At 37.9% G+C, this 115,343-nt stretch carries 118 protein-coding genes (2 of these 118 cut by a window edge); 88 read left to right on the forward strand and 30 right to left on the reverse strand.

The genetic code is table 11. From position 1 onward, the window contains the following. Together AC1VU3_RS08395 and brnQ are read left to right on the forward strand one after the other, a co-directional pair. A protein-coding gene (locus tag AC1VU3_RS08395; RefSeq protein WP_482983266.1) for a Na+/H+ antiporter subunit G crosses the window boundary here: on the forward strand, nucleotides 1-337 show its 3' portion. It extends 35 nt beyond the left edge of the window; 337 of the gene's 372 nt are visible here — the last part of the coding sequence; the start codon falls outside the window, past its left edge; it ends in the stop codon at nucleotides 335-337. 227 nt (nucleotides 338-564) lie between these two features. Then, nucleotides 565-1,902, forward strand: a complete 1,338-nt coding sequence (gene brnQ / locus AC1VU3_RS08400) for a branched-chain amino acid transport system II carrier protein (RefSeq protein WP_482983267.1) — start codon at nucleotides 565-567, stop codon at nucleotides 1,900-1,902. A gap of 101 nt (nucleotides 1,903-2,003) precedes the next feature. On the opposite strand, the gene AC1VU3_RS08405 is transcribed toward brnQ, so the two are convergent. Both AC1VU3_RS08405 and AC1VU3_RS08410 read right to left on the reverse strand, forming a co-directional pair. Beyond that, nucleotides 2,004-2,648: a GntR family transcriptional regulator gene (locus AC1VU3_RS08405; RefSeq protein ID WP_480389336.1), complete on the reverse strand. Its 645-nt coding sequence runs from the start codon at nucleotides 2,646-2,648 to the stop codon at nucleotides 2,004-2,006. 89 nt (nucleotides 2,649-2,737) lie between these two features. Next, nucleotides 2,738-3,364 carry a YfbR-like 5'-deoxynucleotidase gene (locus tag AC1VU3_RS08410; protein WP_480389337.1) on the reverse strand — a complete coding sequence of 209 codons (627 nt, stop codon included), beginning with the start codon at nucleotides 3,362-3,364 and terminating at the stop codon, nucleotides 2,738-2,740. Between the two features lie 143 nt (nucleotides 3,365-3,507). Between AC1VU3_RS08410 and AC1VU3_RS08415 the strand changes: the two genes are divergently transcribed. The 3 genes from AC1VU3_RS08415 (at nucleotide 3,508) to AC1VU3_RS08425 (ending at nucleotide 5,482) form a co-directional block, all read left to right on the forward strand. Beyond that, nucleotides 3,508-3,990, forward strand: coding sequence for a TraR/DksA C4-type zinc finger protein (locus tag AC1VU3_RS08415; protein ID WP_482983268.1), 483 nt, complete (start codon nucleotides 3,508-3,510; stop codon nucleotides 3,988-3,990). Between the two features lie 82 nt (nucleotides 3,991-4,072). After that, nucleotides 4,073-4,462: a thiol-disulfide oxidoreductase DCC family protein gene (locus AC1VU3_RS08420; protein WP_480389339.1), complete on the forward strand. Its 390-nt coding sequence runs from the start codon at nucleotides 4,073-4,075 to the stop codon at nucleotides 4,460-4,462. Nucleotides 4,463-4,489: 27 nt separating this feature from the next. Continuing rightward, entirely contained in the window at nucleotides 4,490-5,482 is a 993-nt protein-coding gene (locus AC1VU3_RS08425; RefSeq protein ID WP_480389340.1) for an NAD(P)/FAD-dependent oxidoreductase, read from the forward strand. Nucleotides 5,483-5,712: 230 nt separating this feature from the next. Here the strand turns inward: AC1VU3_RS08425 and AC1VU3_RS08430 are convergent, their stop codons facing one another. Then, on the reverse strand, nucleotides 5,713-6,084 hold the full coding sequence (locus AC1VU3_RS08430; RefSeq protein WP_480389341.1) for a nucleotide excision repair endonuclease: 372 nt from the start codon (nucleotides 6,082-6,084) through the stop codon (nucleotides 5,713-5,715). Nucleotides 6,085-6,215: 131 nt separating this feature from the next. Between AC1VU3_RS08430 and AC1VU3_RS08435 the strand changes: the two genes are divergently transcribed. The 3 genes from AC1VU3_RS08435 (at nucleotide 6,216) to AC1VU3_RS08445 (ending at nucleotide 7,730) form a co-directional block, all read left to right on the forward strand. Continuing rightward, nucleotides 6,216-6,713 carry a DinB family protein gene (locus AC1VU3_RS08435; protein WP_482983269.1) on the forward strand — a complete coding sequence of 166 codons (498 nt, stop codon included), beginning with the start codon at nucleotides 6,216-6,218 and terminating at the stop codon, nucleotides 6,711-6,713. Between the two features lie 162 nt (nucleotides 6,714-6,875). Beyond that, nucleotides 6,876-7,340 (forward strand): hypothetical protein, encoded by a 465-nt coding sequence (locus tag AC1VU3_RS08440; RefSeq protein ID WP_482983270.1) that lies wholly within the window; start codon nucleotides 6,876-6,878, stop codon nucleotides 7,338-7,340. 12 nt (nucleotides 7,341-7,352) lie between these two features. Then, nucleotides 7,353-7,730, forward strand: a complete 378-nt coding sequence (locus AC1VU3_RS08445; RefSeq protein WP_482983271.1) for a DUF3221 domain-containing protein — start codon at nucleotides 7,353-7,355, stop codon at nucleotides 7,728-7,730. 74 nt (nucleotides 7,731-7,804) lie between these two features. Here AC1VU3_RS08445 and AC1VU3_RS08450 read toward each other — a convergent pair whose 3' ends face one another. Both AC1VU3_RS08450 and AC1VU3_RS08455 read right to left on the reverse strand, forming a co-directional pair. Next, entirely contained in the window at nucleotides 7,805-8,842 is a 1,038-nt protein-coding gene (locus AC1VU3_RS08450) for a serine hydrolase domain-containing protein (RefSeq protein WP_482983272.1), read from the reverse strand. Nucleotides 8,843-9,071: 229 nt separating this feature from the next. Next, nucleotides 9,072-9,536, reverse strand: coding sequence for a GNAT family N-acetyltransferase (locus AC1VU3_RS08455; protein ID WP_482983273.1), 465 nt, complete (start codon nucleotides 9,534-9,536; stop codon nucleotides 9,072-9,074). A gap of 193 nt (nucleotides 9,537-9,729) precedes the next feature. Here AC1VU3_RS08455 and AC1VU3_RS08460 point away from each other — a divergent pair, with 193 nt between their 5' ends. Next, complete coding sequence (locus tag AC1VU3_RS08460; protein ID WP_480389347.1) at nucleotides 9,730-10,743, forward strand: beta-carotene 15,15'-monooxygenase; 1,014 nt, start codon at nucleotides 9,730-9,732, stop codon at nucleotides 10,741-10,743. Between the two features lie 64 nt (nucleotides 10,744-10,807). Beyond that, complete coding sequence (locus tag AC1VU3_RS08465; protein ID WP_480389348.1) at nucleotides 10,808-11,413, forward strand: alpha/beta hydrolase; 606 nt, start codon at nucleotides 10,808-10,810, stop codon at nucleotides 11,411-11,413. Nucleotides 11,414-11,478: 65 nt separating this feature from the next. Here AC1VU3_RS08465 and AC1VU3_RS08470 read toward each other — a convergent pair whose 3' ends face one another. The 3 genes from AC1VU3_RS08470 to AC1VU3_RS08480 all read right to left on the reverse strand — a co-directional run bounded on the left by AC1VU3_RS08470 (nucleotide 11,479) and on the right by AC1VU3_RS08480 (nucleotide 16,044). After that, nucleotides 11,479-13,611, reverse strand: coding sequence for an MMPL family transporter (locus AC1VU3_RS08470; protein WP_480389349.1), 2,133 nt, complete (start codon nucleotides 13,609-13,611; stop codon nucleotides 11,479-11,481). Nucleotides 13,612-14,413: 802 nt separating this feature from the next. Next, the gene (locus AC1VU3_RS08475; RefSeq protein ID WP_480389350.1) at nucleotides 14,414-15,412 is read right to left on the reverse strand and encodes an inorganic phosphate transporter; all 999 of its coding nucleotides are present in this window, start codon (nucleotides 15,410-15,412) and stop codon (nucleotides 14,414-14,416) included. An 11-nt stretch (nucleotides 15,413-15,423) separates the two neighbouring features. Next, the gene (locus AC1VU3_RS08480; protein ID WP_480389351.1) at nucleotides 15,424-16,044 is read right to left on the reverse strand and encodes a DUF47 domain-containing protein; all 621 of its coding nucleotides are present in this window, start codon (nucleotides 16,042-16,044) and stop codon (nucleotides 15,424-15,426) included. A 263-nt stretch (nucleotides 16,045-16,307) separates the two neighbouring features. On the opposite strand from AC1VU3_RS08480, the gene AC1VU3_RS08485 reads away from it, so the two are divergent. From AC1VU3_RS08485 to AC1VU3_RS08510, 6 genes are all read left to right on the forward strand, one after another. Then, complete coding sequence (locus AC1VU3_RS08485; protein WP_482983274.1) at nucleotides 16,308-16,811, forward strand: NfeD family membrane protein; 504 nt, start codon at nucleotides 16,308-16,310, stop codon at nucleotides 16,809-16,811. Nucleotides 16,812-16,828: 17 nt separating this feature from the next. After that, nucleotides 16,829-18,364: a flotillin family protein gene (locus AC1VU3_RS08490; protein WP_480389353.1), complete on the forward strand. Its 1,536-nt coding sequence runs from the start codon at nucleotides 16,829-16,831 to the stop codon at nucleotides 18,362-18,364. Nucleotides 18,365-18,511: 147 nt separating this feature from the next. Then, complete coding sequence (locus AC1VU3_RS08495; protein WP_480389354.1) at nucleotides 18,512-18,625, forward strand: HD domain-containing phosphohydrolase; 114 nt, start codon at nucleotides 18,512-18,514, stop codon at nucleotides 18,623-18,625. Between the two features lie 15 nt (nucleotides 18,626-18,640). After that, nucleotides 18,641-18,772: a hypothetical protein gene (locus AC1VU3_RS08500; protein WP_482983275.1), complete on the forward strand. Its 132-nt coding sequence runs from the start codon at nucleotides 18,641-18,643 to the stop codon at nucleotides 18,770-18,772. Nucleotides 18,773-18,799: 27 nt separating this feature from the next. Further along, nucleotides 18,800-20,176, forward strand: coding sequence for a class II fumarate hydratase (fumC, locus tag AC1VU3_RS08505; RefSeq protein WP_482983276.1), 1,377 nt, complete (start codon nucleotides 18,800-18,802; stop codon nucleotides 20,174-20,176). A gap of 9 nt (nucleotides 20,177-20,185) precedes the next feature. Next, on the forward strand, nucleotides 20,186-20,698 hold the full coding sequence (locus AC1VU3_RS08510) for a PCYCGC motif-containing (lipo)protein (RefSeq protein ID WP_482983277.1): 513 nt from the start codon (nucleotides 20,186-20,188) through the stop codon (nucleotides 20,696-20,698). Nucleotides 20,699-20,777: 79 nt separating this feature from the next. On the opposite strand, the gene rsiV is transcribed toward AC1VU3_RS08510, so the two are convergent. The 3 genes from rsiV to AC1VU3_RS08525 form a co-directional block, all read right to left on the reverse strand. After that, complete coding sequence (gene rsiV, locus AC1VU3_RS08515) at nucleotides 20,778-21,641, reverse strand: anti-sigma-V factor RsiV (protein ID WP_482983278.1); 864 nt, start codon at nucleotides 21,639-21,641, stop codon at nucleotides 20,778-20,780. Next, the gene (locus tag AC1VU3_RS08520) at nucleotides 21,638-22,132 is read right to left on the reverse strand and encodes a sigma-70 family RNA polymerase sigma factor (protein WP_480389358.1); all 495 of its coding nucleotides are present in this window, start codon (nucleotides 22,130-22,132) and stop codon (nucleotides 21,638-21,640) included. The genes rsiV and AC1VU3_RS08520 overlap by 4 nt, the downstream gene beginning before the upstream one ends. A gap of 255 nt (nucleotides 22,133-22,387) precedes the next feature. Then, the gene (locus AC1VU3_RS08525; RefSeq protein ID WP_480389359.1) at nucleotides 22,388-23,548 is read right to left on the reverse strand and encodes a class I SAM-dependent methyltransferase; all 1,161 of its coding nucleotides are present in this window, start codon (nucleotides 23,546-23,548) and stop codon (nucleotides 22,388-22,390) included. A 174-nt stretch (nucleotides 23,549-23,722) separates the two neighbouring features. Between AC1VU3_RS08525 and AC1VU3_RS08530 the strand changes: the two genes are divergently transcribed. The 3 genes from AC1VU3_RS08530 (at nucleotide 23,723) to hflX (ending at nucleotide 27,501) form a co-directional block, all read left to right on the forward strand. Continuing rightward, complete coding sequence (locus AC1VU3_RS08530; RefSeq protein ID WP_482983279.1) at nucleotides 23,723-25,354, forward strand: AMP-binding protein; 1,632 nt, start codon at nucleotides 23,723-23,725, stop codon at nucleotides 25,352-25,354. A gap of 117 nt (nucleotides 25,355-25,471) precedes the next feature. After that, nucleotides 25,472-26,215 (forward strand): VOC family protein, encoded by a 744-nt coding sequence (locus AC1VU3_RS08535; protein WP_480389361.1) that lies wholly within the window; start codon nucleotides 25,472-25,474, stop codon nucleotides 26,213-26,215. Between the two features lie 14 nt (nucleotides 26,216-26,229). Beyond that, nucleotides 26,230-27,501, forward strand: a complete 1,272-nt coding sequence (gene hflX / locus AC1VU3_RS08540) for a GTPase HflX (RefSeq protein WP_482983280.1) — start codon at nucleotides 26,230-26,232, stop codon at nucleotides 27,499-27,501. A gap of 69 nt (nucleotides 27,502-27,570) precedes the next feature. Here hflX and AC1VU3_RS08545 read toward each other — a convergent pair whose 3' ends face one another. Further along, the gene (locus tag AC1VU3_RS08545) at nucleotides 27,571-29,292 is read right to left on the reverse strand and encodes an ABC transporter ATP-binding protein (RefSeq protein WP_482983281.1); all 1,722 of its coding nucleotides are present in this window, start codon (nucleotides 29,290-29,292) and stop codon (nucleotides 27,571-27,573) included. A gap of 134 nt (nucleotides 29,293-29,426) precedes the next feature. On the opposite strand from AC1VU3_RS08545, the gene AC1VU3_RS08550 reads away from it, so the two are divergent. The 9 genes from AC1VU3_RS08550 to zupT all read left to right on the forward strand — a co-directional run bounded on the left by AC1VU3_RS08550 (nucleotide 29,427) and on the right by zupT (nucleotide 39,051). Further along, nucleotides 29,427-30,914, forward strand: coding sequence for a peptide MFS transporter (locus tag AC1VU3_RS08550; protein ID WP_480389364.1), 1,488 nt, complete (start codon nucleotides 29,427-29,429; stop codon nucleotides 30,912-30,914). Nucleotides 30,915-30,979: 65 nt separating this feature from the next. Further along, entirely contained in the window at nucleotides 30,980-31,810 is an 831-nt protein-coding gene (locus AC1VU3_RS08555; protein ID WP_482983282.1) for a DUF6612 family protein, read from the forward strand. A gap of 413 nt (nucleotides 31,811-32,223) precedes the next feature. After that, complete coding sequence (locus tag AC1VU3_RS08560) at nucleotides 32,224-33,180, forward strand: ABC transporter permease (RefSeq protein WP_480389366.1); 957 nt, start codon at nucleotides 32,224-32,226, stop codon at nucleotides 33,178-33,180. Then, nucleotides 33,167-34,123, forward strand: coding sequence for an iron chelate uptake ABC transporter family permease subunit (locus AC1VU3_RS08565; RefSeq protein ID WP_480389367.1), 957 nt, complete (start codon nucleotides 33,167-33,169; stop codon nucleotides 34,121-34,123). Before AC1VU3_RS08560 ends, AC1VU3_RS08565 begins: the two co-directional genes overlap by 14 nt. Beyond that, the gene (locus AC1VU3_RS08570; RefSeq protein WP_480389368.1) at nucleotides 34,120-34,884 is read left to right on the forward strand and encodes an iron ABC transporter ATP-binding protein; all 765 of its coding nucleotides are present in this window, start codon (nucleotides 34,120-34,122) and stop codon (nucleotides 34,882-34,884) included. The genes AC1VU3_RS08565 and AC1VU3_RS08570 overlap by 4 nt, the downstream gene beginning before the upstream one ends. Before the next feature lie 180 nt (nucleotides 34,885-35,064). Then, nucleotides 35,065-36,111, forward strand: coding sequence for a siderophore ABC transporter substrate-binding protein (locus AC1VU3_RS08575; protein WP_480389369.1), 1,047 nt, complete (start codon nucleotides 35,065-35,067; stop codon nucleotides 36,109-36,111). 476 nt (nucleotides 36,112-36,587) lie between these two features. Then, nucleotides 36,588-37,196 carry a phosphatase PAP2 family protein gene (locus AC1VU3_RS08580; protein ID WP_480389370.1) on the forward strand — a complete coding sequence of 203 codons (609 nt, stop codon included), beginning with the start codon at nucleotides 36,588-36,590 and terminating at the stop codon, nucleotides 37,194-37,196. 314 nt (nucleotides 37,197-37,510) lie between these two features. Then, nucleotides 37,511-38,161: a uracil-DNA glycosylase gene (locus AC1VU3_RS08585; protein WP_482983283.1), complete on the forward strand. Its 651-nt coding sequence runs from the start codon at nucleotides 37,511-37,513 to the stop codon at nucleotides 38,159-38,161. 83 nt (nucleotides 38,162-38,244) lie between these two features. Continuing rightward, on the forward strand, nucleotides 38,245-39,051 hold the full coding sequence (zupT, locus tag AC1VU3_RS08590; RefSeq protein ID WP_482983284.1) for a zinc transporter ZupT: 807 nt from the start codon (nucleotides 38,245-38,247) through the stop codon (nucleotides 39,049-39,051). A 17-nt stretch (nucleotides 39,052-39,068) separates the two neighbouring features. Here the strand turns inward: zupT and thrB are convergent, their stop codons facing one another. Both thrB and thrC read right to left on the reverse strand, forming a co-directional pair. After that, complete coding sequence (thrB, locus tag AC1VU3_RS08595; RefSeq protein WP_482983285.1) at nucleotides 39,069-39,986, reverse strand: homoserine kinase; 918 nt, start codon at nucleotides 39,984-39,986, stop codon at nucleotides 39,069-39,071. Next, the gene (gene thrC, locus AC1VU3_RS08600) at nucleotides 39,983-41,044 is read right to left on the reverse strand and encodes a threonine synthase (RefSeq protein ID WP_482983286.1); all 1,062 of its coding nucleotides are present in this window, start codon (nucleotides 41,042-41,044) and stop codon (nucleotides 39,983-39,985) included. Before thrC ends, thrB begins: the two co-directional genes overlap by 4 nt. 171 nt (nucleotides 41,045-41,215) lie before the next feature. On the opposite strand from thrC, the gene AC1VU3_RS08605 reads away from it, so the two are divergent. From AC1VU3_RS08605 to AC1VU3_RS08620, 4 genes are all read left to right on the forward strand, one after another. Further along, entirely contained in the window at nucleotides 41,216-42,427 is a 1,212-nt protein-coding gene (locus AC1VU3_RS08605; RefSeq protein ID WP_482983287.1) for an MFS transporter, read from the forward strand. Between the two features lie 145 nt (nucleotides 42,428-42,572). Beyond that, nucleotides 42,573-43,121, forward strand: coding sequence for a DNA topology modulation protein (locus tag AC1VU3_RS08610; protein ID WP_482983288.1), 549 nt, complete (start codon nucleotides 42,573-42,575; stop codon nucleotides 43,119-43,121). Nucleotides 43,122-43,146: 25 nt separating this feature from the next. Then, nucleotides 43,147-44,418 (forward strand): acetyl-CoA hydrolase/transferase family protein, encoded by a 1,272-nt coding sequence (locus AC1VU3_RS08615; RefSeq protein ID WP_482983289.1) that lies wholly within the window; start codon nucleotides 43,147-43,149, stop codon nucleotides 44,416-44,418. Nucleotide 44,419: 1 nt separating this feature from the next. Beyond that, nucleotides 44,420-45,004, forward strand: a complete 585-nt coding sequence (locus AC1VU3_RS08620; RefSeq protein ID WP_482983324.1) for a DNA-3-methyladenine glycosylase — start codon at nucleotides 44,420-44,422, stop codon at nucleotides 45,002-45,004. Nucleotides 45,005-45,080: 76 nt separating this feature from the next. Here the strand turns inward: AC1VU3_RS08620 and AC1VU3_RS08625 are convergent, their stop codons facing one another. Beyond that, nucleotides 45,081-45,878 (reverse strand): GNAT family N-acetyltransferase, encoded by a 798-nt coding sequence (locus AC1VU3_RS08625; protein WP_482983290.1) that lies wholly within the window; start codon nucleotides 45,876-45,878, stop codon nucleotides 45,081-45,083. A 220-nt stretch (nucleotides 45,879-46,098) separates the two neighbouring features. Here AC1VU3_RS08625 and AC1VU3_RS08630 point away from each other — a divergent pair, with 220 nt between their 5' ends. Beyond that, the gene (locus AC1VU3_RS08630; RefSeq protein WP_480389380.1) at nucleotides 46,099-47,031 is read left to right on the forward strand and encodes a manganese-dependent inorganic pyrophosphatase; all 933 of its coding nucleotides are present in this window, start codon (nucleotides 46,099-46,101) and stop codon (nucleotides 47,029-47,031) included. 183 nt (nucleotides 47,032-47,214) lie between these two features. Beyond that, nucleotides 47,215-48,612, forward strand: coding sequence for an alanine/glycine:cation symporter family protein (locus AC1VU3_RS08635; protein WP_482983291.1), 1,398 nt, complete (start codon nucleotides 47,215-47,217; stop codon nucleotides 48,610-48,612). 92 nt (nucleotides 48,613-48,704) lie between these two features. Here the strand turns inward: AC1VU3_RS08635 and AC1VU3_RS08640 are convergent, their stop codons facing one another. Further along, complete coding sequence (locus AC1VU3_RS08640) at nucleotides 48,705-49,049, reverse strand: DUF2500 domain-containing protein (RefSeq protein WP_482983325.1); 345 nt, start codon at nucleotides 49,047-49,049, stop codon at nucleotides 48,705-48,707. A gap of 100 nt (nucleotides 49,050-49,149) precedes the next feature. Here AC1VU3_RS08640 and AC1VU3_RS08645 point away from each other — a divergent pair, with 100 nt between their 5' ends. The 4 genes from AC1VU3_RS08645 to AC1VU3_RS08660 all read left to right on the forward strand — a co-directional run bounded on the left by AC1VU3_RS08645 (nucleotide 49,150) and on the right by AC1VU3_RS08660 (nucleotide 54,992). Then, complete coding sequence (locus AC1VU3_RS08645) at nucleotides 49,150-50,679, forward strand: FAD-dependent oxidoreductase (RefSeq protein ID WP_482983292.1); 1,530 nt, start codon at nucleotides 49,150-49,152, stop codon at nucleotides 50,677-50,679. A 205-nt stretch (nucleotides 50,680-50,884) separates the two neighbouring features. Then, nucleotides 50,885-52,618, forward strand: coding sequence for an ABC transporter ATP-binding protein (locus AC1VU3_RS08650; protein ID WP_482983293.1), 1,734 nt, complete (start codon nucleotides 50,885-50,887; stop codon nucleotides 52,616-52,618). Next, nucleotides 52,611-54,428, forward strand: a complete 1,818-nt coding sequence (locus tag AC1VU3_RS08655) for an ABC transporter ATP-binding protein (protein ID WP_482983294.1) — start codon at nucleotides 52,611-52,613, stop codon at nucleotides 54,426-54,428. Before AC1VU3_RS08650 ends, AC1VU3_RS08655 begins: the two co-directional genes overlap by 8 nt. Before the next feature lie 246 nt (nucleotides 54,429-54,674). After that, the gene (locus AC1VU3_RS08660) at nucleotides 54,675-54,992 is read left to right on the forward strand and encodes a DUF4288 domain-containing protein (protein ID WP_480389450.1); all 318 of its coding nucleotides are present in this window, start codon (nucleotides 54,675-54,677) and stop codon (nucleotides 54,990-54,992) included. Between the two features lie 134 nt (nucleotides 54,993-55,126). Here AC1VU3_RS08660 and AC1VU3_RS08665 read toward each other — a convergent pair whose 3' ends face one another. From AC1VU3_RS08665 to AC1VU3_RS08685, 5 genes are all read right to left on the reverse strand, one after another. After that, nucleotides 55,127-55,258 (reverse strand): hypothetical protein, encoded by a 132-nt coding sequence (locus AC1VU3_RS08665; protein WP_482983295.1) that lies wholly within the window; start codon nucleotides 55,256-55,258, stop codon nucleotides 55,127-55,129. Continuing rightward, nucleotides 55,255-56,544, reverse strand: a complete 1,290-nt coding sequence (locus AC1VU3_RS08670) for a helix-turn-helix domain-containing protein (RefSeq protein WP_482983296.1) — start codon at nucleotides 56,542-56,544, stop codon at nucleotides 55,255-55,257. Before AC1VU3_RS08670 ends, AC1VU3_RS08665 begins: the two co-directional genes overlap by 4 nt. A 422-nt stretch (nucleotides 56,545-56,966) precedes the next feature. Further along, nucleotides 56,967-58,688: an ABC transporter ATP-binding protein gene (locus tag AC1VU3_RS08675; protein ID WP_482983297.1), complete on the reverse strand. Its 1,722-nt coding sequence runs from the start codon at nucleotides 58,686-58,688 to the stop codon at nucleotides 56,967-56,969. A 62-nt stretch (nucleotides 58,689-58,750) separates the two neighbouring features. Then, on the reverse strand, nucleotides 58,751-59,056 hold the full coding sequence (locus tag AC1VU3_RS08680) for a hypothetical protein (protein WP_482983298.1): 306 nt from the start codon (nucleotides 59,054-59,056) through the stop codon (nucleotides 58,751-58,753). A gap of 110 nt (nucleotides 59,057-59,166) precedes the next feature. Beyond that, the gene (locus AC1VU3_RS08685; protein ID WP_482983299.1) at nucleotides 59,167-59,691 is read right to left on the reverse strand and encodes a YceI family protein; all 525 of its coding nucleotides are present in this window, start codon (nucleotides 59,689-59,691) and stop codon (nucleotides 59,167-59,169) included. Nucleotides 59,692-59,904: 213 nt separating this feature from the next. Between AC1VU3_RS08685 and AC1VU3_RS08690 the strand changes: the two genes are divergently transcribed. The 6 genes from AC1VU3_RS08690 to AC1VU3_RS08715 all read left to right on the forward strand — a co-directional run bounded on the left by AC1VU3_RS08690 (nucleotide 59,905) and on the right by AC1VU3_RS08715 (nucleotide 67,559). Beyond that, the gene (locus AC1VU3_RS08690) at nucleotides 59,905-60,210 is read left to right on the forward strand and encodes a winged helix-turn-helix transcriptional regulator (RefSeq protein WP_482983300.1); all 306 of its coding nucleotides are present in this window, start codon (nucleotides 59,905-59,907) and stop codon (nucleotides 60,208-60,210) included. A 76-nt stretch (nucleotides 60,211-60,286) separates the two neighbouring features. Further along, the gene (gene murB / locus AC1VU3_RS08695; protein WP_482983301.1) at nucleotides 60,287-61,204 is read left to right on the forward strand and encodes a UDP-N-acetylmuramate dehydrogenase; all 918 of its coding nucleotides are present in this window, start codon (nucleotides 60,287-60,289) and stop codon (nucleotides 61,202-61,204) included. A gap of 127 nt (nucleotides 61,205-61,331) precedes the next feature. Beyond that, nucleotides 61,332-63,692 carry a penicillin acylase family protein gene (locus AC1VU3_RS08700; protein ID WP_482983302.1) on the forward strand — a complete coding sequence of 787 codons (2,361 nt, stop codon included), beginning with the start codon at nucleotides 61,332-61,334 and terminating at the stop codon, nucleotides 63,690-63,692. A 295-nt stretch (nucleotides 63,693-63,987) separates the two neighbouring features. Next, nucleotides 63,988-64,359, forward strand: coding sequence for an ArsR/SmtB family transcription factor (locus AC1VU3_RS08705; RefSeq protein ID WP_482983326.1), 372 nt, complete (start codon nucleotides 63,988-63,990; stop codon nucleotides 64,357-64,359). After that, the gene (locus AC1VU3_RS08710; RefSeq protein WP_482983303.1) at nucleotides 64,331-66,427 is read left to right on the forward strand and encodes a heavy metal translocating P-type ATPase; all 2,097 of its coding nucleotides are present in this window, start codon (nucleotides 64,331-64,333) and stop codon (nucleotides 66,425-66,427) included. Before AC1VU3_RS08705 ends, AC1VU3_RS08710 begins: the two co-directional genes overlap by 29 nt. 19 nt (nucleotides 66,428-66,446) lie before the next feature. Continuing rightward, nucleotides 66,447-67,559: a GNAT family N-acetyltransferase gene (locus AC1VU3_RS08715; protein ID WP_480389394.1), complete on the forward strand. Its 1,113-nt coding sequence runs from the start codon at nucleotides 66,447-66,449 to the stop codon at nucleotides 67,557-67,559. Between the two features lie 154 nt (nucleotides 67,560-67,713). Here AC1VU3_RS08715 and AC1VU3_RS08720 read toward each other — a convergent pair whose 3' ends face one another. After that, the gene (locus tag AC1VU3_RS08720; protein WP_480389395.1) at nucleotides 67,714-67,869 is read right to left on the reverse strand and encodes a lmo0937 family membrane protein; all 156 of its coding nucleotides are present in this window, start codon (nucleotides 67,867-67,869) and stop codon (nucleotides 67,714-67,716) included. A 107-nt stretch (nucleotides 67,870-67,976) separates the two neighbouring features. Here AC1VU3_RS08720 and AC1VU3_RS08725 point away from each other — a divergent pair, with 107 nt between their 5' ends. From AC1VU3_RS08725 to AC1VU3_RS08755, 7 genes are all read left to right on the forward strand, one after another. Next, nucleotides 67,977-68,246 (forward strand): late competence development ComFB family protein, encoded by a 270-nt coding sequence (locus AC1VU3_RS08725; protein WP_480389396.1) that lies wholly within the window; start codon nucleotides 67,977-67,979, stop codon nucleotides 68,244-68,246. Between the two features lie 317 nt (nucleotides 68,247-68,563). Next, nucleotides 68,564-68,977 carry a transcriptional regulator MntR gene (gene mntR, locus AC1VU3_RS08730; protein ID WP_480389397.1) on the forward strand — a complete coding sequence of 138 codons (414 nt, stop codon included), beginning with the start codon at nucleotides 68,564-68,566 and terminating at the stop codon, nucleotides 68,975-68,977. 240 nt (nucleotides 68,978-69,217) lie between these two features. After that, a complete protein-coding gene (locus AC1VU3_RS08735) occupies nucleotides 69,218-70,078 on the forward strand; it encodes a CvfB family protein (protein WP_480389398.1) in 861 nt (286 codons plus the stop codon). A 98-nt stretch (nucleotides 70,079-70,176) separates the two neighbouring features. Then, nucleotides 70,177-71,088 carry a DUF1002 domain-containing protein gene (locus tag AC1VU3_RS08740; protein ID WP_480389399.1) on the forward strand — a complete coding sequence of 304 codons (912 nt, stop codon included), beginning with the start codon at nucleotides 70,177-70,179 and terminating at the stop codon, nucleotides 71,086-71,088. Nucleotides 71,089-71,667: 579 nt separating this feature from the next. Further along, nucleotides 71,668-72,636 (forward strand): ring-cleaving dioxygenase, encoded by a 969-nt coding sequence (locus AC1VU3_RS08745; protein WP_480389400.1) that lies wholly within the window; start codon nucleotides 71,668-71,670, stop codon nucleotides 72,634-72,636. Nucleotides 72,637-72,669: 33 nt separating this feature from the next. Then, entirely contained in the window at nucleotides 72,670-72,951 is a 282-nt protein-coding gene (locus AC1VU3_RS08750) for a GNAT family N-acetyltransferase (RefSeq protein ID WP_480389401.1), read from the forward strand. A gap of 305 nt (nucleotides 72,952-73,256) precedes the next feature. Further along, the gene (locus AC1VU3_RS08755; RefSeq protein ID WP_480389402.1) at nucleotides 73,257-73,724 is read left to right on the forward strand and encodes a DUF4064 domain-containing protein; all 468 of its coding nucleotides are present in this window, start codon (nucleotides 73,257-73,259) and stop codon (nucleotides 73,722-73,724) included. Between the two features lie 17 nt (nucleotides 73,725-73,741). Here AC1VU3_RS08755 and AC1VU3_RS08760 read toward each other — a convergent pair whose 3' ends face one another. Further along, the gene (locus AC1VU3_RS08760) at nucleotides 73,742-74,233 is read right to left on the reverse strand and encodes a GNAT family N-acetyltransferase (RefSeq protein WP_480389403.1); all 492 of its coding nucleotides are present in this window, start codon (nucleotides 74,231-74,233) and stop codon (nucleotides 73,742-73,744) included. A gap of 112 nt (nucleotides 74,234-74,345) precedes the next feature. Here AC1VU3_RS08760 and AC1VU3_RS08765 point away from each other — a divergent pair, with 112 nt between their 5' ends. From AC1VU3_RS08765 to AC1VU3_RS08790, 6 genes are all read left to right on the forward strand, one after another. Continuing rightward, the gene (locus AC1VU3_RS08765) at nucleotides 74,346-74,804 is read left to right on the forward strand and encodes a GNAT family N-acetyltransferase (protein WP_480389404.1); all 459 of its coding nucleotides are present in this window, start codon (nucleotides 74,346-74,348) and stop codon (nucleotides 74,802-74,804) included. Nucleotides 74,805-74,860: 56 nt separating this feature from the next. Next, entirely contained in the window at nucleotides 74,861-75,199 is a 339-nt protein-coding gene (locus tag AC1VU3_RS08770) for a hypothetical protein (protein WP_480389405.1), read from the forward strand. A gap of 381 nt (nucleotides 75,200-75,580) precedes the next feature. After that, on the forward strand, nucleotides 75,581-76,477 hold the full coding sequence (locus AC1VU3_RS08775) for a diacylglycerol/lipid kinase family protein (RefSeq protein ID WP_480389406.1): 897 nt from the start codon (nucleotides 75,581-75,583) through the stop codon (nucleotides 76,475-76,477). 104 nt (nucleotides 76,478-76,581) lie between these two features. After that, nucleotides 76,582-77,379: an AraC family transcriptional regulator gene (locus AC1VU3_RS08780; protein WP_480389407.1), complete on the forward strand. Its 798-nt coding sequence runs from the start codon at nucleotides 76,582-76,584 to the stop codon at nucleotides 77,377-77,379. A gap of 67 nt (nucleotides 77,380-77,446) precedes the next feature. Then, complete coding sequence (gene yidC / locus AC1VU3_RS08785) at nucleotides 77,447-78,217, forward strand: membrane protein insertase YidC (protein ID WP_480389408.1); 771 nt, start codon at nucleotides 77,447-77,449, stop codon at nucleotides 78,215-78,217. A 173-nt stretch (nucleotides 78,218-78,390) separates the two neighbouring features. Then, complete coding sequence (locus AC1VU3_RS08790) at nucleotides 78,391-78,639, forward strand: hypothetical protein (RefSeq protein ID WP_480389409.1); 249 nt, start codon at nucleotides 78,391-78,393, stop codon at nucleotides 78,637-78,639. 63 nt (nucleotides 78,640-78,702) lie between these two features. On the opposite strand, the gene AC1VU3_RS08795 is transcribed toward AC1VU3_RS08790, so the two are convergent. Further along, nucleotides 78,703-79,854 (reverse strand): MFS transporter, encoded by a 1,152-nt coding sequence (locus AC1VU3_RS08795; protein WP_480389410.1) that lies wholly within the window; start codon nucleotides 79,852-79,854, stop codon nucleotides 78,703-78,705. A 125-nt stretch (nucleotides 79,855-79,979) separates the two neighbouring features. Between AC1VU3_RS08795 and AC1VU3_RS08800 the strand changes: the two genes are divergently transcribed. After that, nucleotides 79,980-80,843 (forward strand): M15 family metallopeptidase, encoded by an 864-nt coding sequence (locus AC1VU3_RS08800; protein ID WP_480389411.1) that lies wholly within the window; start codon nucleotides 79,980-79,982, stop codon nucleotides 80,841-80,843. A 125-nt stretch (nucleotides 80,844-80,968) separates the two neighbouring features. Here AC1VU3_RS08800 and cls read toward each other — a convergent pair whose 3' ends face one another. After that, complete coding sequence (gene cls, locus AC1VU3_RS08805; RefSeq protein WP_480389412.1) at nucleotides 80,969-82,423, reverse strand: cardiolipin synthase; 1,455 nt, start codon at nucleotides 82,421-82,423, stop codon at nucleotides 80,969-80,971. Between the two features lie 169 nt (nucleotides 82,424-82,592). On the opposite strand from cls, the gene AC1VU3_RS08810 reads away from it, so the two are divergent. Genes AC1VU3_RS08810 through AC1VU3_RS08825 form a run of 4 tightly spaced genes read left to right on the forward strand, consistent with a single transcriptional unit; the run spans nucleotide 82,593 to nucleotide 87,471 of the window. Next, the gene (locus tag AC1VU3_RS08810; protein ID WP_480389413.1) at nucleotides 82,593-83,519 is read left to right on the forward strand and encodes an ABC transporter ATP-binding protein; all 927 of its coding nucleotides are present in this window, start codon (nucleotides 82,593-82,595) and stop codon (nucleotides 83,517-83,519) included. 11 nt (nucleotides 83,520-83,530) lie between these two features. Further along, complete coding sequence (locus AC1VU3_RS08815) at nucleotides 83,531-84,787, forward strand: ABC transporter permease (protein ID WP_482983304.1); 1,257 nt, start codon at nucleotides 83,531-83,533, stop codon at nucleotides 84,785-84,787. After that, nucleotides 84,784-85,887 carry an ABC transporter permease gene (locus tag AC1VU3_RS08820; RefSeq protein WP_480389415.1) on the forward strand — a complete coding sequence of 368 codons (1,104 nt, stop codon included), beginning with the start codon at nucleotides 84,784-84,786 and terminating at the stop codon, nucleotides 85,885-85,887. Before AC1VU3_RS08815 ends, AC1VU3_RS08820 begins: the two co-directional genes overlap by 4 nt. Nucleotides 85,888-85,902: 15 nt before the next feature. After that, nucleotides 85,903-87,471, forward strand: coding sequence for an aminotransferase class V-fold PLP-dependent enzyme (locus AC1VU3_RS08825; protein WP_480389416.1), 1,569 nt, complete (start codon nucleotides 85,903-85,905; stop codon nucleotides 87,469-87,471). Between the two features lie 97 nt (nucleotides 87,472-87,568). On the opposite strand, the gene AC1VU3_RS08830 is transcribed toward AC1VU3_RS08825, so the two are convergent. Continuing rightward, nucleotides 87,569-88,798 (reverse strand): helix-turn-helix domain-containing protein, encoded by a 1,230-nt coding sequence (locus AC1VU3_RS08830; RefSeq protein WP_482983305.1) that lies wholly within the window; start codon nucleotides 88,796-88,798, stop codon nucleotides 87,569-87,571. Nucleotides 88,799-88,913: 115 nt separating this feature from the next. On the opposite strand from AC1VU3_RS08830, the gene AC1VU3_RS08835 reads away from it, so the two are divergent. Then, on the forward strand, nucleotides 88,914-90,206 hold the full coding sequence (locus tag AC1VU3_RS08835) for an MFS transporter (protein ID WP_482983306.1): 1,293 nt from the start codon (nucleotides 88,914-88,916) through the stop codon (nucleotides 90,204-90,206). 627 nt (nucleotides 90,207-90,833) lie between these two features. Here the strand turns inward: AC1VU3_RS08835 and AC1VU3_RS08840 are convergent. Together AC1VU3_RS08840 and AC1VU3_RS08845 are read right to left on the reverse strand one after the other, a co-directional pair. Then, nucleotides 90,834-92,003 carry an MFS transporter gene (locus AC1VU3_RS08840; RefSeq protein WP_482983307.1) on the reverse strand — a complete coding sequence of 390 codons (1,170 nt, stop codon included), beginning with the start codon at nucleotides 92,001-92,003 and terminating at the stop codon, nucleotides 90,834-90,836. A 90-nt stretch (nucleotides 92,004-92,093) separates the two neighbouring features. Further along, nucleotides 92,094-92,507 (reverse strand): CBS domain-containing protein, encoded by a 414-nt coding sequence (locus tag AC1VU3_RS08845; protein ID WP_480389420.1) that lies wholly within the window; start codon nucleotides 92,505-92,507, stop codon nucleotides 92,094-92,096. A gap of 162 nt (nucleotides 92,508-92,669) precedes the next feature. Between AC1VU3_RS08845 and AC1VU3_RS08850 the strand changes: the two genes are divergently transcribed. Beyond that, nucleotides 92,670-92,807 (forward strand): Lmo0850 family protein, encoded by a 138-nt coding sequence (locus AC1VU3_RS08850; RefSeq protein ID WP_480389421.1) that lies wholly within the window; start codon nucleotides 92,670-92,672, stop codon nucleotides 92,805-92,807. Nucleotides 92,808-92,876: 69 nt separating this feature from the next. Here the strand turns inward: AC1VU3_RS08850 and AC1VU3_RS08855 are convergent, their stop codons facing one another. Further along, nucleotides 92,877-94,064, reverse strand: coding sequence for an FtsW/RodA/SpoVE family cell cycle protein (locus AC1VU3_RS08855; RefSeq protein ID WP_480389422.1), 1,188 nt, complete (start codon nucleotides 94,062-94,064; stop codon nucleotides 92,877-92,879). A 172-nt stretch (nucleotides 94,065-94,236) separates the two neighbouring features. Here AC1VU3_RS08855 and AC1VU3_RS08860 point away from each other — a divergent pair, with 172 nt between their 5' ends. The 9 genes from AC1VU3_RS08860 to AC1VU3_RS08900 all read left to right on the forward strand — a co-directional run bounded on the left by AC1VU3_RS08860 (nucleotide 94,237) and on the right by AC1VU3_RS08900 (nucleotide 102,998). Continuing rightward, on the forward strand, nucleotides 94,237-94,974 hold the full coding sequence (locus tag AC1VU3_RS08860; RefSeq protein WP_480389423.1) for a hypothetical protein: 738 nt from the start codon (nucleotides 94,237-94,239) through the stop codon (nucleotides 94,972-94,974). A gap of 63 nt (nucleotides 94,975-95,037) precedes the next feature. Beyond that, the gene (locus tag AC1VU3_RS08865; protein WP_480389424.1) at nucleotides 95,038-95,370 is read left to right on the forward strand and encodes a DMT family transporter; all 333 of its coding nucleotides are present in this window, start codon (nucleotides 95,038-95,040) and stop codon (nucleotides 95,368-95,370) included. After that, entirely contained in the window at nucleotides 95,370-95,684 is a 315-nt protein-coding gene (locus AC1VU3_RS08870; protein ID WP_480389425.1) for a DMT family transporter, read from the forward strand. The genes AC1VU3_RS08865 and AC1VU3_RS08870 overlap by 1 nt, the downstream gene beginning before the upstream one ends. 65 nt (nucleotides 95,685-95,749) lie before the next feature. Continuing rightward, entirely contained in the window at nucleotides 95,750-96,853 is a 1,104-nt protein-coding gene (locus AC1VU3_RS08875) for a D-alanine--D-alanine ligase (protein ID WP_480389452.1), read from the forward strand. A 5-nt stretch (nucleotides 96,854-96,858) separates the two neighbouring features. Further along, nucleotides 96,859-98,229 (forward strand): UDP-N-acetylmuramoyl-tripeptide--D-alanyl-D-alanine ligase, encoded by a 1,371-nt coding sequence (locus AC1VU3_RS08880; protein WP_482983308.1) that lies wholly within the window; start codon nucleotides 96,859-96,861, stop codon nucleotides 98,227-98,229. Nucleotides 98,230-98,251: 22 nt separating this feature from the next. Then, on the forward strand, nucleotides 98,252-98,983 hold the full coding sequence (locus AC1VU3_RS08885) for an alpha/beta hydrolase (protein ID WP_480389427.1): 732 nt from the start codon (nucleotides 98,252-98,254) through the stop codon (nucleotides 98,981-98,983). 311 nt (nucleotides 98,984-99,294) lie between these two features. Further along, nucleotides 99,295-100,809 (forward strand): degradosome RNA helicase CshA, encoded by a 1,515-nt coding sequence (gene cshA / locus AC1VU3_RS08890; protein WP_482983309.1) that lies wholly within the window; start codon nucleotides 99,295-99,297, stop codon nucleotides 100,807-100,809. A 244-nt stretch (nucleotides 100,810-101,053) separates the two neighbouring features. Then, nucleotides 101,054-101,533, forward strand: coding sequence for a PH domain-containing protein (locus AC1VU3_RS08895; protein ID WP_482983310.1), 480 nt, complete (start codon nucleotides 101,054-101,056; stop codon nucleotides 101,531-101,533). Next, the gene (locus tag AC1VU3_RS08900; RefSeq protein ID WP_482983311.1) at nucleotides 101,526-102,998 is read left to right on the forward strand and encodes a PH domain-containing protein; all 1,473 of its coding nucleotides are present in this window, start codon (nucleotides 101,526-101,528) and stop codon (nucleotides 102,996-102,998) included. The genes AC1VU3_RS08895 and AC1VU3_RS08900 overlap by 8 nt, the downstream gene beginning before the upstream one ends. A gap of 442 nt (nucleotides 102,999-103,440) precedes the next feature. On the opposite strand, the gene AC1VU3_RS08905 is transcribed toward AC1VU3_RS08900, so the two are convergent. Then, nucleotides 103,441-104,070, reverse strand: coding sequence for a rhomboid family intramembrane serine protease (locus tag AC1VU3_RS08905; protein WP_482983312.1), 630 nt, complete (start codon nucleotides 104,068-104,070; stop codon nucleotides 103,441-103,443). A gap of 66 nt (nucleotides 104,071-104,136) precedes the next feature. Between AC1VU3_RS08905 and acpS the strand changes: the two genes are divergently transcribed. From acpS to AC1VU3_RS08980, 15 genes are all read left to right on the forward strand, one after another. Then, nucleotides 104,137-104,484: a holo-ACP synthase gene (gene acpS / locus AC1VU3_RS08910; RefSeq protein WP_482983313.1), complete on the forward strand. Its 348-nt coding sequence runs from the start codon at nucleotides 104,137-104,139 to the stop codon at nucleotides 104,482-104,484. A 58-nt stretch (nucleotides 104,485-104,542) separates the two neighbouring features. Continuing rightward, the gene (locus AC1VU3_RS08915) at nucleotides 104,543-105,562 is read left to right on the forward strand and encodes a LolA family protein (RefSeq protein ID WP_482983314.1); all 1,020 of its coding nucleotides are present in this window, start codon (nucleotides 104,543-104,545) and stop codon (nucleotides 105,560-105,562) included. A gap of 73 nt (nucleotides 105,563-105,635) precedes the next feature. Next, entirely contained in the window at nucleotides 105,636-106,754 is a 1,119-nt protein-coding gene (gene alr / locus AC1VU3_RS08920) for an alanine racemase (protein WP_482983315.1), read from the forward strand. A gap of 115 nt (nucleotides 106,755-106,869) precedes the next feature. Further along, nucleotides 106,870-107,136 carry a hypothetical protein gene (locus AC1VU3_RS08925; RefSeq protein ID WP_480389435.1) on the forward strand — a complete coding sequence of 89 codons (267 nt, stop codon included), beginning with the start codon at nucleotides 106,870-106,872 and terminating at the stop codon, nucleotides 107,134-107,136. 4 nt (nucleotides 107,137-107,140) lie between these two features. Next, nucleotides 107,141-107,491, forward strand: a complete 351-nt coding sequence (locus AC1VU3_RS08930) for a type II toxin-antitoxin system PemK/MazF family toxin (protein WP_480389436.1) — start codon at nucleotides 107,141-107,143, stop codon at nucleotides 107,489-107,491. Nucleotides 107,492-107,889: 398 nt separating this feature from the next. Further along, nucleotides 107,890-108,720 (forward strand): STAS domain-containing protein, encoded by an 831-nt coding sequence (locus AC1VU3_RS08935; protein ID WP_480389437.1) that lies wholly within the window; start codon nucleotides 107,890-107,892, stop codon nucleotides 108,718-108,720. Continuing rightward, nucleotides 108,717-109,079 carry an STAS domain-containing protein gene (locus AC1VU3_RS08940; RefSeq protein WP_480389438.1) on the forward strand — a complete coding sequence of 121 codons (363 nt, stop codon included), beginning with the start codon at nucleotides 108,717-108,719 and terminating at the stop codon, nucleotides 109,077-109,079. Before AC1VU3_RS08935 ends, AC1VU3_RS08940 begins: the two co-directional genes overlap by 4 nt. Before the next feature lie 6 nt (nucleotides 109,080-109,085). After that, on the forward strand, nucleotides 109,086-109,487 hold the full coding sequence (locus AC1VU3_RS08945) for an anti-sigma regulatory factor (RefSeq protein WP_480389439.1): 402 nt from the start codon (nucleotides 109,086-109,088) through the stop codon (nucleotides 109,485-109,487). 16 nt (nucleotides 109,488-109,503) lie between these two features. Beyond that, nucleotides 109,504-110,502, forward strand: coding sequence for a SpoIIE family protein phosphatase (locus tag AC1VU3_RS08950; protein ID WP_480389440.1), 999 nt, complete (start codon nucleotides 109,504-109,506; stop codon nucleotides 110,500-110,502). 71 nt (nucleotides 110,503-110,573) lie between these two features. Beyond that, the gene (locus AC1VU3_RS08955; RefSeq protein WP_482983316.1) at nucleotides 110,574-110,918 is read left to right on the forward strand and encodes an STAS domain-containing protein; all 345 of its coding nucleotides are present in this window, start codon (nucleotides 110,574-110,576) and stop codon (nucleotides 110,916-110,918) included. Further along, the gene (gene rsbW / locus AC1VU3_RS08960) at nucleotides 110,905-111,375 is read left to right on the forward strand and encodes an anti-sigma B factor RsbW (RefSeq protein WP_482983317.1); all 471 of its coding nucleotides are present in this window, start codon (nucleotides 110,905-110,907) and stop codon (nucleotides 111,373-111,375) included. Before AC1VU3_RS08955 ends, rsbW begins: the two co-directional genes overlap by 14 nt. Next, nucleotides 111,353-112,138 (forward strand): RNA polymerase sigma factor SigB, encoded by a 786-nt coding sequence (gene sigB, locus AC1VU3_RS08965; protein ID WP_482983318.1) that lies wholly within the window; start codon nucleotides 111,353-111,355, stop codon nucleotides 112,136-112,138. Before rsbW ends, sigB begins: the two co-directional genes overlap by 23 nt. Continuing rightward, on the forward strand, nucleotides 112,135-112,731 hold the full coding sequence (locus AC1VU3_RS08970) for a PP2C family serine/threonine-protein phosphatase (protein ID WP_482983319.1): 597 nt from the start codon (nucleotides 112,135-112,137) through the stop codon (nucleotides 112,729-112,731). The genes sigB and AC1VU3_RS08970 overlap by 4 nt, the downstream gene beginning before the upstream one ends. Nucleotides 112,732-112,912: 181 nt before the next feature. Further along, the gene (locus tag AC1VU3_RS08975; protein ID WP_482983320.1) at nucleotides 112,913-115,078 is read left to right on the forward strand and encodes a Tex family protein; all 2,166 of its coding nucleotides are present in this window, start codon (nucleotides 112,913-112,915) and stop codon (nucleotides 115,076-115,078) included. A 96-nt stretch (nucleotides 115,079-115,174) separates the two neighbouring features. After that, on the forward strand, nucleotides 115,175-115,343 hold the beginning of the coding sequence (locus AC1VU3_RS08980; RefSeq protein ID WP_482983321.1) for a SprT family protein. The gene runs 287 nt beyond the window's last position; the window shows 169 of its 456 coding nt (coding positions 1-169); the start codon lies at nucleotides 115,175-115,177; its stop codon lies beyond the right edge, outside the window.

A 115,343-nucleotide genomic window follows, 5' to 3' on the forward strand; every position in this document is an offset into this window, starting at 1 on the left:
GTTAATTGTACTGTTAGGTGGGATTATGAGCGTAATAAGCGCCATAGGTATTATAAGGCTTCCCGATGTTTATACACGCTCTCATGCAGGAGCTAAGAGCGCTACGGTTGCAGTATTACTCTCTCTGATAGGCGCCTTCATTTATTTTTGGGTACATGAGGCTTATATTAGTATTCGACTAATATTGGGTATACTTTTTGTTTTTCTAACAGCGCCTGTGGCAGGTCATTTACTGACAAGAGCTGCATACAGGTCAAATGTTCCGCTTGCCGATAACACCTCCAATGATTCTTTGCGAGAGCTTCTTCAAAAAGATAATGAGAAAAATGATAGCTAAGATACCAAAGAGATGGTACTGAGCTATCATTTTTTTTTGGAAAGATAAAGGAATTGATAAATAAAATATAATATTCAATAAATTTAACTAATATATTGCATTCTGCATAGATACATAGTATTATCAAACTTATCACTTATAGGATTAACTGAAAATTCGACAAAAGCTAATTCTAAAACAACTAGAGAAAATGAAAAGGTCATCTTTTCTTTATACAGGAGGAAGTTATGAATCAGAAGCTGCCGTTTTCAAATTATTTAGTCATTGGTGTTATGTTGTTTGCTCTATTCTTTGGAGCAGGTAACTTAATATTCCCAGCCAGCTTAGGTCAGAATGCTGGAAGTAATTTATGGATTGCTATGCTAGGTTTCTTACTTACAGGTATTGGTCTACCGTTTCTTGGAACGCTAGCGATGGGTTTTTCAGGAAGCAGAAATTTACAAGATCTTTCTAGTAGAGTGCACCCAGTTTTCGCTATCATTTTCACGTCACTTTTATACTTAACGATTGGTCCTTTCTTTGCACTCCCACGAACTGGAGCTGTTTCTTATGATATTGGGATACTTCCTTATCTTAATGAAGACTATGCACAAATAGGATTACTTATTTTCACTATTTTGTTTTTTGGTATTACTCTTTGGTTTTCTTTATCTCCATCAAAGATTGTAGACAATGTGGGGAAATACTTATCACCTGGTATCTTAATTGGACTATTAATCCTTTTAGTATTTGTTTTTGTAAAACCGATGGGCGAATTTGCAGAACCACAAGGCAATTATGTGAATAATGCTTTTATGACTGGTTTTACAGAAGGTTATAATACGATGGACGCGCTTGCCTCATTAGTATTTGGGATTATTGTTATTGATGCTATTCGGAAAATGGGAATTACTTCGCTGACGGGTATATTAGGAGCTACAGCTAAATCTGGCGGAATAGCAATTCTATTCTTAGGGGTCATTTACACAGGTATTGGATATCTAGGAGCAACGAGCGTAGATTTGTTTGGTTACTTTGATAATGGCGGTCCAGTACTAAGTAACACGTCTGTACACTACTTTGGTACTTTCGGTAGTGTATTATTATCAATCGTCATTATTTTGGCCTGCTTAACGACAAGTATTGGATTAACTACAGCTTGTGCTGAATATTTTAATACATTGATGCCAAGAATTAGCTATAAAAAGTTTGTTATTATCTTTAGTGTGTTTACATGCATCATAGCGAATTTTGGGTTATCAGATATTATTACCTATTCCGTTCCAGTATTGATGCTACTGTATCCGTTGGCTATTGTACTGATACTATTGACATTCTTATCACCATTGTTCAATCATAGCCGAATGGTGTACGGAACAGTAATGTTCTTCACCTTTTTAATTGGATTAATAGACGGGATTAAAGCACTTTATAATTCTTTAGAAGTTGCTCTTCCAGGATGGCTCGAATCTATTCTTGCATTTTTATCTAATACTCTACCCTTCTATGAAGTTGGTCTAGGTTGGCTGGTTCCATTTATCATTTTAACGATCGTAACAGGACTTATTGCGAGAATAAAGGAATAGAGTAGAGGGATTCGAAATCTCTTAAATTAGAAAAAAATAAAGTCGACAGTGAGAGGTGTTAATCACTGTCGACTTCTATTATTTAGAGTAGTTTAGTAATATCAAAATGCTTCTATTGTATACGTCCAATTAGCTCGCATTACTTCCGCTAATTTTTTCGTATCACCTTTTTTAAACAGATTAATAAGTTCGGTATGCTGTTCAATTGATTGCTCTCGTAACTTAATTTTTTCGTAATAATATAAACGCCGTACATGGGCCTGAAGCATTTCTACCATAGAGGTTATGTATGGATTGTTTGCTCTATCCACAATCTCTTGATGGAATTCCTCATCTATTTTAAGTGCTGTATTAAACTCATTCGATTCAAGAGCCCTCGCAAACTCTTTGTTTTTTTCTTCTAAAAATCGAATAGCTTCCTCATCCATGTTAGGGGTAGCTAGTTCTGCTGCTAAAGCCTGTAGGGCGGCCAGAGGTGGTAATAAATTATAAATATCCTGTGGTTCGACAGGGGTAACCTGAGTTGCACGACCTGGCTGCATGGTAACAAACCCTTGGGATTCTAAAAGCTGTAGGGATTCTCGTATAGGAGTACGACTTACACCTAATGCTTGAGCAAGCTCAATGTCATTTAGTTTTTCATGTGGTTGAAGTGTGCCGTCTATGATCCACTGCTGTATCTGATTGAATGCATGCAGCTTTGCTGTCTTGCGAATAGGCTTTGTATGATCAACTGGTATAGGCAAAAAGAATCCCTCCTCAATATTCTTAATAATATAATTATAGTATACACTAAATTATACAATATATCGCTAAAAATATTGAATATTTTTCCTTATTCGACTAAAGCTCGTAGAGTAATGCTTTTAACATCAATCACCGATTCTTCTGCCATCAAATCCTGTAGAATTACTTCCTTAAAATAAGCTACACTATTTGTTAATGGGATGTGTAGTAATTTGCTTAATGCTAATTCATACATTTTAACGAATTCTGGGTCTGTGTTCCCACGTTGCAATTCTGCGAATGCTTCATAGATTTGGTCAAGCTTATCCGCAAGCTCTAATAAACGCCCCTCAATTGTCTCGTCCTTCCCCTCTTTCATACGATCAAAGAAAACTGCCTGAAATTCTGGTGGAATTTCCGATAATATAAATTTCTCCATCATTTTTTCTTCTACATGCGCAAGCATTTGTTTAAGCTCTGGAGAGGCATGCTTTACAGGAGTTTTAATATCACCGATAAAAATTTCTGCAAAGTCGTGGTTAATTGTTTTTTCGAACAAGGATTTCCAATTGATAGTTGCTCCATGCTGTTCTTCTATTGTCGCGAAAAACATAGCATATTGTGCTACCTTCCAAGAGTGAGCCGCCACATTATGCTCTTCATATTTAAAACGTCCAGGTGCTCGAATTATTCTTTCTAAATCATTCAAGCTTCTAAAAAATTGATGAATACCCATGAAAATCACTCCTTTTTCTTATGTTATCTTATTATCCAACATTCATGTATGAAAAACACAGATGAAAATAATATACCCTTCCTTCTTTGTTTTATTTTAAAGAATAATGGGTATTCCTATTAATAATTCAAGGAGGAATTATGATGACTAAATACGATGCTATAAAAAAGACATTGAAGAATCGTTTAGATGAAATAGAGAAAAGTAAAGAGGCTGAAGCTATCTTTGAAACAACTGAACTATCCAATTATGATAATCATCCAGCAGATAATGCGAGTGACTTAACTGACCAGCATACTCGCCTAGCACTTATTAGACATTTCGATAATGAAAAGGAAGAGGTACAGCATGCTCTTGAGGCGATAGAAAATGGTACATATGGTACCTGCAGAGTATGCAATAAAACCATCCCTATTGAACGTCTAGAGGCAAAACCAACTGCTCTTACCTGTGTTGAGCATGCTGAGCAGGAGGTTAACGATGCTAGACCAGTGGAGGAGGAAATTTTAAACTCTTCGACGGATCATCCTATTGACAGAGAAAATGATGAAAGAAGAGATTTTGATAACAGTTTTGAGGATGTAGAAGCTTTTGGTTCCTCAGATACTCCTCAAGACAAAGGATAAAAGAGAAAGATGCCATTTGTCGGGACGCGATGAGTGAGCATCTTTTTTATTTCTGCTAAACTACAGGTAAGGAGAGGTAAAAATGACAGCGATTGTTATGTTTGACGGAGAATGTAATTTCTGTGATACAAGTGTACAATTTATCATTGCAAGAGATCCCAAGGCTTACTTCCGGTTCGCAGCACTACAGAGTGAGGCTGGAGTTGAATTAAAAAAGAAGTTCCACATACCTGACCAAATTGATAGCTTTATCTTAATAAAGGATGATCAGGTTTATAAGTATTCAGATGGGGCATTAGAGGTATGCAAGCATTTAAAGGGTTTATGGAAAATACTATATATACTTAAAGTAGTTCCAAGACCTATCAGAAATAGTGTATATAGATATATAGCAAAAAATAGATATAAGTGGTTTGGGAAGAAGGAAGAATGTATGATTCCTAGTCCTGAGGTTAGGGAACGATTTCTTTAATGAAAAAGCAAGGGGCTGTTGAATAACATGGAAAAAGAAATAGTGGACGTAACGATAATTGGCGGAGGTCCTGTTGGACTGTTTGCTTCGTTCTATGCTGGTTTAAGAGGCTTGAGTGTAAAAATAATTGATAGCCTTCCTCAGCTAGGAGGTCAACTGATGGAGTTATATCCTGATAAATATATATACGATATTGCCGGTATACCTAAGATCATGGCGAAGGATTTAGTTGCCAATTTGGTGGAGCAGGCAGCATACAGTAAACCTGCTATCCATTTGGAAGAAACAGCAACGTCCATTGATAAACAAGAGGGTTACATTGCTTTAACAACAGATAAAGGAATACATTATACGAAAACCATTTTATTGACATCGGGTGTTGGATCCTTTCAACCTCGTAAGTTAAACGTTCCTGGAGCACAACAATATGAAAATAAGAATTTACATTACAAGGTTAAAAGTTTGCTAGATTTTAAGGATAAGAATGTCCTCGTTCTTGGAGGTGGAGATTCGGCCTTAGACTGGGCGCTCATGTTAGAAAAAATAGCTTCTAAGGTAACGATATGTCATAGAAAAGAGCAATTCACTGCTCATGAGATGACCATCCACCAGCTTCATCATTCAAATGTCCAAATCAAAACCCCTTATGTTGTAAAGGAGCTCGTGGGTGATGGAGAACATATAACAGAAGTGGTTCTAGTGGGGAAAGACAAACAAGAAGAATGTTTACCTGTAGATGAGGTAATCGTGAATTATGGAAATATTGCTTCACTGGGCTCTCTAAAAGAATGGGGATTAGAGATGGACCGTAACTCTATTATAGTGAATGAAAAAATGGAGACCAATATAGAGGGTGTTTATGCAGCAGGGGATGTTTGTACACATGCTGGGAAGGTTAAATTAATAGCAGTGGGCTTCGGAGAGGTTCCAAATGCAATTAGTCATATAAAAGCATTCATAGATCCTAAGGCAAGAGTTCAACCGAAGCATAGTACTAGTATATTTGATGAAAAGAAATAAAAAGCAGGGCAAACCAAATGAGGAGCATGTGTGATTCTAGAATCATACGTGCTTTCTTATTGTGAACCTCTGGTTCTTCGCATCGTCGGACGCTTTCCGGTGAGCCGTAGCCGAACGCTAACGCGCAGTGAAGAACCACACATTTTTAAAGTAAGAAAGCACTTTCGATTCCATCAAAAATATGAAATCGAAAGTGCTGTTCTATTGTTTTGTCTCAGGCTCCTTATCGCTTAATAAAAAACCTTGTCGATATTATATTTTGCTCTCAAAGTATTGATTGCATATGTTTCATAAATTTCTCGGTCCATAGGATCTTCTACAATACATACGCTTATTTTGGCTACTTCGTCTCTGTGCTTAAGCATTGGAGAAACATTGTCTTCAAAATGTTTTTTAATACGCTGTCTGATTTTACGGGCTTTTCCTACAAACAACAGTTCATCATTTTTATTGTAAAACATAAAGATTCCGCCCTTATCGCGAGGGATCTGGTGGAAATCAATAAAACCGTAGATGGATGGTATTACAACTTCGCCTTCTTTAGGCTCTTGTTTTCGTTGAGTAATCGTCACATCGGGCTTTGGTAGTTCAATTTTAATCATGTTATTCACGTCCTTTATCTTCTACTCTTTAGTCTAACACATCTACTGTCTAATATCTATTAAGTAGGAGCAGGAGAAACAAACTTATAGCAAGAATAGGAAGGGAAGAGAGAATAAAAGGAGGAGAAGGTATGTACAGAAGAATAGAGGATTTTTTATCGGATTGGCAAAATGAAAGCGAAGGGACGATTCGTGTACTGAGTAATTTAACGGATGAATCACTTATGCAAAAGTCATACGAGCATGGCATGACACTCGGTAATTTAGCTTGGCACTTAGTCACGACGATTGGTGAAATGATTGAAAAGGCAGATCTTGCTTTTTCTCCCACTCCTCATGATCAGTCAGAACCTAAAAGCACAAAGGAAATATTAGAGGCGTATGAGTTTTCAAGTAAAGCCCTTGTAAATGCTGTGAAAGAGCAGTGGAATGATGATACACTTAATGAGAAGAAAGATATGTATGGAGAAAGCTGGAGTGTAGCCGCCATATTAAAAGTGCTTATCACACATCAAATTCACCACAGAGGACAGATGACAATACTAATGCGTCAAGCTGGACTGAAGGTGCCTGGCCTTTACGGCCCGTCTAGAGAGGAATGGATGGCATTTTCAGAGCTTGATGAATGAGAATAGGCAAGGAGGATTAAATTGGGCTTGTTACCTGATTGGTTTTTTGGACTGGCCATTGGAATAGTGATATGTTTCGTTATTCTAGCAGAATGGTGGACAAGAAGGGATTAATAGTGTGTTATACTAAAATACTAAAGATAGGAAAGAAAGAGGAATCATATGCTGACATTTGAAGAAAAAGAAGTAATTATACAGGAATTTTCAGAGCTGACTCGTAAAGAAGTTTCCATGAAGCGAGTGAACTACCACTACGAAGACAGCCTGTACGAAAAAACTACAGTTGTTTATCACCTACATCCTAATGGCAATGGCTTTGTATATGTTGGAAATCTTCCGCAATATAAGGCAGATGAAAAGGGTTATGTGAATATTCGTGAAGCTTCTGCATCTGAATTAAAGCAAATTATTAAGGACTCCATAAACTATTTGGCTACAGAAGAGGAAGTAGAAGAAGAGTTAGAAGAAGAATGGAAAAACAAGGAGAATTCAAAGCTGACTCTTTTGCAAGAGGACACGCTATGGAATATCTATCATGGCTACAATCTGGAGGAAAGCTTTGGTTCCTATGAGGAAGCAAAGACTTATCTGTTGGAAGAGGGCTTTTACCGCTCTAAAAAGAAGTAGGGGGTGGTGTAAATGAAAGGGAAGTCGACCGTTTTTATTTTAATAGCAGTCATACTACTGGCACTTGGGGCTACCTTCTATTTTATCATGAAATTTTTTGATGAAAACCCAACACAGCCTGAACCAACTACTTATACTACAGGTGTGATTGTTGAAATAAAGGATAAGTCTTCTATGCTCGTAATAAGTGATATATCCGTTGAGGAAGCAAAGGCATCCACGGTAGAAGAACTGTTACAACAAGGGAACGAGGCAACCTGGTTTACCTTTTCTTTAGGGCAGGCCAGTGAACTGGAGCTATATGATCAGGTGAAGGTCGGATACACTACTATCAAGGAGTCATACCCTGCCCAAGGAGCTGCGCAAACTGTAGAGAAAATAGAAGAGTAGACAATAGGGCTTCTCAAAACCCGGCGAGTACATGAACAAATTTTATTCATGTACTCTCTTTTTTGATGGAAAATTTAAAGGAAACCTTCTCGGTATTCTTGATATATTTCTCCAATAATCCCCTTCATTTGATGAATTCCTAAATCAGTATTCGTCATCATAATTAGGCCTGATTCTTGATTAGGAAAGGCAACCGTCATGCATTGAAATCCAACACCCCAACCAAGTGAAGATATTTCAACTCCATCCTCGAAGCTCTCTAAAAATACACCTAATCCAGCCCATCCTATTGTGTCGCTCGGTGTAGTTATTTCCCTCGCAACCTTAGCTGAGAGACCAATTGTACTTCGCCCTTTTAGGGAGTTGATTAATTCAATCATCAAGATGGCCAAATCAGAGGGAGTTGTCCATAAGCCAGCAGCTGCAGGATAAGGATAAATAGGATATTTTCCTGTTACTACTTTGCCGTTTTTGTGATGCCCGCTTGCAATATTTTTATCTATCTGTTCAATCTTAAACTTACTATTGGTCATTTGTAATGGTTTAAAAATTTGTTCCTCCACAACATCTGTAAATGTTTTTTCCATGACATCCTCTATTAGCTGCTGTATTACACAATAACCTGCATCTGAATACTCGAACCTGCTTTCGGGCTCATATTGTACGGTGACGGGAGTGTTGCAGTAAGGACTCTTACCTTCTAGAAGTTCTCTCATAGTAGGAGCAGAATCCATTGAGCCGAGCTCTGAAAAGCTGCCTTGAGGATCTATCATTCCAGATTGGTGGTTAAGTAAATTTCTTAATGTCACTTCTCTTGTATATTTATTGCTCGGTATTTTCCAAGACACCAGCCTGTTGTTTACATTGTCATCTAGGTGGAAATACTGCTGTTCTGCTAATTTAAGTACTAACAGTCCGGTAAGAAATTTACTGATGGAACATGCATGGAAGAGTGTTTGAGTGTTTACTATATCTTTTGTTTCTCTATCCAAATAACCAAAAGTGGCTGTTCTGTCAATTAAACTGTTTTTTATTACAACCATGCTTAAGCCTACAACATGTAACTCCTTCATACGTTCTTGGATATTACTATTCCTTGTTTTTATAGCCACCAACCCCCACCATTATTAATCTATTTTTAACGCACGAAAGAATAAGGAACTAAGATTGCCCCCTCGTGACAACGTTTACTTGAACAACATCCTAGTTAGCACGTGGAAAGCGTCTGACGTAGCGAAGAACCCTGAGAAACACAAAAAAGTAAACATTTATAATGTATTTGAAAGGATCATAAGAGCTTCGCATTTGTTTTGTCCTAGCCTCGTTCAATGAGCGATTCTATTAGCATTTGTATTCCATTTTCACAAATTCATATGTACTCCCATTTGTATGTTGCATAAACGTATTAGCATCTTTAAAGCCTATTTTTCTATATAGTTTGATTGCCCTTTGATTAAAGCTCGCTACTGATAATGTCATTTTTTTAGGTTTATATTTATTTTTAATAAACTCCATGCCATTTTGAAGAAATTCCATTCCTATTCCTTTACCAGTTAAGTCTGGTCTTAATCCTAAGGAGATATCAACAGTAAGGTTATTTACTTTATTTGCACTAAAAAAACCGATTAATTCATGATTTTCCATAACGGAATACATAGAGGGCCCTCGTGTCTTCGGGTTAATAAACTCCTCTAAATCATCTTGATCGGCTTCCATATCATAAAAAGAATATTCTCCATCATAGTGCCAGTGAAATGCTATTTCCTCTGCTTGTTCTTGCGTCATCCTATTAAACTTATAAGTCACCATAATCCCCTTATTATATTTTTATTATTACTTTATTATCAGCATGCTACTAATAAGAGAGGCAAGAATTTACTTTTAAAGCTACCAATTTAATTGTTCATAAATTTGTTACACTTTTCTAAAAAATAACATTATTCTGGGGGCCTGTAAAGATATAATAAATGTAAGGAATGGAACGGAAAGGGTGATGAAGATGATTTTACGTAAAACGCGCTTCGCCAAAATAGCTTTATTTTTGCTGCTTCTGGTATTAGTAAGTAACTTTCTTTTATATCGTCCAGAAATATCGAGCATATTCTCCATTCAATTAACGAGCGGCGTAGCACTTGGTTCTTTAATTGACTTAGCAATAATTGCTCCTCTTCTTTTCTTCGGTGCTTTTAAAATTTCCATCAAGCAAACCATTGGATTTATGGTAGCTGGGTTAATCCTTGCAAGGCTTATAGTACCTTATGAACTGTTTGTCCCTTATATAGGCGTGCTATATGCAGGGATTGCAATAGAGATACTATTAATTACAGCAGAAATAGGAATTCTATTTTTAATTCTATGGAAAATCCCTAAAATTAAAGCTGAAATAATGGCGATGAAATCTGGAATACTGTTTGGACTTATCCCAGCTGTGGAAAAGCTCATAACCAAAAATATACTCGTAAATATTATTATGACTGAGATAATAATGTTCTATTATGCTCTTTTTACTTGGAAGAAGAAAGCTCCAAGGGAAGCTGATAGTGTTAGTATGCATAAGAACACTAGTACAATAGCATTTAATATTATGTTGATTCATGCAATTATTATTGAAACTATAGGCCTTCATTGGTGGCTTCATGAAAAGTCTCTTATTCTATCTATCGTGCTATTGATTTTAAATATTTACTCTGTTTTCTTCTTCTTGGCGGAAATCCAAATTACTAGACTTCATCCCATTGAAAAAAGAGATGGGACATTATATATAACACAAGGTTTTACAGCAAGAGCAGCAGTTCCCATTTCGTTAATAAAGGAAGTAGAATGGGGAGGCTCGCTTCCTCAAAAAGATACAATCAAATTTATATACAAGGATTTTGAGGAGTTAGAGCCTCAGGCAATTATTTATCTTAATGAGCCTATTGAAGTTACTCAGTTTATGGGAAGAAAGAAAAATATCACTGAGTTTGCAATAAGAGTAGACGACCCAGCAAAGCTAAAAGAACTGATTAATTGACCAACTTCTCACTTATCGTTATAATTATCTCAAATTCGAGATAATGTAGAAATGAGGTTTTCTCTTGAAGCATGTATATTACAAAGGGGATAACCCTGCCAATAACACCCTTCTATTATTACATGGCACAGGGGGGACCGAGCACGATTTAGTGGGGTTAGGTAGAGAAATAGATTCTAAGGCAAATATTTTAAGTGTTAGAGGAAATGTATTAGAGAATGGGATGCCCCGCTTTTTTAAGCGTCTTGCAGAGGGGATTTTTGATTTTGAGGATTTGGCATATAGAACAGAGGAATTAAAAAAGTTTTTGGATGATTCAGCCAAACAGTATGGATTTAACCGGAATAATGTGATTGCAATTGGCTATTCAAACGGCGCTAATATAGCTGCCAATTTACTGTTCGAGTATGAGCACGCTTTAGCCGGTGCCATTTTACACCACCCAATGGTACCTAGGAGGGGCGTAGAGCTGCCGAATATGAATGGTCTACCGATATTTATAGCAGCAGGAAAAAATGATTTTATGTGTCCGGTAGAAGAATCCGAAGAATTAAAAGGTTTGTTTGAGAGTAAAGGGGCGCAAGTAGAATTGTTCTGGCACTCTTATGGACATCAGCTAACACAGGAAGAAGTAGAAGCTGCGAAAAAATGGTACCAATCAAATTTCTAATCTAAATAAATATGAAAACGCCCATTTTGTTGACTACTCTTACAAAATGGGCGTTTTGAAATTAATTAATGAAGACTCTTTGCTTTATAGGGACCTTTTCTAAAAGGGAGCCACCAATTCCATTTTCCGAAAAGCTTCATAAGACTTGGGACAAGAAGCAGTCGAATGATAGTAGCGTCAATAGCTATTGCTATGGCGATTCCAACACCTATTTGTTTAACAGGCATTACGTCTGTGAAGGCAAAGGCTCCAGTTATAACAATCATGATTAATGCCGCAGATGTAATAATCTTACTAGTAGAGGTTAACCCATCAATAGTTGCTAGAGTATTATCATAATGTTTTACATACTCTTCTTGGATACGAGAAATTAAAAATACCTCGTAATCCATGCTTAGCCCGAAGACCAAGCTGAAGACGATCACTGGGATAATTAAGGCAATGGTTGTTTCTTCTAAACCAAAATGTCCATATTGAAATATATAGACAAGTATCCCAAAGGTAGAGGCTAAGCCAATGACATTCATAAGAATTGCCTTCAACGGAATGAGAATGGATTTAAAAGCAATCATTAAGATGAGTAAGGTCGAACCGATAATTATTCCTAAAAGTAGTCCTACCTTGCTAAAAATCTCATCAAAAATTTCTTGATTAAACTTAGGGTGGCCGCCTAGCTTATAGTCGACGCCGAGATCTTTATCAGCCCATTCTCTTGCCCAATCTTGTGCTTTCTGTGAGGTACCATCTAAACCAAGTGTAATCGGGATGAAGAGCTTGTCATTTTGTATAAAGCTTTCTACTAATGGATCTAATTGATTTTGAACCTCTAGAATTTCCATGCTTTGCTGCCACTGTTCTACCGTTGGAATTTCACTAGCTGTAAATATTGTATCCACTTGCTTTACATCTGGGTCTGCAAGAAGAGCATCCTGTAACTTTTTGATTGCTTGTAGCCCATCTTCTTGCTCCCAGCCATTTGGACGCTCAGCAACCATATACATCGTAGATTCCTCTCCAAAGTTAAATTCCTCTTCCATCAGCTCATAAGCTTCACGGGAATCATAGGAAGGAGGAAGTGAATCCACTTGTGGAATCGTAAGCTCTATATTTATAACAGGAATAATTCCGATTCCAAGTATCACTAATGCTACAAGGACAATCGTGATAGGCCGCTTCATTACGAAAGAGGCAAAGCGATGCCATTTAGTAGAGCCACCTGGCTTTACTTTCAGGATCGTCCATTTGTTGATTCGTTCCTTCAATATCATTAGTAAGGAAGGAAGGAGTGTAATAGATGCTAATACGGCTAAGAAGACAACTAGCATTCCTCCAAGCGCGATATTCTGGAAGATTTGAACGTCCAATACGAACATTGCGCCTAACCCGATAAATACGCATAACGCGGAGAAGATGATAGAGCGACCGGCAGTTTGGATGGCCGTTTTGATAGCATCCTCTATAGGTTGTTTGGTTAACTCTTCTTTATATCGATTAATCAGCAGGAGCGCAAAATCTATACTAAGAGCTAAGCCAAGCATTGGGACAACGTTTAAGATAAAGATTGATAAGTTTACGGACTCTCCGATTATTGTCATGAGTCCAAACGTAGATACAACCGTTACAATACCTACTGCGATAGGGACGAATGCGGACATGACACTTCCGAAAGCGAGTAATAAAACAATCAAGGCGATAGGTAAACCAATAGCCTCTGCGCTTGCAAGGTCTCTTTGGCTAGCTGCATTAATATCCTTGCTTATAGCCGCGCCTCCCGTGAGGGTTACTCCTTTTTCATCCCCTATTGCTTTTCGAATAGGATCTACTACTACCGTTCTATCAGGTATGTCTGTGCTAAAATGTAGCATCGCATATGCAACGTCTTCCTTATAAAGTGTGCGATCCTCCAAAGGGGATTGTATGGACTCTGCAAGGTCTAATTTTTCGATTTTTTTTAATGTATCTTTTATTTCGTTATCTGTTTTCTCTTCAAAAACGACAAATAAAGTTTCAGCGGGCATATCGAAGGTTTTTGATAGTTCATCCATGACCTCCTGATGGTCGCCGTTTGTAAAAAAACCATCACCCTCTAAAACTTCAGGGATTCTAATAGCAAAGAAGGCTAATACCGCAAAAACAACCAACCAAGCTATTAGAGTGAGCTTATAATATTTCGTTACAAAATTGGCAATTAACTTCATGGTGCCCCTCCTTAAGATGAAAAACCTATTTATTATTGTAATAGAAAACGAGTAGAATCAACAACCGGGAGGACCAGTTTCGAAAAAAGAAAAGGAAAACGTAAATCGAAGCCGTAACCAAAGAAATGGTTTCTGCCTTATTGAAATATTTCCATGTGGGACTTTAAATTGAATATGCATGATGATTAAGTTTTAAGGGAGCAAGGGTTGAAGAGAAGGAGATTGATATGACGAGGATGTTGGGAATGGAAAAAAGGGAAGTCGAAATCATTGGCATTCTTCATTCATTCTTTTTATATGATACTTAATATGGGCAACACTGACTGTTGTAGAAGGGAGGGAATAAGTAAAAAAGAGGGTAGGACATAACCCTTTCTTTTTAATGGGTTCTATCCCTTCTTGAAATTATGGATTAAATTCATTTGTAGTAAGAAACTCTATCGGTTTGTAGCAGCGTCGGCGACTCCTATGGGAGCAAGGTGGTAGGTAAGCCGGCACAGCCACACGCAAAGCGTTGGGTGCTGGCTTACCACGCCCCCATGGAAAGCGTCCGACGATGCGGAGAACCATAGGTTCAAAAAATAGGAAAGAAAGGGTTAGACAAACATCATTCTTATCTTGATAGATTCTATTCTTTTATTAATTAAAATTTGCTAATAGTAGAAACCACTATTGGTCAGAAGCAGCGGAGAATTGAACCCCAAAATTTAAGAAAGCACTTATGACTCTAATAATATTATAGAATCATAAGTGCTCCTCATTCGATTTGTTCCGTCCCAATTTATTAACTTAAGAAATCTAATTAAAAGAATAAGTTTAATAGTTGGAATATTAACCCTGCTAAAATAGCGGAAATAGGTAATGTAATTACCCAAGTCAAGACAATCTTTTTCGCAACTCCCCACTTTACTCCTTTCACGCGTTGTGCAGCTCCTACTCCCATAATGGCAGAGGAGATAACATGCGTGGTAGAAACGGGAAGGTGGATTGTAGTGGCTCCAAAAATAATCATGGCAGATGATAAGTCAGCTGCAGCCCCATTGATAGGACGTATTTTCATTATTTTTCCGCCAACAGTTTTAATGATCTTATAACCGCCAATAGAAGTACCAAGCCCCATAGCCAAAGCTGCAGAGAAGCGTACCCAGAGCTGGATGTCATCATTTGTTTGCCAGCCAGCTGCGATTAAAGCCATTGTTATAATCCCCATTGCTTTTTGCGCATCATTCGTTCCGTGAGTGAAGGCCTGTAAAGCTGCAGTTCCGATTTGGAAGGTACGGAATCTTCTGTTCGTTCCATACAGACTACCATTTTTAAAGATTACTTTAAATAAAGACATCATTAAAAATCCTACAGCTAATGCGATAAATGGAGAAAGAATTAAAGCTTGTAAAATTTTTATAAAGCCAGTGTAATTTAAAATGGCAAAGCCTGCAGCAGATACTGCTGCTCCAGCAATGGAACCAATTAGGGCATGTGAAGAACTGGATGGTATACCATAATACCAAGTTACTAAGTTCCAAATAATCGCTGATAGAAGAGCGGCAAGAATAATAAGGGTACCCTGCTCTAATGCAAATGGATCTACTATATCCTTTGTTATTGTTTTGGCTACTCCCGTAAACGTTAGAGCTCCAATAAAGTTCATGATAGCAGCCATAAATACAGCTACTCGAGGCTTTAGAGCTCTTGTCGATACTGATGTAGCAATTGCATTGGCGGTATCATGGAACCCATTAATAAAATCGAATGCCAAAGCAAAAAATACGACGGCTAATGTTAATATAATTATAGTATCCATACTTATATCCCCTAAGCGTTACGCATAATAATTGTTTCAAGCGTATTGGCTACGTTTTGACAATAATCAGCTATATCTTCTAATTGTTCGTATATGTCTTTGAATTGGATGATACGAATAGGATCTTTCTCCTTCAAGAATAATTGCTTTATAGAAGAACGTAACACCTCATCACATTTACGCTCGTAGTCCTTAATTAGAATCGAATGGTCTCTCATCTTCAACAATTTTTTTTGGGATAGAAGCTCCATAGCCTTTACGATTTCATCTGTGCTTTTTACGATATAACCTAGAAATGTACGCATCGACTCGTCAATTTCTACTAGAGAGAACATTTCTAAATGAGCTGTAAAGTTATCAATTCCGTCTAAAATATCATCCATACGGACTGCGAGTTCTAAAATATCCTCTCGTTCAATAGGTGTCATGAAGGATTTATTTAGCATAACAATCAACTCGTGAATTAGAGTATCCCCAGCAGTTTCATAATTTTTCATATGTAAGCTGATTTCTTTTAAATCAGAAACCGTATTTATTCGAAAATCATCAGCATAGTGAGCACCTTCGCGCACGTTTTCTGCAATTTTCAAAAGCGACAAGAAAAATGGATCTGGTTTTTTTGAACTAATCATAAAAAGCCTCCTAGACTTCGAAAATTTCTCAATATAATTTACCTCACATAGCATACCAAAAAAAATAGTGAAAAGCCTATTATTTTTACTGGCAACTTATTAAATTTACAAAATTGTAACATTAATCTTTGTTAGTCGGACAAAATACTGTAACAAATGCCAGATGCCATACTATACCCTCAATTTTGAATCTTAAAATATTTTTGAAACTTTTCTTTGTGAATAGCGTAAAATTAATTGAAAGGAAAATAAATGGTAAAGGAGTGAGAAGAATCGAACAAATTTTTTTATATGGTTTATTGGTAATTGGTCTCATAACAGTTTTATATGTGATATTTGCAGATTTTACTGACGCATTTGAGGGTGTATTTAGCCCGACTACTGTCCTCTCGTTTCTTTTATTTATCTGTGCTTCTGGATTTATTCTGATCAATCTAACCGATTGGTCGGATCAGCTTATTATAGTAGTTTCCTTATTGGTATCCACGGTTTTTACTTTTCTCCTCTATTATTTTGTGCTTATTCCTTTATCATCGGCTGAGGTTTCATTAGCTTACTCAGATGCTGATTTACAAGGTCTAGTTGGTAGAGTAATAGTTCCCATCCCATCAGATGGTTATGGTGAAATTATCATTGAAACAGTGAATGGTATTTTATCCAAGCGTGCAGCTGGCTATGAAAATGAAGAAATCCAGTATGACAAACAGGTTTTAATTATCGAGGTAAAAGAGGGCACATTCTTAGTAAAAGAGTATATGCCTTTATAAAAAAAGGGGGAAAAGAAATGGAATATTTAGTTCCGATAGGTATTGTGGTGTTTGTATTAGCAGTGTTATTGATTGTTTATGTAACGAAGTACAAGACAGTTGGACCAGATGAAGCGTTAATCGTTACAGGAAGCTACTTGGGCTCTAAAAATGTGCATACGGATGATTCTGGCAATCGTATAAAGATTATTCGAGGTGGAGGAACTTTTGTGCTACCTGTTTTCCAACAGTCAGAGCCACTAAGCTTACTTTCTAGTAAATTAGAAGTAACAACTCCTGAAGTGTATACAGAGCAAGGGGTACCGGTTATGGCAGACGGAACTGCAATCATTAAGATTGGTGGTTCTATACCGGAAATTGCCACTGCAGCTGAGCAGTTCTTAGGAAAGTCTAAGGAAGACAGAGAAATTGAGGCAAAAGAAGTATTAGAAGGCCATTTGCGTTCTATTCTTGGATCAATGACGGTTGAAGAGATATATAAAAACAGAGATAAATTTTCTCAAGAGGTACAGCGTGTTGCATCCCAAGACCTTGCAAAAATGGGGCTTATCATCGTGTCCTTTACAATTAAGGATGTTCGAGATAAAAACGGTTATTTAGATTCTCTAGGAAAGCCGCGAATTGCACAAGTAAAAAGAGATGCGGACATAGCAACTGCCGATGCGGAAAAGGAAACACGTATTAAGCGTGCAGAAGCTGATAAAGAAGCACAAAAGGCAGAAATTGAAAGATCAACCGAAATCGCAGAGGCAGAAAAACATAATCAACTAAAAGTAGCTGAATATCGTCGTGAGCAGGACGTAGCAAAAGCCCGTGCTGACCAAGCGTACGAATTAGAAACAGCCAAAGCAAAGCAAGAGGTTACAGAGCAGGAAATGCAAATTCGTATCATTGAAAGACAAAAGCAAATTGAACTAGAAGAAAAGGAAATACTGCGACGCGAGAAGCAATATGATTCTGAGGTAAAGAAAAAAGCGGACGCTGATCGTTATGCGATTGAACAAAGTGCAGCTGCTGCTAAAAATAGAGAAATTGCAGAAGCGGACGCAGAAAAATATCGTATTGAAGCGAAAGCGAAAGCAGATGCTGAAAAAGTGCGTCTTGACGGTATCGCAAAAGCAGATGCTCAACGTGCACAAGGGGAAACAGAGGCAGAGGTAATCCGATTGAAAGGACTTGCTGAAGCGGAAGCAAAACGTAAAATTGCAGAAGCATTTGAGCTATATGGTCAAGCTGCGGTAATGGACATGGTGATTAATATGCTTCCTGAATATGCTAAGCAGATCGCTAGCCCATTATCTAATATTGATAAAATTACAGTTGTCGATACAGGGAGTGGGGAAGGTGGAGGAGCTAACAAAGTAACCTCCTATGCAACGAACCTAATGTCTACCTTACAGGAAACACTTAAGGCTTCCTCGGGCATAGATGTGAAGGATCTACTAGAGAGCTATGCTGGAAAAAATACCATTCGTCCAAGTTTGGAGCAGCTGACGCATGAAGTGAAAAAGTCAAATGAAGAAAAAGAAGAGAAAGAAGTTCAATTAACTTAATGAAACCTCTAAAAGATGGACCAATGCACCTTAGGTTCCATCTTTTTCTTTGTAAAAGATCCCTGTTGGAGGTTTAGAAAGGACAAAACAGCTACTGTCGAATTGAATTTTATTTGAGGGATAACGAGAAATCACGAACAGTTACAGATGGAAGCCGCTTTAATTGTCGAAGAGCATCATGAAAGGTATGATGGAAAGGGATACCCTTATGGACCAGTAGAGGAAGAAATCCCCTTAGAATCGTCTAATGTTCTGCTGTAGATGCCTTATGGCGCCATGATAACTAACAGAGTTTATCGAAGTGGCATGTCCGTTCAAGAGGCTATACAGGAAATAAGAGATGGATTGGGAGCGGAATTCCATCCTGAGGTTCTAGATGAGTTTTTACAAATGCTTCACGAAAAATAATAATTGGTAACAAAGGAGAGAGGAAACATGTCTTATCGTATTGAGCGAGATTCAATGGGAGAAATTAAGGTACCACAAGATCGACTGTGGGGAGCACAAACACAGAGATCAAAGCAGAACTTTAAAATAGGCATAGAGAAAATGCCAATCGGCGTCGTGCACGGACTCGCACTTCTAAAAAAATCTGCAGCAATCGTAAGTCATTCTCTAGGGAACTTATCCGAAGCGAAGCGTAATGCCATCGCACAAGCGGCTGATGAGATATTAGCTGGTAAGCTCGATGACCATTTTCCATTAGTTGTTTGGCAAACAGGAAGCGGTACCCAGACGAATATGAATGTGAATGAAGTTATTGCAAATAGAGGCAATCAGCTATTAGAGGAACAGGGTAGTGAAGAGCGTTTGCACCCAAATGATGATGTAAATAAATCACAAAGCTCTAACGATACTTTCCCTACCGCGCTCCATATTGCAGGAGTACTGGCTGTTCAAAAAGAATTATTGCCTGCAATTGATATATTAAAAGAAACACTAGGAAAGAAATCCGAGCAATTTATGGATATTGTGAAAATTGGTCGAACCCACTTACAGGATGCGACACCACTTTCACTTGGCCAAGAATTTAGTGGCTGGCATAGAATGCTAGAAAAATCCTCTAAAATGATTGCGCAAAGCTTAGAGGATATGAAGGAGCTTGCAGTTGGAGGTACAGCTGTTGGTACCGGGTTGAATGCACCTAAGGGATTTGGAGAGCAAGTGGCAGCAGAAATTTCAAAGGCACTTGGTATTGAATTTACATCTGCAAAAAATAAATTCCATGCGCTTACGAGCTACGATGATGTGGTATACGTTCATGGTGCAATTAAGGGTCTAGCAGCAGACTTAATGAAAATTGCAAATGACGTTCGTTTCTTAGCAAGTGGTCCACGTTCTGGAATCGGGGAATTGATTATCCCAGAGAACGAGCCAGGAAGCTCTATTATGCCCGGGAAAGTAAATCCAACTCAAAGTGAGGCTATGACTATGGTAGTTGCGCAGGTTATGGGAAATGACACTACTATAAGCTTTGCAGCTAGCCAAGGGAATTATCAATTAAATGTATTTAAGCCTGTAATCATTCATAACTTCCTTCAATCTGTACGCCTGTTAAGTGATGCAATTATTAGCTTCAATGATAACTGTGCAGTAGGAATTGAGCCGAATCTTGCTCAAATAGAGCATCATGTGAATAATTCTTTAATGCTTGTAACAGCATTAAATCCATATATCGGCTATGAAAATGCAGCAAAAATAGCGAAGTACGCGCATAAAAATGGCGCGACCCTTAAGGAAGCAGCTATTGCTTTAGAGTTATTAACTGCTGAAAAATTTGATGAAATTGTACGCCCAGAAAAAATGATATAAGAGGTAAAAATGAAAAAAATACTATTACTGCTATTCAGTGCTTGCCTGGTTTTGGGGGCATGTGGCCAACAAAAAGAAAAGGTTGAAGAGCAAGGACATGAACATAAACATGAAAACGGAGAAGTGCATGTAGACCATCAGACAAACGGTGACATTCAGGAAATCACTGCTTCAACAGACGTGTTACCAACCTTTCTAGATGCTCAGTCTGATGAGATGAAACTTGTCTATCAAGCTGCAGCCAAGGCGCGTGATATATTAAAATGGATGCCTTGCTATTGTGGCTGCGGTGAAAGTGTAGGGCATTTAAACAACTTTAATTGTTTTGTCGCTGAGATAAGAGAAAGTGGAGAAGTCGTTTGGGATGATCATGGGACTCGCTGTGCAGCGTGCTTGGAAACTGCTATCACTTCCATAAAGATGGTGCAAGAAGGGAAATCCTTAACTGAAATTAGGCAGGCTATTGATGAAGCGTATAAAGAGGGCTATGCAGAACCAACAAATACACCAATGCCTTCTTAAAAAGAATATTAGATAAAATAAATAAACGAAAGCACTCACTTCATTTAAGGTTGTGAGTGCTTTCGTATTTCTTCTACCATTATTTTATATAGTAATCACTTACAAGTTGGTTTTCTATTATCTCCGTAGGTATTTCAAAGGATACAATACCAGCAGACCCCGGAGCCACCTCGTATTTATCGAAGGATATGGTAAGCTTATGGTTTTCTGTAATAGAAAAATTTTGATCTGGACGAATTTGCTCAAAACCAACTTCTTCCTCACCTGCTATCCAGTAAACTATCTGATTATCCATCTCCATTTGCTTCTGCATTTCTCCTATTAGATAAGCAGAGATCGTTTCTATATAAGAATCATCTTTAAATAAACTTGGTAAAGTTATTAATATTTCATGCTTTTTATCAATGTTATCTGTTCTCATGATAAGCTGAGAAGAACCGTATGCTATAGACTGATAGCGCGTGATAGATAGAATATCTTCCGTATTGGTTAGTACTTTAAAATCTGTAGCGATATTTACATTTCCTTGTGAATCGATACCAGTTTCCTGTATAAATTTATCGTACAATGTTTGATTTTCCGCTATATATTTTTTGTTTAGTGTTTCCTCCAAGTCTTTATTTTCTAAGCCTGAAACGTTTGGAGTGGTTATTTGTATGCTAGAGTTTTGAGTCTCCAGCTTAAGGTCTTGCACGGTGATGACCTCAATTAGTGATTGTAAAGCAGGTACAGCAGCTAAAGATTGAGCAAGAGCTGGACTAATATTCACACTACCTATAAATAAGACGGAGGCTGCCGCTATCCCCATTCCCCAATGCTTGATCCTGTTCTTTCTTATTGGTTTTTGTTTAGCAGTCTGAATGGATTTACGCACCATATCATTAAGCTCCTGAGGAATAGGTGTTTCCTGATATGTTTGTTTTGCTTTATCTAAGCCTTTCATTGTCCTGCCTCCTCTAAAAGTGCTCTAAGTTTTTTGAGTGTAGCGTAGAGCCTAGATTTTACCGTGTTCTTATTTTCTCCTAATAGCTTCGCAATATCGTCAATCTTCATATCTTCAAAGTATCTTAGAATAATTACTGTTTTATCTGGTCCAGACAAGTGGTCAATTGCTTCATAGAGATCGATATCTCGTATCTCATCTTCTTGGACAGGGAGGTGATAATCTAGCACGTTATCCTCTACATAGACTATTTTCTTATCTCTTTGGATTAAATCGAGTGATGTATTGATTAAAATTCGATAAAACCAGGTCTTTAAATATTGAGCCTTGTCAAGTGCGTCAATGGAGCGAAGAGCCTTTATAATACTGTCTTGCAATATATCCATTGCTTGCTCCTTATTTTTCACGTAGCTATAAGCAAATCGATAATGTGCCTGTTGATTTTCGAGAAGGTAGTTCTCAATCAGTAGATACTTCTTTTTTTTATTCATAAAGTTACCCCTTTAACTATTCGCTATTTGCGTATAAAAATTAGACGGATGAGCCCGAGAAAAAGTTTGGAGGAGAAATATACTTCTTTTTCTCTAACTAATGGGACGAGAAGTTTTGGGGAGAGAAGGGGGGCGTAGATAAGAGGGTTTTAATGGGAGCTTTGACGTTAAATTTTGTCTTAGAAGGATAACTAAAAGTGAAGGGACAGAAAGCTGCTAGCTTAACGTCCCTCCGTCATACTTGAGTGGGTGGTCTTACAAATAATCTTGTAATTCATTTTCTAAAAAGGGCTCAGCGTTTAATAGCTGTTTAAATTGCTGGTAGCTTTCTATCTGTTGCTTAGATGGTTTTTTCCCTGTTTTATAGGCCCTAATCAGGATGTTTTTCGGTGTGTTTTCCATATCGATAAATTCAAGCAGCTGAGCTTCATATCCCACCATGCTTAGAATTTCTGCCCGAATGGAATCGGTTGCTAAAGCGGCAAACCTCTCTTTTATCAAACCGTGCTTAAGCATGAGTTCTAGGGAAGGGGCATTAAGCTGTCTATTCAGCTCATGCTGACAGCAAGGAACACTAAGAATGACACTTGCCCCCCATTTTACAGCTCTTCCTAAGGCCATGTCTGTAGCCACGTCACATGCATGAAGCGTAACCACCATATCAACTGCGGTTTCCTCATTGTAGTCGTTGATATCTCCAACTAAAAATTCCAAATGCTCATAGCCAAGCTCATCCGCTATTCTTGAACATTCTTCTATTACTTCCTTTTTCAAATCCAGACCTGTTACTCGTATGTCCAGACCCTTTTCAACCTTTAAATAATGGTATAAAGCAAATGTTAAATAAGATTTACCTGAACCAAAGTCTAAAATTCTTATTTGCTTGTCCTTCGGAAGATACTCAAGGGAGTCGTCAATAAATTCGATGAAACGATTAATTTGTTTAAATTTATCATACTTTTGTTTTTTTACCTTTCCATCGGTACTCTGGACACCAAGGCGAATAAGAAATGGATAAGGAGTATGCTCATCCAATAAGTAATTCTTTTTGCGATTATGAGCTAAATCGACTTTTTTAGTAGTTGCTGTCGCTTCAGACTTCCACATCACCTTATTTTTCTTGGATAGCTGGATATGAACCTTTTCATCAATGAAATCTGCATGTATTTGTCTGAACTGCTCTAATAGTTCTGCGAGCTTTAGAGGGAACTGCTCTAGCGAAATATTCTCATGCTTTAGCACTCGTTCATATTGGTATTCCATTTGCACATAATAGTTGTTTTTTAGTTGAATAGGTTTCCATCTTACTCTTTTTAGCTCATTGGATTTTGTCCTTGGCTGGCTGACGGTTGCGGAAACTAACTGCTGATCCAGTATTTTTTGTTCAAGCATTTCTTTCATTTGTTGAAAATCCAATTAGATCGCCTTCTTTTTCATGTTTTACTATGTGGCTAGTGTATCACAGGAGGAATGAGGATTGGTAGGAAGGATGTCTGGTGTAAATTCCCTAGAAAAAATCCTTCTCATTCTTAATGTATTCAGAATTTTATGATAAAATTATCGGAGAAACAACCAAAAGGGGAGATTGGTATGTTAAACGAAAGAACAATGGCGGAAATAGTAAAGGCAGCTGCGGAAAAGTTTCCAAAACACGAGGCATATGTTTATCCTGATAGTGGAATCAGGGTGACCTATCAAGAGTTTGACCGTGAAACAGATGAGCTTGCAAAAGCTTTTCTTGGGTTAGGAATTAAAAAAGGGGAGCATGTAGCAATTTGGTCGGATAATAAAAGAGAATGGCTACTAAGTCAATTTGCTACCGGTAAAATGGGTGCTATTTTAGTGACAGTCAATACAAACTATCAAGAAAAAGAATTGGAGTACCTCCTGCAACAATCTGATTCAACAACGCTTATATTAACTGAATCATTTAAGGGAACCTCTTACTTGGATATTATTCGGGCAATTTGTCCAGAAATACATGATGCGGAGAAAGGAAATATTCAGTCTGCCAAATTGCCGCATTTTAAAAGAGTGATAGTCATGAGTGAAAACGATTACCCCGGTATATTCAAATGGTCGGAGCTGCTAGATTATGCGGCGGGTGTTTCAGACGAAGCCTTAGAATCAGCGATGAAAGCACTTCGCAACGAGGATGTTATTAATATCCAATATACGTCAGGAACAACCGGTTTTCCTAAGGGTGTAATGCTAACGCATAAAAATATAATAAATAACGGGCAGTTAGTTGGTGACTATATTCATTTAACGGAGAAAGACCGCTTATGTATCCCTGTCCCATTCTTCCACTGCTTCGGATGTGTGATGGGTACAATTGCTTCCGTTACTCACGGAACGACAATGGTGATAGTAGAACAATTTGACCCTGAGAAGGTACTTCAATACGTTCAGGATGAAAAATGTACGGCTTTGCATGGAGTTCCTACCATGTTTATCGCAGAGCTGAACCATCCTGCCTTTAAGCAATATGATCTTTCTTCCCTTCGAACAGGAATCATGGCTGGCTCCATTTGTCCAATGGAGGTAATGAAAAAGGTAATGAACGAGATGGGTGCTTCTGAAATAACCATTGCATACGGGCAGACAGAATCTTCTCCTGTAATTACGCAAACGAAAACGGATGACGATATTGAAAAAAGAGTTTCATCGGTAGGGAAAGCACATCCCGGTGTAGAGGTGAAAATTATTGATCCAGCAACCGGTGAAGATGCACCGGTAGGAGTTCCGGGAGAACTGTGTACTAGAGGTTATTTAGTAATGAAAGGTTATTATAAAAATGATGAAGGGACAAAGGCGGCTATAGACTCAAGTGGGTGGTTACATACAGGGGATATTGCTGTAATGGATGAAGAAGGTTATATCGATATCACTGGGCGCATAAAAGATATGGTAATCCGAGGTGGGGAGAATATTTATCCGAAAGAAGTAGAAGAATTTTTATACGAGCATCCAGCTATACAGGATGTGCAGGTGGTCGGTGTACCGGATGAGAAATATGGGGAAGAACTAATGGCTTGGGTTATTCTGAAAGCAGGAGAAAAGGTTACGGCAGACGAATTAAAGAATTATTGCAAGGGCAAAATATCCTTTCATAAAATCCCGAGATATATAGAATTTATCGATGCTTACCCGATGACAGCATCCGGTAAAATTCAAAAATTCTTACTCAGAGAAATGTCTAAACAAAAAGTAGAAGCATAAAAGGATATATTTCCCGGGAAATCGACAAAAACGAAAAGGCTTTAGAAGAGGCGTCGGCTTTACTCCGATGCTTTTTTATATGCATAATAAGAGATAAACAATAATAGGGGTGAGAGCATGTTATTAGATCATATTGTTCATTTTAGTACAAGAACTCCAAAGAAAGTAGTAGAGGACTGGAAACAAAAAGGTTTCCACGCCGTGGTAGGAGGACAGCACATACAGTGGGGAACACATAATGCTCTATTATATACAAAGAATAGCTATATAGAATGGCTGGCTATAGAAAATAGAGATGTTGCCACAAACTCAAACCATCCCTTAGTAAATTTACTGCTTCACGATTTAGAGGCTGGTCCTGGGTACGGAACTATTTGCATTCGTACGAATAATATGAAAGATGTCGAGAGTAGATTAAAAGGACAAGGTGTAAAAACATCTGGTATTTTACAGGCTGAAAGAAAAACTGCGAATGGTCAAACAAAGAAATGGGAAATGCTGTTTGTTCAGGAAGAAGTAAATGACTCACTTCCCACTCCTTTCTTCATTCAATGGGAGGAAGAAGATGAAAGGAGACTTCAATCACTTCAAGAGGATGGAATGATACAAAGGGAAAACCTTCAACAAAGTATTGTTGAATGTGAGTTTCATGTTCATAATCCAAGGAACATAATGGACAAATGGAAGAGCTATTTTGGTTTAGAAGAGATCGAGGAAGGAATATTATTATTAGGAAAAACAAAGCTGACATTTAAGCAGTCAGGCAACCTACAAAGAGAAAGACTTGTAAGTGTTTATATAGAAGGGCACAATAAAAAAGAAGTGATAAAATATGAGCAAGCTACGTATCGGTTCGTTTAAAAGGAGGATTACACTTGGAACAATTAGTAGAGAAAGCAATATTGGTGGCGGTAAAGCTACAACAAAATGAGCACTTTGAATATGAGCTAGAGGAGTTACATAATCTTGCTGAGGCATTAGACGTGGAAGTTGTAGGAGAAATAACGCAAGCTCTTGATAGGGTCAATTCTTCTCACTACGTAGGTACGGGAAAAGTAGCGGAGATTAAAAGCTTATATGAAGGCTCAGATGCAAACTTAGTAATATTTAATGATGAGTTATCTCCTTCTCAAATAAGAAATTTAGAAAAGGATTTAGAATGTAAGGTAATTGATCGTACCATGCTTATTCTAGATATATTTGGTCGTCGGGCAAAAACAAATGAAGCCCAGATGCAAGTAGAATTGGCTCAGCTTCAATACATGCTGCCGAGGCTTGTGGGACTGCGTGCTTCACTCAGTAGACAAGGCGGAGGTACCGGCGGTGGTTTTAGAAACCGTGGAGCTGGGGAAACAAAGCTCGAGTTAGATAGACGAAAAATAGAGGATCAGATAGCAAAGTTGAAGCGTGAGCTGGAACATGCGAAGGATCAACGAGAAACTCAAAGAAAACTAAGAAGAAAAAATCAGATTCCAGTTGTTTCTCTAGTGGGCTATACGAATGCAGGGAAATCTACCATTATGAATCAATTGCTCCAACATGTAGGACAAGAAGGTAATAAGCAAGTGTTGGAAAAGGATATGTTATTTGCTACGCTAGAGACTTCTGTTCGACAAATTAAACTACCAGACCACAAGGAATTTCTATTAACTGATACCGTTGGGTTTGTTAGCAAGCTTCCTACTCATCTTGTAAAAGCTTTTCGGTCCACGCTAGAAGAAGCAAGGGATGCAAGCTTATTATTGCATGTCGTAGATGTGTCAAATGAGGAGCATCGTTATATGATGGAGGTGACGAATAAGACGCTTCTAGATATTGGGGTAGAGGATGTACCTACCATTTTTGTATACAACAAATCAGATAAGGCTAATTTACATTATCCATACGTATCTGGAAAAAATATCTGGCTTTCTGCTAAGGATGGGCAAGGTATTGAGGAACTAATAGGGCAGATTAAAAGCTATATTTTTACAGATTATATTTCTTGTACCATGCTAATTCCATTTGACCGTGGGGATGTTATAAACTATTTGAACGAGCATGCTTCTATAACATCTACCACTTATGAAGAGGAAGGAACTCTACTTCAAGTAGAGTTAAAGCAAGCTGACTATCAACGCTATGAAAAGTACGTATACAAACAATAAAACCAAATGTAAAGAGCTGCCTAAGAAGTTGAGGAAGTCAACGTCTTAGACAGCTCTATTTTATATTACTTAATCTAGCTGCTGATATTGAATATGATGCAAGCGAGCAAATATACCGTTTTGCTCCACTAACTCTGTATAAGTTCCATCTTCTACTATACCGTCCTCTGTTACTACCACAACTCTGTCGGCATCTCGTATAGTTGCAAGACGGTGGGCGATAATGAGGGTAGTACGATTCTCTGCAAGCTCCATTAGAGATTGCTGAATTATTTTCTCCGTTTCGGTATCTAGTGCAGATGTTGCTTCATCTAGAATCAGAATTGGAGGATTCTTTAGGAACATCCGTGCAATAGCCAATCGTTGCTTTTGTCCTCCAGATAACTTTAAACCTCTTTCTCCAATTTGCGTGTCATATCCGTCAGGCAGCGAAGCGATTAGACTTTCTAAATGCGCTTTTCTGGCAGCTTCTCTTATTTCTTCCTCCGTTGCATCCATTTTCCCGTATGCAATATTCTCCCTTATAGTTCCAGTGAATAGGAACACATCTTGCTGTACAATACCTATGTGAGAACGTAGAGATTTTAACTTAATATCCTGAATATTTAGCCCATCAATAGAGATAACTCCTTCATCTATTTCGTAAAAACGAGGAATTAAAGAGCAAATAGTTGTTTTCCCTGCTCCTGAGGGGCCGACGAAAGCAATAGTTTCTCCAGCTTTAATGGATAAGCTTACTTTGTTTAAGACAGGCTTATGGGAGTCATAACGAAAGCTGACATCTTGAATATGTATATTCCCAGCTAAATGCTGTACTTCCAATGCGCCTGGCTTGTCCAAAATTTCTGGTTCTTGTTCTACAAGCTCTAGGAAACGCTTGAATCCAGCCATCCCTTTTGGATAAAGCTCTAGTAATGCGGTAATCTTATCCACCGGTTTAATTAGAACATTCACATATAAAACAAAGCTGACTAATTCCCCGTACGACATGCGTTCTTGGAAGGTGAACCATGCGCCAACTACTAGAACAATTAATGTAACTAAACGAGTCATCATGAAAATACTTGAGTGAGTGCCTGCCATTACCTTGTAGGCTTTCAGCTTAGCTAAGCGAAACTTTCCATTATCTTTTTGAAAGCGATCCATTTCAAATTGTTCGTTCGTAAATGATTGCACAACACGTACGCCGGAGACACTATCTTCCACTCTTGCGTTTACATCTGCAATATTTGCATACATTTGTTTCCATGCTTTATTCATCATAATATTTCCAAAGGAAGCAACAATGGACAGAAATGGAACCATGATAATAGCGATTATTGCAAGTTCTGGGTTTATGTTGAACATTATCATAAAAGCACCAATCAGTGTCATCACTGCTATAAATAGGTCTTCTGGACCATGATGAGCAAGCTCTCCGATATCGAACAAATCATTGGTGATACGGCTCATTATATGCCCAGTTTTCGTATTATCGAAAAAGCGAAAGGATTGTCTTTGGACATGATTAAATAGTTTTTCTCTCATATCTGTTTCAATATTAATCCCTAGCTTATGCCCTAGATAACTGACGATAAATTGGAGAAATGTACTAATGATATATACAAATAAAAGTAGTATACTGACACGTACAATTGTATCCCAATTACCCTCTGGTAATAGTTCATCGATGAACCATTGAACTGCTACTGGAAAAGCCAGTTCTAAAATTGCTACAAACACTGCACTGGAAAAGTCTATGATAAATAGACGCTTATGAGGCTTGTAGAAGGCAAAAAATTTCCTAATCATAGTAAGCACCCTTTTCTGTAGTCATAAAGCATATTATACCGAAAAATTTCACAACTCGAAATATTAAAATGTTTCTATTTCTACAAAAAAGGGGAAATATTATTATATTTTTTGTACAGAAAGAAGGTCTAAACTTGTTATCAAAAGAAGAAATAGTTAAAACGGTACCCCAAAAAGGTTTCTTTGGACATCCAAAAGGGTTATTATCTTTATTTTTTACTGAATTTTGGGAGCGATTCTCCTACTACGGTATGCGAGCGATCCTTATTTACTATATGTACTACGAAGTTACGCAAGGCGGACTGGGACTAGAGCGCTCCACAGCTAACTCCATTATGGCAGTCTATGGTTCTCTAGTTTATATGTCAGGAATTATAGGAGGCTGGATAGCAGACCGACTTTTCGGTACAACGAAAACGGTATTTTATGGTGGAATACTGATTATGATTGGGCATATAGTGTTAGCATTCCCAGGTGGTATAACTACCTTATTTATCTCTATGGGCCTAATTGTAATTGGTACAGGTTTATTGAAACCGAATATTTCCAGTATAGTTGGCGATTTATATTCCAAAGAGGACGTACGTCGAGATGCTGGCTTTAGTATTTTCTATATGGGTATTAATATGGGTGCGTTTATTGCACCGTTAATTGTCGGAACAATTGGATTAGATTATGATTTCCATCTAGGTTTTGGTCTTGCAGCTGTTGGGATGGCTATTGGATTAATTGTTTTCTTAGTAACTAAAAAGAAGTATTTAGGCTTAGCAGGCTCATATGTACCAAATCCACTTACAAAGCAAGAAAGAAAGACTTTGCTGTTACGTTTTGTGATCGGTGTAGTAGTTGTAGGGGCTTTAGGATTCTTCTTAGTTCGAGAAGGAATCATGACAATCGATGTGTTTACTATGACTATTTCTATCCTTGGGATTCTCATTCCTACTATTTACTTTATTGTTATGTATCGAAGTGAGAAATCTACGGAAGATGAAAAATCAAGGCTACTTGCTTATATTCCATTGTTTATTGCTGCCATGATGTTCTGGGCAATTCAAGAGCAAGGATCCAATATTTTAGCTCAATATGCGGATGAACGAGTAAACTTAACTATTGGTTCTATTGAGTTATCACCAGCTTGGTTCCAATCGTTAAATCCACTATTTATCATTACGCTTGCACCTGTATTTGCTTGGGTATGGGTAAAACTAGGGGATAGACAGCCTACTACTTCTCGCAAATTTGCATTCGGTCTATTTTTTGCAGGACTATCCTTCATCGTTATGATGATTCCTGCGTATCTAAATGGAACAGAGTCTTTAGTTAGCCCGTGGTGGTTAGTTCTTAGCTTCTTCCTAGTAGTTTTAGGGGAATTATTACTTTCTCCTGTAGGATTATCCGCTACTACAAAACTAGCACCTGCTGCTTTTGCTGCGCAAACAATGAGTCTTTGGTTTATGACAAATGCATCAGCACAGGCGATTAATGCACAAGTGGTTAAATTTTATAGTCCTGAAAATGAAATTATGTATTTTGGAATTATAGGTGGAATAGCACTGCTAATTGGTTTAGCCCTTTATTTCGCTAGCCCTATTATTCAAAAATATATGCGTGGTATAAATTAACGAAAGTTGAAACCTTTTCCAGTGGGTATCGTAAATACGGTATTACAGGAAAGGGTGGTAAACATATGAAGAAGTGGAAAGTGCTTTTAGCAGCTACAGTGCTCACTCTGGGTTTAGCTGCTTGTAATGAAACAGCAGAACCGAAGGAGTCATCAACAACTGTGAAAAGTGAGATGACATTACAAGAAGTTTATGCAAAATCTATTGAAGTATCAGAACAGCTTACGAGTATGAGCGCTCAAGTGACTTTAAATCAAAAGATGAGCATACCTGGTGAGGGCGATATGACTCTTCTTTCTGATTTAAATATGGATTTTGTAATAGAGCCTATGCAGTTATATCAAAAAGGGACAACCTCTATGAGCATGGGAGAAGGTAACGCAGAATCGATGGATATAGAAGCATATATGACAAACGATGCCTTTTACATGTTTGAGGGTAATTCCAAGCAATGGATGAAAATGCCTTTAGATATGGCAGAGATGATGGGGACAGCAGAACAGACGACTCCTGCTGACCAACTAGAAATGCTAGAGGAATATATCGATGAATTTACTTTTGAGCAGGATGACGAAAGTTATATTCTAACGATGAATGCATCCGGAGAGAAGTTTACTAATTTAATTCGTGAGCAAGTACAGGAAGCAATGCAAGGCATGGCAGAAGATGAAGAGTTAAATATGGATTATAACATTAACTTTCTAAACTATCTGATCCACATTGATAAAGAGTCTTATCAAACTACTAAGGTAGACATGGTTATGGATATGGATTTAACCATGGATGGGGAAAGTGCAAATATGGTTCAAGATATAAAAGCTACTTACTCTAATTTTAATGAAGTAGACAATATTGCAATACCTCAAGAGGTTATCGATAGCGCAATTGAGATATAATAAACTTGAAAAAGCTGCCCAATTTTCCGAAAGGGAAAGGGGGCAGCTTTTTCAAAAGGAAAGAAAATCTGTATATGCCTATGAGACTGAGAAAAGTTGAATGTGGAGCACGAATGATTCTAGAGGGTTAATAAGAATCATTCGTGCTTTCTTTTTAAAAAATGAAGCTGAGATAAAATCATACCTCTCTTGAAGATGTATATTCCTTTTGTGATTTATCAAGTTTTTGTCTCAAATAAGAAATGTCATACTTTTAAAAGTGACAATTAAACTCCTTTTAGGATCATATTTAAAGAATAGTTTTAATTCGGGATGTTGATTTTACTATATTCGTTGTTTATAATGAAAGACGACTCAATAATGATAATCGTTATCAATAATTTATTGAGAAATATAGATTATGGGGATTTCACATGAGATTATGGATATTAGTATTAGCAACGGTTATCCTGTCCTTTGTCTCGCTATTTATAGGAGCCATTGATATTAGGCCGAGCGATCTACTTGACTGGGAGTCCGATAAGACCCAGATTTTCTTGATTAGTCGTTTGCCGCGCTTACTGGCAATTATCTTAGCTGGTGCTGGTATGGGAATTGCAGGCTTGATTATGCAAAGTTTGAGCCGGAATAAGTTTGTATCACCAACAACGGCTGGAACATTGGATGCAGCAAAGCTTGGTGTTATCGTTTCCATGGTGTTCTTCACGAACATTTCATATATGGGACAAATCATGTTTAGTTTTGCATTTGCACTAATTGGGACCTTTATTTTCATGCATTTACTTGAGCGTATTAAATTTAAAGATGTTATTTTCGTCCCGCTTATTGGTATTATGTACGGTAATATTATTGGTGCCATATCTACTTTTATAGGTTACGAGGCGGATGTTTTACAAAATGTTGATACTTTCTTCTTAGGAAGCTTTACATTAATTGTTTCTGGACGCTATGAATTGCTGTATGTAGCTATTCCAGCAATTATAATCGCCTACATTTATGCAAATAAATTTACCGTAGCAGGTATGGGAGAGGACTTTGCTAAAAATCTTGGTCTGAGCTACCGTACCGTGCTAAATATTGGTTTAATAATTGTAGCTGTTATTTCTACTACAGTTGTTTTAACGGTTGGAATTATCCCATTTTTAGGGTTAATTGTTCCGAACTTAGTTTCCCTATATTTAGGTGACAATTTACGAAAAACTATACCACATACGATCTTTATGGGAGCAGCATTCTTACTGGCGTGTGATATTATCAGTAGAGTTATCGTTCATCCATATGAGATACCGGTTAATACAACAGTCGCAGTAATTGGCAGTGCAATCTTCTTAATAATGTTATTTAGGGGGAAAGCATATGCGAAAAAATAGTACAAAGCTAATTATATTGGCTGTTATTGCATTAATATGTATGGCATTGTTTGCCTTCTATAATATACAAGGTGGCTTCAGCTATGCCTTTCCAAAGCGTTTAGAACGCCTTGCAGCAATGGTTATTACCGGTACCGCGATTGCTTTTGCAACGGTTATATTCCAAACAGTTACACACAATCGCTTGTTAACACCTTCCGTAATGGGTGTAGATTCTATGTATGAGGTAGTACAGACGATTATCTATTTTACAGTAGGCTCAGCTTCTGTTTTTGTTGTAAGTAGGTACTTAAACTTTAGTTTATCTATTATTGCGATGGTAATCTTCGCATTAATTTTATATCGTTTTTTATTTCGAGCTGATAAGTATCCAATTTTTCTTCTGCTATTAGCAGGTATGATTATCGGGACGTTGCTGGGAAGCTTAGTGACATTCATGCAAGTTCTTATAGATCCTGTAGAGTATGAAAGTCTTCAAGCCCGATTGTTTGCTAGCTTTATGAATGTGAAAACAGAGCTGTTGTATATTGCTGCAGCTATTCTAGGATTAGCGTTTGTTTATGGATATCGATTACTGCGAGATTTAGATGTAGTGTCGCTTGGAAGGGATAATGCGATTAACCTAGGTGTTAACTACGATAAGATGGTTCTAAAAGTATTAATATTATCTTCTATATTAATTGCTACCTCCACAGCATTAGTAGGACCTGTTACTTTTTTAGGCTTGATTGTAGCGAATTTAGCATATCAGTATCTATCAACCTATAAGCATTCTGTTCTCATTGTCGGAGCAAGCTTAATAAGCATCATTGCACTCGTCGGTGGGCAATTTCTTGTACAACATGTATTCCATTTAAATACAACTATTAGTGTTATTATTAACTTTGTCGGTGGGATTTACTTTATATACTTATTACTAAGGGAAAGTAGGAAAGCAGGATGATTGAAATTAAAGGGCTTTCTAAAAGCTTTGGGAAAAAACCTGTAGTTGAAAATGTAACCTTAAAAATCCAGCCAAAGACTATTACTTCTTTTATTGGTCCGAATGGGGCGGGTAAGTCTACTTTATTATCGATGGTAAGTCGCCTTTTAGATGCTGATACCGGAGAAGTACTTTTAGACCAAAAAGACGTAAAAAAAATGAAATCTGATTCATTTGCAAAACGTGTAGCCATTTTAAAGCAATCTAATCATTTAAATATCCGTTTGACTGTGCGTGAGCTTGTATCTTTTGGTCGTTACCCGTATTCAAAGGGCAGATTAAATGCTGAAGATGAGAAGCTTGTTGACCAGGCATTAGAATATATGAACTTGATTGATATGCAGGATAAGTTTTTAGATGAACTTTCCGGAGGGCAAAAGCAGCGAGCGTTTATTTCCATGGTTATTGCGCAGGACACGGAATATATTCTATTGGATGAACCATTAAATAATCTCGACATGAAGCACTCTGTACAGATTATGAAAATATTACGTAAGCTGGTTGATGAGCTTGGGAAAACTGTTGTGATTGTTTTGCATGATATTAACTTTGCTTCCGTCTACTCAGATCGAATCGTAGCATTAAAGGATGGACGTCTTGTGAAAGATGGACCAACTCATGAGATTATTAACTCTGAGGCCTTGCGCGAGGTTTATGATATGAATATTCCTGTACAAGTACAAGATGGTTGTCGTATATGTGTGTATTTTAACTCAATCTAATAGTGTAAATTATACGTGCGTGAACGAGAGTCATGCACGTATTTATATGAGATTCAACTGAGAATGAGAATTGTTTTCAAAAAAGTGTTGACAAATTTCGCTCAATTCATTTAAACTGAAAACAGTTGAATGGAAATGATAATCATTTTCAATTAAAGGGATATTGGAGGAATTAAAAGGATGAAAAAGTGGAAATTTTTAACTGCGGTAGCAGCTTTAACTTTAATGTTAGGCGCTTGTAATTCGGACGAAGAGTCGACATCAGGTGATGCTAATAAAGAGCAAGTAGAAACTGGTAATAAAGAGAACAGTGAAGCAACAGAATCTTCTGCTTACCCAATGACTGTGCAATCATTATCTGCTAATCGTGAAACAGAAGAAGGAGATACTGTTACATTTGAAGATGTTACATTAGAGAAAATGCCTGAGCGTATTATCACGCTTGACTATGGTTTCTTAGACACACTTGATGCTATGGGTGTAGAAGGAATTGTAGGGATTGCTGCAAATGGTGGTAAAGGGAACATTCCTGCACACCTAAAAGAAAAATACGTAAATGACGATGTTGCTGATGTAGGTACATTAAAGCAAATTGACTACGAAGCAGTAGCAGCTGCTGAGCCAGATGTAATTTTCATTTCTGGTCGTCAATCTCCATTCTATGAAGAATTAAAAGAAATTACACCAAACGTAATCTTTATCGGATCTGATAACTCAAACTATATCGAAGCCGTATATGAAACTGTAGACTTAGCTGCTAAAATCTTTGATAAAGAAGCAGAAGCAGAAGAGTTAAAAGTATCATTACAAGAAAAAGTAGATGCAGTGAAAGAAAAAGCGGCTGGTTATGAAAATGCGTTGGTAGCTATGTACAACGACAAAAAAATCTCTGGTTTCGATAACGGAGAAGATTCTCGTTTCGCATATGTATATAATGATTTCGGGTTTGTTCCAGCAACAACTGATATCGAAGCATCATCTCACGGTTCTGACTTCTCTTATGAGTCCATTCTATCTGTAGACCCAGAGGTTCTTCTAATTGTTGACCGTACAGCATCTGATGTGGAAACTATTAAAGCAGATATCGAAAACGACATTATTAAAAAGACTCGTGCTTACAAAGAAGGAAAGATTGTCTACCTAGACGGAGTTAACTGGTACTTCTCAAGCAATGGTGTAACAACTGAAGCAGAAAAACTTGATGAAATCTTAAATGAACTGAAATAATTTATACTAAACTAGGCTGAAACAAGTCTAATGAGAAGCACTAATGATTTTATCTTTTGATAAGATCGTTAGTGCTTTCTTTTTTGGGGTCATAGATTCTTTGCTGTGTTGGAGGCTTTCCTCGGGCCAACAGGATGTTGGTCAGGAAAACGTTGTCACACGATGTGACGTTCTTAGTTTTCCCTCCCCACAGGTAAGCCATAGCCGAACGCTAGCGCGTGCCGTTGCTATGTCTCACCTGTCTCCCTCCTCCTGCTGGAGTCGCCGACGCTGCTCCGAACCAATAGTGACCCTACTAAGGCTAAGTTTTGATTAATAAATTCTATAAAACTTAATGCCTTAATAAATATTATGATAAGCCAAAGGAGACGGAAATTGTTGTCCCTTTGGCTTTTTTTATGTGAAAAAGGGAATACTATACCTAAACGGTGTATTGCTTTTGGTTCTTATACTCGTAATAAGAGAGGAGGAATATGGTGAAGAGATTGTTTTATCCGTTAGGACTTGTCACTCTTCTTAGCTTTTTTGTACTTTTAGTTTATTATCCTAGTGATCAAATGAAGATGTTTGATCAGCAAGTTGCTGAATTATTAGGGGGTAATAGCTTTATCGAGAGCTTCCATGTTCTTGCAGATACTGAATTTGTGATTTTTGTAGTAATACTTGTTATTCTTTTTTTATGGTTTAAATTTCACCATTATCGTGCGATGCTTTTTGTTTTATTGACAGTGGCTGCTGGTAACACATTAAATCAGCTATTGAAAAAATGGATTCAGAGGGACCGCCCTGAAATGATAGATCAGCTGAGTACTTATAGTTTCCCGTCAGGACATGCTATGGTAGGTTTATTATATTTGTTTACTTTTGCTTATCTAATGACAGAGAACCTAAAAAAGAAAAATGTGAAGATTTACATTTGGATTACCGCAATTGTTCTATCTGTATTAGTAGGGTTTTCTAGAATAGCAGGAGAACGTCATTATGCATCAGATGTATTAGCTGGGTGGTCTGCTGGTTATACATGGTTTGTAGCAGTGGCATTGTGGTATGAGTATAGAAAGAAAAAGCAGATTTTTCGTGAATAATTTCCCTGCTATGCGAAAATGAAGCCAAAATGTTATAAAAACGAAGCTGCTGAGTAGCGAAAAGTGAGTATGTTGTAAAAATGAGCTCCAATGTTGTAAAAATTATCTATAATGTTGTAAAAATAACGCCTAATGTTGTAAAAACGAAGACGCTGAGTAGTGAAAAGCGAGTATGTTGTAAAAATAAGCTCCAATGTTGTAAAAATTATCGATGGGGTTTTTTCAGAAGGAAAAAGTAGGAAATTTTCCCCGTTCCTCATTTGCTTGTCGGGACAGAACAGGCGCTTATGCTTTTCTTGGTGAAGGAGGAAATTATGTTTGAATTACCTAGTGATTTAGTTGAACTCGGCATAAAAAGAATAGAGGAATTTCCTGTTGAAGGGTTTGTTGTAGGGAGAGGACCGATTGATCCGGTTCTCATGTTAATCGGCGAGGCACCGGGCGAAAATGAAGCTATACAGGGTATACCTTTTATCGGGAGGGCTGGAGAGGAGCTAAAGAAATCGTTGGCTTCTATTTCTTTGACGAGGGACGACGTCTATATGACGAGTGCCGTGCGCAGCAGACCTTATGTTTGGAAGGAAAAGAGATTAAGAAGTGGAGAGATTGTCCTTAAAAAGTATAATAGGCGTCCATCTAATGGGGAAATACTGGCGCATGCTCCCATTCTGGATTATGAATTAAGGAATATTTCCCCGATGGTAATCGTTACTCTAGGAAATGTTGGGCTACAACGATTGATCGGGCAACGTGCAAAAATCTCTGATTTACATGGAACTCCTCTCTATACGCCGGTGCTTCATTTAAAATCACTCGATTCTCAGGAATATATTTGGTCTGACGAAAAATATACTATAATCCCTACCCTACATCCTGCTTCTGTTTTTTACCGCCCTTCTAATCGTGCAATAGTGGAGGAGGATTGGAATAAAATTGGACAATTCATTCAAAGCATAAAGTTTTAATACTTTCTTTAGCTAAATAAAGTTGTATGTGGGAAACAACTTGCGTATAATTATTTTAACTTAGAGAGAAAGAAGATGGGTCAATGGAAGGAAATGTATTATTTGCTTTGTTACTTACTTTGTTTGCAGGCCTAGCAACAGGTATTGGGAGTCTACTGTCTTTATTGACTTCCCGTACGAACACTAAATTTTTGTCAGTGGCCTTAGGGTTTTCAGCTGGAGTCATGATTTACGTTTCATTAGTAGAGATTTTTGTAAAAGCGAAGGACTCTCTTGTGGAGGAATTAGGAAGTAGCCAGGGTTATTGGATGACGTTGGTAGGCTTTTTTGGTGGTATGCTTTTGATTGCTATTATCGACAAACTAATACCTTCACCGGAGAATCCACATGAGGTAAGAAGTGTCGAGGATATGTCAGAAAGGCCGAATGTGGAGCAAAATAAACTAATGAAAATGGGGCTATTTACGGCATTAGCTATTGGCATTCATAATTTCCCAGAAGGGATCGCTACATTTGCTTCCGCCTTACAAGACCCAGAGTTGGGGGTTGCAATAGCTATTGCGGTTGCTATTCATAACATTCCAGAGGGGATAGCAGTTGCAGTACCTATTTTTTATGCAACAGGAAGCAGGATGAAAGCATTTAAATTATCTTTTTTATCTGGTCTTGCAGAGCCGATAGGGGCTTTGGTTGCTTTTTTAATTTTAATGCCATTTTTAAATGGAATCATGTTCGGGATAATATTTGCTGCAGTAGCTGGTATCATGGTATTTATCTCCCTAGATGAGCTATTGCCAGCTGCTAAGAAGTATGACGAGACTCATTCTTCGATGTATGGCGTCGTAGCAGGAATGCTAGTGATGGCATTAAGTCTTGTACTAATGTCATAAGGAAAAGCAGTACAGTTTTAAACCGAAACTGTACTGCTTTTTTTTGTCGTTTCTACCACAATACCTGTCTTATTCAGGGAAGCGGGTATAATCTGAAAGCTTGGAAATTTATTTTCTAAATGAGAAATAAAGCTTGTCTCTTCTCCCCGTTTTACTAACGAAATAAGAGTTGGTCCAGCACCACTTATACATGTTCCAAATGCACCAGCCTCTTTTGCGGCTTTTCTAATCTCTAGCCCCATCGGAATTAAGCCTAATCTGTAGGGTTCGTGAAATAGATCCTGCTCCATATAGATACCGGCCTGCTCAAACGATTGAGATAAAAAGGCCGCAGTAAGTAGATTGGCATTAGCGCTTGCTTGCGTAGCGTCACTACGGTTATAGCTATCTGGCAATACCATCCTTGCTTCCTCTGTTTTTAATTCTTCTTGTGGAATAAAAAGGATAAAAGAAGCGTCGATATGATGTGCATGAAATATATGAATCTCTCCATTATTTGCAATGGAGGATATAGTAAATCCTCCATAGATAGATGCAGCCGCATTATCGGGATGTCCCTCAAAGCTCGTTGCAATTTTAAGCTTATCGTGATTGGTTAATTGAAGACTTAGCGCTTGGTTCGCTAATTCAATGCCAGCGACAATTGCAGAAGCACTACTTCCCATTCCTCTCGCTAGTGGAATCTCGCTAGATAGCTTAAGTGAATAGGGAGACAGAGAGAGGCCATGCTTTTGGGCGACATGATTGGCTACTTTAACAATTAGATGATTCATTGGATGTTTCATAACAGGCAGATTCTCTGTTACATTCTCAATTGACCATACCTCTGCTTTTTCTACTTCTAGGCTTAAGTATTTGTCCAATGCCACACCAATAGAGTCAAACCCTGGCCCCAGGTTGGCAGAGCTGGCAGGTACTAAAATACGCCATGTCATTTTACCAACATCCCTTCGATGAAGGATTGTAGAGCTAATGCGTTACTCTCTATTTTGTGTGGAGGGTTCACCTTCACATCAATTGCAGTCTGGGGATCCTTTAACCCGTTTCCAGTTAGCACTGCAACAACCCTGCCTCCTGGTGAAATCTTTCCTTCGCGGACTGCTCTTAGCACACCGGCTATAGAAGCGCATGAGCCAGGCTCGGCGAAGATTCCTTCCTTACTAGCAATAAGTTTATAGGCATGGATGATTTCCTCGTCACTTACGGCTTCAATTACCCCTTTCGATTCATCCCTAGCAGTAACTGCTCCCTGCCAGCTAGCTGGGTTTCCAATACGAATAGCCGTTGCAATTGTTTCAGGGTGCTCAATCACTTTTCCTTGTACGATGGCAGCTGCGCCTTCTGCTTCGTACCCAAATATTTTAGGCAGACCTGTTTGCTTCTTCTGATTATATTCCTTAAAGCCTTTCCAATATGCCGTAATATTACCTGCATTTCCTACAGGAATGGCTAAATAATCAGGGGCCGCTCCCAATACGTCACAAATCTCAAATGCAGCTGTCTTTTGCCCTTCGATTCGATATGGATTAACCGAGTTAACTAGCGTAATGGGGGAAACCTTACTGATTTCACGAACCATTTCAAGTGCTACATCAAAGTTGCCCTCTATTTGAATGACCTCTGCTCCGTACATATATGCTTGTGCTAATTTGCCTGCTGCAACCTTTCCTTCCGGTATAACAATCACTGCGCGCATTCCAGCTCTTGCAGCATAGGCAGCAGCAGCTGCAGAGGTATTTCCCGTGGAAGCGCATATGATGGCTTTACTGCCTTCTTCCTTAGCTTTGGCAACTGCAAAAACCATCCCCCTATCCTTAAAAGAGCCGGTAGGATTCGCTCCTTCTATTTTTACGTATAGTTCAATCCCTAGCTCTCTAGATAGAGTATCTAATTTTAATAGAGGTGTATTGCCCTCCAATAATGTCAAATTTGGTGTAAGTTCAGTTACGGGTAGAAATTCTTTATATTCTTTTATAAGTCCTTGCCAAGCCATTCTATCTGCCGCCCTTCTGTTCCCCTTAGAAAAACAAGTGTATTTATATAATGGACATTTTACAGTAGGAAGTAAAAAAATACAAGATTAAAATTATATTGTAAATTCACAGAAGAATGATTATACTAAACAAGTAAACAAAACATTACAAGTGTAAAGACAGGTGTAAAAATGACGACAGTAAAAGAGCAAAAAACAATTTCTAAGAAAAAGCTTTTAGGTATTGCAGGCTTTGCCTGGATGTTTGATGCAATGGATGTAGGGATTCTCTCCTTTATCATCGCAGCGCTTGCGGTTGAATGGGACCTCACCTCGGGACAAATGGGGTGGATTGGCAGTGTTAACTCAATAGGTATGGCAGTAGGGGCGCTACTTTTTGGCGTATTCGCCGATAAAGTAGGACGAAAAAAAGTATTTATGTTTACACTTGTCCTTTTCTCTGTGGCAAGTGGATTATCTGCATTAACTACTACTCTAGTTGCATTCCTAGTCCTTCGATTTTTTGTAGGGATGGGGTTAGGGGGAGAATTGCCTGTAGCGTCAACCCTTGTATCTGAAAGTGTACCTGCAAAGGATCGAGGACGTACGGTGGTACTTTTGGAAAGCTTTTGGGCTGCTGGTTGGCTTTTATCCGCACTTATCGCATACTTCATCATTCCTGAATATGGCTGGAGATTGGCCTTGATCATTACAGCGCTTCCAGCATTCTATGCAATTTATTTACGTCTAAAGCTACCAGATTCTCCTCAATTCGAAGCGACGAAAAAGGAAACTAGATCTGTTTTTCAAAACATCAAGGATGTTTGGGCAAAGGATTATGCCAAACGAACTTTGATGCTATGGATAGTATGGTTTATGGTAGTCTTCTCGTATTACGGGATGTTCCTATGGCTTCCTAGTGTAATTGTCATGAAAGGATTTACTTTAATAAAAAGCTTTGAATACGTCCTTATCATGACTTTAGCGCAATTACCAGGTTATTTCTCAGCTGCATGGCTAATTGAGAAGATGGGAAGAAAATTTGTCCTTATCACCTATTTACTTGGAACAGCAGCAAGTGCATTGGTTTTTGGTTCAGCGGAGTCGACTACCTTACTAATTGTTTCGGGTATGCTATTATCCTTTTTTAATTTAGGTGCTTGGGGGGCGCTCTATGCTTATTCTCCAGAGCAATATCCAGCAGTCATTCGTGGAACTGGTTCGGGTATGGCAGCCTCTGTCGGTCGTATAGGAGGAATACTAGGTCCATTGCTAGTAGGTTCGCTTGTTACAGCTAATTATGAGATAGGCTATATATTTGGGATATTTTGTGTTTCTATTGTAATAGGGGTTCTAGCGGTTGTGTTCCTTGGTACGGAGACAAAGCAAACGGAATTGGAATAATAAGTCTTGATGGGTGGGGAGATGCTTCCTCACCCTTTTTATGTTTAAGGATAACTTACTCGATTGATGGGTTAATAGCTATCTTTCCCATCCCTTTTGTCAAAATGAAAAACATAGTAAAATAGGGTAGGATAAGGGGGATATTATGGAGAAAGAGTACAAAAGGGTGATAATAATTGGCAGTCCAGGATCAGGTAAGTCTACCTTAGCTAAAGAGCTGGCTAGTAGTATAAAGTTACCTCTCATACATTTAGATTCTCTTTACTGGAATCCGGGTTGGATTCCGACACCTTCTAAACAATTTCGAGAGGTATTAGAGAAAAAGCTGAATGAGGAAAAATGGATTATTGATGGTAATTTTTCGTCAACTCTATCAATAAGAGCTAAGCGTGCTGACTTAATCATTTTTTTAGATTTTCCTAAACTTCTTTGTACATACCGAATTGTAAAAAGGGTATGGTTATATAAAGGGAAAACTCGTCCAGATATGGGAGAGGACTGTCCTGAAAGAATAGATAAGGAATTCGTTAAATTTGTATGGAATTTTCCTAGAGATGTCCGTCCGGTTATTAAAAATATTTTAAAGGAAGAAGCATCTCATGCTGACATATACGTGCTTCATCAGCCAAAGGAAGTAAAGAGATTCTTAGAGGCAGCTCCATTGTTTCATAAAAGCGGACTGTCATCTCTTTAAAAAAATGAAATTAGGGGCTAGATATATGAATACAAAAAGGTTATCGAGTGACCAAGTTGTTAAATTAATTCCCAAGGATGCAGATATTATTCTTCCACTTACGAACGGTGAGCCGAATAAGTTACTTGATATATTAGAAGAAAATGCGGAACAGCTGACAAATGTAAAAATTCATCAGATGCTCCCGTTAAAAAAGAGAAAGTACATGGAAGGAGCATATCCCGGTAAGTTAAAGCATGTATCCTATTTCTTAAGTGGAGCTAATCGAAAAGCTTTTCAAGAAAACATGGTAGACCTCGTGCCAAACAACTTCCATGAAGTGCCGGAGATTCTACGCAATTCAACTAACATGTCCTGTATCATGGCGGTTGCAGCTCCAATGGATAAGTACGGTTATTTTTCTTTAGGGACTCAAGCGGATATTGTAAGTGAATTTATTGGGTCTGTCCCTTTTATACTAGAAGTTAATAAACATATGCCACGTACTTTTGGACAAAACCAAATTCATATCAGTCAAATAGTCGGCTTTGTTGAAAATGATCTTCCCTTATTGGAAGATATTGCTGTGCCGATTGGTGAGAAGGATATTAAGATTGCTGAGTATGTAACAGACATGATAAAAAATGGAGATACACTCCAAATTGGCATCGGATCTATTCCTAATGCGGTAGTGAGTTTATTAAAGAATCATAAGCATCTAGGAATTCATACAGAAATGTTTGTAGATGGGATAGTAGATTTGGTAGAAGCAGGAGCAGTGGATGGAACAGAAAAGTTCACCAACAAAGGAAAAATAGTTGCAACCTTCGCACATGGATCAGAAAAGCTCTATCGCTTTCTCCATAACAATCCTTCTGTAGAATTTTTACCTGTAAGTATTGTGAATGATCCTAGAGAAATTGCGAAGGAGAAACGCATGGTTTCTATCAATGCTACGACCGAGGTTGATCTATATGGACAGTGTGCCTCAGAAACAGTTGCGGGAAAATATTATTCTTCATCAGGAGGACAAGCAGACTTCGCAAGAGGTGTTCGCTTTGCAAAAGAGGGGAAGGGTTTCATTTGTATGAGTTCTACAGCTAAAAATGATGAAATCTCTCGTATAAAGCTACAACTGACAAAAGGTTCTGTAGTCACTACCTCCAAAAATGATGTGGATATGATCGTTACTGAATATGGAGTGGCAAAAATGTTTGGAAAATCGATTTCTCAACGAGCACAGCAGCTAATTTCTATTGCGCATCCTAAATTTCGAGAAGAACTCACCTTTGAAGCAAAGAAAATGGGGTTCTTCTAATATGAATCCTATTGATGCAAGCTTTTTTCACCAACCAACGTTGGACTTAGCCAGACAATTACTTGGAAAGCGTATTGTACACGAGCATGAAAGTGGTATTTATATAGGGAAAATTGTGGAGACAGAGGCCTATATGGGAGCAGAGGACCGAGCAGCTCATAGCTTTGGAAATCGAAGAACGAAACGTACGGAAGTAATGTTTGGGGAACCAGGTCTTATCTATACTTATCAAATGCATACCCATACACTTATTAATGTGGTAGGGGCTCCTGCTGGCATCCCCCAAGCGATTCTGATAAGAGCAGTAGAGCCAATTGCAGGCTTGGAACAAATGAAAGAAAATAGAAAGCATTTACCGATGATACAGTGGACAAATGGACCTGGTAAACTTACAAAAGCTATGGCGATAGGGATGGAGCATTACGGGTCTCATTGGAGTGAAAAACCTTTATATATAGCAGATGGAGAAGAGGTAGAGACTGTTTCAACAGGTCCGAGGATAGGGATTCATAACAGCGGGGAGGCTGTGCATTATCCTTATCGCTTTTGGGAAACAGACAACCCATTTGTTTCTAAGGTTAGATAGTAGAATGAGGGCTGACATTATAAAGACATCATTTTTCCCGAAGAAAAATGATGTCATCGTTCAGCTTTTTCCTGTCTTATGTAAGAACTTTTCCCATATATAACTCATCAACATACTGACCATGTATATTTAATGAGTTTTTACGAACTCCTTCTTGCTGGAAGCCCATTTTTTTATAAAGTCTCTGAGCTTTTGTGTTAGATGCTAGCACAGTGAGTTCTAGCTTCGTAACACCGACTTGCTTTGCCCATTCTTCTCCATGAGTCATCAGGGAAGTGGCGATACCTTTTTGATAGAACTTCTCTAGGACGCCAATAACTAATGATGCCCGATGTTTGGCTCTAGGGCCTGGACCTCCGATGTATAGAGCAAAGCCAGCAATCTCACCGTTTAATAGTCCTAAAAAGAGAATCGAGTTGGGGGAATTCTTCCAGTCTGTGATTCGCTTTCTCATCCCCTGCACGGTGAAATGAGTGTCATTTCGACCATACAACATAAAATCAGACTCTGAGAAGATACTTTCTTGAAGGGTGATAAAGGCTCGAGCGTCACCTATGTCTGCCTCTCGAACTAATAAAATATCTTGCTTTATTTTATCCTCATCCAGGTTATCTTCAGAAGTTGCAAGTTGAAATACTACTGCTTTCCCTAGTAGGACGTCCTTTACCTGATAGCCACTGTCGGTCCAGGCAAAGTAATGTAGGGCGGGAGCTTTCGTTTTTTTCCACCAGCTGCTACTTAGGTACGCAGCGTTAGGAAGCATATGTCCAATAATATTCTCTATTTGCTCATAGGTTAAGATAATCTCATTTTGATTGCAAGCTTTAAAGTAATTGGCTAAGGGGATATATTTACTTTCAAATGGTTTAGTCATTTGTAATAGATCACTCACTTTTTTAGGTAAAATGCGAATTATAGGATAATTATAACATTTTTTGAGGGCGTGAATACAACTAAAAGTCTACTAATCCGTAAAATAAATCCCAATAAATAGTGGATAATCGAAAAGTAACAGGAACATTTTGTGATTTGTATTCTTCACAAAAGAATATATGATAGAATAAAGGTCTGAAAAAGTTTATAGGAGGACTATCATGGAAAAAGTTTTAGTTTTTGGTCATAAGAATCCTGATACTGACACAATTACTTCCGCTATTGTATATGCTTATTTAAAAAATGCTATTGGCATGGAGGCCGAGGCTGTTCGTTTGGGTGAGGTTAACAATGAAACAAAGTATGCGTTAGAGAAATTTGGATTTGATGAACCACGCTTAATAGAAAATGTTTCAAAAGAAGCAAAAAAAGTGATCCTGGTAGACCACAATGAAAAGCAGCAAAGTGCTGATGGAATTGAGGAAGTTCAGGTTATTGAAGTAATCGATCACCACAGAATCGCTAACTTTGAAACGGCTGAGCCATTATATTATCGTGCGGAGCCTGTCGGATGCACTGCGACAATTTTAAACAAGATTTATAAAGAAAAGGGAATTGAGATTCCAGCAAATATTGCAGGATTAATGCTTTCCGCTATTATTTCAGACTCCTTGCTGTTTAAATCTCCAACATGTACGGAAGAGGATATAGCAGCCGCTCGTGAGCTTGAAAAAATTGCTGGCATAAAGGCAGAGGAATATGGACTAGCTATGTTAAAGGCAGGAGCAGATTTAAGCGATAAAAGCTTAGAGGATCTTCTTTCCTTAGATGCAAAAGAATTTGGTATGGGTGATTATAAAGTAGTAGTGGCACAAGTAAATGCTGTTGACGTGAATGACGTGCTGAATCGTCAGGAAGAGCTAGAAGATTTAATTCATCAGGAAATTCAAGAAAAAGAATTAGATTTGTTTTTCTTTGTTGTAACTGATATTTTAAATAATGATTCTACAGCTTTGGCGCTTGGTAAGGTTGCTTTAAAAGCAGAGACTGCATTTGATGTGAAGTTTGAAAATAACAGGGCTTTGTTAAAGGGCATTGTCTCTCGAAAGAAACAGGTAGTACCAGCTTTAACAGATGCATTAACTACTCTATAGAAATAAGGCTCCCTAAAATTTGCTAGGGAGTTTTTTATTTTCAGACTAAATAAAATATTTTTGCTTTTGTTTCGTTGTTGAAAGACTTTTTTAAAGAGAAACGGGCAAAACTAAAGTTAGGACTCCTATGTTAATTGTTACCCGATTAGGGTATACATGTATAGGATGATAGGAGGAAGGAAAATGGAATGGATTGAAAACTTTGTAAATGTCATAAATGATGCTTTATGGACCTATTTGCTTATTGCTTTACTGGTAGGAGCGGGCTTGTACTTTACGTTCTCTACAAAATTTGTCCAGTTTCGTTTATTTGGTGAAATGTTTCGGTTAATCACGGAGAAAAAAGAAGAAGAGGGGGGAGTATCACCCTTTCAGGCATTCACAATAAGTACTGCATCACGTGTGGGTACTGGAAATATCACAGGTGTAGCCCTTGCCATTGGTGTAGGTGGTCCAGGAGCCGTATTTTGGATGTGGCTTATCGCTCTAATAGGGATGGCTACTGCTTTTATTGAAAGTACACTAGCACAAGTTTATAAAGTAAGAGATGGAGAAGATTTCCGAGGTGGTCCGGCTTACTATATGGAGAAGGCTCTTGGAAACAGAAAATTGGGTATCGTATTTAGTATTTTACTTGTTTTATGCTTTGGATTTATATTCAATGCAGTTCAATCAAATACTATTGCAACCTCAGTAGGCGATGTTTTTGATATTCCAACCTATGTAATAGGTATTGCTCTTGTCATTTTGACTGCCATTATTATTTTTGGTGGAGTACATAGAATTGTCAAAGTAACACAAGTAGTGGTACCAGTTATGGCAGTTTTTTATATTGCGATTGCGATATTTGTAATAATAACAAATATCTCGGAGATTCCTGCAGTGTTTAAGCTGATTGTTACCGAGGCGTTTGGATTACAGGAGGCTGCTGGTGGAGCAATTGGTGTGGCAATCATGCAAGGAGTAAGACGAGGTTTATTCTCCAATGAGGCTGGGATGGGTAGTGTGCCAAATGCTGCGGCTGTGGCAAGTGTCTCACATCCAGCAAAGCAAGGCTTGGTACAAAGCTTAGGAGTGTTCTTTGATACGATAATTATTTGTTCAGCTACAGCGTTTATTATTATACTAGCGGGTCTATATAATACGGGAGAAGCTGATGGGATAATCTTAACTCAAAACTCTCTTGCGGTTCATGTAGGAGATTGGGCAGTTTATTTTGTAGCGATTGCTATTCTTTTCTTTGCATTTAGCTCAGTAATTGGAAATTACTATTACGGGGAAACAAACATAGAATTTATGAATGCAAGCAAAAGCTGGTTGAATGCTTATCGTGTAATTGTGCTTGTCATGGTTATGTTTGGAGCTCTTGCTAAAGTAAGCTTAGTTTGGACTCTTGCAGATTTATTCATGGGTCTAATGGCTATCTTGAATATAATCGTAATAGTACTACTAGGCAAAATAGCCTTTAAGGTATTGGATGATTTCACTGAACAAAGAATAAGAGGGAAAGACCCTGTTTTCTATGCGAAAAATATTCCAGGCTTGAAAAACACAGAGTGCTGGGAAGAGGAAGATAGATAAGAAAAGAGAAGACTGGTCTAGAAGCAAGTTTTGCTTTCTGGCCAGTCTTTTCTTTTGTTTTATAGAGAAGGAATGTGCTTGTGTACTCTTCATTATTTTCTCTCAAACGAAAGATATCTAGTTCCCTGGAAAGTTAAAATACCTAGGTCATTATCAGCCAGCATCCCATACTCTTGTCCACGTACTCTAAACCCCGAACGATCCCCGCTTTCAAACTCAAATGTAACATAGTAGGTAGTAGAAGCAGAAGAATCCCCTGACCTACCACTAGTCTCAGTGCGTTTAGTGACCACTTGTGAGGGTACAGATAATCTAGGAGAGTTATTGTTTTTCCCCCATTCCTGCATTCCTTTTACAGCGATAAAAATAATAAAACCGAGTATGATAACAAAAAATATTGGAAAAATAATGCTCATAAGATTAAATGCATAGAACATATCCAATTTAATTACCCCCTCTCTTAACAAAATATACGCATCATTTTGAATAAAGTTTCGCTTTCAGATAGACACTACTATTATCTAAGGAGGAAATTATATGACTGAAAAAAATATACTACCAAGTGAATCGAAATCCTATTGGAGAGAAATAAACGAAATACCTTCCTTCCCTTCTGTACCTGGTGATATAGAAGCAGATGTAGTAATTGTAGGGGCAGGGTTAACAGGTGTGACTGCTGCCTATCTTTTAAGAAATAGTGGATTAAAGGTAGTAGTAATAGAAGGTAGGACTATGTTTACAGGAACGACAGCCTTTACAACAGCAAAGGTTACTGCCCAGCATGGCTCTATTTATCAAAAGCTGATTTCTACCTTTGGCGAGGAAAAAGCAAGGCTATATTATGAAGCGAATATGGATGCTAAAAATTTTATTGAGTTGTTAGTTTCCCAGCACAATATTCATTGCGGCTATGAGAAAGCGGATGCCTATATATTTGCTGAAACAGAGGACGGCATGGACACATTAAAGAAGGAGATGGAGGCTTATCAAGCTTTAGGTATTAAGCCTTCGAGCCTGACAAAGCAAACAGAGCTTCCTTTTCCGGTAAAGTCAGCGTTAAAGATGGAGAATCAAGGACAGTTTCATCCTTTGGAGTACTTGAAGGTGCTAATTCAAAAATCAGTGGAAAAGGGTGTGCAATTTTTCGAGCAATCAAGAGCAAAAACAGTCTCTTCCGGTTCTATAGTGGAGATGATGGACGGGAAAAAAATAAAAGCCAAAAAGATTCTCGTTTGCAGTCATTTCCCTTTTAATGACGGTGATGGCTTATATTTTGCAAGAATGCATCCTGAACGCTCTTATATCGTGGCAGCAAAAGCTCGTGAAAATGATCCAAAGGGAATGTATATAAACGCCGAAAAACCGACTAGATCACTACGGAATGCACTAGGTCCTGATGGTACTCGTTATCTTTTGATAGGCGGGGAAGGGCATATTACTGGAAGGTACGACGGAGACACTATAGAAAATTATGAAAAGCTTGCAATGTATGGCCGAGAGCAATTTAATATAGAAGCATTTGACTATCGCTGGTCTGCTCAAGATTTAGTGACGTTAGATCAATTACCATATGTCGGTCCAATGACATCTGGAAACGAGGATGTGCTAGTTGCTACAGGATATGCTAAATGGGGAATGACAAACAGCACTGTGGCAGCGCGTATTATGGCTGATAACGTTTTAGGCAAAGAAAATCCTTATGCTGAATTATACTCTCCTACTCGTTCTAAGCTTAAAAAAGAGGATATTTCCTCTTTTACAGTTACAAATGCAAGCGTAGCGAAGGAATTTATCAAAGGGAAAACAGAAAAAGTAGATTTAACGCTTGATGATTTAAAGGCAGGTACGGGTGATATTGTAAAAGTAGAGGGTAAGAAGGTAGGCGCGTACAAAGATGAGTCGGGCAAGGTTTATCTGGTGAAACCAGTCTGTACACATATGGGCTGTGATGTAGCATTTAACCATGCAGAAACATCATGGGATTGCCCATGTCATGGTTCAAGATTTTCTTATACAGGAGACGTGTTAGAGGGACCGGCCTTTGAACCGTTAGAAAAATTAAACTAATCGTAAAGGGAGCCTCATAAATAGGAGGCTCTCTTTTTAGGTATGACTCATTTATCTAGCTTAAAGTCAAAGGAGTTATTTTATAAATGCTTGTCAGTACAGACCGGTCGCTATTGCTTTTCTTTGCTTCTCCTAGCTTCAGATATTGACTAAGTGTATACGGATGTATACACTGGTAAAATGAGAAAGTTAGGAGTGGGAAGTTTTGAAATCGTTTGGTAAATTAATTTCTTATTTAAAGCCTTATACGTTATTTGCCATATTAGGTCCTCTGCTTATGTGTGTCGAAGTGGCAATGGATCTTTTGCAGCCTACCATTATGTCTCATATCATTGACGATGGAATTGCAAATAACGATTCGGCATATGTGATAAAGCTCGGTATTCTTATGCTGATTACAGCCTTTATTGGCTTACTTGGAGGAGCAGGGAGTACTATTTTTAGTGCGAGAGCAGCCATACATTTTTCAGCTGATTTAAGAAAGGATATATTTCAAAAGACACAACATCTTTCGAATAGAAATTTAGACTCTATTGGAATTGGGAAGCTCATTACAATCGTGACGAATGATATTACCTCTGTTCAACAGGCTTTAATGATGACTCTAAGAGTCTTCGTGCGGGGACCTTTGTTATTTATCGGTGCAGTGGTCATTGTTTGGATTACCGCTCCTGAGCTGTTTCCTGTTTTACTTATCGCTATCCCAATACTGATTGTGCTTATCTACTATTTTTCAGCGAAATCTGGAAAGTTATTTGGGAAGGTACAAAAGGCGATGGACCGAGTAAACACCAAGCTCCAAGAAACATTCTCGGGTATAAGAGTAATTAAAGCCTTTAATCGTAGCAAATATGAAATAGATACATTTGAAGAAATAAACGATTCCTTAATGAAGCGTAATCTAGTGGCTGAGCAGGTGATCCTAACTCTTTCTCCTATTGTTATGTTTGTAGTAAATATTGGAGTAGTGGCGGGGATGTGGCTTGGGGCAATAAAAGTAGATGATGGGCTTTTGCAAGTAGGAGTTATTCTAGCTTTCATAAACTATCTTAATATTATCATGAATGGACTCATGACAAGCATCCATGTCCTTATGCAAATAACCAAGTCATTTGCCTCTGCAGCAAGAATTAGCCAGGTGCTAGAGACGACGAGTGATATTCAGGGAGGAAGCAATGATTATACAGCTATAAAAGGCTCTATCGAGTTACAAGATGTTTCATTTAGTTATAGTCAAAATGGAGAATACGTGTTGAAGGATATATCCTTCCAAATTGAAGCAGGCCAGAAGGTTGGAATTATTGGCCCGACTGGTAGTGGAAAGTCGACCTTGGTAAAGCTCCTTCCTCGATTATATGATCCCGACCAGGGGAATGTCTTGATAGATGGTATAAACATTAAAGACTATAATCTTCCAACTCTTAGAGAGGCTATTGGCTTTGTTCCTCAAAAGGCAACCTTATTTTCTGGCTCTATAAAAGAAAATTTACAATATGGAAAAGAAAATGCTACTGACTCCGATATAGAACAAGCAATCTCATCTGCAGCTGCAAAAGAGTTTGTTGACCGCTTAGAAAATGGGTATGATTACACGCTCATGCAGGGGGCTACAAACTTATCGGGTGGTCAAAAACAACGCTTGTCAATGGCAAGAGCGTTCATCCGGAAGCCAAGAATATTGGTATTAGATGATTCTACTTCTGCTATTGATGCCCTTTCAGAAGCAACTGTACAGCAGGTCTTAAACAACCAAGAAGAAGTAACCGTAATCATCATCTCTTCAAAGATTTCTTCCATTAAGGACGCAGACAAAATTCTACTAATTGATGACGGTAGACTGGTAGCTCAAGGAACACATGAGGAGCTTTTAGAGAAAAGTGCAGTTTACCGAGGAATATATGAAACACAAATTGGAAAGGGGGGTGAAGGTGATGAATAAGCCCTCTACAAACACAGGCAGTGATGCAATTAGTAGAGCAAGGGGACCAAGAGGATTCGGAGGTCCTGTGGTAAAAGCAAAGGATAGGAAGGGTACTGTCCTTAGAATCTGGAGGTATATGGAGAAGCAAAAGGTTGCAATGATCCTTACTATCTTTTTTGTTATTAATTCCACCTTGTTAAACTTATTAGGACCCTTTTTAATTGGTTATATTACGGATGAGTTTATTATCCCGAAAGATTTGGATGGCACTTTGCGATTTTTAATAGTATTAGCGGGAGTTTACACAGCAGCTGCTCTATTTACCTGGCTGCAAAATTATCTCATGGTGAAGGTGTCCTTGAACACGATTAAAAATCTTCGAAAAGATATATTTAATAAGTTTCAATCACTTTCTCTTCGATTTTTTGATAAGCGCTCTACTGGGGATTTAATGAGTCGGGTAACAAATGATATAGAAAGCCTAAATAGTGCACTTAGTCAAAGCATCATACAAATCTTTTCGTCTGTTCTAATGGTAGTGGGAGTTGCTATCGCAATGTTTGCCTTGAATTGGATGCTTGCAATCGTGGCACTGCTCATCATTCCATTAGTGATTTTTACAACAAAGAAAATTATAAAATATAGTAGTAGCAATTTTATAAAGAGACAGCGTGATTTGGGAGAGTTAAATGGCTTTATTGAAGAATCGATATCTGGCAATGAGATAGTTACACTTTTTGGGAAAGAAACTGATACCTTTCAACGCTTCTCTTTGGTAAATGAGCGTTTAAGACACTCAGCAATGGCTGCTGACACTGTATCTGGCTTTTTGGGACCAATTAATAACTTTATTAACAATTTAGGATTGGCATTCATTATAGGGATTGGTGCACTGTTGGCAGTTAATGATCTTGCGACAGTCGGCATTATTGCAGCCTTTGTTACTTATTCCCGTCAATTTTATCGACCAATCAATCAGCTTTCCAATTTGTTAAATACATTCCAATCAGCTATTGCTGGAGCAGAGCGAGTATTTGAAATTATGGATGAAGAGCCAGACATGCAGGATAAAAAAGGAGCTATCCCTGTTGACTCTATAAAGGGAGACGTGGAGTTCTCAAATGTTAGCTTCTCTTATGAAGAGGGAGTACCAATCCTTACGAATATTAGTTTTCATGCCAATGCAGGCGAGAAGATTGCCCTCGTTGGTCCTACTGGTTCAGGTAAAACGACTATTATTAATCTGTTGATGAGATTTTATGACATTCATGCAGGCTCCATTAAAATAGACGGAAAAGATATAAAAGATTTTCAGATTAGCAAGCTTCGCGAGAGAATCGGCATTGTACTGCAGGATACTTTTTTGTTTTCTGGAACGATATTAGAGAATATCCGATATGGAAGATTGGATGCAACAGATGAGGAAGTAATTGCTGCTGCTAAGACAGCTTCTGCTCATGATTTTATTAAGCATCTCCCTGAGAAATATAACACTCTCATCACCTCTGGAGGGGCAAGTCTTTCGCAGGGGCAGAGGCAGCTAATAGCAATCGCTCGAGGAATTCTAGCAGACTCAGACATTTTAATATTGGATGAAGCAACCTCCAGTATAGATACAAGAACGGAGGTTGAGATTCAAAAGGGCTTGAACCGACTGACGGAAGGACGTACAAGTTTCGTGATTGCACATCGTCTAAAGACCGTAGAAAATGCCGATCGCATACTAGTGATCCATCAAGGGAAGCTTATTGAATCGGGAACACACACGGAGTTGTTAAATAAAAGAGGATTTTACTCAGACCTCTATGAAAGTCAATTTAAAAGATAAGAGGGGGTGTCCCATAAGTTTGCTGCTTATGGGACATCCTTTTTATTTTTATCAATAAAATACGTTTATTGAAAATAGTTCTAATTATTTATGAATAGAGGATTATGATGAGATGAAAGTAACTTTGTTTTTTCTTGATTAAGTGTCTTTTTCTATATAGACTTTCGCAACTTAAAAGGATAGCTTTTCTACCTAATATCATCAATAATTAAAGTAGGAAATAGAAAGAAAGAGGTGAACGTATTGGTGAAGACATTTTCAGTAAAGCTTTTGTTTCAACATATTTCATCACCCGACTCTATGCCTAGTAAAACCTTTGAAGAAACCATTAATATTATTCGTGCTCCAAGGCTGGAAGATGTAGAACGTATGGTAAAGGAACATTTTAAAGATATTGCCTATACGAATGCGTTAGGAGAAAAAACCGTCATTCGTTTGGTTATGATTTTGGATGTCTTTGAATTAGTAGATGATATAGAAGAATCTTTAGAATTTGTAGAAGTGTATAGCCATCACATTATATTGGATGAAGAGGTTTGTCTGGATCAACGTAAGATAGGTTGAGATAATTAACGTTCCAAAGTTAGGATGTGGCGTACTCCACATCTTAACTTTGGAACGTTTTATTATTATGTAGGATTTTAATAAAGATGAAATATAAAGAGGAAGAAAACACAGTTTTCTTCCTCTTTATCAAATTAGATTGCTTTATCAGGTACAACAATTGAAGTAATTTCAGGTTTAGTATCTAATGCAAGATTAAAAGAAACTTGAGTGGTAGTTAATATAACTCCACAAATACATAAAAGTCCAATAACTAATTTTTTCATGATAATTCCTCCCAGCTTGTTATTTGTGTTTGTTTTAATTGATATTTAAAACCCATTTCATAAAAAATAGTGGATTGTTTATACTGTTTTTCTTCAGCGAGTTTTTTTGCTAGTACGTTGCAGTAGATGTTACAGTGTCTATAGTCTTGTTTCTCTTCGAAGTATTCAATCACTTTTTTGAAAGTAGGAATTAAATTTTTCTCTTTAAGTATAAGGGCTTTATAGATTGAAAAATGGTGGGAATAAAATATCTTATTCTTTTCCGGTAAATCCTCTATTAAAACTAAGCCCTTTTGCAACCATACTTGAGCATTTTTATAATCTGAATGTTTATGGTACTCCTTAATAATTGAAAGGATAATAATGACTTGGTCCGTAGAATTTGAACTTGTCTTAAGGCTGTTTTCAAAGTGAAATAATGCCTTTTCATGTTTTTTTAGCAAAGAATAGCATACCCCTAAATTGTGTTCAATTTTAGCTGTAAACTTAGGTGATTCTATTTTATAACTGATTTCTCTGGCCTTTTCATAAGTTGCGACCGATTCTTCCAATGCACTAGTATTTTTTAAGGCTATACCAAGTATTATTAAGCATTCAATAGAGCGTTCTACTAATATTTCTTGATTAAAATAGGATAAAGCAGACTTTACATAATCAATTGCTAGTATGTACCTCGCTTCAGATAGTAGAGAGAGGCTTGAAATGTAGTACAATTCAGCCATTTCCCAATCTTCCATTCGGTAGCTTTTAATAAGAGCGAAAATTTCTGAGAAAATTTCTGAGGACTCTCTAAAGTGATTATTTAAGTATGCTAAAATACCTCGAATATTGTGTAAGTAGAAAAGTTGCTCAGTATCCATTTCTTTTTGAAACTCAGTTAATATTGCTATGTTACTTTGTACAGCCTCTAAATAGGATGGGAGCATTAACAATAGCCGAGTTTCCATTAATAGTAGTGTTAGTCTATTTGGATCAATCGGGTGTGCTTCAATATAAGAATGTATCTCATTGTATAATTGTTCCGCTCTGACTCTATCTCGAGAATTAATAACAAATTTAAAAGATGACTTAAATTGGTTTATTTGTTCAATTGTTAAGCTGCTGCCTAGCTCTTCTAGTGGTATATTTAACCTCTTTAGTAGATGTTGTTGAATATCATCGCTAGGGATCACTAACCCGTTTTCTATTCTACTCAAATAGGAAGGAACGCAGATTCCAGAAGCTAAAACCTCTTGCTTCATGCCTTGTCTTTGTCTCTCTAACTTTATAAGCTGCCCTATATTCACCTAGTTTAAACCCCCTCGAGTTAGGATTCAAAAAGGAAAACAAAATCCAACACTATTAATAAGATAGCATAAATAAGGGAAAATACCATATTATTCATGCAATAAAAAAGTAGTGTTTAAAAACCTTCAAAAAAAGCAGAATTTAGCATAGTACTTTCCTCTATAATAACTTTCAATATTAGAATAAAATGTAATATTAGTATGCTTTTTTTCATAAAACATTTTCGGGAGAAGCTGGATTGTAAAAATAGAGAAGAAAATGTCGAATGGAGCTTCATACAAAAGTTATAGTGTCAGAAATTTTTTTGAGTATTTATATCTAAATTTAAGCTTAGCTCTATGAAAGTTCCTCTAAATTTTGTCTCCCCATTGAATCTTTTGATAAATTGGACTGTCTAAGCCCCTGGAAAGTTACAGAGTAATTAGGAAAGTCCTTGTCCTTGTGTGAATTCCTTATATAAATCATGTGTATTTATTAATTCATGGTGAGATCCGGCTCCGGTTATTTTTCCTTTCTCTATAAAGAAGATATTATCAGCATGAATAATCGTAGCAAGTCTGTGAGCAATGATTAGGGTGGTACGACCTTCCATTAGTCGATCTAAAGCTTCTTGTACAAGGCTTTCCGAACCACTATCTAGATTGGAGGTAGCTTCGTCTAATAATAAAATCTTTGGATTGTGTAAGAGGGCTCTAGCGATGGCAATCCGCTGTCTTTGCCCCCCGGATAGCTTCATTCCTCTTTCGCCTACTAACGTATCATACTTTTCTGGGAGCTCTTCTATAAAATGTTCTGCATTTGCTGCTCGAGCTGCTGCTTTAATTTGCTCCATTGCAGGTTTCTCTTTCATTCCATAAGTAATATTGGAAAGAATCGTACCGCTCATCAAAGGGCTTTCTTGTGATACATAGCCTATCTTAGAACGCCAAGCTTCTAGAGGCACTTCAGAAATAGGTACATCATTAAACAATATCCTTCCTTTATTAGGCTCATAGAAGCGTTCTAAAAGAGAGAAAATGGTCGTTTTTCCACCGCCGCTAGGACCAACAAAAGCGGTCACCGTCCCTGGACTTGCCTCAAACGAAATACCGCTTAAAATATCCTTCTCATTATCATAAGAAAAATAAACATCCTTAAAACATACCGTACCATCCTTGAGCGATAGGGTATTGTTACTCACCGAATGTTCACTATCCATTTTAAAGAGTTCTTGTATTCGATCAGTTGCACCTACGGCTTTCTGGAACGAAGTGAAAAAGGTTGCCATTTGTGCAAAGGGAACTATAATTTGTACAAGATAAAAGATAATAGCAACTAATTCGCCTGCTGAGAGATTACCGTTTGAGACCTGTAATCCACCATAGCCCAAAATGAGAACTAGAATCCCCATCATCATTAATGTCATGAATGGCGAAATAATCGCTTGTATCTTTGCTTCCTTTAAACCGAAATGGTAAAGGTTTGTAATTGCTTTATCTCCACCATCCATTTCGGTAGGCTCTGCTCGGTAAGACTTAACAAGTCTGATTTCGGTTAAAACTCTCCCAAGAAGACCAGAAAACCCTGCCATTTCCTTTTGTGTAGCTTTCGCCACTTTGTGCATAATGGTCCCTAGAGGCATCATAATGGCTATACTAACCGGGACGCTTATTAGCATGATGAGCGTCATTTTCCAGTCAATGAAAAATAAGATAAATACTGATCCGAGGATGGTAATGATTCCGGTTACGAAGTTAACTAAATGATCAGTAATAAGTGATTTTAGGGTAGTAGTGTCCTGAGTGATGCGGCTCATGGTTTCTCCACTCTCGTTCTGGTCATAATAGGATACTGGTAAATGTAGAACCTTTCCCCACAGCTTACGACGAAGGTCTGCCACGATGGACTCGCCTATGTAGGAAAGTAGATAGTAAGAAAATCCACCGGTTACTGCCTGTAGAAGAAAAACGCTTAGTAAGAGCGCCATCATCTTCCAGTGAAAGCCGGATGATGTAAGTTGATCCACTAAATCGCTTGTTATTAGTGGAACTATCAAACTAATGATTGTGCTAATGAGGGACAAGGCGATGGCGAAAATAGTGATCTTTATTGGCCAGCGAAGCCCTTTTAGCAAAATGAAAAAACCTTTAGTAGAACCTTCCATATAAACCTCCTGTCCTTATTCCACACACAAAAAGAATCGTGCAAAGGAAAAACTTAGCACGATTACATAGAGGACGTATTTTTCGCTTCAATAGGTGTACCCTTCCGTAATTCCATTAAAACAGGGTCGTTTGTTGTCTCTAATAAATCTGTCTGTTTGTTTTGTAGCTCTAAGCGTAACTTTTCTGTTTCTAGGAGAAAGTTATTATACTTTAGTTTTTCTAACTCCATCTGCTCTTTTAAGTATTCGCTCTTCATTTTTTGGGACTTTCTTAAATGAGTAGTCCAAATAGCTGAAAGAGGTATAGAGAAAACCATTACCACTGCCACTAGTCCGATAAAGAGACCGAAAATATCATCTAATTCCAATGAAAACACCTCTATCCTTTTTTATTTATTATATACGAAAAATTGGGAAAATAGTTTCGGAATTAGAAACAAAAAAGCTATCCTTCAAAGAAAGGATAGCATCCGTACTGTTAAGCCGGGTTTAATTCAAGCTCTACATTAATTTTGATATCTTCTCCAACAAGCACTCCACCAGTTTCCAATGCTTGGTTCCAAACTAAGCCAAAATCTTTTCGATTTATTTTCGCTTTAGCGGAAAAAGCAACGACTTCTTGACCCCAAGGATTTTTTCCTTTTCCACCATATTCTACTTCAAAGGTAACAGGTTTCGTTACGTCTTTAATAGTTAAATCACCAGTTACAGCATATTCTCCAACATCTGTAGATTCAATAGAGGTAGCTACAAATTGAATACTTGGAAAGTTAGCTGTATCAAAGAAATCTTCAGAGCGTAAATGGTTATCACGATCTTCATTATTAGTAGTAATCGAGTTCACATCAATGTTGAAACTAATTGCTGCCCCTTTTAAATCATCTGCTGCACCATCTAATTCTGCCGTAAAGCTAGTAAAGCTACCTTTCACTTTTGATACCATCATGTGCTTTACTGAAAAATCAATACTTGAGTGTGCTGCATCTAAATTATACTTTGACATGTTTATTTCCCCCTAATAGCTGTTTTTTTTAAAAGTATAGTTGAATATTATCTTGAAGCAAGTATGTTTTATTCCAAGCTATTAAACAACTCATAAGTTACTTTATGTAAGTAACTATAGAATAATAATATAATTACGTCAAGTAATTAAATTACTCTATTTTGCAAAAGTTGTTAAAAAGGGCTATAATAGCGGTCATAGAGGTGAATGTATATGAAGGAAATGCCATTATGTCCCCGCCTTTCAAAAGCAATGGAGTTAATTGGGAAAAGGTGGACAGCTTTAATTATTTATCAATTGTTAGATGGTGCCAAAAGGTTTAATGAAATAGAATCTTCCCTTCCGATAAGTGGAAGGCTTTTATCAGAACGACTAAAAGAGTTAGAAAAAGAGGGTATAGTTGATCGAAAGGTATACTCAGAGGTGCCCATACGTGTTGAATATAACCTGACAGATAAAGGCTATGCGCTTAAAGACGTGGTTATGAGTATTGAATTATGGTCTAAAAAATGGCTATAGGAATTACCTTGAAAAAAATGATAGAAGAACGCATACTATGTAAGGTAATACGTTAACGAAGAAAGGATTGTCTTTTTTGAGTAAACAGAAATGGTTTAGTGATTTAACGACACAGTTAGATGAGAAAAACGTAAAAGTAGATGAACTATTAAATATTCACACAATGACAAAGATGGGCGGCATGGCAGATTTATTTGTTACCCCTGAGACTGAAGAAGAAGTCGCTTTTGTTGTTCAATATGCTTCCCAAAATGAAATCCCCTTACTACTTTTAGGAAATGGCTCAAATATGGTAGTGAGAGATGGCGGTGTGAGAGGGATTGTACTTTGCCTAAAGAATTTGAATCGTATAGAAGTGGAAGGGAATCGGGTATATGCGGAAAGTGGTGCGGATATCATCCATGTTTCTAGAGCGGCAGCAAAGGCATCGCTTACTGGATTAGAATTTGCCTGTGGCATTCCTGGATCAGTTGGTGGCGCGATGGCAATGAATGCTGGAGCGTATGGTGGAGAGGTAAAAGACGTAATCCATACTTGCACGGTGCTGACTCCAGCAGGTGATAAGCTGGTACTTTCCAAGGATGAATTAGAATTAGACTATCGGAAAAGTGTCATTTCAAAAAACGGCTATTTTGTCTTATCAGCTGAGTTCGAGTTAACACCTGGAAATCCAGAAGAAATTAAAGCAAAAATGGATGACCTTACTTTCCAAAGAGAGTCTAAGCAACCACTCGAATTTCCTTCTGCGGGTAGTGTATTCAAAAGGCCGCCTGGCTATTTTGCTGGGAAGCTAATACAGGATAGTGATTTACAGGGGAAAGGATATGGCGGCGCGGAGGTTTCTACGAAGCATGCCGGATTTATCGTAAATAAAAATAATGCTACTGCTACTGATTATATAAACACTATTAAGATGGTGCAGGAAAAAGTAAAGGAAAACTTCGGAGTAGAATTAGAGCTTGAAGTGAAGATTGTTGGAGAAGACAAGAAATAATAATGTGATGGACCTATGAATACACTTGTATCCATAGGTTTTTTTTTATATGTTGGCCACTGAGGTGGAAGGAAAAGGATATGTTGTGTCGAAGTCTTCTTTGGGAGAAGAAAGGGGAGTTACTGAGGTGAAAAAAAGAAGATGGAAGATAATCGGTTGGACGGTGGGAGGCTTTTTGCTAGTAATTGCTTTAGTGGTTATGGGCTTACATATTTTCTTATCCAATACCAAGCCGATAATAGAGGGAGAAATAGTGTTTACTGGCTTAGAAGAAGATGTAAGCGTCACAAGGGATGATTATGGGGTTCCACATATTAAAGCAAATTCAGATGCAGATTTATATAGAGCACAGGGTTTTGTGCAAGCACAGGATAGACTTTTTCAGATGGATTTAGCCCGACGACAAGCGAGTGGTCAATTATCAGAGGTTGTGGGAGAATCTGCTCTTAGTACAGATAAATTTTTTATTACCTTTGGGTTGAGAGATGCAGCTGAAAAATCATATGAAGGTTATGGAGAAGAAGCAAAAAACGTGTTGAAGTGGTATGCAGAAGGAGTTAACGCTTTTATTGATTTTGCTAAAAAGGAAAAAAAACTTAGTTATGAGTTTAGCCTATTGGGATATGAGCCAACAGAATGGACGCCAATTGATTCACTGACGATTGGGAAGTATATGGCTTATGATTTAGGTGGTAACTGGTCAAGCCTTGCTATTAGACATTGGGCTTTAAATGAGTTTGGTGAAGAAAAGGCGAAAGAGCTATTTATTACTTACCCAGAGAATTCTCCGGCGATAATAGAGGCCAATTTAAATAACCCGGTTCAGGTGAGTGGAGCCTTCGACCCCAGTGTATTGCCAAATGAATTCAATGGAAGTAACAACTGGGTTGTAAGTGGAGAAAAAACAGAAAGTGGGTTGCCTTTACTGGCTGATGATCCTCATTTAGGCTTAAGCACCCCATCTATTTGGTATCAAATGCATTTACAGTCACCGAGTCAGAATGTAAGTGGCGTAATTTTTGCAGGAATACCAGGAATCATTTTAGGGCATAACGAAGAAATTGCTTGGGGAGTGACAAATGTTGGGCCAGATGTTCAAGACCTTTATATAGAGACACCGAACCCTGAAGATAGAACGCAATTTTTATACGAAGGAGAATGGGAACAGGCGGAGGTTCGTCATTACGAAATTAATGTAAAGGATAGTGACCCGGTGCCACTTGAAGTGCTAGATACTCGACATGGTCCAATAATTTCCGACGTAATGTTTAAGAATGAAGAGGCTCCTGCCCTTTTCTCCATGCAATGGACTGCTTTAGAGCCGACATTGGAGCTTCAGGCTATCCTAAAGATGAACAAGTCTACTAACTGGGAAGAGTTTGAAAAAGCTCTAGAGGATTTTCATGCTCCTGCACAAAACTTTGTGTTTGCTTCCAAGGATGGCACTATTGCATACAAGGCTAATGGAAGAATACCAATTCGGAAAACAGGGGAAGGTCAACTTCCTGTTCCTGGAGATAGTGATGAATATGAGTGGATTGGCTATATACCCTATGCAGAGCTTCCTATGACAATTAATCCTGAGGAAGGATTTGTTGCAACAGCAAATAACCAGGTGATTGATGAGACATACCCTTATCATATAACTGATTTCTGGGCACAATCTTATCGATACGAGCGAATTGCAGAAGTACTTGAAGACAATGATTCACTTACAAAAGAGGATATGATGGAGCTTCAAATGGATCAAACGAATTTATACTCTCGGGAATTCTTGGAATCTATGATTAGTTCCTTAGAAAAATCAAATACGGCAGAAGAGTACGATTCCATCATTCAATTGCTTTCTGATTGGAACCAGGTAGACGATAAGGACGCCGCAGCGCCTCTTGTCTTTCATAAATGGATCAGAGCACTTCCTGTTGAGATGTTCTCCGAGCATATGCCAGAGGATGTTTATTCTATGCTCCCTGGAAAAAGCCATCTCACGGATCAGCTGTTGCGAAAAGGCTATGCTGGAGAAAGCAGTGTCTGGCTAGAGGAATACGGAGGTGTCGATTTGTGGGTATCTGAGGCCTTCAAACAGGCTGTAGAAGAAATTAAAAGTGAATCTAGTAGCAACGAAGAAAAATGGAGGTGGGGAGATTATCATCAATTAACTTTCGACCATCCAATTTCTAGTGCATCTCCACTACTAGCATACTTTCTTAATCCTAAGCCAGTGCCGATTGGCGGTTCTGGTATCACGGTTCAGGCTGCAGGTTTTGGGGTAGACGGAAAAGTAGATCATGGTGCATCTTGGCGTTTTGTAGCAGACTTATCTGACTTATCGGAGGCTTATCATATCGTAGGTCCTGGTCAAAGTGGTCATATAAAATCTAAATGGTACCATAACCAAGTGACGGACTGGGCAGAAGGAAAGTACCATACTACTAATATCCAAGGTAGCTTGGAGAAAGGCTACGAATTAATGTTAATCGCTGAATAATTCGTGATTTCTTAAGTGAATATAGTGCAATACAGAAGGAACAGAATTGAATAAGTAAGAAGCAGGGGAGATGCGGTTATACTCCATTTGTTGCGCCAAGCAGTGAAATTTCCAACTACTCACTGTTTGGTTTTTTTGTGCTAAAAATTAGAGCAAGCCTTCCTTGGGATAAAAGAAAAATAAAAAAACAATCAAATGCCTATTTGAATATATTGTGTTTAGAATAGACTGAATATATAATGGAAGTATAATCAAATGACCATTTGAATGAGGTGGGAAAGTGCATACAAATGATATGTGTGAGGTTCCAAATGTCGATAAAACTGTTTGTGAAGAGGTAAAAAAGCAACTGCCTAATCTGACGAGAGTCTCGCAGTTATTTAAGGCGCTTGCAGATGAAACGAGATTGAAGATAGCCTATGCCCTAACAATAGAGGAGGAACTATGTGTATGTGATGTAAGTGAAATAATTGGTTCTTCTACAGCTACTGCTTCTCACCATCTTCGTTTCTTAAGAGATTTATCTTTAGCGAAGTCAAGAAGAAAAGGAAAGCAGATTTTCTATTCCTTAGCAGATCATCATGTAAATGAATTAGTGAAGATTGCATACGAGCATGCAATAGAAGAGGGTGAAGAAAATGGAGACGACAGAGAAGAAAGAGTATAGACTGGAAAATCTTTCGTGCGCAAATTGTGCAATGAAATTTGAAAGAAATATAAAAGCACTCCCAGAAGTGAAGGATGCATTGGTGAACTTTGGGGCTTCTAAAGTTTCTATTGTAGGTAATGCCACAATAGAAGAAATAGAAGAGGCTGGAGCCTTTGATGGTATTAAGGTAGTCCCTCTAAATCAACGTAAGGTAGAAAGGGCTCCTTTCTTTCAGCAAAAGCATAATGTTTTAACTACAATCTCCTTTCTATTTCTTGTAGTTGGGACGATAACATCTTTTATTTACGCAGAAGACCACCCTGCAGCTATTGTGTTATTCGTTCTTTCTATCATTGTAGGTGGTGCGGAACTATTTAAGGTCGGATTTAGCAATCTGATTAGGTTTGAATTTGATATGAAAACACTTATGACCATCGCTATTATAGGAGCAGCGATAATAGGGGAATGGCGTGAGGGTGCGGTAGTTGTCTTTTTATTCGCGGTAAGTGAAGCGTTAGAGGCGTATTCCCTAAATAAAGCTCGTCAATCTATTAGTGATTTGGTAAATGTTGCTCCTAAGGTGGCAACTGTTCGAAGAAACGGTGAACTGGTGGATTTAGATACCGAATTTATTCAGATAGAGGACATCTTGGTTGTAAAGCCAGGTCAGAAAATTGCTATGGATGGAATTGTCGTGAAGGGATTTTCTACAGTTAATCAGGCTTCTATCACTGGAGAGTCTGTACCGGTGTCTAAAGGGATTGGAGAAGAGGTCTTTGCTGGAACGTTAAATGAAGAAGGATCTTTAGAAGTCAAAGTGACAAAACGAGTAGAAGATACTACGATAGCTAAGATTATTCATCTGGTAGAGGAGGCACAGGCAGAAAAGGCTCCTTCCCAAAGGTTTGTAGATAAATTTGCAAAATATTATACCCCTCTTATTATTTTCATCGCCTTCCTTGTTGCAATCATTCCCCCATTATTTGGAGCAGAATGGCATCACTGGATTTACCAAGGGCTTGCGGTGTTGGTGGTAGGCTGCCCTTGTGCATTGGTTGTATCTACCCCTGTGGCGATAGTTACTGCGATAGGGAATGCGGCAAAGCAGGGAGTGCTTATTAAGGGAGGCGCTTATTTAGAGGAAATAGGTAGGCTACAAGCGATTGCTTTTGATAAAACAGGTACTTTAACGAAGGGGTATCCTGAGGTAACGGTTGTAGAGGCAGAGAATTCTCCAGACTTTATTCAAAAGGTGATGTCCATTGAGGCATATTCTCAGCATCCCTTAGCACAGTCTATTGTCCAATATGCTTCCAAAAAAGGGATACATCGACTGGAGGTAGAGGAATTCCACTCGGTTACTGGAAAAGGAGCAGAAGGAACGGTAGAGGGACAGAGATGGTCAATAGGAAGTGTGAGCTGGATTTCTACTCTTTGCGAGCTACCTTCGGAAACAATTAGCACGATAGAGGAGTTACAGGTACAAGGCAATACGGTCATGCTTGCTTCCATGGACGGTCAGTATAAGGGTTATATTGGAGTTGCAGATCCAATAAGGGAATCTAGTCATCACATTTTAGAGAGCCTTGAGCAAGCTGGTATTAAGCATACAGTAATGCTTACTGGAGACGATATACGTACAGCTAATGCAATTGCGAAGAAATTAGGAGTAACAGAAGTAGAGGCAAATCTAATGCCAGAGCAAAAGCTGTCGGCTATTAAACAGCTCAGAGAAAAATTTGGAGCTGTGGCGATGGTAGGGGATGGTGTGAACGATGCTCCAGCACTAGCTGCTGCATCAGTCGGAATCGCGATGGGAGGAGCAGGAACGGATGCTGCTTTGGAGACAGCGGATATTGCTCTCATGGCAGATGATTTAGGAAAACTTCCTTACACAATTCGATTAAGTAGAAAAGCATTGCATATTATTAAAGAAAATATTATGTTTGCATTAGGTTTAAAGATTGTAGCGCTGCTTTTAATTATCCCAGGGTGGTTAACTTTATGGATTGCCATCTTTGCAGATATGGGAGCAACTTTACTAGTAGTACTAAATTCATTAAGATTATTAAAAGTACAAAAGTAAGAGGTTCGGAGGGGTAATAATGAAGCTGACAGAATGGACGATGGAGGAGCAAGAATTGCTAATCCATTTCTTAACAACAAACACTTGGCCTTATCATGGAAATTCCCATCCAGCTAGAGAACTGGTGGAAAAGACTATTGAAGAAGGTGGATACCAATCGGACGAGGTAAAAACCTTTTGGGTGGAGAATGGAGAACAGGAAAAGGTCGGGATTGTTAAGATTTACGATTTGCAGGATGATATTCCCCTTTTCGATCTTCGGATAGCTGATGAAAAAAGAGGGCAAGGCTATGGCCCTCTTGCTTTAAAACTAGTTGCGGAGTATGTATTTCAGTTACCAGAGGAAAAGATAAGATTAGAAGGACATACAAGGCAGGACAATTTTGCCATGAGAAAAACGTTTGAGAGAGCGGGCTTTGTAAAAGAAGCTCAGCTAAGGCAGGCTTGGTTCTCTCCCAAAGAAAACTCTTATTATGATGCAGTAACCTATGGGATGACGAGAGAAGATTTCTTGAAGGGTACATCTACTCCTGTAAATTGGGACGATGATTTCTATGTTCATCCCGTAAAAAGTGGAAGAGAAGATCAATTTCCGGAGATATTTGAAACGGAAAGATTAGTGATAAGAGCTCCTAGAGTAGAAGATGCAGAGGAAGTGTGGAAAGCTATTGTTAATTCCCACGAAGCATTGAAGGAATGGATGCCTTGGGCGCAGACGAAGCAATCTATGGAGCAAACTGTAACAAATCTGCGCCAAGCTGTAGCTGATTTTATTACAAGGACTGATTTGCGCCTTCATTTATACTTGAAGGATACGGGTGAATTTGTAGGTTCCTCTGGTCTTCATAGAATTGACTGGACTGTACGTAAATTTGAAATAGGGTACTGGATTGACAGTAAATTTGAAGGAAAAGGCTATATGACAGAGGCTGTTGAAAGAATTACAGGGTTTGCATTTGAAGAATTGAAGGCTAACCGTGTAGAAATAAGATGCGATAGTGATAATGTAAGAAGCAGGTCAGTTGCTGAAAGGTTATCCTTTCAATTAGAGGGAACACTACGCCATGATTCTCTATCTGCAGATGGGAAAAGTCTACGAGATACTTGCATTTATGCGAAAACAAGATATTAAGTTATATGAAATTTAGAAAGCTTTTATATTATTACCAGGTTCATAAGTGATGATTGTTCCAAACCCTTATACAGAAAAAAACATCATTTTCCTATCGGAAAATGATGTTTTTTTCTGACTTACTCTACTGTATCACTAACTTCCAAAAGCTACTTCAGAGTGATCGACGGCCGGTAACTAGTTGAATTACAAAAATAATACCAGCAATTATTAATAATGTGTGAATTATTCCTCCGCCTATGTCTAATAAGAACCCTAATAACCATAGGACGATTAAAATTACAATGACTGTCCATAAAATTTTACCCATTTTACTCTTCCCTTCTTCTTAAAGAATTTTATACGTGCTATTATTATAAAGTTACCCTGACAACTAAGTTACTAAACATGGGAAGATAATTGAAAGAAGAGGCTGAATTGTTAACTAATGTAATGGAGGAAATCGTTCAAGGGATTGTAAGAGTCTTAATGCGAGGACCAGAATATCAAACTTTTTGTAAATGCAGTCAATGTGAAAATGATATTATAGCTCTTAGCCTAAATACGATGCCAGGGCATTACGTGACAACGGAAAAAGGAAGAAGAGCTGTATTCGAACGTATGAATACAAATGAGAATAGAGAATGGATTAATAAACGTATTATCCATTCCATTCATACTGTGGGAAAATACCCGCATCGTCAATGATAGAGGGAGTATCCAGTGGTGATTTAATTGCAAATTACTTAACATAAAACTTCTTAAGTAGTGGGCAATTTGTAGTCTCATATAGAAGAGAACCAATGTTGAAGCTGGGAGAAAGCACTTGCGATTTTTTAGTATTATCTAAAATCGTAAGTGCTTTTCTACTGTTATAGTTGGACCTATTTTTTATTAAGGTACTTTTATAAATTCATCTGAAAAAGTTGAATCATAGGCTATTCATGGACGGGAATAATAGCTCTATTTGAGGTAGTTGTTTTGATGTAGTAAAATGAAGAAAGAAGCAAGAAAGGAAGATTATAATGCCAACACCTAGCATGGAAGATCATATTGAACAAATATACCTCTTAATAGAGCAGAAGGGCTATGCTCGTGTGTCTGACATAGCGGAAGCTTTATCCGTGCTACCATCTTCAGTAACGAAAATGGTTCAAAAATTGGATAAGGACGGCTTTTTGATTTATGAAAAGTATAGAGGATTAACATTAACTGAAAAAGGTTTAAAGCTTGGGAAAAAGCTAGTCAAAAGACATGAGCTATTAGAAGCGTTCCTTCGATTAATCGGTGTCGAGGAAGAAAACATTTATGAAGATGTAGAAGGAATTGAGCATCATTTAAGCTGGAATTCCATCGATCGCATAGCTGATTTAGTAATTATATTAGAAGAAAATCCTTCTCTCCAAGAGAAATTATCAGAGCTTCGTAAGAATCTGTAGCGAAGTTTTGTCATATTTCATGGTAGATGGATAAAATATAAGCTACTATAGATGATCTGAGGAATCTATACATATAAAGCGGAAGACAAGAGGGTCCCCTAAACTTAAGGGGAGTTTTTCTACTTGTTTATAAATCGGATGAATCGGTTATAAGGAAATTAGCATATACTGTGAAAGCGGAAACGGATGTAAGGTAAATTAGATGAAAACAAGAGGTTGGTCAGAAGGAGAGCGGTAATCGTGGCAGAGTTAGCATCAGGAGAGATTATTAAAGCGACAGTACAAAGTCAAGAAGGGTCCAAGTGGGTTCTTTTATATGAAGGTAAGGATATTCCTTTAAACGCATCAGAGGCGCCGGAAGGTCTGCAAGAAGGTGATTTTTTAGAGGTTTTTTTATTTGTAGATAGGAGAGGGAACATAGCTGCTACTACGCAACTGCCCCATATTAGAAAAGGAACCTATGGATGGGCTAGGGTAATTAAAGTGGCAGAACGTGAAGGTGCTTATGTTGATATTGGTACTTCAAGAGAAGTGTTAATAAAAGAGGAGGACCTCCCGAAAATAAAAAAATTATGGCCCCAAACAGGTGACCATCTTTATATGACACTCAGAACGGATAAAAATGGCGAGCTATTTGGACGACTGGTAACAGAGGATCGAGTAGAGGAAATGTATATAGATGCACCAGCTACTCTCCTAAATCAGAATTTAGTGGCTAGACCATACAGATTATTACCAGTAGGCACTTTCTTGTTAAGTGTTCCAGAGCATTATCGGATTTTTGTTCATCAGTCTGAGAGAGAAGAGGAGCCGCGTCTAGGACAAGAAGTAACTGTCCGTATCATCGATACAAAAGAAGATGGAACTTTAAATGGATCCATGCTTCCTAGAAAGCATGAACGCTTAAGCGATGATGCGGAAACAATTTTTAGATACTTAACAGATGTCGGAGGGAAAATGCCTTTTACTGATAAGTCTACCCCTGAGGAGATTCAAGAAATGTTTTCTATGAGTAAGGCTGCTTTTAAAAGAGCCCTTGGTAAGCTTATGAAGGAAGGGAAAATTACCCAAAGTGAAGGCTGGACAACTTTGAAAATGTAATAGTTCACATGGAGTAAAAAGAAGGGATAGTTGTCTCGGAACTTTTTACTCCTTTTTACGTACTAATGGTTGTAACGTATAGAAAGGGGTTACATGGAATGAAAAAAATGACAAGCATATTGTTAATGTTGGCTCTTCTTGTTGGCGTCCTTATTGGGCCAGTAACCACATTAGCCGATTCTGATGGGAAAGCAGCTGCTATTGATGAAAGATTTGGTGCACCAATTGTCGTATATGGTGGTAGTTTAAGTGATTCAGAAAAGAAAAGCGTGAAAGATAGTCTAAAAGTTAATGAAAGTTCTGAGGTTCAGGAAATTATTGTGACAGGACAAGATTTAGCAAAGTATTTACAAGACGGGGATGCTTCTGCTCGTATGTTCTCCTCTGCGAAGATCACTCGTAAAGAAGCAGGTAAAGGGCTAGTGATAGACATCGTTACACCAGACTATATTACTGAGGTTAGCACTGACATGTATGCTAATGCGATGTTGACGGCAGGTATAGAGGACGCAGTTGTTGAGATTGCTGCTCCTAAACCAGTTACAGGCCATTCTGCTTTAGTGGGTATTTATAAGGCATATGAGGTAACTGGAGGAGAATTGGATCCAGAGAGAACGGATGTAGCAAATGATGAGCTATCTGTTGCTACTATCCTTTCAGAGGAGGCTGGAATAGAAGAAGCAAAGGTTAGTGAGCTGTTAACGGAAATTAAAAAACAAATTGCTGAGCAAAACCCAGTTTCCAGAGAAGAAGTAGAAAAAATAGTTAGTGAGCAACTGTCTAACTTAAAAATTGAGCTGTCCGAAAAGGATAGACAGCTATTAGTTGACCTAATGGATCGTATCAGACAGTTAGATATCGATTTTAGTAAATGGTCAGATCAGTTAAATGATTTGAGTAAAACGATTGAAGAGAAGCTGAAGGACCTTAAAGATAATGAAGGCTTTTGGCAAAGTGTAAAAAACTTTTTTACAAATTTAATAGATTCCATCCGTTCCATATTCAATTAGTATTAAAATGAGAGAAAATCAGTTGAAAAGAGCTTAGGACAAAACAATAGAACAGCACTTGCGATTTTATATTTTTGATGAAGTCGTAAGTGCTTTCTTACTTTTAAAATGTGTGGTTCTTCACTGCGTCGGATGCTTTCCGCGGGCGCGGCTCGAAGGCCAACAGGACGTTGGTCAGGAAAACGTTGTCACACGATGTGACGCTTTTAGTTTTCCATCCTTAACCAAAACCTCGCGCTGTTCCCGCAGGAGTCACCGACGATGTTCCGAACCATTAATAGTAACTTCTAATAAATAAATCTTGATAAGAATCTGGTAAAAAGAATGTATAACAAATCTTTAAAAATTGTTTTGTACCATTCTCTTTCACTTAAGAATTCGGTTCTGTCCCAGCCTCTTTCTTCCTTTTCAGCCCCATTACTAGGCTGTTCTGTCATCTCATCATATGTAGAGGATGTATGAAATGCTAGAGACAGACATAAGTTAGAAAGGACCTAAACCTTTAATCTTGTAGATAGATAGTAAATTTGATACAGTAGAGTATATATCTCGAATTCAAGATAAAAGGGGGTTCTTTCTTTGAAGCTTGCAGGAATCCATCATGTTTCAGCCATTACTGCTGATGCTGAGAAAAATCACGATTTCTTTACAAAAATTTTAGGAATGCGGTTGGTGAAAAAAACAGTAAATCAAGATCATACCTCTTCGTATCATCTCTTTTATGCAGATGCAATAGGAACTCCAGGGACGGACATGACTTATTTTGATATCCCGATGGCTGGAAGGACTCGCCCAGGAGTATCTAGTATTAGCGGGACCGGTTTTCGAGTAAAAAGTGAAGAAGCGCTAAGATTCTGGAAAGAACGCTTTAAGCAGTTACAGGTGCCTCATGGAGAAATAGTACAAAAGTTTAATAGAAGTACTCTGACATTTGAGGATTTTGAAGGCTCTAGGTTAATGTTAGTGGTAGACAACGGGAAGGGAATACCTTATGGAACACCTTGGGAAACCATAGATATACCATTAGAATATGCCATAGTTGGTTTGGGCCCAGTTAAACTGACACTGCTTGATGCGGAGCCAACTGAAAACGTTTTAAGACAGGTATTAGGCTTTCGATATGTGGGAAGCTATGCTTCTGAGGTGAAAAATCAACCAGAAATACTGGTATATTCAACTGGTGAGGGTGGTCCTGCTGGAGAAATACATCTGGAAACGAGAAACGATTTACCACGAGAAAGACCTGGAAGAGGAAGTGTTCATCACGTAGCATTTAGAATTCCTTCTATAGATGACTACCCAAAATGGAATGAGCTTTTATTGGAGCAAGGTTTTACTACCTCAGGACTCGTGGACCGATACTATTTTAAGGCGATCTATTTCAGAGAACCCAATGGTATATTATTTGAACTCTCTACGGATCAGCCTGGTTTTGCCACTGATGAGGGATTAGAAAGCTTGGGCACGACCCTTGCCTTGCCCCCATTTTTAGAGCCTCAAAGACCGGAGATAGAGGCTAAGCTACGTCCGTTGTCAATTGACAAATGAGTATGATAAGATGCTAAAAAGGAGAGTGGGATTATGGAATTTCAATATAAAGAGCTTGGGAACGATGTTTATGCTTATCAAGTGATGGAAAATGGAGAAAGACTAGGGGAGATTACTTGGACATTACTGGGTGATGTGATGGTCATGGACCATACCTTTGTGTCGCCTAAGCTAAGAGGTCAAGGGGTAGCAAAAAAACTGTTAGACACAGCTGCAGGGTTTGCTAGAGAGAATAATTATAAAATGGAGCCTGTTTGCTCTTATGTGGTAGACACATTTAACAAATCTGAAGAATATAATGATATAAAAGCATGATAAAAGGCAATCCGCTCTCCTTGAGGGTGGATTGCCCTTTACATTCTTACATAGAAGTAAATAATACCAAAATACCTGTTAATACCGAAGCACCTGCCAATGTATACATAAAATCAGACTGGTTAAAAATTAACTTTTTTTCCATGTCAATCAACCTTTCTTAGTGTTTGATACTTTCTAATTACCCATAGTGTGACAAACTAAAACAAGTTTAATGAAACTTTTGGAGGGAATCTCAAAAATATAGAAACTTTTTCACAATAATGCCGTAGAATTAGAGAATATAAAATATTGGAGGTAGAAATATGTCGAGAACTGGAGAGTTAGCTTTAGGGATTGTAAGTGCAGTTTTTACATTTTTAGGTACTATTTTAACGGTGATTTTTCTTATCGGTGGAAGCAGTGTCTTTACAGACGAGGCTTTCATAGCGGAATTTGAGCAAGAAATATATAATGATCCAACATTGTCTGAAATAGAGGCTCAGGAAACGATAGATATTATGGGTGTCTTTTTCGAAATGTTTACTGTATTGGGTTGGCTGTTGGTCGCTACATTAGTAATTAGTTTAGTGCTTAATATTATCGGAGTTGTTTCTGTATCGAAAAATAAGAAACCGAAGCTTGCAGGAGTAATGTTCATCATAGCAGGAGTGTTTGCAGGAATTTTATCTTTAACTTCTATTCTTTTATATATCGCAGCTATCATGTGCTTTGTTCGCAAACCACCTGTAAGCCCAGAGGAAGAATATTATACGCCAACACAGCCTTTATAATGTAAATAAGACACCAGTCAAAAGACTGGTGTCTTTAATAAATATACATATTTTGAAGTAGAGATTGGATGGTCTTCTAAGTATTCATGAAACTCTTCTAAAAGTTCAAAGCCGAATTCTTCACAGAATAAGCGAGCGTTATGATTGTCACTTTCAATATATACAAATAATTGTTTCCCATTAGTCATTTTAGACAGACCAGCCTCTATAAGCAGCTTTCCAAAACCAAGCTTTTGGTATTCAGGGAGTATGTAAATCGCAGTAAGCTCTGCATCTCCATCTTCGTCTACTCTTGTAAAGCTTGCAAAGCCTATGGGTTTATTATTATATTCAGCCATGAGGAAAATAGATTTTTCCAATTGTTTTGCGAGCATCATGCTAGAATAGGCCTTCTCTAAGATTATATCTTGAACGTAGTCTGGAATAATATGCTTGTAAGTAGCATTCCGACTTACTCTTGCTATTTGTTGGACAATAGAAATATCTTGTAATGTTGTTTGCCTAATCATCTGGAAATCACCTCTTCCAAGCTTTTTGCTATCATAACAAAAAAGATAGAAATCTTCTATAAGTAATTAGGATATTCTAGAAAATAAATACATTTACTCAGGGGGCATATAAATGGGATGGCAAATTAAGCAATTTAATCAGTTAGATCTACACGAATTATATAGCATCTTAAAATTACGGGTGGAAGTTTTTGTTGTAGAGCAGAACTGTCCCTATCCAGAAATAGACGATTATGATCAAGGAGCTATCCATTTAATGTATGTATCGGACAATCAAATAGAAGCTTACTGTAGAATCATTCCCGCTGGAGAAAAATATAGCTTTAGCTCTATTGGTAGAGTAATTGTGAAGGAGGAGGCAAGAGGGAAAGGTCTAGCTCGAGAATTAATGAATAGAGCCATTGAAGAAATAGAAAAACAGTGGGATGTTGAAACTATTCAAATTTGTGCACAAAGTCATTTGCAAAAATTTTACCGTTCTGTTGGCTTTAACACTATTTCAGATGAATTTGATGAGGACGGTATCCCACATGTTTATATGACGCGTGAGAGAGTCAAAAGTGTAGAGTAATATCATATTGGGTATAGATAATAGGAATATAATATAAATAAATGGAGGTTAGTGAAATGGGTAAAAGTAAATCATTATTGTTGGCTGGTCTTGCTGCTGGGGCATATGCATACCTCAGGAAAAAAGAAAACAGGGACAAAGCAATGGAAGCGTTTAATAGCACAAAAGAGAAAGTAAATTCTTATATGGAATCACAAAAACAAGGAAATAAATCAGGCGTAGATAATTCTTGGAATCCTGACTCAACAAATCATCAGGCTAATGAAAAGGTAAACGAAGGGGTCGTTCCAGATGTAAATGCCTATAATGACATTCAAGCGGATGAATATTTAATGAATGAAGAAGTAGTAAATGAATCAGCTTCGGAAAGTGATAAAAAAGTATCTGAGAATTAAGGAAGTTTTATCTCCTTTCTTACGCTTACTTGCTAGGAAGACTCCCAATGATTTCACTGAACGTGAAATCATTGGGAGTTTTTTACGTAAGAAAGATGCGATGTTTTAATGAGCAATATCTTGCCGCCCCAAAAGGACTATGACAGGACAGTCAGAACCATCAAGCACTTCCTGAGGGTGATAAAACGCCAAGTCTTATTTGATTTATTTGCATGAATGGTCGAAGAGGAAATTTCGTTAAAAAGTCATTGTTTGTATATTAGTAATAAATCAATTGTCTATTGTATATCGAAATAATTTAGCAATTTTTTATTAGCTTGAAGTTTGGTAGTAGTATATTTTGGGTATGAGAATTAAACGATTAGAAAAGGGGGTTCCGTAGTGAAGAAAGCAATGGTAATCTATAATCCTTCTTCTGGTAAGGAAGAAGCTCGTAAATACAAGGATAGAACATTAGAGGTTTTACAAAGCATTGGTTATACTACCGTAGAAAAAGAAACCCGTCAAAAGGACGATGCCACAGCATTTGCTGTCTCTGCGTGTAATGAACAGTACGACTTCCTAGTTGCTTTAGGAGGAGATGGCACGATAAGTGAAGTGATAAACGGTCTTGCTCAACAACCATATAGACCATTATTTACGTTCATCCCTCTAGGGACAGTTAATGACTTTGCTCGAGCTGTTGGAATCCCGTTGGAACCATCACTTGCTATTGAAGCTCTAAAAATGGACAATATAGAATATGTAGATATAGGTAAAATTGGAGATAAATACTTCATTAACGTAGTAGCAATCGGAGATATTGCTAGTAATGTCGCTGAAACGACGATTGAACAAAAAACAAAATACGGTTCTTTGGCATATTTAATGTCTGGGGCAAAGGCATTAATTAATCATGAAGAGGTAGAAATGGTCATTCACCATGATCAAGGTGTTTGGAGAGGAAAAACGATACTTGTTTTAGTAGCTTTAACTAATTCTGTAGGAGGATTTAAGAATTTGGTTAATTCTGCTAAAATAAATGATGGTAAGTTACACGTATTTGTTATTAAGCAATCTAGCATAGTATCGCTTGCTCGTCTGGGAGCAAAGTTGGTGCTTGGTAATCTTGGAGAAGATGAGGAAGTGGAGAGTTTTACAACGAAAAGCTTAAGGATAGAAGCGGACAGGGAGCTTTTTTGTAATGTAGATGGAGAACAGGGCTCTTGTACTCCATTTGACATAGAAGTTTATACAAAATATCTTAAAATGCTCATCCCTAAAGTAATAAAACATTAATATTTCTAGTTTTTTTCTAGAAAATGTTATAAAATGATTCTACATTCCTATGATTAAATGAATACGAAAGAACTAATTTAAATAGAATGGAAGATGAGGTTTTTATGAATAGCGCAGATAAAATTTTCTTAGATTACTTTACAAAAGCCTATGCCAAAGAGATGGGAATCACCAATAGAGTCGATGGTTTGGATAGATTTTTTGAACTAGAAAAAAAGTTGTTTCTAGATATGTATTCATTTGAGATAGAAAAAGCAAAAAAGGTTCTAAGAGAAATGATTGATTTAATGATTGCAATCAATCCCAAACAAATGATTCACAACGTAAAGAATTATTATGTTCAATTATCTGCTATCATGGCAAGAAAACTCTACGAGAGTCAGGTGCCAGTAGACAAGGTACTATCTTTTAATAGTGCAAGTGTAGAAATTATCGAAAATAAAATGAGTGATGCACAGTTTCTTCAATGTGCGGATGAGCTAGTAGAGTTTTTTGTTACTGTCATTACAGAAAGGAAAAAGCCTTCCTTTGGGCACCAGACGGTAAACAAAGTCATCATCTTTATTAATGATGAAATTGAAACAAACTTAACGGTAGAAGACATTGCTAAGCAATTTAATATTAGTACTAGTCACCTTTCTCGTATTTTTAGAGAGCATACAGGAGTGACATTAGTAGAATACTTAAATATACGTAAAGTAGAAGAGTGTCAGTATTTCTTGCGACACACTAATAAACCGATATCAGACATTTCCAATTCGTTTCATTTCTGTAATCAGAGTTATTTCACAAGAATCTTCAAAAAGTATACTGGCTTAACGCCGAAACAATTTAGAGATCATCATGAGCATCCAACTTTCAAATATAGTTTCCCGAAAGAGCCGCAAGTACAAGAAGACTGAGTAATATTTGATAAATAGCTTGATAGAGGGTATACTCGTTATAGTTTGAAAAATGAAGGTGAATTGATTGAAAAAGAAAATTAGCTTATTGTCTATTCTAGTCTTCGCTACCCTAGTACTAAGTGGTTGCTCTGGAGTAGAAAACAAAGAAGGAACTTTCTACAATATTTTTGTTCGTCCCTTTGAGTTTCTAATTGAGTTTTTTGGTGATATCTTTAATGGAAGCTATGGATTGGCTATTATAGCAATTACTATTCTAATCCGTTTAATCCTTATGCCTTTAATGCTAAAGAATTATAAAACACAGCAAGGCATGAAAGTGAAAATGGACAAGTTAAAGCCAGAGATGAATGAAATCCAAAAGAAATTAAAAGCTGCTAAGACGAAAGAAGAACAAATGGCCTTACAGCAAGAGATGATGGCGCTCTATCGAAAGCATGATGTCAATCCATTGAATATGGGTTGCTTACCTTTGCTGATTCAAATGCCCGTTATCATGGGATTGTATTTTGCAATTCTCTATTCAGCAGATATTAAAACACATGAGTTCCTTTGGTTTAACTTAGGTTCTCCAGATGTAATCATGACCCTTATTGCAGGTGCAGTTTACTTCGTGCAAGCAAAAGTATCGTTATGGACAGTGCCAGAGGAACAGAAGCAACAAATGAAACTCATGGTCTATATTTCTCCAATTATGATAATGTTCATTTCCTTTAGCTCCATGGCCGCTTTACCGCTATATTGGGCAGTGGGTGGTATATTACTAATATTCCAAACATATTTAGGAAGAAAGTTCTACTCTAATCACCCTGAAAAAGCAGAAGAATCTGTATCATAATAAGAAACGGGGCTCCGGTAGCCTCGTTTTTTATTTGCAGCATAAAAAAGATTTCTTGCTGTAAATCAAAGGACTTTATGAAAAGCCACAAAAAAGGCGGGCCAACTAAAGGGGAATAGGACACTACTTTCCTATTGAAAATAAAATTGATTTTTCCTAATGAGGTGGAAGGAATGAAGAATAAAAATTTACTGTTTGGCATATTGATTGGTATTTCGGGTATTGGGACTCTTTACTTCACTATAAAAGGAAATTTGAATATTGCCATTGTATTTATGACTGCAATTTTTGCTTTGAGCAATACATACCGAGCGATTAGCTTTAAAGAAAAAGGTTTTGAAAGAGAAGCGAAGTGGATGAAGAACATGGCTGTTTTATTCGCTGTTTTATTTCTAATCGTATTAGGAATTAGTATCTTTTAATTCTAAGAAAGAAGACTACCTCGTGGTCAGCTTCGAGCTGCATCCAAAAGAGGTAGTCTTTTTTTAGTAGTTATATATTTTTCTTGTGGTAAAAATAATCAGGATGGCCGGGATTGTACATGCTACCATTCCTAAAAATGCAAGTCTTGGTTCTATGTCATATAAGTAACCACCAACGAAAGTTAGAGCTGCGCTACTTAAACTCATAGATAAAGCTGCATAAATACCTTGAGCGGCTGGAATATAGCGTTTTTCTAGTTTGTGTGAGATGTACTGTATAAATGCATAATGGGCGATTCCGAAGGTGACGGCATGTAAGGTCTGTAATAAGATGAAGACCCATACGGACGGAAACAAATAAATGAATAACCAACGAATAGTAGCACCAATCCCTGCTATGAGAAACATAGAAGAAACTTTTGCTTTGGAGAAAAATCTGTCTGCCATTAAAAAGAAAACAATCTCTAGTACTATCGCCACATTTAAAATCATTCCTATGTATAAGCTATCCACACCAATATCCTGCAGATAAATAAAAGCGTAATTGTTATAAGAAGCGTGTGATCCTTGCAAAAGGACGGTTAAAAGTAAAATCACGATAAACTGCTTAGAAGTAAATAATCCTTTTAGCACGTCCTTGTCTCTCTTGGTAGTTACATTTGGCTTCTCTGTGAGAACGCTGGGTGTCGGCTTAGAAAAGCTGAACATAATGATGGCGAGGGCACAAAGCATGGTCCATAAAATGGCTTCTTCTCCCCATATTTCTGTAGCAAATCCCATAAACAGTACAGCCACCATAAATCCTGCAGAGCCAAAGGAACGACTTTTTCCATAATGGATTTTGTCCCTTTGCATTAAAAGGGAGGCGCTACTTTCCATTGCAGGTAACAGGTTTGGATAAATTAAGCTAAACAATATTGTTATAATCAATAATGCGGTGAAATCACTAAATGGAACGTAGAACATGACGGATAGAAAGGATAGCAATGCAGTTATCCTTAAAACTAGTTGAACGCTAAATCTATTAGTGGCACTTGGGAAAAGCACAAAGGTAGAAAACGCTCTTGCTACCATGCCTGCACTCATTATAATACTAGCTGAGGTAACACTTAAACCTTTGACATTAGTTAAGTATCCAGTCCAATAAGGCATAAAAATACCCCAAGTAAAAAAGAATGCAAAAAAATTAACGGATAACCATTTCTGAGATTTCATGCTGGTTCACTCTTCCTATTGATTCATTCATTCCATTATAATAGATTTTGATATGAATAGGGGATTAGTTAAATAAAAAATGTTAAACTAGTACTATCGTATATTTTAGAAAGAAGGATTTTACCATGCAATCAAGATTCAATTCCTTACATGGGAAAAAGAAAAAGAAATGGCCAAAAATACTATTTGGTTCTCTGGCAGGAATACTAGTTTCTATTGTTGTAGTTTGGATTGCAATCCATGATTGGGATATAAATAGGAGTATAAATGCATTGGAAATTCAGTTGAACCAGGGGGATATATTGGAAGAGGTTATAGAGCATGAAAATCAGGAAGAAACTCCTGAGCTAGAAGAAGAACCAAAGGAACAAGATATAAACAAGGACACGCCCATTGTAGAAAAGCCGGTGGAGGAAGAAATAGATCTGTCAGGCTCAAAGGGCTACGAGGGTAATGAAGAATTACCAAAAGAACCTACTTATGTAGAAGGCATCATTATCGCAAGTAAGAAATATCCGCTTCCAGCTGATTATGCTCCCGGTGAGAGTAAAGAAGCAAGAGAAGCCTTCCAAGCGATGGCTGCCGAAGCGAAGCTAGCTGGCTTTGAGCTTGTAGCCTTTAGTACGTATCGTTCCTTTGATTATCAAACACAGCTTTACGAACGGTATGTGAATAATGATGGTCAGGAGGCAGCTGATCGTTATAGTGCACGACCAGGATACTCTGAACACCAAACAGGCCTAGCTTTTGATATAGGGGAGCAGCATTTTGAACAGCATTTTGCTCGGGAAAGCTTTGGAACTACAGAGGCAGGTAAATGGGTGGCAAGTCATGCTCATAAATATGGCTTTATCATGCGTTATCCCCAGGGGAAAGAGAAAATAACAGGGTATATGTATGAACCTTGGCATTTCCGTTATGTAGGGACAGAGTATGCAACGAAGATTTATGAGTTAAATACAACTTTAGAAGAGTATTTTGACTTGTAAGAAATCTAATCCTAGCAGTTGAACCGAAAGATACTGATCCATGCAATTACATGAAAAAAGGGAAAAGCACCTGCGATTTTACAATCGTAGGTGCTTTTTATCTTTCTCCTAGAAATGGTAGACCTTTATAAAATGGGAGATAGCAACCGAGAAATAGACTCCTTAAATTTGATGTTTAACGTTCTTTGTTCATATAGTTCCAACGTAAACTCGGTAGATTTTTTTATATCCTCTTCAAACGTTAGAGCCAATTGGTGGGAAGTTTCACGATCATAAATAAAGGCATTCACTTCAAAATTTAACTTAAAGCTTCTAATGTCAATATTAGCAGTTCCAACCGTTGAAGCTTCGTCGTCAATAACAATCATTTTTGTGTGAAGGAAGCCATTTTGATAGATATAAACCTTTGCGCCAGCCTTCATTAATTCACCCACATAGGAATAAGTTGCCCAGTAGACAAACATATGGTCTGGTTTGTTTGGTATCATGATTCGCACATCAATCCCGGAAAGACATGCAATTCTAAGGGTATCCATAAAGCTTGCATCCGGAATAAAATAAGGAGTTTGGATATAGATATACTTTTTTGCCATCATAATTAGCTTTAAATAACCATTTTTAATTTGTTCCCATTCGCTGTCAGGACCACTAGAAACAATTTGAAGTCCGACTGATCCCTTCGTGGGAATTGCTGGGAAGTACACATCAGAGTATTCAATATCATGATTAACAGATGCTTGGTTCCAATCTAATATAAATCGTGTTTGCAGTGGATGGACAGAGCTTCCCTCAATTCGAAGATGAGTGTCTCTCCAATATCCGAATTTTTTCTTTAATCCTAAATATTCATCTCCCACATTAAATCCGCCAATATAACCGATACGTCCGTCTATAACGACAATCTTACGGTGATTTCTATAATTCATTCGTGGGTTAATAAGAGGGAAAATAGAAGGGAAGAATGCTTCTACCTCGCCACCGAGTTTAAGTATCTCTTTAAATTGTCTTTTTCGAAGGAATCTAGAGCCAGCATCATCATATAAAATTCTCACCTTTACTCCCTGCTTAGCCTTTGCAACTAAAGCTTGATAAATCTCTTTTCCTAAATTGTCTAAGCGGAGAATATAGTATTGAATATGTATATGGTTTTTTGCATTTTCGATATCCTGTAGTAGTGCATCAAATTTCTTTCGACCATCAACAAAGATATCCACTTTGTTGTCTTGAGTAAATACAGCTTGATTATTATGTAGATGCATAATAATTAGTTCCTTGTAGTTACTTGCATCATCTAAGCGAAAATCGAAGGAACTGTCTTCAATTGCCTCCATTTGAAAATCAATTAACTTGTCGATTCCAATTTGGTTTTTCCCTTCCCATCTAAATAGCGTTTTTCTTCGGAGCTTTCTACCGAATAGTAAGTATATTCCGAAACCAAGGATTGGGATAAAAAATAAGATTAGTATCCAAGCCCAAGTAGACGATGGATCGCGACGTTCTAAAAAAATTAGTGCTATCGCCAAAAATATATTTAAGATTAAAACTCCCGTAACTACCACTGTATAAATACTGTAAGCCATACACTAACCCCCACACCATTCTAACCTTCCTCTAGTATATATGATTTACCCAAAAGAAAGAAGAAAACAATCATATATGTAAGAGGTAAAAGGATATATTTAAAAAAACATGGAATATTTGATATTTTACTAGTTATAATGAATCTAAATAATGTAAGGGGATGTTCGTGTGCTGCAAGCAATAGATATACATAAAAATTATAGGAAAAAAGAAGCGGTGAAAGGGGTTAATTTAGAACTGCATCCTGGAGAATCAGTTGGCCTTGTTGGACCAAATGGAGCTGGTAAATCGACAACTATCTCCATCCTTACTTCTCTTATTCCTCCTACCTCTGGAGTGGTTAAGTGGAATGGTACTTCTATAGAGAAAAATCTACGCAGTTTTCGGAGACAGCTTGGAATAGTTCCACAAGAGATTGCGTTATATCCCGAGCTTTCCGCAAAGGAAAACCTATCATTTTTTGGCAGAGTATATGGTTTAAAAGGGGAAGAGTTGTCCGATAGAATAACGAGTATCTTAGCGAAGATAGGTTTAACGGATAGACAAAACGATCTCGTGAAAACATATTCTGGTGGGATGAAAAGGCGCTTAAATATTGGTATAGCCCTATTACATAAACCTTCCATTCTAATAATGGATGAACCGACCGTAGGAATTGACCCTCAATCTCGAGCGCACATTTTAGATACTGTAAAAGAGCTAGTAGAGGATGGGATGACATTGTTATACACGAGTCATTATATGGAGGAAGTAGAGCTCCTGTGTGACAGAATTTATATTATGAATCAAGGTGAACTAATTGCTGAGGGAACGAAGGAAGAATTGAAAAATCTTATTTCTGAGAATCAAACGATTGAACTTAAGGGAAGTTTTACAGAGAGCTTTATATCTAGATTAAAAGAAGCATTTCCAAATGCAGTATTTAGACACGGTGAAAAAGTCATGCATATTTCTATGGACAAACATATGACACCGCTCAAATCAATTTTTGACATAGCAGCATTAACAGGAGCACAAGTAGTATCCGTCTCTGTACAAATCCCAACCCTTGAGGATGTATTTTTACATTTAACTGGACGGGAATTAAGAGACTAGGAGGAACGGATATGCTAATAGCCTTGATAAAAAAGCAGTTTAAGCTGCTTCTTCGTGATAGAATGCCTCTAATAATCCTATTAGTCATGCCGTTAGTTTTGATTACTATACTATCCTTTGCATTAGCCGGAATCATGGGTGGTGAGGAGGTAAGTAGGCATGCCAAAATAGCTATATTAGACGAAACGAGCTGGGAACAAGAAAAGGACACGATTCAAGAATTTTTAAATGAAGTTGGAGCGGGATTAGCTATTGAACAGTTCGAGCAGGGAGACCCCATTTTTACGTTAAAGAATCAAATTCTAGCTAGTGATGAAATAGAATCTTATGTGTCGATAGAAGATAGACATCCAAAGGAATTAAAAGAGCTGCGTGAAAAGGAGGTATATGATGCAATCGTTTATATACCTAAGGATTTTCGACTAGCTTATATAAAGTCTGCTTTTTATAATGATCAGCATACTCCAGAGGTAAAACTCTATCTTAATCAGTCCAATGAAATTGGTGCCTACATGGCGCAGGTAATTCTAGAGGAATGGGAAAATGGTTATACTAACTCCTTGGCGCTAGCAAGGGCAGGTTTAAATCCAGATCAAATCTTAGCTCGTGCCCAAGTTGTAGAAGAAGTAATTCCGCCAGTAAAAGATGGAGAAAGAAATATTCCGGCTTCTGTTTATTATACGATTGGTATGTTAGTGATGTTTGCGTTGTATGTTCCTTCCTTTTTAGCTGGATTTTCTTATCGTGAAGTTTATTGGCAGGTATACAATCGCTTATTATTAGGGAATGTTTCCCCCGTTATGTATGCGATATCAATCTTTGTTGCGGGTGTTTGTGTAAGTGTCGTCCAACAGCTTTTGCTTTTATTTTTTGGGAAGTTTGTGTTGGGTGTCGAATGGATTGGATGGGGGCAAATGCTTTTAGTAGTCCTTCTATTTAGTTTATTTGTAGGAAGTCTCAGTGCTTTTTTATCCATCGCCCAGTTGCGTACGCAAAAGGAAGGGATTGCAAACGTTTTTACAGGCGTAATTGTCTCTTTGCTTGCTTTCCTAGGTGGGTCTTTTATCGACATAAAATCATTTTCTGAATCCTTGGATTCTATTGGCTCCTATACCCCTAATGGTTCGGCTATGAAAATGATCTTAGCTATTCAAAAATCACAGGATTTAGTGGATGTTTATCCTTACGCAATCAGCTTAGGGATTTGGCTTCTTGTCATTCTTTTAGCGTCTATTGTCATATTTCCTAAAAGGGGAGTGCCAGTATGAGAGGAATTTGGATAGCTAGGCTCCTAAATTTAAAAAGAAGACCGATGGTATTTCTTGTAACTACAGGAATGACGATTCTATTGGCATTTCTCTTAAGCTCTACAATTGGTGGAAATCCTACTGTTTATGTTACTTCAGACGATTCTCCAATTAGTAGAGAGGTTATTAACAAGCTGAAAGACGATGAGGAAATAAAAGTTCAAACAGTTTCTACGGAAGAGGCAAAAGATAATACGGATGAAGAAACGATCATTATCGCAATTCATGATACGAATTTTTCCATCCTGAGTGGGAGCAGAACACAATATGCTCAGCAGATAGCTATTACTATAAGAGGAATGTATAGCGAGGTTCTTTTTAAACATCGAGTAATAGAAAATAGTGGCGAGGAAAAGTGGAGTCAGGTAGAAGAAAATATCAGAGAGAGGGAAGCGTTTGAAATATCAAAGGAAGCAATGAACGAGAAACAAATCTTTCGATATGATTCCTCCTTACAAACATTATTTGGTTATATGCTGTTTTTTGTTTTTTACACAGTCTCTACAAATGTTCAGTTTATTTTAGAGGATAAATTATCAGGTATATGGAACAGGCTAAAGCTTACTTCTTTAAAAAGATCAAAGCTTTATCTGGCACATCTTTCTTTTAGCTTTATGCTAGGTTTCTGTCAGCTGCTTTTAGTGATACTATTATTCCGCTATGTTGTCGGTACAAATATGTATGGAGGTTTAGGGAAAGTAATTGTTATCGCGGCTTTGTATGTATTATTCGTTATAGCGATTTCAACTCTCATAATCGCTTTGGTAAAAAATTTAAGCCAAGCAGGAGTGGTTACTTCCTTACTGGCTGTTGCTTTTGCTATGCTGGGCGGAGCTTTTTGGCCACTAGAAATAGTGGATTCGAATCTATTGCTTGGCTTGAAGTGGATTTCTCCTGTTTATTATGGAATGGAATCATTAAAAAGAGTTACCATATATGGGGAAACCCTAGAGGGTGTTACAACGTACCTATTAATAATGATTATTTTCACAATTATCCTTTTAATAGTTGGAATTTATCTGCTAGAAAGAAGAGTAAACAGAGGTCATTCTAGCGAATAGGTGGGAGAAGATAAAATGTACTGGTGTAAGATTGCAAGAACAGAAGAAGAATTTGAAGCAATAGCTAAGTTAAACTATGAGACTTTTGTAGAAGAGATCCCCCAGCACGAGCCAAATCCGGATGGTAAAAGAGTAGATTCATACCATCATGAAAATGTATATGTAATTGTGCTAAAGGACAAAGAACTAGCTGGAATGGTTGCTTTTCGAGCAAAGCGACCTTTCTCGTTAGATAAAAAAATTGGCCCTGTGGAGGAGCATTTACCAGAAGACGCCCTCCAAGGTCAATTATGTGAGGTACGATTGTTGGCAGTCGATAAAAAACATCGCAATGGTCGTGTGTTTTATTATTTAGCTCGTGCTTTGGCAGACTATGCATATGAAAATGGGTACGGAGCGGCAGTAGTATCCGGAACCGTACGAGAACAGAAGCTGTATAATCAATTGGGATTTGAACCATTTGCGGAGCCGGTAGGGACGGAGGAAGCTAAATTTGTACCGATGGTTTTAACGAAGCAAAGGTTTGAAAATTCTGTAGCTGCTCGTTTTAAACAAAAACGATACTCATTTTATCCAGGGCCAGTTGAACTTTCGGAAGCCGTACAGAAGACATTAATGGAGAAACCTGTTTCCCATCGCTCACATGATTTTGCTGTACAGCTTGAACGTGTTAAAAAAGAGCTTTGTAACTTAAGTCATACAAAATTTGCTCATCTATTAGTTGGAAGTGGCACGCTTGCAAATGAAGCCATGATAGCACAATTGAAGGTATTAGATGAGGACGGTCTTGTACTGACGAATGGGGCGTTTGGAGAGAGGCTTGAGAAACAGGCAATGAGATGGGATCTTGCTTTTGATACTCTTAGCTGGCAATGGGGACAGACCTTTGACGTGGTAGCCATTGAGGAAAGGCTAAAGACAGGGAACTATAGCTGGCTCTTAATGACTCATGGAGAAACCTCTACTGGAATGCTAAACTCGTTAGAACAGATAGCAGACTTATGCAAAAAGTATAATGTGTTGTTATGTGTGGATTGTATAAGCTCCTTTGGTTCCTATCCTTTTTCTTTAGAGAATGTTTATTTGGCAACAGCTGTTAGTGGGAAGGCGATTGGTTCAATTAGCGGGCTCTCATTTGTGTTTTCTAATAATCCCATTGTAGCTTGCGAGAGGATTCCTGCTTATTTGGATATTGGCTTACAATTAAATGGACAGATTCCCTTTTCCATACCATCTCAATTATTACATAGTCTAGAAAAAGCGCTCTATGCATACGAAAATGGAGAAAGATATAGAGTCTTGGAGAGTAGGCTCAAGTTGATAGAAAAAGAAGTTGAACGGCTTCAACTAAGACTGTTTACTAAATTGAGCTATCCAATGATTTTTACATTCACAGACAATAACCTTCCATATCTAGCAGAGGATGCTAGAATGTCTGGCTTTGATTTACATCACCGCAGTGAATACTTGATGAAAAGAGGGCTAATCCAGATATCTTATATCCAGCCAGAATTTGAGGAGGATTGGAGAAAGTTTGCTGCTTGGTTAGAAAATTATAAGGAATATCATCAAGTCGAGGGATAAAATTATAGAAGAGCTTTGGGGGTACGAACGTACTAACTCCAAAGCTCTTTTGATTTTGAGGTTTGATCCTCTTTATGGGTAAGAAAGGAAAAACCCTTTAATTCTCGATTAAGTTTTGATAAATATCATTGATAAACCTTTTATAAGGCGTTTCAGGCATTTCAGCTATATTTTTTACAGCTTTCTCGGCATACTTAATTGCTTCCTTATGGTTGCCAAGGGCCTGATGGCTTGCTGCAAGATAAGCATCCTTGCAATACAAGATAGATAAATCAATAGGATGGTGTAGAACCTCTGGAATGACTAGGCTTTCTAATGTTTTGATAGCCTCATTAAATTCGCCCAAACCGAATAAAATACTTCCACGCTCTATTAAAAAGAACGGCGCATACATGCTGTTCTCTCCTACCAGTTTACCCTCCACTTCTTGTAACAGATTGAATGCCTTGTCATATTCTTTTTTATAAAAACTTAAGGTATGAATAGTAGAGAAGGAAACAAAGAAATGCGCTTCCTGGGTCTCAGTAAATATGGAATAGGCCTTTAGCTTTTTTAAATAAGAGTTAGTTTGCTCATCGTTCTGAAACATCATAGAGTATGCAGCTGCTAACCGATAAAGGTCATCTAATCGATAAAAGATTTGATTCTCTTTAGAATACAGGATTGCTTCGTCCATTACTTCAATCGCTTTATTATAGTTCCCAAGTGCAAAGTAAAGCGTTGCTTCGACGTATTTATAGTCTAGTCTAGATAGATGGTCTATCCAAATGCCTGTGGCTTCTAATTTTTTGTTCTCTTCCAGCAGCATATCCAACGCTTTGTCATATTGATGGTTTGTAAAATACTGGTCAACTTTAATCAAGCCAAGCTTTGCTCTGGGATTAGTTAAATTTAATTTTTCGTACATTTCGGCAGCTTTGGCCCAGAATTCTTCCCAGTTTGTCTTTTTCTCAAAATACAAGCATCTACTGTAAATATCCAATAGGCGTGCCGCTTCGTATCCAGAATGGAGTTTGGTTAGATAGGGGTTGATTAATTCGATCACTTGAATGCACTCATCTTTCAAATCATCATAAGGTGTATTTAAAAGAAGCTCGGCTTTCTCTAAGACTTTACGCAGCTCCTCTGGACTTACTTCCTCTAAAAGCTCTGAAACATTTACGTCTAACTGCTTTGCTATATAGTTTAAGCTTTCCATTGAAGGGTTTGCTTTATTATTTTCAATAAGGCTTAGCATGCCTTTTGTTAATTCGGTTCCTGCTAACGCATCAAGGGTCATTTTTTTTTGCTTTCGAATTGTTCGAATTCTTTCTCCTAAAGTAGGCATCCTACTCACCTCTTTCTTAATGGTTTAATTATATTAAACTTATGGTTGAAATGGAAGTATTTATATGTTATTCTTTGTTTAATGAAATTAAACTTTCAAAAAAGGGGAATAAAATATGGAGGAATCAGTAAAATTAAAAAAAGCCACATATCATTTGTGGACGTTCATGACAAGCAAGCTTATTTCTAGTTTTGGTGCTCAGGTGTATGCATTTGCAATAAGTTTTTATATTTTACAGTTAACAGGGTCAGCAACGAGCTTTGCAGCTAACTTGATCTGTAGTATTCTACCAAGAACGATCGTAGCTCCATTTGCAGGCTATGCCGCAGACAAGTATTCAAGAAAAGGGATTGTTATTACAGCGCAAATCGTCACATCCTTGGCACTTGCTGGTTTATTAATTGTCAGTTACACATCCGGATTATCGCTAATAGCTATCTATACAACAACTGTTATTCTATCTTTGGCCTCTACGTTCTCTGGGGTAACCTTCAGTTCTTCCATCACTGGTCTAATTGATTCCGAAAGAATTCAAAAGGCCATGGCTCTAAATCAGATTTCGATTTCCTTTGCCGCTATCGGAAGTCCAGCAGTAGGTGGTATCTTATACGGCACGGTATCTATGGAAACATTTCTAGCGATATACCTTACTGCTTCTATCATAGCGGTAACCTTAGAATCAACGATGAATTTTAAGCTTTTTGCTGTAAGGAAGGAAATAGTAGAAGGTGTTGAGAAGGAATCCATGTTCCAAAGCATGAAAGCAGGGTTCCTCTATTTAATGAAGCACCGTGTCCTAAAGGTGGTAATTGTGATTTCCTTACTTATTAACTTTTTGTTTGGAGCTTTTCAGGTTGGGTATTCCTTTGTTTTAATAGAAAAATTAAAAATGAATTCAGTGCACTTTGGTTATACAGAAGGGGCATTCGCTGTGGGAATGCTGTTACTATCCATTTACTTCTCTAGTAGAAAGGAAGTAAAGAATCCTTTGTTACTATCCAAGTGGTGTATCGTGATTCTAGGCTTCATGATTGCGGCAGTAGGATTACCGCTGATGATTGATATGACTTATTATGTAATGGTTGGGTACTATCTTCTTCTCATGTTTTCCTTTGGTGCTTCTATGATAATTACGAACACACCTATTCAAGTTCTGATGCAAAAATCAATAGAAGATGATTTCAAGGGACGCGTATTTTCAATTTTAGAAACTGGAGCAATGGCTTTAATGCCATTAGGTATGGTTCTTTTCGGATATTTATATGATGTAGTAGCACCTCAAATTATCCTGTTAGTTTCTGGTGGATTGCTTGTTTTGACAATCTTGGTACTAGCTAGACCTTCTGTTATTAGAGAGGCAACAGGGGAACAAACTGTACAAACTATTACACCGCAATTAGAAAACTAAAAAATGCCAGGGAGCTTTTAGCGAGGGCACTGAATAACTGTAGTCTTTTTATAATCGATTCATATCTTGAAAAATAAAGACCCTTTTGTTCATTTTGAACAGAAAGGGTCTTATTTCTATATCTTTTTCTTACTCCTTTCACATAGACGCTTCAATATTCGTTTTTAGTTCAACGAGTACAAAGGAAAAGTCGACTAGCTCGTTGATTTGGCAAAGCACATTATCCTTAGGTATGATTCAATCGTATAAAGCCAGATAAGGGCTCAAATTTAGCGTTTCTTGTTTGGAAATCATGGTCGCACCACCTTTTAAGAATACACTTATTATACAAGGGATCCGTGAGGGTATATTGGATGATGGGAAACCTATTATCAAGAGGGAAAAGAGTTGATAGGAATGGAGGCTGCGACTTCTGCGGGAACAGCAAATGCTATTTGCGACGAAAGCGTAGCGACAGGAGCACCGAGCGTAAGCACCCGGACTGAGCGGAGCGAGGGAGAAGGCTGGAGCCGTGCCCGCGAAAAGCGTCCGCCACAATGGAAATCAACGATTTAAAAAGCGAGTATGTGAAAGATTCTCCCCCACATACTCGCTTCAAATATTAATGACTTTTCAGTCCCCTCGCTTTTAGCTCCTTGGCATTTCCTGTAACCGTTTAGAGGATCCTCGAAATAAATAAATGAAACAAATGGATATCAAAGCGATCACTCCGGAGATAGCATATAGATTGTCTGGCTCTTTTGTAAATATCCATGTAAATAATAATGGTCCAATAATTCTTCCTAAGTTGTCCATTGAGTATGTCATCCCAGCTGCGGAACCATAGCGTCCTCCTGATTCCTTGGAGGTTAAAGACACAATAGTGGTTCTAGCTAGTGCATTTCCAGCTGTAAAGACACAAAGTGAAAGGCCAGCCCAAAATAAGTTAGTCGTAAAAAGAGTCAAGAATAACCCGATTGCTGTAACTACTTGTGCAAAAAGAAGCCAGGTGGTTTCTGTGCCGTTCTTAATTTTTCTAACTACTCCTCCTTGGATGGCAGCATCTACAAAACCACTAAACATAAATAGGTAACCTATTTGAAGGGGAGATATATCCACTTTGTCAATTTGAAATAGTTGAAAGGTCCCTTCCAAGCCAGCAAGAAGAAATGTTGTAACAAAGGAAAACAAGAATAGATATCTCACTCGGTATGACCAGAGAGATAAAGCTCCTTTTGGAAGTATCGCCCTTTTGTTTGCTTCTCCTGTACGTATAGGTTCCTTCAGTATAATGTATGCATAAATGAAGATCACTAATAATAGAATGGCAGAGGCAGTAAACGGAAGTGTCAGGCTATAATGCCCTAACACTCCTCCGATGGCAGGACCAAATATAAACCCAAGCCCAATCGACATCCCCAAAAACCCCATATACTTTGTCCGATTGTCCTCATCTGAAACGTCTGCGACAAACCCTGTTACCGCAGTATATAATGCACCAGAGAATAAGCCGCCTATTACTCTGGAAAGGTAAAGTATCCATAAGGAGTCAAAAAATAACGAAAATAACCAAAAGCTAGTACTAAACCCAATCAACCCAATAAGTATTAATGTTTTTCTTCCAATTCGATCGGATAGCATACCCCATAACGGCGCAGTGAAGAAAGAGGCTAGTGCATATACCGTTAGCAGCCCACCAACGTGGATTTCCTGATATCCCTCTTGTAAGATTACCTCTGGAAGAACTGGAATAATTACACCAAATCCCAAATAGACAAGAAATTGAATGGACATTAACGTGAATAACATTTTTTTCATCAACCAAACCCTGCTTTCTCTGCCTGTACTTCTTAACTAGTATAGCATTAGGAGGACTGGGAGGTTGACAGAAAATAATGCTCATGAGGTTTAAGTGTTGTTAGGTTCGGATATACTTTTCATAGCACTAGAAACTTCCTGGACGTGTGGAAAAGGGAAGGCTAAATCTCCAATGGATAAGAAGCCTACTAACCGACCTTCGTCTGTGACAGGTAATCGCCTAATTTGGTGCTTTGCCATTAAGGCGGCGGCAGCCATAGTAGTGTCGAGAGGAGAGATGGAAATGACATTTTTGGTCATGATATCCTCTACCTTGCATTTGACATCCTTTGGTACAGCGCGAGTCACAATATCTCGATCTGTTACTATTCCTATTATTTTTTGCTTACTCACTATAGGGATACAGCCGATGTCCAATGCCCTCATTTGATCAGCTACTTCACTTACGTAGTCTGAAGGGTTACATGTTACCACTTCTTTGCTCATAACATCTTGCACAATCATGACGATCACTCCTTTAGGGGTTAGAGTGGTTTACAAGCCCGTAAAATATGTAATACAAATGAAAGGTTAAGACATAGAAAATAGTGGTATGATAAAGTGGAGAAAAATTAGATAAATAACAACTTTTTATAAATAAATGATAATGGAAGGGACTGAGGTTGATTGGCAAAAGAAGTGGATTTAAGTAAAATTGTAAGTAATTTATCCAAGCTAGGAGTTACCGTTACAATCACCAAATCAAGACTTGATATGCTAAAAGCTTTAACCTCTCCGGCACAGACTCCTCATGTGCAAGGGTAAAAAGAGGGTGGCTTGAAACCTCGTGTAAAAACGAAATTTCGAGCTACCCTCTTTTTTAATGAGTAAATATTAATCAATCTCATCCTTCGCAAACATATAGGTTTTATGGTGAAATTTCATACTAAACACTAGACCTATTGCTAACATATTCCCCATTAGAGAACTTCCTCCGTAGCTGATAAAAGGTAATGGTATCCCAGTGATTGGTAATAACTGAATAGTCATCCCGATGTTTTCAAAAACGTGGAAAGTAATCATGGCTATAATACCGGCGCAAACATAAGTGCTGTAAGGATCCTTCAGCTGAAGAGTTATTTTGGTCAGATGATAAATTAACAAGAAAAACAAGCTTATGACGATGCTGGCTCCAACAAATCCATATTCTTCTCCTATTACTGCAAAGATGAAGTCAGTGTGATTTTCTGGTACATAAACAACGCGCTCTCCATAGCCCTTCCCAAAAATTTCTCCAGAGCCAATAGCATTTAAAGAAGTAATTAAATGCATCCCTTCATCTGATGCGTATGAATAAGGATCCAGCCAAGAGTAGATTCTGGCAAACTGATAAGGGCTAAAGCCAAGCTTTTCCTGTAAGAAATCTTGCATGTTAAGTGCCATCCAAAGTAGAGAGGCTCCAATTGCAATACCACCTATAAATATCGGAAGAATGATTTTCCAAGTAACCCCTGCTACGATAACCAATGCAACAGTTATCGCTAAGAATACTAATGCAGTTCCTAAATCAGGCTGAAGTAATATAAAAGTTAAAGGCACTAATAGGGTGATTGCGATTTTTCCTAAAAGAATAAAATCACTTTTAACGGTTTTTATTAAATAAAGCTCATTATGCTTTGTGATAAGCCTAGCCATACCTAAAATATAAAAGGTCTTCATAAATTCAGCCGGCTGTATACTTCCGATTGAAGGCAAATGGAACCAGCTTTTAGCGCCATTTTTCGGTTCTACTAGGCTTAGACTGTCTGGAAGAATGAACAAAACAACTAAAAGAAACAAACCAATTCCGTAAAAAATCCATGCCATTTTCTTATATTGCTCAGGCTCAAAGAACATTACGATCCCAACAATCACTGCTCCTACTCCATACCAAAACAACTGCTTGTACACAAAGTTGGTTGCGCCATACTGACCTGAAGTTTGAGCTGAGGATATTGCTAGCAAGCTAATGATAAGAAACAACAATATGATAAAAGCAAGCGTCCAATCAAAGCGATCGGAGAAGCCTTTTTTGTTTTCCATAATAGAGTCACCCAAATTTCTATCAGAATTTCTAAAGGTGCAATAAGCACTTCACCTATTATAGCTTATCTGCACATTTTTTGCTTTAGTGTAATATGGACGACATTTCAAAATCAAATGTTTCCTTTGTTAAAAATTATGTTAATATAAAACAGATGAAGGAGTGAAGATGGTGGCTAAGAAAGAGAGAGAGATAGATGAGTATGTCACTCATTTATACGTGCATATTAACGAACTGGTACATTTTACATTGTTTAGTGGAATGACGGTGCAACATTTTCTAAGGTCCACGAACTTATCATCTTTACTATTACTAAAGCATAGCTACGAAGACGCTTCGTTTAATATTCATACTCAATTTGACTTTATTATTCAAAGTCAGTTCTCTCATTTCCTTAAAGAAATCGCAGAAAATCCAAGTGCTCTATGTTTTGTTGACTTTACAGATGAACGTAGCCTAAATAAACTCTCTCCTGAAGAGCAGGCAGAGTTATTATATATATCGCATAAAAAAGAAGCGTATAAGACACCATTTTACCGTCACTTACAGAATAGATACGTGTATTTGACTGATAACAACCAGGATATTACTAAAATCTATTTCCGAGATATGAAGGATTTTTATGAGTTGATTGGTAGCTTCTTTAATCAGCACATTCAAGAAAGTGCGAAATCTACTTCTTTTTGGCGAAAGAAAACGAATAGGGTACTCCCAGAGCTTTCAACGGAAAGAATATTGGAATTAGCAGATTCCTTTGAGGATGGTGCACTACTGTCACTATATAAAGTAAACAAAACGAAATACGAGCTTGAAATTAGAAGCCTACCGGATAATATTTTCCCAGATGAAGTGTTTGAGGACATACAACATCTATTGAAGAGACCGGCAGATATGTTAATAGAAGTATGAATAGAACGCTTTTGCCCAATTGTTGAGCAAAGGCGTTTTATTCAATTACATAGGAGGAATTAGATGGCTTGGATACAATTAATTGCTGCTGGATTGACCGAAATAATATGGGCTATTGGGCTTAAAGAATCTTATGGGTTTAGTAAGCTCGTTCCTTCTTTGATTACCGTCCTCTTCTTAGTGATCAGCTTTTTGTTATTTGCAAGAGCTGTGAAGTCGATTCCCATTGGCACTGCATATGCTATCTTTACAGGTATAGGAGCAGCAGGGACTGCGATTGTAGGTATTTTCTTTTTCCAAGAGCCAGCAAGTATCGGAAAAATTCTTTTCTTAATTCTCCTCTTAACTGGGATTGTTGGACTTAAGCTGGCAGAAGGAGAGGGGGAAGCTGCATAATGTATTGGGTAGTGTTGGTCTTCGCTGGATTATTTGAAGTGGGCTTTGTTTTATGTATGAAGCTATCTGAAGGATTTAAGAAGAAAGTGTATACTCTATTAATGATTGTTTCTGCTGCTTTAAGCTTCTTTTTGTTGTCGTATGCATTGAAGGGAATTCCAGTTGGAACTGGCTATGCGGTATGGACCGGAATAGGAGCAGCTGGTAGTGTGTTAATGGGCATGTACCTATTTAAAGAACAGAAAAGTCGCAGGAAAATTTTCTTTTTAACATGTATTATTCTGGGCGTAGTGGGCCTAAAATTATTTGATTGATTAATTCAATTGATCAGTGGTTACGTGATAAACTATAACTAACCTGAAGGTGGAGGTATTCAATGATGAAGTTAAAAATAGGTTTACTATACGGCGGGAAATCAGCTGAACATAATGTGTCTTTACTGACAGCACGAGCTGTTTCTCAAGCGATTGATTTTAATAAATTTGAGGTCTTTCCTATCTTCATTACCAAAGATGGAGAGTGGAGAAAGGGAACGGCACTGACTGGGCCAGTAGATACGGTGGAAAAACTGCAGTTTGGTGAAGAGAATGGGAAAGCGAATGACATTTCTAGCTTTCTTCCGTCAGTCAATTTATCCGAACGAGTGTCTGAAGCAGGAGCTTCTAGCTTAGATGTAATTTTTCCTTTATTACATGGACCAAATGGGGAAGATGGAACCGTTCAAGGCTTGTTAGAAGTCTTAAACCTCCCATATGTAGGGAATGGTGTGTTAGCTTCTGCAGCTGGTATGGATAAGGTTGTGATGAAGCAATTATTTACCCAAGCAGGATTAAAGCAAGTGCCATATGTTTATTTCATCCGCAGCGAGTGGGAAAGTAATCGTAAGGAGTTATTGAAAAAGATTGAATCAGAGCTTAAATGGCCACTTTTCGTAAAACCGGCAAATTTAGGATCCAGTGTTGGTATTACAAAAGCGAATAATGTCGAGGATTTGATTTCTGCAATTGATCTTGCTTTTAAATATGACCGCAAGATTCTTATAGAGCAAGGAGTAGTTGCGAGAGAGATTGAGATGAGTGTGTTAGGGAATGATCATCCAAGATGCTCTGTTGCAGGAGAGGTTCTCCCAACGAAAGACTTCTATGATTATTCTGCAAAGTATATTGACGGTACTACAAACTACGCAATCCCGGCAAACGTTTCACCAAAGCTTTTAAGCAAGCTTCAGGATGCTGCTATACGTGCGTTTAAAATTCTAGATTGCTCTGGTCTAGTACGTGCAGATTTCTTTGTTACGGATACAGAGGAAGTGCTTATTAACGAAGTAAACACCATGCCTGGGTTTACCCCAATCAGCATGTATCCAAAGCTTTGGATGGCATCAGGATTATCATACAGCGAGCTGATTGAAGAACTAATACGATTGGCTATGGAGAGATATGAAGAAAAACAACGACTTGAGCATACTCAGGATGGAGAGTGAGTAGTTTGAAAAAGACATTGCTAGAAATCGCAAGCTGGTTAGGACTCTCTCAGGAAATCTCATCGAACCCTGTAGTAACTGGAGTTTCCATAAATACTAGAACTTTAGAGCCTGGTGACCTATTTATTCCTTTTCGTGGAGAAAAGGTAAATGGTCATGCTTTTGTGCAGAATGCGTTTGAAAAGGGAGCGGTGGCAGCTCTTTGGATGGTAGATGAACCTAACCCACCAAAAGATGTTCCGTTATTATTTGTAGAATCACCCGAAAAGGCGCTTCAGCAAATGGCCGCTGCTTACAGAGAAGAATTATCTACGGTTTTTATTGGTATTACGGGTTCTAACGGCAAAACCTCTACGAAGGATTTAGTCGCAGGTTTGCTTTCACCATATTATCGTGTAAAGAAAACAATCGGGAATTTTAATAATGAGTTAGGTCTACCCCTAACAATTCTTTCTTTGGACGAAGATACGGAATTTGCGGTATTAGAAATGGGCATGAGTTCCTTTGGGGAAATAGAGTTTCTTTCTAACATGGCAAAGCCAACCTATACGGTGATCACAAATATTGGAGAAGCTCATATGCAGGACCTAGGCTCACGTGAAGGGATTGCAAAGGCAAAGTTTGAGATTATCTCTGGTTTACAAGAGGATGGCATGCTCATGTATGATGGAGATGAGCCACTGTTAAGGCCTTTGGTTGATAGTGTACCAACTCTTTCAACAAAGGCATTTGGTAACATGTCAGATAATGACCTGTGGATAGAATGGGTGGAATTTACAGAGAGTGGTAGTAAGTTCTCTGTAAAAGGAGATATAGAAGAAGAAATGTTCATCCCAATCTTAGGGGAGCACCAGGTGAAAAACACACTTGCAGCCCTTTTAATTGGAAAAGAGATTGGACTTTCTGCGGAACAAATGAAAACCGCTCTACAAGGAGTGGTGCTAACCGATATGCGTATGCAGCTGGTCCATGCGAAAAATGGAACGGTGTTTATTAATGATGCCTATAATGCTGCTCCAACCTCCATGAAGGCTGCGATTAAGTTTATAGAGAAATCGACTCTTAAAAAGGAAAAATGGCTTGTGTTAGGAGATATGTTAGAGCTTGGTGAACAGGAGAAAGAATTTCATGAAGAGATAGGTCTGGAAATCTCCCCCGAAAGTTTCCGAGGGGTCTGTCTTTTCGGACCGAGAATGATTTGGCTCTATGAAAAATTAAAAGATAAGTTTTCAGCCGACCAAATCATTTGGACGGAAGGTAGCTATAATGAAATTGTTTCTTTCCTACAAAATAGAATGGACGCTGAATCCATTGTTTTAGTAAAAGGTTCACGGGGTATGCAATTAGAAAAGATAATGGATCCTTTTTTAAAGTAGTGATTGAAGGGATTGGGGACGGATGAAAACAGGAGTGCTTTGTATACATGGCTTTACGGGTGGACCTTATGAGGTGCAGCCGTTTGTTGAATATATGCAAGCGAACACTGATTGGAAGATCGTAGTCCCCACGCTTCCTGGACATGGAGAGACACTAGAGCTTAAAAAGCTGACAGCGGAAACATGGATGATGGAAGCGGAGATTGCAATTCGACGTTTACAAAAAGAGGTAGATCGAATATTCATAGTTGGCTTCTCGATGGGAGGGATTATTGCTATTTATCTTTCTCTACGTTACCCTGTCGAGAAGCTGCTTTTATTGAGTGCTGCTGCTAAGTATATTAGTCCTGCACAACTTCTACAGGATATTGGGGAAGTAGCAAAGGAAGCTATAACAGGTTCTTTGGAAGATAATCCGCTCTACCAGATTTATGGAAAGAAGCTAAAAGAAACGCCTTTACACGCTGCTTTTGAATTTGTGCGCTTAGTAAAAATGGTGGAACCATATTATCATCAGGTAAAAATCCCGGTATGCCTAGTACAAGGGAAGCGTGATGGCATTGTACCATATAAAACCGCACCCTTTTTATATGAGCATTTATCCACAACGAATAAAAAAATAATCTTCTCTGAGATGGGAAAACATCATATTTGTTATAGCGATGATTGCCAGGATTGGTTCCAGGAGGCACTAGGCTTTCTTAGGGAAATGGCGGTTCCAAAAAATAATGAGATTAATAAGAATAAAGGCTAATTCATTGCCACATCATATACATGCATGATATACTACGTTTTAGCAATGGATACATTTTGTATAAAGACTCTTCAAATATCTATTGAAGAGTACTTTTTTTTGAACATAACGGCTTGTTTCTTATGTGTAAAGTAACACAAGACTGGCCGCTCGGCAAAAGACCGGGCTTTCCTTTTATATTAGACCCCTCTGCTAAGAAAACCACAGAGATTTTTAAGTAACGGAAACGTTCTCGTAATAGGCTCGAATTTGCCGCTTTTCATCTGAAAATGTAACCATTTGTCAAAACAGAAAAAAAGGAGATTGAAATTTTGACAAATTTTTCAGAATTAAATATTAGTGCTTCCACATTAAAATCTATCCAACGTATGGGATTTGAGGAAGCGACACCAATCCAAGAAGGCACAATCACTTATGCTATGGAAGGTAAAGACATTATCGGACAAGCTCAAACAGGTACTGGTAAAACGGCTGCGTTTGGTATTCCGATGATTGAAAAGATTGACCCTAAAAATCCAAATGTACAAGCTTTAATTATTGCTCCAACTCGTGAACTAGCTATTCAAGTTTCAGAAGAGTTGTACAAATTAGGCTATGATAAAAAGGTACGTCTACTATCTGTTTATGGTGGTCAAGAAATTTCTCGTCAAATTCGTGCGCTTAAAAATAAGCCACAAGTAATCGTAGGTACACCTGGTCGTATCTTAGACCATATTAACAGACGTACATTAAAGCTAGACCAAGTAGAAACTTTAATACTGGATGAAGCGGATGAAATGCTGAACATGGGATTCATTGATGATATCAACACAATCCTAGAAAGTGTTCCGGAAAACCGTCAAACTTTACTCTTCTCTGCTACAATGCCAGGTCCAATCCGTAAAATTGCAGATAAGTTTATGACTAATCCAGTTGAAGTGAAGATTAAATCAAAAGAAATGACAGTTGAAAATATCGATCAATACTTCGTAAAAGCTACTGAGCGTGAAAAATTTGATGTTCTTTCTAGAATTTTAAATGTACATCAACCAGAGCTTGCAATAATATTTGGACGTACAAAACGTCGTGTTGATGAGTTAGCTCATGCATTAAGCATCCGTGGTTACTTAGCAGAAGGTATTCATGGAGATTTAAGTCAAGCGAAACGTATGTCTGTTTTAAAACAGTTCAAAGCTAACAAAATCGATATTCTAGTTGCAACTGATGTAGCTGCTCGTGGACTAGATATTTCTGGTGTTACGCATGTATATAACTTCGATATCCCTCAAGACCCTGAAAGCTATGTACACCGTATTGGCCGTACTGGTCGTGCAGGGAAGAGCGGAATTGCTGTTACATTCGTTACACCAAGAGAAATGGGATACTTACGTATTGTAGAAGACACTACGAAAAAACGTATGACACCACTTCGTCCACCAAGCTCTGATGAAGCATTAGTTGGTCAACAGCGTTTAGCAATGGAAGCATTAACTGAAATCATCAATAAAAATGATCTTGGTGACTATCGTACGCTAGCTGCAGAAATGCTTGAAAAGCATGATGCAGTGGATATTATTGCAGCAGCAATTAAATCCATGACTAAAGAGCCGGATGATACTCCGATTACATTATCTGAAGAACGCCCACTTCCAATGCGTAGAGAACGTAGCAGCGGCGGTGGCTATAAAGGCAATCGCAGCGGCGGCGGACGCAGTTCATCGGGTCGTGGAGAGCGCAGTTCTTCCTCACGCACAGGTGGCGGCGGACGCTCTGGAGGCTCCCGTCGTAGCAGTGGACCTCGTGACGGCTCTACTCAACGTAAACGCTCTCCAAGAAGTGAAGGCTAATAATATTAAACGAAAGATGAATCCTCCAAAAGGGGATTCATCTTTTTTTATATTCGTTAGTCATATTATCTGCAGTGCCAATTCCTCTTTGCCAATGGTCATCTGCATATCGGGGTCAACAGGTGCTTGTAAATTTATCTTGTAAGTGTATAGTGGGAAACAAGGAATTTTATAAGGATTTGTAGGAATATGAAACGTTTTGATAGAAAGCTCGTATAATTACTATGGAAAGAGGTGCTAGGAAATGAGAAAAGAACCAATGAATAGGATATCTAAAAAAGGCTTAAGAGTATGGCGAATATATGGTATTTTTCAGACGATGATAGTTTTATTGTTTGCCGTTGGTGCCGGTTTTGTAAATTATTTCACAGCCAATTACTGGTGGGTATATATAGTAGATGCCATTATTCTGATGACACTCGCATATTTGCTTGTATATTTATTCCCGAAAATAAGATGGTCAAGGTGGAGATACGAGGTTAGAGACCAAGAGATAGAGCTTCAGTGTGGTCTTTTTGTTGTAAAAAGAACCTTGGTTCCCATGGTGAGGGTCCAACACGTGGATACAGAGCAAGGACCTATTTTAAGGAAATATGATTTGTCTTCTATTACTATTTCTACCGCTGCTACTAGCCATGTCATACCTGCCCTTGTTACTGCTGAGGCAGATGAGCTGCGGAGCAGAATATCTGTGCTAGCAAGGGTGGCTGAAGACGATGTCTAAGGAAAAATATAAATTACACCCAATTTCGGCAGTTATTAATTTTGTGAAGGCATTAAAAGAAATGCTACTCCCGTTAGTTGTCATCATACTTGCTAATGGGCTAGGAGGAGACTCTAGCTTTTTGGCGAACTTATTCACTTTTGGGTTATACGGAACAATTTTACTGTTACTTCTAATAAGTGGCATTGTGAAGTGGAAGAGATTTCGATATTGGTTTGATGAAGAAGAATTGAGAATTGAATATGGCTTGTTTGTAAAAAAGAAAAGATACATTCCTTTTGAAAGAATACAAAGTTTAAATTATACAGAAGGGATCTTTCATCGTCCGTTTGGGCTTGTAAAGGTGAAGGTAGAAACGGCTGGTGGAGGACCGACGAAGGAGGCCGAGGCAGAGCTAACAGCTATAACGAAGGCTGCGGCAGAGCAAATTAAAAAGGAAATGCTGAGAGCAAAGGTCAAAACATCTGTATTAGATGGGGATGAAAAATTAGACGAGCCTGTAGAAATAAAAGAAGCTCCTCCTTTATATACGGTGTCTCAAAAGGATTTGATTATTCTTGCAAGCACATCAGGTGGGATTGGTGTTTTCTTCTCAGGTTTGGCAGTTTTAATTTCTCAGTTCTCCGATATAATTCCATATGAGACGATTTACAATGAGATTTTGGTGTTTATTCGCTTTGGTGTGTTAATGGTAGTCCTTGCAGTATTCGCTGTTGTACTGGTTGCTTGGTTAGCATCCGTTCTACTGACCTTTATTAATTATTATCAGTTTACAATCCGCTTAGAAGACGAAGAAATTATCGTAACCAGAGGATTGTTGGAAAAGAAGAAAATGACGATCCCTCTAGCGCGAATTCAGGCGGTTCGTTTAATAGAGAGTCCCATCCGTCAGATGTTCGGCTATGCTTCTGTCGTAGTAGATAGTGCAGGCGGCTCTTTAACAGAAAAGGATGAAACAATGAGGCTGCTTCCTCTTATTAAACGAGCAGAGGTGGATGAGCTTTTACATACTATTTTCCCTCAGCTAGATTTAGAGCCTGATTTTACACTTGTTCCAAAGAGATCTAAAAAGTTCTTCTATCGACTAGATTACTTGTGGATTATACCGATGGTCGGAGTAACTACTTATTTCTTTTTCCCGTATGGGCTACTTTCCCTACTATTAGTTCCGCTTAGCTTTGCTCTAGGAATCTGGCAACATCGAACGGCCGGATTCTATAAGAATGATTTACAGCTTATCGCTAGGTATCGAGTTTTTAGCAGAGTAACGATTTGGATGGAGAAAAAGCGGATTCAATCAATGACACAAAGAACTACCTACTTCCAAAAGAGAGAGGGAGTTTGTTCAATACAAACAAGTATAAAGTCAGGGGGAGGAAGTACAGTAACAGTTATCCCTCATATCGAGCAAGAGGATGCGGAGATGTTATTGGAATGGTATGAGCCTCATAGAAGAGAAGGGTAGATTTAGCCGAAAACTATGAACCTTTAAACGAAAAGTAATATTAAAAGTAAGGAAGAGGCTAGGACAAAGCAAATAAGAAGAGCCTAGGATAAAACTTCTCAGAATGAATTATATGTTATTTTGGAATATATTGATTTATTTTAATAGGAAACATTGTTGGTTTGTAGCAGCGTAGGCGACTCCGGCAGGAGGAGGGAGAAAGGTGAGCCATAGCAACGGCACGCGTTAGCGTTCGGCTATGGCTCACCTTGGGGACGGAAAACTAAGAACGTCACATCGTGTGACAACGTTTTCCTGACCAACATCCTGTTGGCCCGCGGAAAGCGTCCTACGCAGCGGAGAATCAGAGTTTTCTAAACTAAGAAGCCCTTATGATTCTATAATATGGTTAGAATCATAAGGGCTTCTTTCGTTTTTTTTCTGTACAGTTCTTAAAAAACTCTTATTTCATTACCTTAAACTTTCTTTTCTTTTTCTTCCATGCAGCGATTCGCTTAGGATGGAAATAGATAAATCCTAGTAAAAACCCGGTAATCAGACCTGCTAAGTGAGCTGCAATATTAATATTGGGTTGAATGAATGTCATAATGACCCCGATCACAATAATAGGAAGGATAATCTGTTTAAGCTGTGGGAAGATGTGTTTTGTATAATACACTAAAGCTCCGAATGCACCTAGAATACCATAAATCGCTCCGCTTGCTCCCAAGCTTTGCAAGCTAAAATCATAGATGAAGTAAGTGGCAACATTTCCGATTAAACCAGATAAGAAGTAAATAGTTAGAAACCTAGCTTTTCCGGCTAGCTGTTCAAGCTCTGGGCCAAAGAGATATAAGGAAAACATATTAAAAAGTAAATGAAAAAAGTTGAGATGTAAGAACATGGGAGTGATTAAACGCCAATATTCTCCTTGAAAGATATAATAATTATTTCCAATCCCATAGGAATAAATAGCGTTTCCTATAAATGGCAATAAGGAAACGATAAAAAGAAAGATATTAATGAACAATAATGTAGAAACAATTGGATACAAGCGTATATACTGTTTAAAGCTTTCTGTTCTACTAAACATTTTCTCACCTCTAATTTCTATTATTAGTATAGCTTTTACAGCTTTTATTGGAAAGGGGAAACCACTATGATCACAGGAATTGGCTTAGATATTACGGATATAAAAAAATTAAAAGGCCTCCATCAAGAAAAATTAGTAAATAGAATATTAACGGAGAAGGAAAAAAACCTCATGCAAGGAATGAGTGAAGCGAGACAGGTCGAGTTTTTGGCAGGTAGATTTGCTGGAAAAGAGGCCTTCTCAAAAGCTCTCGGATCTGGGATTGGAAAAGAATGTAGCTTTCAGGATATAGATATACTCCGAGACTCCATGGGAGCACCAGTGCTTTACTTTAAAGGTAAAAAAGTGGATGGGTTTATCTCCATCACACATACAAAAGATTATGCTGCAGCACAAGTAATTCTTCAATCATAAATGGTCGTCCACCTACATACAATGAATGAACGCAGCGATAATAGAAAGGGTGGACTAATTGAAAAGCCTAGTGGCTAAACTGGTAGTTTTTATTGCAATGATTTTGGTACTTACTGCATGTGGAGCTGAATCAAAAGAGGATGTAGTAAAAAAACTAAGTAACAAGTGGGTGGATGCGAAGGGTTATGAGTTAACAGCAGAAATGAGTATTTTAACTGGTCAAGAGCCAAGGATGTATGATGTGGAGGTTTGGCATACGAAACCAGATTTCTTTCGCGTAAAGGTTTCGGATGCAAATGCGGAAAACACGCAAATGATTGTTCGGAACGCAGAAGGAGTATTTGTAGTAACTCCTGCGCTTAACAAAACATATAAGTTTCATAGTAACTGGCCATCAGAGAATAGCCAGGCTTATCTAATCGGATCCCTGGCAAGTGATATTAAAAAGGATAAAGAGGCAACCTTCAAAGAAGAAGGCGACCATTATGTATTTGAAACAAAAACAACGAATAATCATAAAAACATGCTGCCATCACAAAAAATCTTTATTAACAAAAAGACGCTTCTTCCAACAGATGTGTCTATTATGAATGAAAATAAAGAAGAACAGATTCACATCAAATTCAAAAATGTTTCTATTGGCAAGACTCGTGCAGCTGGTGACTACAAAATTGAACAAACTCCAGCCGCTAAGACGAACGAGGACACTGTCGAAGCGTCCGCTGAACTAGAGGGTAAGGATTTTGAAACACATTATCCTGTGCTTCAATGGGAAAATGTTCATATAAGCGAGGAAAGAGTAATAGAAGATGATACGAGCAAGAGAGTCATCTTAACCTTTAGTGGTGATAAGGAATTTACAATTATTCAACAGCTGAGTAACCAAGCGATGACTTCTGCATTGCCGGTATTTGCTCCAGGAGATCCAGTAGATTTAGGGGTAGCGATAGGAGCAGTTACGGATCAGTCTATTACATGGGAGCAAGATGGAATGTCCTTCTTCCTAGCTTCAACTTCTTTATCAAAAGAAGAGATGATAGAGGTTGCCTCTTCAATGATGGTATCTAGTTTGAAATAAGCATTTAGAGATTGACGCCCCTTCTTCCAAGGAGCATAATAGTGTCAACCGCGGAAGAAGAGGGTTGATTATCATGAACATCTACAGACCTACAGTCATAGAAATAAATTTAGAAGCAATAAAATCAAATATACGAAAACTCAGAGAGATACTTCCTGTCCATACAAAGGTAATTGCGGTGGTAAAAGCAAATGCCTATGGACATGGGGACGTAGAGGTGGCGAATGCTGCTCTAGAGGCTGGTGCATCTATCCTGGCTGTTGCTACGCCAGAGGAAGCACTTTCACTTAGGGATGCTGGAATCAAGGAGGACATACTTATCCTTGGTCCGACTCCACCTTCTTTTTTTGAAAAGTCAGGGGAATGCAACCTTACCTTAACAGCATATTCGTTGGACTGGGTTTTTGCTACAAAAGATATAAAAAAACCTTTAAAAGTACATGTAAAAATTGATAGTGGAATGGGTAGAATAGGTTTTACAGAGTATGGCGATTTGAGAAAAGCGATAACGTTTATGCAGAAAAACCCTTGGGTAGAGATAACTGGGGCATTCACTCACTTTGCCACAGCTGATGAGGAACAGGCTGACTATTATAATGAGCAAGTAAACAAATTTAATCATATGCTCGAAGCATTTGAGGAAAGACCGGCTCTTGTACATATTAGTAATAGTGCAGCTGCTCTACGCTACCCAGAAAATGCCTTAGATGCAGTGAGGTTTGGTATATCCATGTATGGTATTGCTCCATCTTCATGGCTAAATGATCATTTACCTTTTTCATTGGAGCCTGCGCTCTCTCTATATACGGAGATAGCACACATAAAGAAGGTTCATAAAGGAACCTCCATTGGATATGGAGCGACCTATACGGCGAAAGAAGATGAATGGATTGCCACGTTGCCAATTGGCTATGCTGATGGCTTATTAAGAAATCTCCAATCACAAGAGGTTTTAGTGAGAGGAAAAAGAGTACCGATTATAGGAAGGATTTGCATGGATCAATGCATGATTCGACTCTCCGAACAAGTAGAGGTTGGAGAGAAAGTGGTATTACTAGGGAAGCAAATGAAAGAAGAAATTAAAATAGATGAATGGGCTACCAAACTTCAAACAATACCTTACGAGATATGTTGTACCCTATCAGCAAGAATCCCAAGATTATACAGCAGACAAAAAATCGACAAGCCCTAGTCCATATTGCATAATTTGTCTAACCAATTCTTTATTTGTCTTTTATTTCATCTTTAGTAATGGTAAGATGAAATATAATGTCATATAGGGAAATGTTTTGTCGGAGGTGTTTGCTGTGGTAAGTGATAAAAAGAAACAAGAAGCGGTTCTTAAGCTTCCGAAGCAATTGGCTAATGAAGGAGCTAAGGCTATTAGTGGGGAAAGCGTTGCACGTGTCCATGCAAAAGAATATCTAAATAAGGGCCAGGCAAATCTTATAAGAGAAGCGATGATAAAAGGCTATGTTGAAATGTCTCATATCAACCTATCCATTTGTATGGAGTGTTTACACGCTGAGTATGAGGCACAGCATACGACAGAGCGACTCGTAAGTGGAGGATGACAACTTGATCGTAAAACGTGGGGACGTTTTTTTTGCGGACTTATCGCCAGTAATCGGGTCTGAGCAAGGTGGTACCAGACCCGTATTGGTGATACAAAATGATATCGGTAATCGGTTTAGTCCAACAGTGATTGTTGCGGCTATTACTGCACAGATTCAAAAAGCAAAGTTACCGACACATGTAGAAATCAATGCTAAGGAGTATGATTTTGAACGTGATTCTGTAATTTTGTTAGAGCAATTACGAACAATAGACAAATCAAGACTTACGGATAAAATTACACACCTCGATGAAGATGTGATGGAAGAAGTAGACCATGCATTAGGCATTAGCCTAGGTTTAGTGAAATTTTAATACATACTGAGTACACAATGTGAGAGCGTCCAAATCACATTGTGTTTTTTTGTGCATTTGGATGGGAGGTATTAGAACCTCCATTATTTTCTTTAGACTAGGAATGGCATTTTAGCATTCAAGAAATTTTTTAATAGATTGTAATATTAAATTGAAAATAAAAAATGCTAATCATAAATCTGACATAAAAGTAAAATATTTAATAATGTTTGGTTTTCTAGTTAGATAAAGGCGTGAACATTTTCCTTTTCATCTCCATTTATTATCAATAAAAGTCTCTAATTGAATCTCCTATTGGGATGATAGAAAACTAATAAGCTTTTAAAAGATGTAAAAATCCGCAAAATTCGTTACAATAAAGGTAACATGAAAAGTAATAAGGAGATGGCTAATTACTAATGAATAAACAGATTGCTACATATATTCATCAGCACATTGATGACATACTGGAAAAATGGAAGATAAAAATGGAGGAAGAAGAGGATGATCGATTCTTTCAGATTATGTCGGATGATGTCATCAATCATACAGCGAGAGAATTTGGCGATTTGATGATTTTTAGTTTAACTGAAGAAAGAGAAATATACATGGTGAAGCTTCAAGAGTTTTCTGTTCAAATAGTTAGATATGGATGGTCTATTTCTTTCGTCTTAAAGGCATTATCTAATTTTACAGATGTTATTTACGAGCAGATGGAAAGTGAAGGATATTTAAATGAAAGTAATTACAAGTCTTATCGTACCATTTTAAACAACTGGCTAACACCTGTTACTCATTCTGTAGTAGATGCTTATTCAAAAGTTTGGGAAAAGACAGTTAGTCTTCAGAAGATAGCCCTACAAGAGCTTTCGGCTTCCTTGATTCCTGTATTCGAAAAAATTTCCGTAATGCCTCTAGTGGGCACGATTGATACCGAAAGAGCGAAGCTAATCATGGAAAATTTATTGCATGGTGTGGTGAAGCATCGTGCAGAAGTAGTGTTATTGGATATTACTGGTGTCCCGGTAGTAGATACAATGGTGGCTCACCATATTATACAAGCTGCAGATGCTGTTAGGTTAGTAGGGGCTAAGTGTATGCTAGTTGGAATCAGACCAGAGATAGCTCAGACAATCGTCACATTAGGAATTAATTTAAACGATTTTACCACTACCAGCACGTTACAAAGAGGTATGGAGCAGGCATTGGCATTGACAAATAGAGCGATAGTAGAGGTGGATCCGAAATGATGACAAGAATTCCTATTTTAAAATTAAGAGATTGTTTAATAGTTTCTATCCAGTGGGAGTTAGATGACCAAACTGCTTTAAACTTTCAAGAAGATTTATTAGAAAAGCTACATACAACAGCAGCACGCGGAGTAGTACTAGATTTAACTCCAATCGATTTTATAGATTCATTTATAGCAAAGGTTTTAGGGGATGTTATTAATATGTCTGGCCTGATGGGAGCTAAAGTTGTTCTAACAGGTATTCAGCCAGCAGTCGCTATTACATTAATTGAGCTAGGCATTAGACTAGAGAATGTAGCAACCGCTCTAGACTTAGAAAATGGATTGGAAAAACTTGAACGAGAATTGGAGGACTAATCCATTATGAATATGAGGTCTTCTGTTGATATTATAAGTGAGTGGGATATAGTTGCTGCTAGACAACTAGGCAGAAACGAAGCTAAGGAAGCTGGGTTTGGGACAGTGGATCAGGCTAGGATTACTACAGCCATTAGCGAACTTGCTCGTAATATATATTTATATGCGGGAAAAGGGACTATAGAAATAAAACAAATTACAGAAGGTAATCTTAAAGGTCTACTAGTCATTGCGTCCGATAAAGGACCAGGTATTCCTGATGTTCGTCGAGTGATGGAGGATGGGTACACCACTTCAGGAGGACTAGGGGCAGGATTGCCTGGGGTAAAACGTCTAATGGATGAATTTAAGATTGAGACAAACGTGGGGGAAGGAACAACCATAAGTACCATTAAGTGGCTCAGATAGGAGGTGACACTAGTAAATGCCTCAAGAATTTAAAAGACAATATAAAGAAATATTAAAACGATATATTCTAAGTCAAACAGAGCTGAATTTATATGAAGGACAAAATATTAGTCGTCAACTTATACAAAAGGATATTTCGCCTGAAGAAGTAATTAGTATACATAAAGCTTCATTAGAAGAAATTATGCCTAATTTACCGGACGAACTCTTCCATTCATTTGATTTTCTAATAGAGGTTATGATTCGCTATGGTCTAGCGATAAAAGAGAACCAATCATTAGTGCAAAAACAACAGAATCTAAAAATGGAGATTGAGCTTGCAACAAATATTCAAGAAACCATGCTCAAAACGAAAATCCCTAAAATCCCTGGCTTGGATATTGGGATAATCTCTGTTCCGGCAAAAGAAATGAATGGGGATTATACACACTTTTTAAGCAATGAAAACACGGTTGGGATTGCAGTTGCTGATGTAATAGGAAAAGGTATTCCCGCGGCATTTTGCATGTCTATGATTAAATATGGTATGGACAGCTTGGACGGAGCTGAAACGGACCCTATTATTGTACTGGATGTAATTAACCGGATAGTAGAAAAAAGTGTGAGCGATTCTATGTTCATCTCCATGTTTTACGGTACGTATTCCAAAGATGAAAGCAAATTTACTTACGCCTCTGCTGGTCATGAGCCTCCCTTGCTGTACAGTGCAAAATCGAACAGTTTTATGGAGTTGAAAGCGAAAGGGCTATTGCTAGGAATTATCCCGAACGTAAAATACGAGCAGCACTCCGTATTTTTAGAAGAAGGAGATTTTGTGGTCATGATGACAGATGGTGTTACAGAATGTCGTTCGCAAGAGGGCTTTATTGAGCAAAGAACCGTTATGGATATTATAGGTAGTGTAAGGGATTTACCTGCTCAAGAAATGGTAGAATATGTTTTTCAAAAGTTAGAACAGTTACAGGAATTTGAGCAGAGAGATGATTTTACACTTGTTATCTTTAAGAAAATATGAAAAGCAGGTTTACTTCTAGCAACATGGTGGTATAGATAAGCTATAGTATGCGAATAATGGGGGATAAACAAATGAATATAGTAGTAGAATTATACCAAGAAGAACTTTATGTGAAAGGTATCATTAAAGGAGAGATAGACGCCTTTACTGCTCCTTTATTAAGAGAAAAATTAAGTGAAATTGATTTAGAGGAAGGTCTCCGTGTGAAGTTAGATCTCACAGATGTTACTTATATGGATAGTACTGGTCTTGGAGTCTTTGTAGGCTTTTATAAAAACGCCAATGAAGCTAAGGTGCAAATGGAGTTAACCGGACTTTCATCTCGTCTGAAACGTTTGTTTGATATAACTGGATTAGGAGAGATTATGGACATTCAAACGACCAACGAAGAGGTGAAAATAGATGAAACCGTTTGATTATGTAGAAATTCGTTTGCCTGCCAAGCCTCAATACGTTAGCGTAGCTCGTTTAACTATTTCTGGTTTAGCAAATCGAATGGGTTTTTCCTATGACGATATTGAAGACTTGAAAATTGCTTCGAGTGAGGCGATAACTAACGCAGTACAGCACGCATATGCTGAGGATGAAGATGGTGAGGTAGTAATCGGATGTGCTCTGTATGATGATAAAATGGAGATTATGATTGCCGACCACGGAAAAAGCTTTAATTTTGAAGAAACAAAAGCGAAAGTTGGTCCCTATCATGATGTGGATGAGGTCTCTTTCCTTCGAGAAGGAGGATTGGGTTTATACTTAATAGAAACGCTCATGGATGAAGTGAAGGTCCATCACCAAGAAGGTGTAACTGTATTTATGACGAAGCATGTCGGAGTAAAGCAGGTGGATGAAAATGTCGAACACATCTCTTCCTAACAAGGAGTCCAAAGAGCAAATTTTAAAGTGGATTAAAGAATATCAACAGACCGAAAGCGAAGAGGCACAAACAAACCTAGTATTAAATTACACAAGATTAGTGGAATCGATTGCAAGGAAATATTCGAATGGTAAATCTCATCATGAAGATATTGTTCAAGTGGGGATGCTAGGCCTCTTGGGAGCTATCCGACGATATGACCCATCCTTCGGTAAAAATTTTGAGGCCTTTGCTATACCAACGATTATTGGAGAAATTAAACGATTTCTAAGAGATAAAACTTGGGCAGTCCATGTGCCTAGAAGAATAAAAGAACTTGGACCGAGAATTAGGGCTGCCGTAGAAGAATTGACTATTCAGTATCAACGATCACCACTTGTTCCGGAAATTGCCGATTACCTTGATGTAGAGGTAGAGGATGTTTTAGAAGCGATGGAGATGGGAAAAAGCTATCAAGCCCTTTCTATGGATCATTCGCTAGAATCAGATGCTGATGGAAGTACCATAACATTGTTTGACGTAATTGGCCAAACAGACGCTGAGTACGAGAAAACCGATCAGCGCTTGCTTGTAGCTAATGCGTTTGATGTATTGACGGATCGAGAAAAAGAGATCATTCAACTTACATATATGGAGCAACTTAGTCAGAAAGAAACCGGTGATCGTCTCGGTATATCACAAATGCATGTTTCCAGGATTCAAAGAAAAGCAATTAAAAAGTTACAAGAAGCAATATTATCGTCAGGTGGCTTAGTAAAGTGATAAATTATTCTGATGAAAAGATGGAATTAGTTGTTTACCAAGAAGCAAAAACCGGCAATCGGGAATCTGGAGACACTTACTATGTTTCCAAACAAAAAGATTTTTTACTTTGTGCAATTGCGGACGGACTTGGAAACGGCCCTGTTGCTAAAGAGTCAGCTGATATCATACCTATGATCTTAGAAGAGCATCCAGAAGAATCTTTGGATGATCTACTATTAAAATGTAATGAGTTAATGGTCCAAAAAAGAGGAGCAGCAGTTGCTATTGTAAAGGTAGACTATATTCATCAAACTATCTCTTATAGTTGTGTAGGGAATATAAGGTTTTATATGTATCAGAAGAGTACAGATAAAATGGTTTATCCTTTACCGGTGATGGGTTATCTGTCTGGTCGCAAGCAAAAATTCAATACACAAACCTTTTCGTGTAAAAAGGGAGATTTGTTTCTCTTACACTCTGATGGGATTGAAATGAAAAGTCCCAAAATGACGATGAAGGAAGCAGGTTGTGCTAAACGTTTATATGAAACGATATTGAGAGAAATAAAGCATGGCGATGATGCCACCTTTATTGTAGGAAATCTACTGTAACAAGTAGGTTTCTTTTTTTATGAAATGAAAAGCGGATCTATCCATAGTAGTAAGTAATCTGCAACTAGATTTTGAAAGGTACATAGGCGAGCGGTGGTTAGAGAGGGTGACATTACTGCAGCTATTTGAAACGAAGTTAAATATGTTAAAATTGTAAATGATATAGAAAGGGTGTGTTTTTTTGGAGCGCAAGACGATGCTACAGTTAGTTTCAAAAGAGACGGGTGTGAAGCCGACACAGGCGGAGCAGGTAATCAAGCTATTAGAAGAGGGAAATACAGTACCCTTTATCGCTCGTTACCGAAAGGAGCAAACTGGCTCACTCGATGAAGTTCAAATAAAAGCGGTAGAAGATAGATACAATTATATGCAACAGCTTGAACAGCGAAAGGTAGAGGTAATCAGACTTATCGATGAACAAGGTAAGCTGACGGAAGAATTAAAAGCTTCCATAGAAAAAGCAACTGTATTACAAAGAGTGGAAGATTTATATCGCCCATTTAAACAAAAAAGAAGAACAAAGGCAACAGTAGCAAAAGAAAAGGGCCTAGAGCCATTAGCGGAATTATTGCTTTCCTATTCAAAAGAACCCCTGACATCAATTGCGGAGTCCTATGTGAGCGAAGAAAAGGGAGTTGCTTCTATAGAAGAGGCTTTACAAGGTGCCAGAGATATATTAGCAGAACAATTTGCAGATGATGCAAAAATTCGTGAGCAAATTCGAGTTATGACAAGAAATAATGGAACAATGGTTTCTGCTCTCAAAAATGCAGATTTAGATGAGAAGAATGTATATGAAATGTACTATGACTATGAAGAGCCTCTTAAAAAGATTGTTCCACACCGTGTGTTAGCCTTAAATAGAGGTGAAAAAGAAGACGTATTAAAGGTTGGAGTAAAGACCTCTGTTGACAAGATAATTCAAGTGATGGTGGAAAATTGGGTTGGCAAAAATACAGGAGAAGTGGCAGAGCAAGTTAGACAAGCCATTGAAGATTCTTATAAGCGTCTGATCCAGCCTTCCGTGGAGAGAGAGATAAGAGGCGAACTAACGGAGAAGGCTGAAGCGCAAGCCATTCATATATTCAGCGAAAACCTTCGCAATCTCCTTTTACAGCCTCCTCTAAAAGGGAAGGTTGTACTAGGTGTCGACCCGGCATACCGTACTGGTTGTAAGCTAGCGGTAGTAGATGATACAGGAAAGCTATTAGAGGTTTCTGCCATTTACCCTCATGCTCCTAAGATGGATATAGAGGGGGCAAAAGCAAAAGTTTTATCCCTATTAAAAAAATATCCAATCACATTAGTGGCAATTGGTAATGGAACAGCATCTAGAGAAACAGAACAATTTATAGTGGACTGCTTAAAAGAAGCGGAAGGGGAAGTTGCCTATGTCATTGTAAATGAAGCAGGAGCAAGTGTGTATTCTGCCTCTGAAACAGCTCGGAATGAGTTTCCTGACTTACAAGTAGAGCAGCGAAGTGCAGTATCTATTGCAAGGAGGCTGCAGGATCCTCTAGCAGAGTTAGTCAAAATTGATCCGAAAGCTGTAGGTGTTGGGCAGTACCAGCATGACGTTTCGCAGAAAAAACTGTCGGAATCCCTATCTTTTATAGTAGAAACTGCTGTTAACCAAGTGGGAGTAAATGTGAACACTGCCTCAGCTTCTTTATTACAATACGTTTCTGGTCTATCAAAAACTGTAGCAGAAAATATTGTGAATATGCGTAACGAACAAGGAAGGTTTACTTCGAGAGCGCAGCTGAAGAAAATTCCTCGCCTCGGGGCGAAAACTTACGAGCAAGCTATTGGCTTTTTAAGAGTGCCAGATGCAAAAAATCCTTTTGATGGTACGGGCATACATCCAGAAAGCTATAAAGCAGCTGAAGAAATATTGGCTATAGCTGGTCTTGATAAAAAACAAATAGGTACCAAAGAGGCAGAAGAGGTCTTGAAGAGTATACCTATTGACAAGGTAAGTGAAGAAATTGGTGTTGGAGAAATAACACTAAAGGATATTATAGAAGCATTGATGAAGCCTTCAAGAGATCCTCGTGAAGCATTTCCACAACCAATTCTTAAAAAGGATGTTCTAAAGTTAGAGGATTTAAAGCCTGGTATGGAGCTACAAGGCACAGTGCGTAATGTAGTGGATTTTGGAGCGTTTGTTGATATCGGTGTTAAACAGGATGGACTAGTTCATATATCCAAGTTAAAAAAAGGTTTTGTTAAACATCCATTAGATGTTGTTGCTTTGGGAGATATCGTGACTGTTTGGGTAGAGCAGTTTGATGCTAATAAAGGAAGAATATCATTAACTATGTTACCTCCAGCACAACAAGTTTAATGAATATTAGTCCAATGATATATAGTCATTGGACTAATTCCTTTCTATTTATGTAAATGGAAAGGAATAAAGTTTGCGTTAGTAGGAGAGGATAGAATGACCGATGAACAACTGACGACAATGGTTTCTTCTATATCGAAGGATATATTTGGGAAGAAGTTTGTGCATAAGGCTTACTTTAATAAGCGTTTAAGAACAACTGGTGGAAGATATATGCTTAGGTCGCATCATATAGAAATAAACCCTCGGGTAATAGAGATGCATG

Source organism: Psychrobacillus sp. Z16_25 (assembly GCF_056856695.1).

What these genes read in the sequence shown, in the direction of transcription:
- AC1VU3_RS08825 (WP_480389416.1), top strand. Translation starts at nt 85,903, where the DNA reads ATGTACTGGTGTAAGATTGCAAGAACAGAAGAAGAATTTGAAGCAATA.
- acpS (WP_482983313.1), top strand. Translation starts at nt 104,137, where the DNA reads ATGATCACAGGAATTGGCTTAGATATTACGGATATAAAAAAATTAAAA.
- AC1VU3_RS08945 (WP_480389439.1), top strand. Translation starts at nt 109,086, where the DNA reads ATGAATATGAGGTCTTCTGTTGATATTATAAGTGAGTGGGATATAGTT.
- AC1VU3_RS08900 (WP_482983311.1), top strand. Translation starts at nt 101,526, where the DNA reads ATGTCTAAGGAAAAATATAAATTACACCCAATTTCGGCAGTTATTAAT.
- AC1VU3_RS08425 (WP_480389340.1), top strand. Translation starts at nt 4,490, where the DNA reads ATGGAAAAAGAAATAGTGGACGTAACGATAATTGGCGGAGGTCCTGTT.
- AC1VU3_RS08610 (WP_482983288.1), top strand. Translation starts at nt 42,573, where the DNA reads ATGGAGAAAGAGTACAAAAGGGTGATAATAATTGGCAGTCCAGGATCA.
- cls (WP_480389412.1), bottom strand. Translation starts at nt 82,423, where the DNA reads ATGGCTTACAGTATTTATACAGTGGTAGTTACGGGAGTTTTAATCTTA.
- AC1VU3_RS08460 (WP_480389347.1), top strand. Translation starts at nt 9,730, where the DNA reads ATGATTTTACGTAAAACGCGCTTCGCCAAAATAGCTTTATTTTTGCTG.
- zupT (WP_482983284.1), top strand. Translation starts at nt 38,245, where the DNA reads ATGGAAGGAAATGTATTATTTGCTTTGTTACTTACTTTGTTTGCAGGC.
- AC1VU3_RS08755 (WP_480389402.1), top strand. Translation starts at nt 73,257, where the DNA reads ATGTCGAGAACTGGAGAGTTAGCTTTAGGGATTGTAAGTGCAGTTTTT.
- AC1VU3_RS08895 (WP_482983310.1), top strand. Translation starts at nt 101,054, where the DNA reads ATGAGAAAAGAACCAATGAATAGGATATCTAAAAAAGGCTTAAGAGTA.
- AC1VU3_RS08770 (WP_480389405.1), top strand. Translation starts at nt 74,861, where the DNA reads ATGGGTAAAAGTAAATCATTATTGTTGGCTGGTCTTGCTGCTGGGGCA.
- AC1VU3_RS08560 (WP_480389366.1), top strand. Translation starts at nt 32,224, where the DNA reads ATGAGATTATGGATATTAGTATTAGCAACGGTTATCCTGTCCTTTGTC.
- AC1VU3_RS08655 (WP_482983294.1), top strand. Translation starts at nt 52,611, where the DNA reads ATGAATAAGCCCTCTACAAACACAGGCAGTGATGCAATTAGTAGAGCA.
- AC1VU3_RS08585 (WP_482983283.1), top strand. Translation starts at nt 37,511, where the DNA reads ATGTTTGAATTACCTAGTGATTTAGTTGAACTCGGCATAAAAAGAATA.
- AC1VU3_RS08865 (WP_480389424.1), top strand. Translation starts at nt 95,038, where the DNA reads ATGGCTTGGATACAATTAATTGCTGCTGGATTGACCGAAATAATATGG.
- mntR (WP_480389397.1), top strand. Translation starts at nt 68,564, where the DNA reads ATGCCAACACCTAGCATGGAAGATCATATTGAACAAATATACCTCTTA.
- AC1VU3_RS08815 (WP_482983304.1), top strand. Translation starts at nt 83,531, where the DNA reads ATGCTAATAGCCTTGATAAAAAAGCAGTTTAAGCTGCTTCTTCGTGAT.
- AC1VU3_RS08820 (WP_480389415.1), top strand. Translation starts at nt 84,784, where the DNA reads ATGAGAGGAATTTGGATAGCTAGGCTCCTAAATTTAAAAAGAAGACCG.
- AC1VU3_RS08790 (WP_480389409.1), top strand. Translation starts at nt 78,391, where the DNA reads ATGAAGAATAAAAATTTACTGTTTGGCATATTGATTGGTATTTCGGGT.
- AC1VU3_RS08690 (WP_482983300.1), top strand. Translation starts at nt 59,905, where the DNA reads ATGAAGGAAATGCCATTATGTCCCCGCCTTTCAAAAGCAATGGAGTTA.
- AC1VU3_RS08645 (WP_482983292.1), top strand. Translation starts at nt 49,150, where the DNA reads ATGACTGAAAAAAATATACTACCAAGTGAATCGAAATCCTATTGGAGA.
- AC1VU3_RS08570 (WP_480389368.1), top strand. Translation starts at nt 34,120, where the DNA reads ATGATTGAAATTAAAGGGCTTTCTAAAAGCTTTGGGAAAAAACCTGTA.
- AC1VU3_RS08555 (WP_482983282.1), top strand. Translation starts at nt 30,980, where the DNA reads ATGAAGAAGTGGAAAGTGCTTTTAGCAGCTACAGTGCTCACTCTGGGT.
- AC1VU3_RS08905 (WP_482983312.1), bottom strand. Translation starts at nt 104,070, where the DNA reads ATGTTTAGTAGAACAGAAAGCTTTAAACAGTATATACGCTTGTATCCA.
- rsbW (WP_482983317.1), top strand. Translation starts at nt 110,905, where the DNA reads ATGAAACCGTTTGATTATGTAGAAATTCGTTTGCCTGCCAAGCCTCAA.
- AC1VU3_RS08715 (WP_480389394.1), top strand. Translation starts at nt 66,447, where the DNA reads ATGAAGCTGACAGAATGGACGATGGAGGAGCAAGAATTGCTAATCCAT.
- AC1VU3_RS08440 (WP_482983270.1), top strand. Translation starts at nt 6,876, where the DNA reads ATGCTGACATTTGAAGAAAAAGAAGTAATTATACAGGAATTTTCAGAG.
- AC1VU3_RS08800 (WP_480389411.1), top strand. Translation starts at nt 79,980, where the DNA reads ATGCAATCAAGATTCAATTCCTTACATGGGAAAAAGAAAAAGAAATGG.
- AC1VU3_RS08940 (WP_480389438.1), top strand. Translation starts at nt 108,717, where the DNA reads ATGATGACAAGAATTCCTATTTTAAAATTAAGAGATTGTTTAATAGTT.
- AC1VU3_RS08870 (WP_480389425.1), top strand. Translation starts at nt 95,370, where the DNA reads ATGTATTGGGTAGTGTTGGTCTTCGCTGGATTATTTGAAGTGGGCTTT.
- AC1VU3_RS08490 (WP_480389353.1), top strand. Translation starts at nt 16,829, where the DNA reads ATGGAATATTTAGTTCCGATAGGTATTGTGGTGTTTGTATTAGCAGTG.
- AC1VU3_RS08740 (WP_480389399.1), top strand. Translation starts at nt 70,177, where the DNA reads ATGAAAAAAATGACAAGCATATTGTTAATGTTGGCTCTTCTTGTTGGC.
- rsiV (WP_482983278.1), bottom strand. Translation starts at nt 21,641, where the DNA reads ATGAAAGGCTTAGATAAAGCAAAACAAACATATCAGGAAACACCTATT.
- AC1VU3_RS08720 (WP_480389395.1), bottom strand. Translation starts at nt 67,869, where the DNA reads ATGGGTAAAATTTTATGGACAGTCATTGTAATTTTAATCGTCCTATGG.
- AC1VU3_RS08845 (WP_480389420.1), bottom strand. Translation starts at nt 92,507, where the DNA reads ATGATTGTGCAAGATGTTATGAGCAAAGAAGTGGTAACATGTAACCCT.
- AC1VU3_RS08675 (WP_482983297.1), bottom strand. Translation starts at nt 58,688, where the DNA reads ATGGAAGGTTCTACTAAAGGTTTTTTCATTTTGCTAAAAGGGCTTCGC.
- AC1VU3_RS08500 (WP_482983275.1), top strand. Translation starts at nt 18,641, where the DNA reads ATGATAACTAACAGAGTTTATCGAAGTGGCATGTCCGTTCAAGAGGCT.
- brnQ (WP_482983267.1), top strand. Translation starts at nt 565, where the DNA reads ATGAATCAGAAGCTGCCGTTTTCAAATTATTTAGTCATTGGTGTTATG.
- AC1VU3_RS08510 (WP_482983277.1), top strand. Translation starts at nt 20,186, where the DNA reads ATGAAAAAAATACTATTACTGCTATTCAGTGCTTGCCTGGTTTTGGGG.
- AC1VU3_RS08435 (WP_482983269.1), top strand. Translation starts at nt 6,216, where the DNA reads ATGTACAGAAGAATAGAGGATTTTTTATCGGATTGGCAAAATGAAAGC.
- AC1VU3_RS08615 (WP_482983289.1), top strand. Translation starts at nt 43,147, where the DNA reads ATGAATACAAAAAGGTTATCGAGTGACCAAGTTGTTAAATTAATTCCC.
- AC1VU3_RS08855 (WP_480389422.1), bottom strand. Translation starts at nt 94,064, where the DNA reads ATGGAAAACAAAAAAGGCTTCTCCGATCGCTTTGATTGGACGCTTGCT.
- alr (WP_482983315.1), top strand. Translation starts at nt 105,636, where the DNA reads ATGAACATCTACAGACCTACAGTCATAGAAATAAATTTAGAAGCAATA.
- AC1VU3_RS08620 (WP_482983324.1), top strand. Translation starts at nt 44,420, where the DNA reads ATGAATCCTATTGATGCAAGCTTTTTTCACCAACCAACGTTGGACTTA.
- AC1VU3_RS08420 (WP_480389339.1), top strand. Translation starts at nt 4,073, where the DNA reads ATGACAGCGATTGTTATGTTTGACGGAGAATGTAATTTCTGTGATACA.
- thrB (WP_482983285.1), bottom strand. Translation starts at nt 39,986, where the DNA reads ATGACATGGCGTATTTTAGTACCTGCCAGCTCTGCCAACCTGGGGCCA.
- AC1VU3_RS08950 (WP_480389440.1), top strand. Translation starts at nt 109,504, where the DNA reads ATGCCTCAAGAATTTAAAAGACAATATAAAGAAATATTAAAACGATAT.
- AC1VU3_RS08495 (WP_480389354.1), top strand. Translation starts at nt 18,512, where the DNA reads ATGGAAGCCGCTTTAATTGTCGAAGAGCATCATGAAAGGTATGATGGA.
- AC1VU3_RS08795 (WP_480389410.1), bottom strand. Translation starts at nt 79,854, where the DNA reads ATGAAATCTCAGAAATGGTTATCCGTTAATTTTTTTGCATTCTTTTTT.
- AC1VU3_RS08430 (WP_480389341.1), bottom strand. Translation starts at nt 6,084, where the DNA reads ATGATTAAAATTGAACTACCAAAGCCCGATGTGACGATTACTCAACGA.
- thrC (WP_482983286.1), bottom strand. Translation starts at nt 41,044, where the DNA reads ATGGCTTGGCAAGGACTTATAAAAGAATATAAAGAATTTCTACCCGTA.
- AC1VU3_RS08475 (WP_480389350.1), bottom strand. Translation starts at nt 15,412, where the DNA reads ATGGATACTATAATTATATTAACATTAGCCGTCGTATTTTTTGCTTTG.
- AC1VU3_RS08885 (WP_480389427.1), top strand. Translation starts at nt 98,252, where the DNA reads ATGAAAACAGGAGTGCTTTGTATACATGGCTTTACGGGTGGACCTTAT.
- AC1VU3_RS08750 (WP_480389401.1), top strand. Translation starts at nt 72,670, where the DNA reads ATGGAATTTCAATATAAAGAGCTTGGGAACGATGTTTATGCTTATCAA.
- AC1VU3_RS08480 (WP_480389351.1), bottom strand. Translation starts at nt 16,044, where the DNA reads ATGATTAGTTCAAAAAAACCAGATCCATTTTTCTTGTCGCTTTTGAAA.
- sigB (WP_482983318.1), top strand. Translation starts at nt 111,353, where the DNA reads ATGTCGAACACATCTCTTCCTAACAAGGAGTCCAAAGAGCAAATTTTA.
- AC1VU3_RS08575 (WP_480389369.1), top strand. Translation starts at nt 35,065, where the DNA reads ATGAAAAAGTGGAAATTTTTAACTGCGGTAGCAGCTTTAACTTTAATG.
- AC1VU3_RS08710 (WP_482983303.1), top strand. Translation starts at nt 64,331, where the DNA reads ATGGAGACGACAGAGAAGAAAGAGTATAGACTGGAAAATCTTTCGTGC.
- AC1VU3_RS08545 (WP_482983281.1), bottom strand. Translation starts at nt 29,292, where the DNA reads ATGATTAGGAAATTTTTTGCCTTCTACAAGCCTCATAAGCGTCTATTT.
- AC1VU3_RS08760 (WP_480389403.1), bottom strand. Translation starts at nt 74,233, where the DNA reads ATGATTAGGCAAACAACATTACAAGATATTTCTATTGTCCAACAAATA.
- AC1VU3_RS08470 (WP_480389349.1), bottom strand. Translation starts at nt 13,611, where the DNA reads ATGAAGTTAATTGCCAATTTTGTAACGAAATATTATAAGCTCACTCTA.
- AC1VU3_RS08520 (WP_480389358.1), bottom strand. Translation starts at nt 22,132, where the DNA reads ATGAATAAAAAAAAGAAGTATCTACTGATTGAGAACTACCTTCTCGAA.
- AC1VU3_RS08705 (WP_482983326.1), top strand. Translation starts at nt 63,988, where the DNA reads ATGTGTGAGGTTCCAAATGTCGATAAAACTGTTTGTGAAGAGGTAAAA.
- AC1VU3_RS08640 (WP_482983325.1), bottom strand. Translation starts at nt 49,049, where the DNA reads ATGTTCTATGCATTTAATCTTATGAGCATTATTTTTCCAATATTTTTT.
- AC1VU3_RS08665 (WP_482983295.1), bottom strand. Translation starts at nt 55,258, where the DNA reads ATGAAAAAATTAGTTATTGGACTTTTATGTATTTGTGGAGTTATATTA.
- AC1VU3_RS08630 (WP_480389380.1), top strand. Translation starts at nt 46,099, where the DNA reads ATGGAAAAAGTTTTAGTTTTTGGTCATAAGAATCCTGATACTGACACA.
- AC1VU3_RS08835 (WP_482983306.1), top strand. Translation starts at nt 88,914, where the DNA reads ATGGAGGAATCAGTAAAATTAAAAAAAGCCACATATCATTTGTGGACG.
- AC1VU3_RS08605 (WP_482983287.1), top strand. Translation starts at nt 41,216, where the DNA reads ATGACGACAGTAAAAGAGCAAAAAACAATTTCTAAGAAAAAGCTTTTA.
- AC1VU3_RS08565 (WP_480389367.1), top strand. Translation starts at nt 33,167, where the DNA reads ATGCGAAAAAATAGTACAAAGCTAATTATATTGGCTGTTATTGCATTA.
- AC1VU3_RS08635 (WP_482983291.1), top strand. Translation starts at nt 47,215, where the DNA reads ATGGAATGGATTGAAAACTTTGTAAATGTCATAAATGATGCTTTATGG.
- AC1VU3_RS08535 (WP_480389361.1), top strand. Translation starts at nt 25,472, where the DNA reads ATGTTATTAGATCATATTGTTCATTTTAGTACAAGAACTCCAAAGAAA.
- AC1VU3_RS08415 (WP_482983268.1), top strand. Translation starts at nt 3,508, where the DNA reads ATGACTAAATACGATGCTATAAAAAAGACATTGAAGAATCGTTTAGAT.
- AC1VU3_RS08830 (WP_482983305.1), bottom strand. Translation starts at nt 88,798, where the DNA reads ATGCCTACTTTAGGAGAAAGAATTCGAACAATTCGAAAGCAAAAAAAA.
- AC1VU3_RS08685 (WP_482983299.1), bottom strand. Translation starts at nt 59,691, where the DNA reads ATGTCAAAGTATAATTTAGATGCAGCACACTCAAGTATTGATTTTTCA.
- AC1VU3_RS08410 (WP_480389337.1), bottom strand. Translation starts at nt 3,364, where the DNA reads ATGGGTATTCATCAATTTTTTAGAAGCTTGAATGATTTAGAAAGAATA.
- AC1VU3_RS08955 (WP_482983316.1), top strand. Translation starts at nt 110,574, where the DNA reads ATGAATATAGTAGTAGAATTATACCAAGAAGAACTTTATGTGAAAGGT.
- AC1VU3_RS08840 (WP_482983307.1), bottom strand. Translation starts at nt 92,003, where the DNA reads ATGAAAAAAATGTTATTCACGTTAATGTCCATTCAATTTCTTGTCTAT.
- AC1VU3_RS08935 (WP_480389437.1), top strand. Translation starts at nt 107,890, where the DNA reads ATGAATAAACAGATTGCTACATATATTCATCAGCACATTGATGACATA.
- AC1VU3_RS08625 (WP_482983290.1), bottom strand. Translation starts at nt 45,878, where the DNA reads ATGACTAAACCATTTGAAAGTAAATATATCCCCTTAGCCAATTACTTT.
- AC1VU3_RS08765 (WP_480389404.1), top strand. Translation starts at nt 74,346, where the DNA reads ATGGGATGGCAAATTAAGCAATTTAATCAGTTAGATCTACACGAATTA.
- AC1VU3_RS08875 (WP_480389452.1), top strand. Translation starts at nt 95,750, where the DNA reads ATGAAGTTAAAAATAGGTTTACTATACGGCGGGAAATCAGCTGAACAT.
- fumC (WP_482983276.1), top strand. Translation starts at nt 18,800, where the DNA reads ATGTCTTATCGTATTGAGCGAGATTCAATGGGAGAAATTAAGGTACCA.
- AC1VU3_RS08530 (WP_482983279.1), top strand. Translation starts at nt 23,723, where the DNA reads ATGTTAAACGAAAGAACAATGGCGGAAATAGTAAAGGCAGCTGCGGAA.
- AC1VU3_RS08780 (WP_480389407.1), top strand. Translation starts at nt 76,582, where the DNA reads ATGAATAGCGCAGATAAAATTTTCTTAGATTACTTTACAAAAGCCTAT.
- AC1VU3_RS08445 (WP_482983271.1), top strand. Translation starts at nt 7,353, where the DNA reads ATGAAAGGGAAGTCGACCGTTTTTATTTTAATAGCAGTCATACTACTG.